Source organism: Paraburkholderia sp. (assembly GCF_036488795.1).
In the GTDB taxonomy this organism is placed as follows: Bacteria; Pseudomonadota; Gammaproteobacteria; order Burkholderiales; family Burkholderiaceae; genus Paraburkholderia.
This window is the reverse complement of the sequence record NZ_DASXHA010000169.1, coordinates 1-114,886: the sequence shown is the minus strand read 5'-3', so window position 1 is coordinate 114,886 and position 114,886 is coordinate 1. Positions and strand designations below refer to the sequence as shown.

The window sequence follows — 114,886 nt, the reverse complement described above, 5'->3', positions numbered from 1 at the left end:
GCGCGGGGAACGTTTTCAGGAACCAGCCCGCCACAGCCGGATGAAAGCTATCCAGCACGCTGTTCACGGCAGGCGCGGCAGTGGCGGAAAGGGTCTCGGTGGGGAGCGTCATGCTGCCGTAGATGGGGGCGCGGGCGACCATATCCAGAGGGCGGCGGGTGCCGTCACGGTTGAGGAGTAAGAAGCAAGTCTCGCAGGTTTTGTGCGCCTCTGCCAGGCGACAGCCGGAGCGTGTGGATGAACGGCGCGAGCAGTAGTTTTTGCCGTGCTTTCAAGGCGGCCCTGCAAAATGGGCCGATTTTTAGAGCCTCGCCGGTCGATTGATACAAGCTGCGACTGGCATTCATCGCAGCCGCTGATGAAGCCGCTGCAAGCATTGCGATGCGGGATGACGACGGCCCATCCGTAGCGCGTCATTGACTCTGCTGAAACTTGCGCGCTGCAGTATGCTCGCGAGATTCCCACCCGTGCTGGAGTGCTTGCAATGCGATACAACCAGTTAGGCCGCACTGGCCTGTTTGTTTCTGAACTCTGTCTGGGCACGATGACGTTCGGCGGCGGCGAAGGCATCTGGCGGCAGATTGGCGATCTGCAGCAGGTCGACGCGGAACGGCTCGTTGGCCGCGCGATCGATGCCGGCATCAACTTCATCGACACCGCCGACGTCTACGCGCAAGGCCTTTCCGAGCAGATCACCGGACAGGCGCTGAAAAACCTCAAGGTGCCGCGCGATCAGGTTGTGGTCGCAACCAAAGTGTTCGGCGCGATGGCAGAAACGCCCAACACGCGCGGCGCGTCGCGTTACCACATCATCGACGGCACCAAGGCGAGCCTGAAGCGCCTGCAGCTCGATCACATCGACCTGTACCAGATCCACGGTTTCGATCCTGCCACGCCGATCGAAGAAACCTTGCGCGCACTCGATACGATGGTTCGCCACGGGCACGTCCGTTATATCGGAGTGTCGAACTGGGCCGCATGGCAGATCGCCAAGGCGCTGGGCATTTCCGAGCGGCTGGGCCTCGCGCGCTTCGAAACGCTGCAGGCGTACTACACGATCGCCGGCCGCGATCTCGAACGCGAGCTGGTGCCGATGCTGCAAAGCGAAGGGCTCGGGCTGATGGTCTGGAGTCCGCTGGCAGGCGGCCTGTTGAGCGGCAAATACAGTCGCGAGCAACAGGGCGAGACCGGCAGCCGTCGCACGACTTTCGATTTCCCGCCGGTGAATCGCGAGCGTGCTTACGACTGCATCGATGTGATGCGCGGCATCGCGCAGGCGAAGGGTGTGTCGGTCGCGCAGATCGCGCTTGCGTGGCTGCTGCACCAGCGCGTGGTGATGTCGGTGATCGTCGGAGCGAAGAAAATGGAACAGCTCGACGACAACATTGCCGCCACTCAGGTCGAACTGGGTGCGGATGACCTGGCGAAGCTCGAAGCGGTCAGCACACTGCCGTCGGAGTATCCGGGCTGGATGCTGGGGCGCCAGGGTGAGCCGCGTCGTGCGCAGCTTGAAGAAAGCCGTCAGCGCGGACCGAAGAAATAAGGTGAACGCGAGCTTCCCTGCAGGCTCGCGATGCCTGAGACAAGCGGTGCGGCGCTACGCCAGCAGGAGGAAATCCACGCGCCGCTTGCCTGTTGCAACGTTGCAAACGCAATGAGTTTTCCAATAGCTTTTACTTGAGCGTCAACCGGCTCAGGTCTTGCCGAACCAGTGCCGCTCGATACGGCTGATGAGCCCGCATACCAGCAGCGCGCTGACGGTGCCGAGCGTCACTTCACCCAGCCGAACCAGCGCCACGTCCCACGGCGGCCCCATGCCCGGCACCAGCAGCATGATAGTTGCGGTGATACCGCCGAGGCGTGCCGCGCTTGCCACGTTCGCAATCCAGCAGATCACGATCGCGGCGCCTACCGTTGCGGCGTAGGCCGCAAAATGACCGCCGCCGAACAGGGCGCCGGCGAGCCCGCAGCCGCCCCCGACCATTGCACCGATAAACTGGTCGCGCGACAGGTTACGCGTATCCACGTAGCTGTGCTGGCTGACTGCAATCGCGGTGATGGCGGCCCAGAACGGTTGTTCGACACCCAGCGCCTGGGCAATCGCAAAGGCGATGCTGGCACCAAGCATGGCTTGAATCGCCATCACGCAGCCTTCGAGCAGACGGTCGGGCAGCGGTAGTGCTTTCAGGAACGCAAACAGCGAACTGGCGGCATCCGAGCGCGCTGAGCGCCGATTGCGTGGGGAATCCGTCATGATTTCGTCAGGTAACGCGTGGAGGATGGTCCGGGGGTCTCGTATTCTATCGGGCCGAAATGGGCGCGGGGTGGGACTTGACGCCGCGCGTCAACGCTCGGGGCCGCGCAAGCGGTGATACCAGTTCATCAAGGGCGTCGCCGACACGCCATGAACGACCACCGAACAGGCGACGACCGCCAGCGCGAGCGGCGCGAGCGGCACGATCTGCGCCGCCGGGCCGTGTTCGAGCGCATAGGCGAGATAGTAAAACGAGCCGATCCCGCGAATGCCGAACCAGCTCATCAGGCGGCGCTGCGCATGGGCGGCTCTCGAACCGGTCAGCGACAGTTCGACCGCGACGGGCCGCACCAGCACGAACAGCACGACGATCAGCGCCACGCTTTGCCACGTGAAGAGCGGCATGTGCAACGTCGCGAGCACGTTGCCGATGGTCGTCATGACGGCGGCCTCGGCAATCCGCTCCAGTTCGATGGTGAAGCCCAGCACCGACTCCGCCATATACGCGTGCGCTTTGTCCGGATCCGCCGCGGTGGCGACGACGTCTTCGGAATCGACGGTGCCGATCGCGTTGCGCGGGGAACGTTCGCCGCTTGCCCGATGTTCGACGCGCCGCATTGCGACGCCCGCCGCGAATACCGCGAGAAAGCCGTAGGTCTGCGCCAGTTGCGCGGCGCCGTACGACAGTTCGATCAAACCCAGTGCAAAGAATCCTTCCAGGCCGAGTGCCTGCGCGTGACGGGTGCGCAGCCACGTCACCGCGTGCGTGGTAGCTCCGCCGAGCGCCCCGCCGATCGCCACCGCGCCGGCCACCCCCCACAGCGCGCTGCCGGCGAAGCGCCAGTTGAGCGCTGCGCTTACGCCGGCGCTCATACCGGCGCTTGCGTGCGAAATGGCGCCCCCGCTCGCGGTTGCGGCGCTATCCGGCAACGCGCATAACGCAAGGCCGAGCATTGCGAAAGGCAGTGCGATGCCGTCGTTCACGCCGCCTTCGCCGGACAGGGCAAAGCGCAAAAGGTCGAGGTCACCCGGGTCGTGAACCTGGACGTCGTGTGCGAGCACGGGGTCCGTGGGCGCGAGAATGGCCGCGAGCAGCAGCGCCGCTCCCCAGCCCAGATGCAGCCCATAGACGCCGAACAGCGTGAGCAGCGGAATGGTGATCAGCATGGCGAGCACGCCCAGCCGTAGCGGCAGCCACCATAACGGATCGAAAATCTGCACGCGCAGCCGCAAGCCAATGGCGAAGAGCGACACCAGCAGCGCGATCTCCGTGACGACGCGCAGGATGTGCGCGTCGGCGACCACGTCGATATGCAACAGCGCGGCGCCGCTCGGCCCGAGGGCATAGCCGATCGCCAGATAAAACATCGCGGTGCTGCAGGGCAGCCGCTTGAAGGTGGTGGCCGCCACGCCCATGAAAACGAGCACGCTGCCGACAATGAGAAACCAGAGAGTTTCGTGCATGGGCATCCGGTGAGGCGGAAGCGTCCGCTGGCCCATTTTGAGGGCTAGCCGGCGCGTTCGCCAGTGCGAGGAAACATCGGGCCGCAAGCACGGGCAGCGGACGCACCGCCGCCACGAACTTCGAGGTGCTAAACGCTGCGACGCATCATGAGGTCACGGGTCGCGCCCGAACGCGACGCGCAACTTGCGCCTGGCTTACTGCAGCGTGGCGCGGCGCGCCTTCGGCAGATTCTTGCCCGCGCGGTTGATGTAGAAATTCAGCATCGACATGGCGGATTGAAAGGGCGTCCCCTTGCGACGCTTGCTGTGCGTCGAAGAGCGTTTCAACGATTCGGCAATCGACTCGGCGCTGCCGCTTTTGAAAATATCCGCCTCGATGTCCATCGCGTCGCTGGTTTCCATGACGTGCTGCGACCAGCGGTGGCTCGCATTCGACTGCTTGCTGCTCGCCGTTTTCGCGCGGTGGGCTGCGTGTGCCCGTGCGTGGCGCTGGCGGGGCGGGCGTCCTGATTTCGCGCCCGCAACGGGGCGTTTCGGTTTTCTGCTGACCATGGCTTGCCTCGTGAAGAAATAAAGGCGGACGTGTGCGGCGCGACACCCCGGGCACGACGGCCATGTTCGCGTGTGCGCTCGAGGCGTAACGCGCCCGGCGCCGCGCATGCCGTGTGGCGTCCATGCAGCTTCATGGCAGGCTCATTCGTGCGTCAGCGCTGTCACGAGGTCCGTCACAGCTTGACGCCGCCGGCTTCGGGCGCATCTGAGCTGCCGGGGGGAATGTCACCTGCGCCGACGTCGTCGCGCCCCCAGTACGGCTCGCTGCCGTAATACTGGTGAACCGAAGTGGCCCAGGTTTGATCGGCCATCGACGGCCAATGATTCTTGTCGAAGCCCGGTGCGTTTTTGACGCGCTCGGTGGACATGGCCAGCAGAAAGCATTTGCGCTCGGTGTCGAGCGTCAGCGCGTGCCAGGGAACGGCCAGCAGCTTGTCGCCGATGCCGAGAAAGCCGCCGCTCGACAGCACTGCATACGCAATGCGTCCGGAGCGCACATCCAGCATGATGTCCTTGATCTTGCCGATGTCCGTACCGTCGTCGCTGAGCACCTTGTCACCGTCGAGCGTGCTGGCGGCCATCACGTCCGGGCCCGGACCCGCGGCGCTGCGACCGCCCGTGCCGACGATCCTGGTGTCTGCGCCAGCGCGAGTCTGGTTAAGCGTTGTCATGATGGGACTCCCTCGTTGAGTGACTGTCCCGCTCATCCAGCAACGCGCGTTCCTTCTGTTCGCAGACGTCTGCGCACGTGGCGATTAAAGAGTCGTTGAATTGCGTGCCCTTTTTAAAGCGGATGGCGATTCATTTTCCTGGACGGTCGACGCGAATTGCATTGATCCGATGTTTGCGCGCAGCCTGAATGCAAGGCTTGGCGCGTAAATCCGCGCTCCAGGGTTGCAAATCTTGCGCGGTGGATGGCGCGTGCAGTCCTGTCAGCGGATTCCGTCACTCCAGCCCATGATGTGGAAATAACGGCGGTTAGCCGCCTGTTTCAAGTGGTTTTCCGTACCTTGCTAATACGGCCCGATTCTTGCTGCGTTGCACAGCAATGAAGGCAGGGGCCACCTGCAACAGGCTGCGGCACTGCCGATCGCATTGATGAACTTGCAGCATTTTTCTCCGGAATCAGCATGACCGCGGATCGATTCAATCCGCGCGCAACGCCGCCTCCCCACGGCACGGAACGTCGCGCGCGCTTTCCCTCGCACGACGCGCCGGCTGAGCGCGTCTCGCAGAACGCCCCCGCCAGCCGCAATCGCCCTGCAGTACGCGGTGAGGTTACGCACGTCCAGTCTCTCAGCGTGCCGCAGATTCTGATCGCGCTGCTCGCCGCGCCTTTTGCGTGGCTTGCGCAAGTAGGCGTGGCGCAAACGGTGCAGGACCTGCAGTGCGTCGCGGGTGGCCCACTATTCATCGCCCATACGTTGGCATGGACTCCGCACACAGTGTTGGTCGCAAGCCTGATCTGTCTGGCACTTGGCGGCTACGGAAGCTGGGTCGCGTGGCGCAACCTGTGGCGTACCGCGCGGATTCCGTGGCGCTTTCCCAGCGCCCTCAAAGGCACACGTGCCGAGCGTGACTGGTTCGTATCGCGCGTGTGCGCGATGTCGAGCACGATGTTCGTCCTGGGTCTGCTCGCGACCGATGTGGCGATGCTGATCATCACTCCGTGCAGTCCCTGGTAAAACCTCGCCGACGGCCTGCCGCGCGTCAACCTGATTCGCCCACTTCCGCAGGGTCGGGCAGCTCCGGCAGGTCGTCGTTGCGCACCGGCGGCGCCGGCTGATGAACCGGTTCGTCGCCCTCCGCGTTGGAAGCGCGCTGCGCGCGTCGTGACTCGTATTGGCGTGATGAGTGGGTCATGGTTGCATCCCCTGATGGTCTGATAAAGGCTCTGATAAAGCTGACGAATTTATGTGGGAATCTACGCGGCATGCGACGCATGTCGCATGCCACCAGACCTTTAGAGAACGCAATAGAAGCTGGGAATTGAAAAGAGGGCGCCCCGTTGCGAGGCGCCGCCCGGCGAAGTCAGCCTAAGGACGTGCCGCTACTTCATCCAGATGCAGCAGCAGGTCTGCCGGGTCTTCGTAGACGCGCAGCGCGCCTGCCCGCTCGAGTTCGTCCTGACCGTAGCCACCCGAAAGCACGCCTACGCCTAGCGCGCGGCAACGTTGCGCGGCGAGCATGTCCCAGATGCTATCGCCTACCACCACGCTCTGTTCGATCGGCACGCCCAGTCGATCCGCTGCGGCGATGAACAGATCCGGGTCGGGCTTCGCATACTTGACCTGATCGCGCGTCACGACCACGGATTTCTCAGGATCGACGCCGAGGGCTGCGAGATTGACGGCCGCCGTTTCCATCCGGCCGCTGGTTGCGATGGCCCAGCGGGTTCCGCTCTCGGTGAGCGCCGCAAGCAGTTCGCGTGCGCCCGGCAGCGGCCGGACCTGACCGCCGAGATTTCGATAAGCCTCGGCGTGCCCCTGGCGCAGCCCCTCGATGCGCTCCGCGCTGATGTCGCCATGCGTCTCGCGTAGCAGTTGATGGGTAAAAAGGCCGCCGCTCATGCCGATCTTGCGATGGATACGCCAGACCGACAAGTCGATGCCTTCCTTATCAAGCGCCTGTTTCCATGCAAGGACGTGTTGATACACGCTGTCGACGAGGGTGCCATCCAGGTCGAACAGAAAGGCGGTTTCAATGCGCATGATGCTCCTCCGAAAACGGGTGAGATGAAATGGCTGGGTCGATTGACTGACCTCGTACAGCGGACATTAACGCTATGGTGCACCTTTGTGCCCGCGAGCGGTCGCTTCAGGGAATCGGTCAAGCGAAGCCTGCATGCCTGGACCTGCGCGTGAAGTGTCAATGTTGCCGCGCGGCATAGCGCTTGCTCGACAGATGGGCGGTAGATGGCGAATGTGCCCATCTGCCGTTCACTTTCGTACTCAGGGAGAATCGCAATGAAGTATGTCAAAACACTGCTCGTGTCTGCGTTGCTCGCCGTTTCCGCTGCGGCGCTCGCGCAAAGCGGCAGCGGCAATGGTGGTGGGGGCGGCGGCAATGGTAATGGCGGCAATGGTGGCGGCAACGCGCATGGCGCCGCGACGGCAGGACCGACTACGGGCGGCGATGCGGCGTCGGGTGCCATGAGTTCGAGTTCGATGACGCATCACAAGATGAAGTCGAAGACGAAGAAGCCGATGAACGATACCACCAATACGCCGGGTGCCGATGCGAGCAGCGATACCAAGGGCCACTGAGCAGGTGCATGAGTAAGCGTGCCGCTCTGGCGCGCTTACTGCGGCTGTGCCTGTTGAGCGACGCGGCCGCCCGACGATTTTTTCAGTGCGCCTGATTTGCTCAGGAGTGCAGTGAGTTTAGAGTCGGTCGCGGCACCCTTGCTTTTCGTCGCGCGCCGCCTCGCATCCCTCGCCTTGCGTGCCAGCAGCATCGCGAAGGCCGCTTCGTCGACTTTCAACCCGCGTTTGGGGCGGCAATTGCAGATGCCTTGCAACTCGTCCGCCTCGAATGCGGCTATGACGACCGGGTGGATATAGCATCGCCGGCACACCGCAGGTGTATTGCGAAGTAGCGTCGCGACTTCCTTGACCGTGGCCACGATGTGATGCCGCGCCTCGGCAGCACTGCCGCACAGCAGATGCCGCAAGGCGGCGAACGCGTAGACGCTGCCTGCCCACGTGCGATAGTCCTTGGCGGTGAAATCGGCGTCGCTCGCGCGCTTCAGGTAGTCGTTGATATCTGCGGAGCCGACGGTGTGCCGCGTGCCGTCGGCGTCGATGTATTGAAAGAGGTCGTGCCCCGGCAAATCCGCGCAGCGTCGCACGATACGTTTGACGCGCGGATGATCGATCGTCACATCGTGCTCGATGCCACTCTTGCCGCGAAAGCGGAAACGCACCTGACCCGCTTCGATCTTCAGATGTTTTTTGCGCAGCGTGGTGAGTCCATACGACTGGTTATCGCGTGCGTATTCGGCGCTGCCCACGCGGATTAGCGTCGAGTCGAGCAGTTGCACGATCGCGGCAATCACCTTGTCGCATGGCATGCCGTCGAGCTTCAGGTCGCGCGCCACACGAGCGCGGATCTTCGGCAACGCGAGGCCGAATTGCGCGAGACGTTCGTATTTGTCGGCGTCGCGCGTTTCACGCCAGCGCGGGTGATAACGGTATTGCTTGCGCCCGCGTGCGTCGCGTCCCGTCGCCTGCAGATGTCCGCGCGGATCGGCGCAGATCCATACGTCGACATACGCGGGTGGGATCGCGAGCGCATTGATGCGTGCGATCTCGTCGACATCGTCGATGCGCTTGCCGTCCACATCGAAATAAGCGAAGCCGCTTTGAATCGGTTTGCGTGTGTAACCGGGGCGCGTGTCGTCGGCGTGGCGCAGGCCGGGCGGCATGGTGGCTTGCGCGGCCGGGGCCACCGGGACGCTGGCTGGCGCGGTGGATGGCTTGCGGGCACTTCGGGTGGTGTCAGTCATATTGGCCATCCATCGCTGCGGGTTGGCGCGGCAGGGCGCTGCGCGCGTTGTCTGCCTGTGTGTCGACCGGCATCGCGCCGGCCGTCGGCAGAGAGTGATGCGCGAGCTACAAGCAAGCGCGGTGCCCGTCCTTCGGCGGGCTTGCAATGCGCGGCGGGCTCGCGTGGGGAACGGTCCTTGCGAACCCGCATGGCAGAGCTTGCCTACCACGGAGGTTGATATGAGCAGCACGCTGAACCCCGATGCTGAACCGCAGCAGCAGATCCATGAAACCGGGGGCACAACCGGCGCGTCAGGGCCGAGTGACTCGTCCGACAGCGGCAGCGACGTGGCGGGCGCGAGGCGCCACGAATTCGACGTCGACTCTGAACTCGACAACCACGCACTCGAGACCGGCGACACCCAGCTCGGCAGCGGCACGGATCGCCATGGTACAGGCGAACGCGCTTCAGCCGACGGCGACGCCACACTGGAAGTGGATGCGGACATCGAACCCGATCGCATCGATGAACCTGCTGAAGCGCCGGACGATGCAGCGCACGAGGAAGGCGCTTCAAACGACTCATGACATTCTCGCCGCCACCTGGGCATGCCTCTTGCTCATTAGCCTTTGAAACGGCTCGTAGCGTGAGCGCATGGACTCGAGGCGGCATCCGTCCTCACTCTCGAAGCAAGGAGAAATTCTATGACCAGGTCACTTCAGGGCTGCAAGGTAGCGGTTCTCGCGGTAGATGGTTTTGAACAGGCGGAACTGATTGAGCCGCGGCGTGCCCTCGCGGAAGCAGGCGCGACCGTACACGTCATTTCGCAAAAGCCGGGCAAGATCCAGGGCTTCAGGCACGTGGACAAAGGCGATGCTGTCGATGTGGATACGACCTTCGACAAGGCAGTTGCCGCCGATTACGACGGCGTCGTGTTACCGGGTGGCGTGGTAAATGGCGATGCGATTCGTCTGTTGCCCCAGGCGCAGGCCTTTGTGAAGGCCGCGAACACCGCGCACAAGCCGATTGCAGTGATTTGCCACGGCGCGTGGCTGCCGGTGTCCGCCGGCATCGTCAAGGGCCGCACGGTCACGAGCTGGCCGAGCCTGCAGGACGACATTCGCAATGCCGGAGGCACCTGGGTTGATCAGGAAGTGGTCGAAGACGACAACTTCATCACAAGCCGTAAGCCCGACGACTTACCCGCGTTCAACAGAACGTTGATCGCGCAACTAGAGAAGCAAAGGACTGCATAGCGGTATAGGCGACCGTCCGGTAGAGAAAGCGTGCTGGCGGTGGCTATTCCTGTTCCGTCCGCCGGCCGCTCGACCAGGGAGAAAGTGCATGAAATTCCGGTATTCCGTACACGCCACGGTGGTTGAGCCAGCTTTGAGCACGGCGCCGTTCACTTCGCCTTATGCGCCGAGCGGTGATGCGAATACCGCTTCGCCCCAGGCTTCGGCGGCTGACGAAGCTGCATCATTCAGGCGGCCCGCCGGCCGCCATCACTTCGCGCTCGCGCAACAACTGGCCGGCGGTGCACAGAAGAGCGCTGCGTCATGAACGCGATTTTGCCGCGGCCCGCCTATGAGGACGGCACCATGCACATTACTTTTCCTGACGATGCACCGGGGTTCGACGGTTCGAATCTGACCGTGCAATTCATGGCGAGCGTCGACGGCGAGCCAGTCGTCTGTGCAATTACCGCCGAGGCCCTCGAAGATCACTTCGGTGCCGAATCCGTGCTGGAGGATCAGCTGCTCGCCGCGTTTCAACAGGGGCGAGGGCGGATCCGCTCGGTCTGCGCCGAGGCGCTCGATCAGAACGACGGCGGCAGTGTCGTACTGCACAGTGGTCTGTTCCGGGTCGAAGACATGGAGCCGGGTCACGGTAACCCGGCCTGAAGGATGTGAGCGCAACCCTCTTCCGCGATGCAAGGAGGTTTTATGTCACTCATCGTCGCTGCACGTTTCACTACGTTTCCCCAGGCTGAAGAAGCCGCCCAACGATTATTCAAAAGCGGTTTCGTCGAAGAGGACGTGACGCTGTTCTTCGTGAATCCGGGTGGCCAGCATGCACGCTATCCGATTGGCGGCGATACCGGCACCGACGCGGGCGCCGCTGATGCGCCTAAAGGCGCGGGCAAGGGCGTGACGATTGGCGCCGTGGTTGGGGCGGTGATCGGCGTTGCCATCTTCGCTCTTTTCAAGGCGCCATTGCTGGTGTCGCTGATTGCAGCGGGCGTGGGCGCCTATGTCGGGTCACTCGTGGGTGCGATGTCGCATACGCGTGATGGCGGCAAGCTGGGACGTCGACGGATGGGCGATCGTGACACGCGCGATTCAGGTGTGCTGCTGGCGGTCCACGTTTCGCCGGACAGCCAGTACGATGCGGCACGCCTTCTGCGCGACGCGGGCGGCGATTCGATCGAGCGTGCGACTGGCCGCTGGCAACAAGGCCGCTGGGCCGACTTCGATCCGACACGTCCGCCGCGGCCTGTTACGGAATTTAGTGAAAAGCGTGCTTGACCGTTAAAAAAGGAGCGGCGGTCCATTGCATGCGGCCGCCGCGCGCCAAAACCATGCTTTCGTGGGCTATCGTCTAAACCCAGATTCGCGCCGCCGGTTGCGGCGTGCGCTGAGTGCCATCTACCGGCCGCTCGCTGCGCAGGGTAGCGCAAGCAGCCGGCACAAGTCCTTGATGCGGCGCATCGCAGGACAGCCTTTGCGTGGTGTTCTGCTGCGGCGCCTTCAGCAGGTATTCGCGGATCTGCATGACGGCCGCGGACGTCACAATCGCCACGGCCAGCAGAAACTCCGCTTTTCGGATCTTCATGATGTAGCTCCCTTTGTCGATGTTCTGCCCATTGCTTTTCGCTGTGCATCCGGCCAGCGCGGTGCTCGACATGCGCCTGTGCCGTTGGGGCTGCGCATTAATCAGCAACATCTATGCCATTTGCCGAGGCGAAGGCGGAAGCCCTTCTGGCGCGGGGCTGAGGCTCACTGACGGCGGCGCGCCCTGGCAACATTTACCCCGGCGCGTAAGTTTGTCAGGCCTGTGGCGGCTACCCTGAGCAACGTCGTGCGCCGGGAGCGCACATGCCGTGCGGACGGAGCCGGGCATGCGTCGTGCGCAACCCTGGAGGTAGCAGCCGTTGCCGCTGGCAGCGGATTCCATGAACCACGCGAACCCCGGAGGAACAGCATGACTAACGTTACTTCTGTACTGAACGATCTGGTTGAAACGTCTAAGGATGGTGAACGTGGCTTTCGCAAGGCCGCCGAAGATGCACACGATGCACAACTCAAATCGATGTTCGTAGCCAAAGCCGAGGACTGCACGCGCGGCGCGCGGGAACTGCAGGACGTCGTCCAGAAACTGGGCGGCAAGCCGGAAACGGGCGGCTCGATGAGCGGCGCATTGCATCGCGGCTGGACCGACCTGAAGTCGGCAGTGACAGACCGCAGTGACTACGACATTCTGGCCGACTGCGAGAAGGGCGAGGACGTCGCGAAGAAGCGCTACGGCGAAGCACTGACGAAGGACTTGCCGGCGGATGTGCGGACCGTGGTGGATCGCCAGTATCAGAACGTGCTACGCAATCACGATCAGATCCGCGACCTGCGTGACCAGTTCGCCGCTGCACGGCGCTAGGTAAGCGAATGGGTCACAGGTGCGCCATTCAACTGCGACGAGTCAAAGGCGCTTGAACGAAGTCGCCTGAAAAGAGAAGGGGCCTTTCGCTTGGCGAACGGCCCCTTTTTCATGCAGGCGCCGGATCATGTCGACGCCTTAAATGAAGCAGCCTGCTTAGTCGGCCACGACCTTCAGATGGTTCTTCACGCTTTCCACGCCCTTCACGTTCTGAACGACGTCTTCAGCCGCCGACTTGTCGTCCGCGCTCGGTACCGTACCCGTGAGCCACACGACGCCCTTGCGCGTCTTCACGTGAATGTGGGTCGATTTGACATTTTTCGCGCCTAGCAGGTCCGCCTTCACCTTGGTCGTGATCGTACCGTCATCGATATGCTGGCCCACGCTTTCCGAACTGGCCGTCGGTGCGGGTGCGTTGGTTTGCGCGGTGGCGTTCAGGGCGAAAGTGACGCATGCAATGCTACCGGCAGCCTTGAGGAAGTTAAGGGTCTTCATAGGGTGCTCCTTCGTGTTGTTGATAAGAGTTGCGGTCTTGTTGCCTGTGCGGTCGATCGCGGCTCGGGCCGCTGGTGACTCGCGTGGGATCGTTGCCGCTACGGTTCCATCAGGCCCGTTATCGACATCGGATGTTTCGCCTCTCCCAGGATCCTGTTACTTCCGGCAGAGTGCGGCCATCCGTCCACACTCTCTCCGTCCGCAATGAGTGTGCCCGGATACGCAAAAATAAATCGTGCACTTCGCGGGATGCGTTGCCACGCGGCGGCCCGCCGCCGGTCGCGGGTGGTACACGCGGGCGCGGTGCCCCGCGGGGCGCGGTTGGCACGCCACCCGCAATTTTCCGGCCCGTTGTAAAAAGCGGCGCAGACAGGGTCATGCAGGGTGGGTCAGCAACACGCAAAGCCGATAAAAAACAGCATGTTGCGAGAGCTGGTACGGCAGTTGCTGTATGTGAGCCACACGCCTTTTCAGACCTATTTACAGGACCTCACTACAATGCCGCCTTCAATCGAACTTCGCACAAGGCAGTCGCTCGCACTGACACCGCGCTTGCAGCAGTCGGTGCGGCTGTTGCAGCTGTCGTCCCTTGAATTCCAGCAGGAGCTGCGTACCGCGCTCGACACCAATCCGTTCCTCGAGTACGACTCGACAGACACGGAAGACGTTGCGCTTGCAACTTCTTCGACAGGCGACGACAGCATCCAGGTTGCGACCGGCGAGACCGCCACTGCCGCTGAACCGGAAGCGATGATGGACACCGCCGTGTCCGACCCCGGTGAAAGCTCGGCACAGGACGAAGCCGGTGGGGAAGGCGGAGACTATTCCGCCGAATTCTCCGGTGATTCCTATAGCCGCAGTTCGTCGCGCCAGAATGGCGACAGCGACGGCAGCGACCCGGCCGACTGGGCGCGCGCGCAACCGACGCTGCGCGAACAATTGCATGATGCATTGAGGCTCTATCGTCTCGATCAGCGCGACCGCGAAGTGGCGCGCTTCGTGATTGAGGCGCTGGATGACGACGGTTATCTGCGGCAGGACCTCGGTGATCTCGCTGCCATCGTCGAGCTCGAACCCGCTCTGACGGAAGAAGAATTGCTGGTGGCGTTGCGGCTCGTGCAGTCGCTGGATCGTCCGGGTCTCGGCGCGCGATCGCTGTCGGAGTGTCTCGCGCTGCAATTGAATGCCATGCCGCGCGATGTGCCGGGCCGCGAGGTGGCGCTGCAGGTCGTCGAGCATCATCTTGAACGCCTTGCACGCCGCGAGCAGGCCGAATTGCAGAAGCAGATCGGCTGTTCGGCGGAAGAGTTGCGGGTGGCATGCGCGCTCGTGCGCAAGCTCGATCCCAAGCCGGGTAACTTCTACGGCCGCACCGAAGACAACTATGTGGTACCGGACGTGATCGTCCGTCAGGTGCGCAACAAGTGGATCGTAACCATCAACCCCGCGGTGCAGCCGCGCGCGCGGATTCATCGCATGTACGCCGAGTTGTTCGCGCAGTCGGCCGGCGCAAGCCGCTCGCCGCTTGCCCAGCAACTGCAGGAAGCGCGCTGGCTGATCCGCAACGCGCAGCAGCGTTTCGATACGATCCAGCGCGTGGCCGAATGCATCGTTGCGCATCAGAAGGCGTTCTTCCAGTATGGCGAGATTGCCCTCAAACCGATGGTACTGCGCGATGTCGCCGAAGAACTGGGCTTGCACGAGTCCACCATCTCCCGCGCAACGGGCAACAAATACATGGCGACGCCGCGCGGCATCTTCGAATTCAAACACTTCTTCCCGCGTGAACTCGGCACGGAGAGCGGCGGCACGTGTTCGGCGGCTGCGGTGCGCGCGCTGCTCAAGGAAATGATTGCGGCTGAGAACACGAGCGATCCGTTGTCGGACGTCTCGCTCGCACGCATGCTGGCCGAGCAGGGCGTTCTGGTGGCACGCCGTACGGTCGCGAAGTACCGCCACCTGATGAAGGTCCCGCCCGCCGAATTGCGCCGGCAAGTCTAGGTTTATCCGCGGCGCCACTCGGCGCCGCTTCTCTTTGCATCAGCCTGAGCCAATCCCTCGCAGATTTCCACGCGGCGTCGGATCCTTGCAACGTGCCCGCAAGGATGGACGTTTTGCACGCCTGCCATTACATTGATGCCCTTGGTGCCCGGTCGCCGGAAACTGCCTGTTTCACGCAGGCGTCATGCGAGCGCATGTCCGGTGCCGGGCTGATTCTCACTGACACTGCGAGGTCGTCGGTAAATCACTGGAACATGATGTGCCGGTACGCACGGCACACTAAAACTGCGGTTCAGACAGGGCGGGGAGCTGGACTCTGTATGAGCTGCGAGGAGCGTGGATGAAATATTCAAGTCTGGTCGAGCGCCTGCAGGGCAAGCGCACTTCTGCGTGGGAGATTCATCACGCCGCGCAACAGGCCCGGGCGCGGGGCGAGGACGTGATCGTGCTAAGCGTCGGCGATCCGGATTTCGCCACACCCGAGGTCATCGTCGAACGGGCCGTGGAGGCGTTGCGTAGCGGCGATACGCACTACAGCGCGGTGGTGGGGCGTGATCCGCTGCGCGCTGCGATCGCGGCCGAACATGCACGTACCACCGGTCGTGCCACCGCCATCGAAAACGTGATGCTGTGTGCCGGCGCGCAGAACGGTATCTTCGCCGCGTCGTTGTGCTTATGCGAAGCGGGTGACGAGGTGATCGTGCCCGAGCCGATGTATCTCACGTATGAGGCCTGCGTCCGTGCATCCGGCGCGACACTCGTCCCCGTGCCGGTGGATGCGAAGCGGGCTTTTCATCTGGATTGCGACGCGCTCGAAGCTGCGATAACGCCGCGTACCAAGGCCATTTTCTTCGCCACGCCGTGCAACCCCACCGGCGTCGTGATGCCCCGCGCCGATCTGGAGCGCATCGCACAACTGGCGCTCAGGCATGACCTGTGGGTGCTGTCCGATGAGGTTTATGCCGACCTCACGTTCGAACGGGAACACGTCAGCATCGCATCATTCGACGGCATGGCCGGGCGGACCGTGACGATCGCCAGTCTGTCGAAGTCCCACGCCATGGCGGGCTGGCGAGTGGGCTGGGTGATCGGGCCGCAGGCGCTGATCGGCCACCTCGGGCGGCTCGCGCTCTCGATGCTCTATGGCTTGCCCGGCTTCATCCAGGAAGCGGCCTTGACGGCGTTTGAGCACAAGGCAGAGATCGTCGCCGGGATGCGCGATGTCTATCGGCGCCGCCGCGAGGTGGTCTATGAACGGTTGAGCCGGGTAGCCGGGCTGCGCTGTCTGTTGCCGGAAGCAGGCATGTTCATGATGGTCGACGTGAGCGGCACGGGCCTGGATACCGTCGATTTCACATGGCAGCTGTTTCGCGCGCAGGGGGTATCGGTGCTCGACGCGAGCGCCTTCGGGGAAACGGCAAACGGTTTTGTGCGGCTCGGTTTTGTGGTCGACGAGGCACGTCTGGCCGAGGCGTGCGACCGGATCGCCGCGTTCGTCAGCAGCCTGCAACTGCAAACGCGCTCGGGTTGAAGCAGCCTTGACAGGATGTTTACGCCAGGCGCCCCGGTTTTTGTTCGTCCGCTATGCCGTTGCCGGTACTGTCTATCGCACGCGATTCAACAGCGAGCGATATGCAGAGCAAGTACACAAGCAGAACGAAAAGATGCCGGGCGGCTCACATTCCATGGCTAACACGCCTTCTGCGCACGACGCTAGGCGGCCTGGCATTGTCATGTGCCGCCAGTACGATCCACGCGGCCGAACAGCCGCAAATCAACGATGCGCCCGTGGCCGCCAGCGAGACTGCGTCCGGCGGCTCCTCGTCACTGGTTGAGATTGCAACTATCGTGTCGGGGCAGTTTCGCGTGGCGCGTGGCGAGTCGCTCGCCATCGCCCAGGCCGTGCTCGATGCGGCCAATCGCTTTACGGTCTCGCCGGTGCTGTTGCTCGGCGTGATCGCCACTGAATCCGGCTTCAACCGCCGCGCGGTCAGCTCCGCAGGTGCCCGCGGGCTCATGCAGGTTTTGCCGTCGGCCCATCCGCAACTCGTCGCGGGCGGCAAGGATCTGTCCGATCCTGTCGTCAACGTGACGATCGGCTCGTCGATCCTGCGCGGCTATCTTGACGATGCCGGTGGCGATCTGAACTCAGCGCTGGCTCGCTACAGCGGCGGCGGCAAAGGCTATGCACGGCGTGTCGCATTGCATATGCAGCAGTTCTCGCAGAGCTTGCATGCACAACCGGATGGTTACACCCGGCTGGCGCTGGTGGAATCGCGTTGAAGCATGGTGCGGGGCTTGAGCAGTCTGTTTGAGGGCTCTCTCTTCTGACCCGAGCACAATCGCGGGCGTTCTGTGTCTGAGTGGTCTGCCTTGCAGCGCTCCCTCTCGCGCGCGAGGGCGGACGCTATAATTGCGGCGTCCGGTTAGCAGCCGCTCTGCCGGGAACAGCATGATGCTCCGCTGAGCGGCGGGCCGCTGCCGCAGGTTCTAGCGCATCCACGCCACCCAATCTCGCCCATGCAATTTCACCCGATTCAGTCTTTCACGCGCAAACGGCTGTCCGATGTCGTCTCCGATCAGATCAAACGGCTGATTTCGGATGGCGCGCTGATGCCGGGTGACCGGCTGCCTGCCGAACGCGATCTGGCGATGCAGCTCGGCGTATCGCGGCCATCGTTGCGGGAGGCGCTGATCCGGCTTGAAGCGGACGGCTACATCGAGACGTCGGGGCGGGGCGGCTTTACGGTGGTGGACGTGACCGCACCGATCATCTCGAAGCCGCTTGCTGAACTGCTGCTGCAGAATCCGCGCACCAGTGCCGATATTCTCGAACTGCGCCAAGGTCTGGAATCCATCGCGACGGTCTACGCCGCTGAGCGTGCCACGGCTGCGGACCTCGAAAAAATCCGCGCCGCGTTCGAGGAGCTGAAGGCGTGCGCGCTGTCGGAAGACCGCGTGAACCTCGCCGAACTGGATGCCGCGTTTCACCTGGCCATTGCCGACTCGACGCACAACATCGCGCTTGCGCATGTCATGCATGGCATTCATACGCTGATTCGCGAAGGGATGCGGCAATATCACCGGCTCATTGATTACGACGACGCGAAGGAAACGCAACTGCTGGCGCAGCATCAGGCGATCTTCGATGCCGTGATGGCGCGCGACGCGCAAAAGGCGCGAAAGGCAGCTGAAAGCCATCTGATCTATGTCCGCGCGTTGTACGAAGAAGACGGGGCACGGACGTCATAGGCCCTGATGGGCCCATGCGCGCTTGCAGCGCCGCTTCACGCTGTCGCCAATCCCTCAATTGCTGATTGACACGCTTCGCCTCGTTCCTTATCCTCTTGGTCAGACCAACATTACCAGTCATACAGATTGATGATGTATGCGGAAAGACGCGTCAAAAGGTCGGCCTGCGGGCTATGTCGTGCGTCGATGCACGGCGCTGGCGGCTCTTGCGCGTGCCGGATCACGCTGGTGGCTGAACCCCATGATTTCGCAGTAGAGTGGGCGTATCAGCGCGGACATCACCGGCAACACCTCGTCTCTTCAACAAGCTGGCCCCCGAAACCATGAAAGTTGCACTCTTCGTTCCCTGCTTTATCGACGCGTTCTATCCCGAGGTGGGGATCGCAACGCTCGAACTGCTCGAGCGCTTCGGCATCGAGGTCGACTATCCGCAGGAGCAAACCTGTTGCGGGCAGCCCATGGCCAATAGCGGCGCGCAGAGCGAAGCGGCCGGCGCGGAGAAGGTGTTTGCGCGCAACTTCGCGGGCTACGACTATATCGTCGGACCCTCGGCGAGCTGCATCCATCACGTGCGCGAACATCTGACCGCTATCGAGCAGACCGACGAGGTCAGGCAGGTGCGAACCCGCGCGTATGAACTGGTGGAGTTTCTGCATGACGTGATCGGCGCGCGTGAATTTCCGTGGGCCGAATTTCCGCATCGCGTTGGACTCCATAACAGTTGCAGTGCGTTGCGGCATTTGAAAGAGGCCTCGATTTCCGAGGTGGCCGCACCGTTTTTCTCGAAGCCGCTGACGTTGTTGCAAGGCGTAAAGGGCATCGAGTTTGTGAAGCCTTCGCGGCCGGATGAATGCTGCGGTTTCGGCGGCACTTTTTCCGTGACCGAAGAGCCGGTATCGGTGCGCATGGGGCAGGACAAGGTCCGCGATCATCTGAATGCGGGCGCGGAATATATCGTATCGGGCGACATGTCGTGCCTGATGCATCAACAGGGCTGCGCGGAACGGATGAAGGCCGATGCTCGCTTCATTCATATCGCACAGGTTCTGAACGGAGCACGCGAATGAGCCGGATCGATCACGCGAAAGCGGCGGGCGCTTTCATCGCGAAGACGGAACACGTGGCGTTTCACGACAAGCGCCTGTGGGATCTGCGCCAGAAGCGCGATGTGCAGGCGCATGGCATTGCCGAATGGGAAACCTTGCGTGAACTCGCTTCCGGCATCAAGGAACATACGCTGTCGAATCTGTCGGAGTATCTCGAAGCGTTCGCGGCAGCCGCGCAGGCCAATGGCGTGACGGTGCACTGGGCCGCGACGGCTGAGGAGCACAACGAACTCGTCTACAAGATCATGTCGGAACGCGGCATGACGACGCTCGTCAAAAGCAAGTCGATGCTCACCGACGAATGCGCGATGCGCGACTATCTGGAGCCGCGCGGTATCGCGGTGATGGAAACGGATCTGGGCGAGCGCATCCAGCAGCTCGATCATCAGGATCCGAGTCACATGGTGGTGCCGGCGGTGCACAAGTTGCGCGGCGACGTTGCGCAGCTGTTTGGCCGCACGATCGGCACTGATCCTCAGAACAGCGACATTCATTACCTCGCCGAAAGCCAGCGCATGAATACGCGGCCGTACTTCGTGCGGGAGAAAACGGCTGGCATGACCGGGTGCAATTTTGCGGTGGCGGAAACAGGCACCGTGGTGGTTTGCACGAATGAAGGTAATGCCGATCTATCCGCAAACGTGCCGCCGTTGCATATTGCGTCAATCGGGATCGAAAAGCTGATTCCGAAGATTTCGGACCTGGGTGTCTTCATTCGCATGCTGTCGCGTAGCGCGCTGGGTTCGCCGATCACACAGTACACCTCTCATTTCCGCGCGCCGCGTCCGGGCACGGAAATGCACTTTATTCTCGTCGATCACGGCCGCTCCGAGCGCCTCGCGATGGAAGAGTTCTGGTACTCGCTCAAGTGCATCCGCTGCGGCGCGTGCATGAATACCTGTCCCGTGTACCGGCGCAGCGGGGGCCTCTCGTATGGCGGCACGTATTCGGGGCCGATCGGCGCCATCATCAATCCGACTTTCGATTTGAAACGCTATAGCGCGCTGCCGTTTGCGTCGACGCTCAATGGTAGCTGCACCAATGTGTGTCCGGTCAAGATCAACATCCACGAGCAGATTTACAAGTGGCGTCAGGTCATCACCGAGCATCACGAAGTGCCGTTCGTGAAGCAGGAAGTCCTGAAGATGGCCGGCCGTTTGCTGGCGAGTCCGACGCTCTACCGTGCGACCGTAGCGTCGATGAGCGGCGCGCTGCGGCGTCTGCCGAATTTTGTGTTGTACAACCCGCTCAATATCTGGGGGCGCCAGCGCGACTTGCCGGAAGCACCGAAGCTGACCTTTCACGCGTGGTACAAAAAGAATCGTGGAGGTGGCGATGGCAACGCGTGAGGCATTTCTGGCCAAAGTGAAGGCGGCGCAGCCAGCCGCGCGGCCTCGTCCCGAGGTGCCGCTGTTTGCCTCTGCGGGCGGCGATCTGCGCGCGCGTTTTACGGCGGCGCTGGAGGGCATGGGCGGCAACTGTCTGCTGGCAGCGTGCGCGGCGGATGTGCAGTTGCTGATTGAGGAACGTTTCGGTGCGGACACTTCCATTTGTTCGGCCGTACCCGAAGTGGCCGGCACGCGCTCGTTGAGCGCCGATACGCCGCCGGCTTCGCTGGAGGATATCGACGTCGGCGTCGTGCGGGCGCGCTTTGGAGTCGCGGAGACCGGATCGGTGTGGTTCAGCGAGCAGGAGTATGTAGTGAACGCGCTGGGTTATATCGTGCAGCATCTGGTGGTGCTGCTCGATCCTGCGCAACTGATTGATGGTTTGCAGGATGTGTACCGGCGTCCGGATTTTCAGAGCGCGCGTTATGCGGCGCTGGTAACGGGTCCGTCCGCCACGGCCGATATCGAAGGCGTGTTGATTCGCGGCGCGCAGGGTGTGCGGTCGTTGACGGTGGTGTGGTTGACGGAGGGTGAGCAGGCGGGTGCTGCCCGGTCGTTCGGGGTGTAAGGGGATTTGCCTGCGCGGCGCTTTGTTGTTTGCCTACGGCGGTGGACTTTGCTTGTTGGTCTGTTTGGCTTCGCCCTTGACTGTTTGCTTGAGCCGTTGGCCTTTCCTTGATTTGTTAGTGGTCTATTAGCTTCGCCCCTGTGCGGGGCGGCACTCACTTTCTTTGCCGCCGCAAAGAAAGTAAGCAAAGAAAGCGGGCTTCCAACCGCCAGCCCATAAGTGTCCATCTCTGTCGTGAACCGGAAACGGTCCAACACAAGATCCGCCTTCGCGCAGCCACCTTCGTGACACAGCACTCATCCGCTCCAGCGTCCGCTACGCGTCCGCCGCGGGGCACAACTCCTTCTGCAAAAACTGGTGCGTCGCCGCGTCTTGCGGGAGTGCAGGCGCAGGCCCCAGCGGATTTCGCATGCTGGACCACGCGACCTGCACCCGCTTTCCCGCGCAGACCGGTCCGCGACGCACGCAGTGCGGAGTGGGGTGGATGAGCGCTGTGTCACGAGCGATAGTTGTGTGAGGGACGATCTTGTCTCGGACCAATGCCGGGTGGGCGGCGAGGCGCACATCTACTGGCTGGCGGTTGGAAGCCCGCTTTCTTTGCCTACTTTCTTTGCGGCGGCAAAGAAAGTAGGTGCCGCCCCGCACAGGGGCGAAGCTAATAGGCCACTAAGAATACAAGGAAAGGCCAACGCCGTAGGCAACACCACAGGGGCGAAGCTAATAGACCAACAGCAAATCAAGGAAAGGCCAACACCCCAGGCAAACAGCACAGGGGCGAAGCCCAATAGACCAAAAACAAATCAAGGAAAGGCCAACGCCGTAGGCAAACACCACAGGGGCGAAGCTAACGGGTCACTAAGAATACAAGGAAAGGCCAACGGCTCAAGCTAACAGTCAAAGGGCGAAGCTAACAGACCAACAAGACAACAAGTAAAGGCCGACACCGCAGGCAAACCACCCAAGCGCCGCGCAGGCAAAAAAAGCATCACCTCACACCAAAAATCCGTAAGCTCCGCAACGTCAACCCACCCAATGTACCTGTCACGATCGTCGTGAACAGATACAACCCGCCCGGCCCGGCAAGCGCCATCAACGCCGATGCGAGCGTAGGCCCCGCACTCGCGCCCAGCGAGAAAATCAGCAGCAATCCGGCACTCACCGAAATACGCCGATCCGCAGGAATGCAGTCGTTCACGTACGACGTCACCACGCCATACAGCGAAAACACCACGCTGACATACACATATCCCAACACTTCGACGAGCGCACCGCCATGCAACAGGAATAGCAACAGGCTGCACGCCGCTGCGAGCGCCGCAATGGCGACGATGATAATGCGCCGGTCGAACAGATCCGCAAGCCGCGCGACCGGCCACTGCGGCAGCAGCGCCGCGAGCAACGCGAAACCCATAAAATGCGCTACGTCAGTCACGGAATAACCGAGCGTGCGCATGAACACCGGTTGCATCGTGTAAAAGCCGCTGTTGAGCAAGCCCGCGGCGAGGCAGCCGAACACCCCCAGCGGCGCCCACTTGTACACCGTGCCCACGCCGGCGAGTCCTCGTGCAAGGCGCGAAGCGCCGCTGCCCGACGCTTCTGCGGGAGTATTCGATGCAACGGGCATAGGCGCGCTGCCGGCCAGCGCGACCGGAATCAGCGAGGCCGAGAACAGTGCGCTCACAACGCTAAAGAGCGCGAAACTGGCGGGATCGGCGAGGCCGATCAAAAACTGTCCGGTACCGACCCCCAGGTAGTTCGTGATCAGATAGGCGGAAAACACCCGGCCGCGTTGCGCATTGCTGGCCACCTGGTGCAGCCAGCTTTCGACCACCGTAAAAATGCCCACGAGGCAAAAGCCCATGATGAAGCGCAGCACCATCCACACGGCCGGCGCGTTCCACGCGGCGTAACCCAGCGCGCCGCAAGATGAAACCGCGGCAAACGTCACGAAGGCCCGGTGATGCCCGACGCGCCCGATCAATCCACCGCCCCACAAAGCGCCTACCATGAAGCCGATGTAGTACGCGGATTGCACTATCCCCACCATCAGCGAAGGCGTGTGCTGCTGGATCAGGCGCAACGAAATCAACGTGCCGAGCAGTCCGTTCCCCGTGATCAGGATCGCGTAACCCAGCAGCAGAATGGCGGTCGCGTGCAGGCTGCCGGTGCGCGTCGCTTCGCCGGCCGCATCCCCGGGCGGCTCCAGCGTGCCGCCCGTGATGGGCGCGAGGGGCCGGTCGACGGTTTCGTTGAGCGTGGGCGCCGCCGAGAGCGGCTCGTAGGAGGGCGCCGTAAAGTCCGCCGAACCCGGCGGGGCACTCTCCGGCGTAAACGGTAAGCTGGCCGCGTCGCGGGTCCAGGAGTCGTTAGCCGGTTTCATCGTGTGCGTCGGGTGCCGTGCATAAGGTGGTGTTTCTGAACTGTGGTCGCCGCGTGGCGCACGCGCCCGGCGGCAATCCGACGCAGCCCTGCCAACAACAGACGTGCCGTTGCGCGCGCTAGCATGCCATGTAACGCAATGACGGCAGAACGCGGGACGCAGCGTGCATTGAGCACATGGTGGCCCAACTGACGCGTCCAATGCAATTGGCGCAATTCACACAATTGACGTGATCGACGGCGGCCATCAGGCGAAACGGACTGGGCCGAATCCGGCGCTCTGGCAAGCGGCGACTGATTGATCCAGGCGAGCGGGCGAGTGCGGAGGTTGTACGATACGCGGTCGGCTTTTCCTAATCCGCGTGGCGGGACAAATCGAATTCAGAATATGATGCGGAAATTCGCGTGCACGTGGTATGCCAGTTAGCTTTCAATATGACCCGGCCAGATTCGGACGCCAGTCGTGTCGCGCAAGCCAGCAAAGGACGTGAGAGAGGCATCTACTCCATTATTTTTCCAGTCGGAGCCAATTGTGACCAGCGTACCAGTCGAGGCCTTCGTGCCGGGCGATACGCCTGTATTTGTGGCACGTCAGCCGATCATGGATCGGGCAGGTCGCGTCGTCGCTTACGAATTGCTGTTCAGAGACGGTCCCACCGGCGCGGCCCGGGTCGCCGACGACTTACGCCGCACGACGGCGGTGGTAGAGCACGCGGTGGGCTCGATCGGCCTCGAGCGACTGGTCGGCAACAAGGCTGCCTTTCTCAACTGCCCGCATGATTTTCTGTTTTCGGATTACCCCGAGGTGCTGCCGGCGTCGCGTTTCGTGCTGGAAATCCTCGAGTCTGTCGACCTGACTGCAACCCTGTCGCGCCGCTGCAGCGAATTACGCGGCGCAGGCTTTCAGCTGGCGCTGGACGACGTCCGGACCATGACCGACGATATCCGGCGGTTTCTCCCCTCCATCGACATCGTCAAGGTCGACTGGCCGTTCGTCGAGCGCGCCGAGTTACCGGAGCTGGTCAGTCAGTTGAAACGGGCCGGCAAGGTCGTGCTCGCCGAGAAGGTCGAGCACGCAGAAGATGCGGAGCTCGCCCGGCAATTGGGTTGCGATCTGCTGCAGGGCTACTACTTCGCAAAGCCGCAGATTCTTTCCGGCAAGCGTTCGATGCCGCCGGTAAAGGCCATCCTGCAGGTATTCGAACTGGTGGGCAGCGACGCCCCGCTGGGCAGTATTGCCCGGGCCCTGAAAGACACGCCCATGCTGATCGCCCAACTATTACGGCTGGCCAACAGCAGCGAACAGCCCAATGGCAAGGCCGAGCGCGTTTCATCGCTGAAGCAGGCCCTTTCGATGGCCGGCAGCCGCAGGCTGATGCATTGGTGCGGACTGCTGCTGTATGCAAACCGGGACGGTCTGCCCGTGGAAGAGGATCCGCTCGCGCTGCTCGCGCAACGTCGGGCGCGTTTCATGGAAGAATCCATCGACGCGATGGGCGACGGACCCCGTTCGCTGGTCGCCACAGCCTACCTCACGGGCATGCTGTCACTGTTACACGTCGCCTGTCACATGGAGCTGCGCCACTTCGTCGACGAACTCCCCGTTTCGGATGCCATCCGCGAGGCGATCCTGAACGGCGGTGGTCTGCTGGGAGAGTTGCTGTCTATCGCTGCACTGCTTGAACAGGGCGACGCAGATGCAGCTGCAGTGAGGCTTCAACCGCTGGTGGATTCCTCCGCCAGGCTGCAAAAGCTGATCGAGTGTTATTGAGCTGACGCCGGCGGGTTCGGACGCAACCCGGATGGCGCGCCGTGGCGGAGCCCGTGGTTGCTCCGGTTAAAGTATCGGGCGCGGCTGCCGATATGCTGGTCAGGCATCGCCCGTTCAATTTGCTCGATCCGCTGTCATGGCCAAATACACCCGTCCTCGTACTTCGACAGCACACCTCCCTATGACCCTCTCATCGGCTCGCTTGCGATGCACGTTCCAGGGTCCAGCCTTTAGCGCCGTCAACGGTACCTGCTGAGGCTGCGCACATTCATCACGAAACCGGAAGCGAATCCCCAGTGCGACGAATTGCGTTTGGCTCCCTGTTCTATGGCCTGGTCAGCCTCATTCTTGTTTCGTTCTACGGGTGTCATCAGCAAGACCATGATTCGTCGAGCGCGGCCGCGCCGGCGCGGACCACCATTACCGCGTTGATATGGGCTCCGGACTGGCCGGAAGAAATGCTGCAGATTGCCGCCGAATTCAGCAAGCTCAATCCAGACGTGCGCGTCAACGTGCAGTTCATGATCGGCAATTCCGTCGAAGAAAATATCAAGCCGCGAGTCGCCTCGGGCAACCTGCCGGATCTGATGAGCGTTAACCCGAATGCCTATTCGGCCGAACTGGCGGATCAAGGTATCCTGGCCGACGTCAGCAAGACCACGGCATGGAACAACATGCTCGACCCGCTCAAGAGCGACTGGACCAGTCGCGAGGGCAAAAGCTATGGAATCTCCGGCGGCGTGGCAACGACGCTGATCTATTACAACGAGGAGATGTTCGCGAAGGCGGGAATCACGAAACTACCCACCAATTTCCGCGAATTCCTGAAGGTTTGCGAGCAGCTCAAACGCGCGGGCTTAACGCCTATCATGTGGAACGGCGGCTTTCCAAACATGCTCGGCAACGGTCCCTTCAGTTTCGGTTTTGCGAACAATGTGGTCGCACGCGAGCCCGACTGGAAGAAGAAACTGGCCGATGGGACGCTGGATCTGAATACGCCTCAGGTGGCCGACATCTTTGCCAAGATGCTCTTGATGGCAGATCGTGGTTACGTACAAGAGGCGTTCATGACCACGGACTACGACGAAGGCATACGGCTGTTCAAGGAAGGGAAAGTGGCGATGGCGTTCCACGGCAGCTGGGCAGCCGGTCTGCTGCTGAACGGCAATCCATTCGAAGTGGGTGTATTCATCCCGCCGTGGAATGCGCCAGGCCAGCAGGTGGTGCCTGTGATTGGCAGCGAAACCGGGTTTGCAGTGTGTGAGACGCCCAACCGGGCCGCGGCAATGCGCTTTCTGGAATTCATTGCGGGCAAGGGGTTTTCCATTCTGCAAAGAAAGCGCCAGAATATTCCGCCGTTCAAGCAGGTCGTGGGACCAATGGTGAGCAATCCGAAGATTGTCGACTACACAAATACGGTAAGTCGTTACCCGGTGACCGCCAGTCCGTACTATTCGGTATTACCCTCTAATTCGATCGAGCGGTTGCATCCATTGATGCAGGATGTGCTATTCAAGAAGATCACGCCCAGGCAGGCAGCCCAACTCCTGGATGAGTCTGTCAAGAACGAAGCAAAGATGCATTACAAATGAGCTCAATCACCGGTTTGATGCGAAGCGCTTTCGAATACCTGTCGCTGGATTTGCTGCGCCGGGTCGAGATTCGTTACCGGCTGATGACCGCATTCATTCTGCTTTCGCTGTTGCCCATCCTTATTTCGGGCTACATATCGTATGTGAAGTCGACTGAGGCGATCCGGCAAAACGCCGAGATATTCTCGAAGGAAGTCGTGAAACAGGTGTCCCGCAACGTCTTGTTGCGCATGGAACAGATCGAAACGGAAAGTACCTCCCTGGTGCTCTCCGACCGGCTTCAAAACGCGCTGACAGGAGTGGCAAGCGGCAGCGCGAAAGAGCAGAGCGAGGCGCGCCAGGATATGACGCGGTTGCTGCTCGAACACTACGGCTCGACCGATTTCATCAACCAGAAATATCTGCTGGACAAGAACAACCGCATTATGGACACGCAAGTGTTCGGGCAGTTGACGCGCGGCGTGACGCGTCTGGTCGAGCAGGCGCCCGACCGCAACGGACGTCCTTACTGGGGCAGTTACGACAACGGCGTTGGCCAACAGAATCTGGGGATGGTGCGCGCCATCATCAGCAAGAGCAACAATCAGAAGATCGGCAATCTGGTTCTGGTGATTCGCCCCGAGCATTTCTCGGCAATCTTCAATGACGTCGCCCTGGGGAGCGGCACGGACATCTATGTTCTCGACGCCAGCAACAACCAGCTGATCATTCGTGCCGACGACACATCCGCGAACACCGCCGAGACCGCCGCGCCCGATCTGATCGACAGGCTCGCACGCAACGAGCCGTACGGTGATCCGGGTGGCTTCGTCGCTTTCAAAGGCGCGCACGGGGCGCGCTATTTCGCCGCTTATGCAAGAATTCCCGGCACCACATGGTTTGTAATCAGCACGATTGCGGACAAGAAACTGACCGCGGAAGCGCAGTTGGTGCGCGACCAGATCATCCTGGTCGGCATCTCGGGTTTTCTGCTTTCAATCTTCCTCGCCTACTTTATTTCCCACAGCATTTCGGCTCCGCTTCGACAACTGGTGCGCAAAATGCACGACACCGGCAACGCTGCGGGAGCCCCCGCGGAGGAAGACGGGGAGGCGCTCGCGGATGCTGCCGGTCAGGACGAACTCGGCAGGCTGTCGCATCGGTTCGAGAGAATGCGTGAGGCGATCAGGCAGAAGATCCAGAAGATCAAGGAGATCAACGCCTCGCTTGAGCAGACGGTCATTGAGCGAACGGCGGAACTGGTTAGCCGGGAACGCGAGTCGCGCACGTTGACCGAGAATTCGCCGGACTCGATCACCCGCTATGACCGCGACCTGCATCGCATTTACGCCAATCCCGCGTTCTGCGCCCTGACGGGATGCAGCGTTGCCGAGGCGCTCGGCAAGCGGCCTCTTGAAGTCCCGGGCGGCCCCAACGCACTCATCTACGAAACAAAGATTAGCGAGGCTTTCGCAAGCGCACGCAGCGCGCAGTTCGAACTGAAATCGGTCAACAAGGACGGCAAGCAACTGTGCATCCATGTACGCCTGACTCCCGAAATCGGTCCAACGGGTACAGTGAACTCGGTGCTGGTGGTGGGTCGCGACATATCGGAGCGCATGGCATTCGAGGCGACCATCTGGAAACAGGCCAATTTCGATGCGCTGACCCATCTGCCGAACCGTCAGCTGTTTCATGACCGCCTCGAACATGAGGCCAGGATGTCGCTTCGCTCCGGACAGCGTATGGCCCTGATGCTGATCGATCTGGATCGCTTCAAGGAGGTCAACGACTCGCTGGGACACGACACCGGCGACGTCCTGCTGATCGAAGCCGCGCAGCGCATTACCTCGTGCGTGCGCGAATCGGACACGGTCGCGCGTCTTGGCGGTGATGAGTTCACCGTTATCCTGCCCGGCCTCGACGACACCGGGAGCATTGAACGGATCGCCAAAGCCATCATCGCCAAACTGGCCGAACCGTTCAGATTCGGGCCGGACGAGGCGTTTATTTCGGCTAGCGTCGGTGTCACGCTTTACCCCAACGACGCCGGCGCCCTTGATGTGTTATTCAAGAACGCTGACCAGGCGATGTATGCGGCTAAAAATGCCGGACGCAACCGTTTCAGTTACTTCACGGCCGACCTGCAAGTGGCGGCGGAAAAGCGCCGGCGTCTTACCAGCGATCTGCGTGCTGCTTTGCCCGGCGATCAGTTCAAGGTTTATTACCAGCCTATCGTCGATCTGACGAGTGGGGAAATCTACAAAGCCGAGGCGTTGATTCGCTGGCTGCATCCCGAACGCGGCACGATCAGCCCGCTGGATTTCATTCCGTTGGCCGAAGATACAGGGCTCATCGTGCCGATCGGCGACTGGGTGTTCAAGCAGGCCGTGCAGCAGGTACGCGACTGGCGCAGCCGCTTCCATCCGTCTTTCCAGGTGAGCGTCAACATGTCGCCGGTGCAGATTCGCCAGGACAGCCTCGTGTGCTGCCAATGGCCCGAGTATCTCGTCCGCGAAGGCATGCCGGGGCAGAGCGTTGCCGTGGAAATCACCGAGGGATTGTTGCTGCATACCGAATCGAAGATCAACGAGAAACTGCTGACCTTCCGGAATGCAGGGATCCGGATTTCGATCGACGACTTCGGCACGGGTTATTCGTCGCTCGCTTATCTGAAGCGCTTCGATATCGACTACCTCAAGATTGACCGCTCATTCGTGCAGAATCTTGCGTTTGACGGGGACAATCAGGCGCTTTGCGAAGCCATGGTCGTGCTCGCTCACAAACTCGGCTTAAGAGTCATTGCGGAAGGCGTCGAAACGGTCGAACAACGTGACTTCCTCATCTCCGTGGGTTGTGATTTCGCACAAGGGTTTTTGTATTCCCAACCGGTTCCGCCCGAGCAGTTCGAACGGTTGGTGTGGCCGCATCTCAACGATCAGACAGCCAGGGATGTCAATGCAGCCTCCCAGACTGCACAGGCAACCCTAACGTAAGGCGCCCGGCGCCACGAGGCCCGCGTCACCAGTGCCGCTGGCTTCGGCAATCTGTTCGAGGTAGCTCCATGGATAGATGCCGCGTGCGTGCCCGTCACTGAAGATGAGTTGTATGCCGTAGCCCATCGTCTGTATATCGATCAGCGTCACATCCGGCGGCGTTTGCACGGCGTGGCCGTCGCGCCGGAAGCGACGGCATTCGGCACACGCGCAGGCGCGGCGCAACTGCGCGTGCCCGAGCCGCTGTTGGCGTCCGTCGGTCCACCGCAGCGTCAGCAGACGCGTGGCGGTATCGCTCACGATTTCGTCAGGGATACTCACAGGCTCACACCTTCGACCTGTTGCAATGCAATGCGCACGGCCTTGCGCACATCCGGATCGCGATCGTCGAGCGCATCGCGCAGCGCCGGCAAGCTGCGCGGATCACGCAGTTCACCCAGTGCGAGCGCGGCTTCCTTACGCAGATTGCTGACCGTGTGCGTGAGCAGGGCGGCAATCGCGGGCGCCGCGCTGGCCTCGCCGATCTGGCCGAGCGCGCGCACGGCGCGCAAGCGTACCTGCCAGTAGTCGTCGTCGAGCGCCGCCACGAGCGGATCGCGCGCAACCGGCGCACGCAGCTTGCCGAGCGTGGTCGCGGCCTCCTCACGAACTTGCCACGCAGCGTCGCGCAAAGCAACGAGCAGCGCGGTGATGGCAGTCGCATGGAGCGCGGGCGCGAAGCCCAATGAACCGACCGCGGCACGTCTCACATCGGTTTCGGCGTCACCCGTCGCAAGCGCCGCGAGCGGCATCAATGCGCGTGCATCCTTTAGCCAGCCGAGCACGGCGACCGCTTCCAGCCGCACACTAGGCGTTGCATCGGCGAGGGCGTGCAGTGCCGGATCGAAGGCATCGGCAAAACGCAGTTCGCGCAATCCTCGCAGTGTCGCAGTCCGCACGAACGGCTCGGGCCGCTCGACCCAGCGGCGCAGTACCGCACCTGAGGCAGGATTCTTCAATTCGCTCAGGCTCTGGGCGGCCGCTGCGCGAACCTCGCCATGCGTGTCCAGTAGCGCGGCGCACAGCGCCTCCACGATCTCGTCGCGCTCCCAGGCTGCGAGCACGCGCGCTGCTTCGAGCCGCACCTCGGGAGCTGGATCGTCGCGCAGGGCGGCGACAAGCGGCGGCAGCAGGTCGGCATCCTCGAAGTCCGCGATTTCGAGCAGGGCGATACGGCGTACCGCGGCGTCGTCGTCGGCAAGACGCGCGAGCAGGGCGGCACTCCCGGAGTCAAATACGCCGGGCTGAGTGGCGATGATTGGCGGCACGGTCATGGGCACAGGGTCCGAATTGGATGGATGTTCTAGCGCAGAAGGTACGGAATCTCGACCTTGACGGCACCGGTCGGGCAGTCGCGCTCACAGGGCATGCAGTACCAGCATTCGTCGAACTGCATATAGGCTTTACCCTTGCTCATGTCGATCGCAAGCAGGTCGAGCGGACAGACATCGACGCAGACGGTACAACCCTTGTCGGCGATGCATCGGTCCTCGTCGATCGTCACGGGGGCGCTGCTGCGCTGGAAAATTTCGTGTGGGGTATAAGACATGATGGTTGCTGTCCCATGCAGGAGAGTGGCGCTCAGGTGGCGGCGGCAACGGCGGTGGACTCGCGCACGCGCAGTTTCTGGTAGGCAGTTCGCTCGTCTTCCGCAAGCGGGACGACATAGGGCTCCACCGCGCGTTTCTCGCTGATCATGCGGCCGTGGTCGTCCTTGCGCAGATGGGTATGGCAGAACCACTCGGCATCGTCGCGCTGCGGATAGTCGACCCGGTGGTGGTAGAGACCCCAGCGGCTTTCGGTACGAAACAGCGAGGCCCGTGCAGCCATTTCCGCGCAGTCGCGAATGGCGCGAACTTCCGCCGCCCGCATCAGTTCGTGCGGATTGTCGGCCTTGATGGCGTGGATGTCGTCGGCAATCTCTGCGAAGCGTTGCAGTCCGATCTCCATCTTGCGCGTGACCTTCGGCGGCTGCAGATAGTCGTTCACCATCCGCCGCAGCTTGTATTCGACTTGCGAGGGCGCATGGCCGCTGTCGCGTTCAAATGGGGCATAGACGCGTTCGCGCTCGGCGGCGACCTGCTGCTCGTCGACCGGCGCATGCGCGCGTCCTGCCACATATTCGGCCGAATTTTCGCCGGCGAACCAGCCATAGGTGAACGCACCGAGCATGTAGTTATGCGGCACGGCCGCCATGTCGCCCGCTGCGTAGAGGCCCGGCACCGTCGTCTCGGCGCGTGAGTTCACGTACACGCCGGATGCGCTATGTCCGCTACAGAAGCCGATCTCCGAGATGTGCATCTCCACCATCTGATGCCGGTAGTCGGTGCCGCGTCCCGCGTGAAAGCGTCCGCGGCTCGGGCGCTCATTGGTATGCAGGATCTGCTCGATGGTCTGGATGGTTTCTTCCGCGAGGTGATCGAGCTTCAGGAACACCGGACCATTGCCGCTTTGCAGTTCCTGGTAGAACTCCCACATCATCTGACCACTCCAGTAGTCGCATTCGATGAAGCGTTCGCCCTTGCCGTTTGCCGTGAAACCGCCAAGCGGACCGGTGACGTACGCGCAGGCCGGTCCGTTGTAATCCTTGATGAGCGGATTGATCTGAAAGCATTCGAGATTCGCGAGTGCGGCCCCTGCGTGATAGGCCATCGCGTAACCGTCGCCGGCATTGGTCGGGTTCTCGTAGGTGCCCATCAGATAGCCGGACGCGGGCAAGCCCAACCGTCCCGCTGCGCCGCAGGAAAGAATGACGGCCTTGGCGCGCACGACGTAGAAGTCCGCTGTGCGGCAGTCGAAGCCGAGCACCCCGCAAACCCGTCCTTGCGAATCGGTCAGCAGGCGCGTGGCGACGATCCGGTTCGTGATGGCAATCCGCGCGCGTTTGAGCTGCCGGTACAGCACTTTCTTGATGTCGTGGCCTTCCGGCATCGGCAACACGTATGAGCCCATGTGGTGGACTTTTTTGACCGCGTAGTCACCGGTGCCGTCCTTCTCGAACTTCACGCCCCAGCGGTCGAGTTGCTCGATGGTCGTGAAGCTGTGCTTCGCATAGGCATAGACGGCTTGCTGATCGACGATGCCGTCGTTGGCAATCGTGATCTCGCGCGTGTATTGCTCCGGCGTCGCGTGGCCCGGGATCACCGCGTTGTTCAGGCCGTCCATGCCCATCGAGATGGCGCCGCTGCGCTTGACGTTGGCTTTTTCGAGCAGCAGAACCTGCAATTCCGGATTGCGCTCTTTGGCCTTGATTGCGGCCATCGGGCCGGCCGTGCCACCGCCTACCACGACGACGTCGTATTCCAGTACATGGGTATTCATTGTGCTTTCCTCGCGCGTGCGCGCGGTTTTTGACGATCGGTGCGCAGCCGGTATTGAAAGGCGTCGCCGCGGAAGTACAGATATTCGTAGTCGATGGGCTTGCCCGATGCATCGTGTGTGAGGCGCTCGATGCGCAGCACCGGACTGCCTTCTTCGACCCGCAGCGCGTCGACGATATCGTCATCGGCAAGGATTGCGTCGATGGCGAGCTCGGCATGGCCGAGCGGTACGCCGCAGTCGTTCTCGAGAATCAGAAAGATGTCACGGGTCGTGAGGTCCGCATTCGAGAGGCGTTTGCCGAATGCTTCGGGCACCCACGTCAGCTCGAGCGAGACCGGTTCGCGATTCAGCAAGCGGATGCGATGAATCTCGACAACTGGCGCACCTTCCGGCAGATTGAGCTTTGCCGCGACGTGGCGCTCAGCCTTGACGATACGAAAACTGCGCAACTGGTTGACGATTTCGTAGCCCATCGACGACATGGCCTCGGCAAAGCCCTGCAGCGACGTGACGTTCTGGAACGCCTTAGGCCTGGAGACGAAGGTGCCTTTGCCGTGCAGCTTGAAAAGCAGGCCTTCCTTTTGCAGATCGCCGAGTGCCTGGCGCACCGTAATGCGGCTCACGTCGAACATTGCGCACAGTTCGTGCTCGGAGGGCATCTGGCTGTGCGGCGCGTAAGTGCCGTCCAGAATCCGCGCGCGCAGCGTGTCCTTGATCTGCGCGTAAAGCGGTTGTGGCGAGAGCGGCACGAGATTCGGTTTGGACATGGCAACTTGTCATGACAAGATGAAAACCAAGTGTAGTCACCGGGGCTAACGGGACAAACGAATCTTTTGTGCTATGGATTTTCCGTTTTGCGGACAACAGAAGCGCTAGCGGCGCGAGGTTCGCACGGCCGCGTCATATCGGTCCGCGCCGTCGCGCTTCGAAGCGGGGCCCGCGTGGCGCGTGCGCTGATGCGGCGCAGGTTCTTGCGGTCCGATCGAGTTGAGCAGCCACGTCGCGAGCCGTTGCGCACCGTCGGGCAACTCCGCGTCGGCGCGACGGCACAGGTAATAGTCGCGGCCATCGTCGAGTGTCTGGTCGAACAGCTTGACCAGTTCTCCAGAGGCGAGTTCACGCTCCACCAGCGGTTGCCGCAGGAGGGCCGCACCGAGCCCGGCTTGCGCGGCGTTGAGCGTCAACTGGCCATCTTCGAACAGCGGACCGACCGTACGCGTGACGTGCTTCGCCCCCGCGCGCTGCAGCCAGTTGGCCCACGTGCTGCGGTCTTCGTCGTGCACGAGCGGCACGGCGGCCAGATCAGCGGGCTTCCTGAAGGGGCCGTAACGCTTCAGAAAGGCCGCGCTACACACCGGTACGACCGCGCCTGACAGCAGTCGCGTGCTGGTATAGCCGGACCAGTCTCCCGTGCCGAAGCGAATCGAAAGATCCGCGGCATCGCTACGGTAGTTGCGGTGATGCGCGTAGAGAACGGTGATATCGACATCATCGTTGGCGGACAGGAAAGTCTGCAGACGGGGAATGAACCAGCCGATGCCGAACAGCGGAATCAGACTGATCGTGATCTGGCGCAACGAGTTGCGGTCGCGCACGAATCCTGTGGCGCTGCGCAGCACGGAAAACGCCGTGCTGATGGAGCGATAGTAATCGCGCCCCTCGTCCGTGAGCGCAAGCGCGCGCCCTTGACGCGCAGTCAGCGGCGTCTGGACGAACGTCTCCAGCAATTGCAGTTGATGACTGACCGCCGACGGCGTGATGTCCAGTTCAGCCGCTGCCGCCGTGACGGAGCCATGCCGGGCGAAGGCTTCGAAGGCGCGCACGGCACGCAACGGCGGATCGTTGCTCAATTGTTCGATATTTTTCATGTGTAGAATTATATCGAATGGTTTGGCGACTGTCATTCAATGAAAATATGCATGAATTCATATAGTTGAAGCTACTTATGGGTTGCGGCATATGCTTCGGATAATTCGGTATTTGGCATCGCCGACGCTAAAACACTAATATTTTTCATGTTTAGGCGTTTTGCTTCTGACGCCATTTCCGAATTTCACACTCCCCACTCAATGAAAAATATTCGTCTATCTCTGCTGTCCGCGCTCGCTGCTGTGTCGGCACTCGGCGTTGGCACTGCCGTCCATGCCCAGAACGAGCAGATCGTGCTGATCGGTCTGGCCGCGCCGCTCACCGGTCCGTCCGCGCGTATCGGCAAGGACCTGCAAAACGGCGCACAACTCGCTATCGACGACGCCAACCAGGCGCATCCTACGATCGGCGGCAAGCCCGTGATTTACAAACTGGTTGCGGTCGACGATCAGTCCGATCCGCGCGTGGCGGTGACGGTCGCGCAACAACTGGTCGACCAGCATGTGATCGGTGTGGTCGGCGACTGGAATACCGGCTGCAGCGTGCCGGCAGCGCGCGTCTACTACAGTGCGGGCATTCCGCAGATCGCGCCGGCCTCGACGGGGCATCAGTACACCGAGCAGGGCTACAACACGGCGTTTCGCATCATGGGGCACGACGACGCGAGCGGAGCCTATACGGGCGCGTATGCCGTGAAGACGCTGAAAGCGCAACGGATCGCCGTGATTGATGACCGCACCTCGTTCGGTGCGGGTCTGGCAACGCAATTCATCAAGGGCGTGCAGAACAGCGGCGGGACGATCGTCGATCGTGAGTATGTGGATGACAAGACGACGGACTTCAGCGGCATTCTGACCACCATCAAGGCCAAACATGCCGACCTCGTCTTCTTCGGCGGCATCGACGCGCAAGCGGCGCCGCTCGCGCGCCGCATGCATCAACTGCAAATCGACGCGACGCTGATGGGCGCCGGCGGCTTCGTCAGCCAGACGTTCCTGAAGCTGGCGGGACAGGACGGCGACGGCGTGACCGCGCTCGAACCCGGTCGTCCGATCGACCGCATGCCGGGCGGCAAAGCTTTCGACGCGCAATATCGCGCCCGCTACCATGCGCCGATCGAACTGCATGCGCCGTTCGCGTACGACGCCGCGGCCACGCTGATTGCCGCTGCCCAGCAAACCGGTTCGACCAATCCCGCGAAGCTGGTCGCGGCCGTGCACGCCATCGACCGGCAAGGTGTCACAGGCATGATTGCGTTCGATCAGGAAGGCAACCTCAAGGATCCGGCGTACACGATTTACCAGGTGAAGGACGGCAAGTGGGCCGTCGTCGACGTGCTGGGTGGCAGCACGACCCAGACCGCAGCGGCGCGGTGAACGAGGATCTCATCATGGCCAGTCAATCAGTCAAAGCGGACGGCCCGTCCGACGAACGCATGGGCATCCTCGAGCGGCGCCGCATCGAGGCGGAAATCATCAAGCCGATCTACGCAATCCTGAAGCGCGATTTCGGCACCGAACGGGCCCAGGCGGTGATCGGTGAGGCCGTGCGTGGCGCCGCCATCGACGCGGGCCGCGAGTTCGCGGCGCAGGAACCGAATGGTACGAGCGTGGCGTCGTTCATCGCCTTGCAGGTGTTGTGGGAAAAGGACGATGCGCTCGACGTGGAAGTGCAAAAGGCTGATGCCCAGCATTATGACTACGATGTGCACCGGTGCAGCTACGCCGAGATGTATCACGCGATGGGGCTGGGCGAAATCGGTCATCTGCTCAGCTGCGCACGCGACAGCTATTTCATTGAAGGTTACGACGCGCGTATCGAACTGACGCGCACCGGCACGATCATGCAAGGCGCAAGCCACTGTGATTTCCGTTACCAGTTGCGCGAAGACAAGACCAGGCCGGGTTCGGCTGCAGCAGGAGGCGGCGATGAGTGATCGGCAGGATGCGGCAGGCGCCGCACTGCGCGTCGACGGCGAGCGTCTGTGGGCCTCGCTCGAACGGATGGCGCAGATCGGCGCAACGGCGAAAGGCGGCGTGTGCCGCCTCGCATTGAGCGAGCTCGATAAGGACGCACGCGATCTGTTCGTGGCGTGGGCACAGGAAGCCGGCTGTACCGTGCGCGTAGACCAGATGGGCAATATCTTCGCGCGCCGCGCCGGCAAGCTTGCTGACGCCGCTCCCGTGCTGACCGGTTCGCATGCCGACTCGCAACCGACTGGGGGCCGCTATGACGGCATCTACGGCGTTCTCGGCGCGCTGGAAGTGGTCCGTGCACTCAACGACGCGCGGATCGAAACCGAGCGTCCGATCGACATAGTGGTCTGGACCAACGAAGAGGGCTCGCGTTTCGCGCCCGCAATGATCGCCTCAGGTGTGTTTGCAGGCGTGTATCCGCTCGAGTACGGCTTGTCGCGCGTCGACACGGGCGGCACGACGATCGGCGAGGCGCTGCGGCAGATCGGCTACGACGGAGCTTCACCGGTTGGCGGCTATCCGGTCCACGCCGCGTTCGAGCTGCATATCGAACAGGGCGCCATTCTCGAACGCAGTGGCCATACGATTGGCGTCGTCACGGCAGGACAGGGGCAGCGCTGGTACGAGGTCACGCTCACCGGCGTCGACGCGCATGCGGGGACCACGCCTATGGAGTTGCGTCACGATGCGCTGGTCGGCGCCGCGCGCATGATCGATTTCATCGACACGCTAGGGCGGCGGCACTCGCCTCATGGACGGGCGACGGTAGGGATGATCGACGCACGGCCGAATTCGCGCAATACGGTGCCGGGTGAATGTTTCTTCACGATTGAGTGCCGGCATCCCGAGGCCGCCGTACTGGACACGATGGATGCGAGTCTGCGCGAGGCGCTTGCCGGGATCGCGCAAGGTATCGGTCTGGAAGCGCGCATCGAGCAGATTTTCGACTACGCGCCGGTGGCCTTCGACGCGGCCTGTGTCGACGCGGTGCGCGAGGCTGCGCAAGCGTTGGCCTTGCCGCATGCCGATATCGTCTCCGGAGCGGGCCACGACGCGTGCTATGTGGCGCGTGTCGCACCGACCGGCATGATTTTTATCCCCTGCGTGGGCGGCTTGAGCCATAACGAAGCCGAGGCCATCACGCCGCAGTGGGCGCAGGCCGGGGCCAATGTGCTGCTGCACGCGGTGCTGTCGAGCGCCGGTGCGCGGTGAACGAAGCATGCTGACCGAGTCTTGAGCGCGTGCCGTCAGTGCTGCTCGACGTGGCGCTGAGCGTGCCTCACGGTGGCGACCACTCGGGGATGCGGATGACGGGCAGCAGTTGAAGCGACTCAACCGAGGCGTTCGGCGCAAAAGAAAAAATCAAACTGCTGGAATAGACCTGAGCTCACGATCGTTATAGACGGTTGCGTGGCGCCGCTATGTCATAGGGCGCCGCGCGTACGGCCCGCACTGCGGGCACTTTTTTTAACGGATCGAAGCGTATCGCGGCGCGGGCGTAAATGGCCCTCGCCTTGATGCTCCAGGTGCCAACAGGAGATTGCAGATGAGGAAGTTCCGGATTGTTTCGGCGGTTCTGATGGGTGTTTCGCTTGCGCTGTCGGTGCTATTGACGGGATGTGCATCACCGGGAGACATGAGTGATTCGGGGAGCAGTAGCAGCATGGGCACCAGCATGGGTAGCACCATGGGTGGTAGCGCGGGCGGCTATTGAGCCCGAGACCGTAGCAGACAGGTAGCGTCCGCGACGAGAGCCGTTTGATTCCTGCCGGTGAGATTCGCGTCAGTTAGCTTTTGAGCGGCGTGCGCCGCCCAGATCACCACGCCGGTTTGCTATCATGACTGTATAAATATACAGTCCGTATGCATGCCCCGTGGTGAGAGATGCTTCCTGACGCTTCGTCCAACGCTCCGTTTGCGTTCTATTACCTGCTGAATTTCGAGCGCGCGCTCGCGTGGCTGTCCGAGCGCTATGGCGACGTGCTCGACGCGCACGAGCGCGCTTTCCTCACGGAGTTCAGCCGCCTGCCGCAGGCGTCGCGCGCGTTGCTGGTCCGCATGTTAATGCGCAAGGGCACGCTGTTCCGGTCGAGTCGTCTGTCCTACGGCGAGATCGGCTGTCCCTGGCAGGCTGCTGCGCCGCTGGTCGCGCTCGGCTGGGTCGATGCCGCGCCGCAGGTGAGCCTCGACGAATTGTTCGCACTCGCCACGCGGCCCGAATTGCAGCAGATGTTCGCTCATCAGCCGGCCGTGAACCGGAAAGGCGCCCGCAAGGCGGATCTGCTCGACGCGTTACGTGTCACGCATGGCGAAGCGCGTCCCTATGCTGCATGGGACGCTGCAACGACCGACCGCGTCTTTCGCGTGATCATCGCGCCGTTGTGCGAGCGTCTGCGGCTGATGTTTTTCGGCAACCTGCAGCAGGACTGGTCGGAGTTCGTACTGGCGGACCTCGGCGTCTTCCAGTATGAAAGCGTGGCGTTCGCGCCGTCCTCTCGCGCGTTTCAGCAGCGCGAAGACGTGGACGTCTATCTTGCGCTGCAGGCGTGCCGCGATGCGCTCGACACGCACGCTGAAGGCGAATCCGTGGATGCGTTGCTCGAGGCGCTGGCAAGCATCCAGACCGGCAACGCGTGGCTCGAGACGCGCCGCGCGAAGCTGCTGTTTCGGATCGGCCAGCATTGCGAACGGCTTCAGCAATGGGACGCGGCGCTTGGCGTGTACGCGCGCTGCGCGTGGCCAGGTGCGCGGCATCGGAGCACGCGTGTGCTGGAGCGCTGCGGCCGTTTCGACGCCGCAATGGCGCTGGCCGAGCAGGCGGCTAAAGCACCGGAGAGCGAGGAGGAACGCCAGCGCATCGCGCGGATAGTGCCGCGGCTGCAACGGCGTCTCGGCCAACCGGTTGCGCGAGCAACGAATCCACGAGCCATCCAGCGCAGCGTGCTGGTGTTGCCGCGGCCCACTGAGCCGTTCAACGTGGAATTTGCCGCGCGCGATCATCTGGGCAAGCCGCAAGCGCCGGTTTATTACGTTGAGAACGCGCTGATCAACTCGCTGTTCGGTTTGCTTTGCTGGGAGCCGGTCTTCGCGGCTATCCCGGGCGCGTTTTTTCATCCATTCCAGCGTGGTCCCGCGGATCTGCACGCGCCGGACTTCTACATGCGCCGCGCCGCGCAATTCGGGGCTTGCCTCGCTCAACTCGAAAGCGGCACCTACCGCGAGACGATTCTGCGGCACCTCGAAAGCAAGGCCGGACTGCAGTCGCCGTTTGTGTTCTGGGGCGTGCTGACGCCCGACCTGATCACGCTGGCGCTCGACTGTCTGCCAGCCGCACATCTGAAGCTATGGTTCGAACGGCTGCTGCTCGATATCCGCAGCAACCGCTCGGGGCTGCCTGATCTGATCCGTTTCTGGCCGGCCGAACGGCGCTACGAACTGATCGAGGTGAAAGGCCCGGGCGACCGTCTGCAGGACAATCAGATCCGCTGGCTCGATTACTGCGTGCAGTACGGCATGCCGGTGCGTGTGCTGGATGTGCGCTGGACAGAAGACACCCAAGCCGGCGACCCACTCCATGGCGATGCGGAGGCTGCGGCATGACCTACGTCATCGCAGTGCGGGCGATGTGCGAGTTCACCGCGCGCCGCGGCGATCTGGATCTGCGCTTCACACCCGCGCCGACCGCGCTCGAAGGCATCGCCGGACACGCAACCGTGGCCGCACGGCGCGGTGCCGGCGGTTACGAGGCGGAGATCACGCTGAGCGGCACGCATCGCGGCTTGAGCGTGCGTGGCCGCGCGGACGGTTATGACGCGAGGCTCAACCGGCTCGAAGAGGTGAAGACCTATCGTGGCGATCTGGAAGCCATGCCAGCCAATCACCGTGTCTTGCATTGGGCCCAGGCGCTCGTGTATGGACACCTGCTTTGCGAGGCGCGCGGGCTTGCAGAATTGCATGTGGCGCTGGTCTATTTCGATGTCCAAAGCCAGAAGGAAACCGTATTGACGCAGTCGCATAACGCGGCTGAACTGAAAGCGTTTTTCGTCGAACAATGCGAGCGGTTCATTGACTGGGCGCAGCAGGAGGAAGCGCATTGCACGGCACGTAATGCCGCATTGAGCGAGCTGACGTTTCCCTATGGCGAGTTTCGCAGCGGCCAGCGTGAACTGGCGGTCTCGGTGTATCGCGCCGCGCGCGACGGACGCAACCTGATGGCGCAGGCGCCTACCGGAATCGGCAAGACGCTCGCGACGATTTTTCCGTTGCTCAAGGCCTGCGCGACGGGCCAGATAGAACGGATCTTTTTTCTGACCGCGAAAACGCCGGGCCGCGCGCTCGCGCTCGATGCCATTGAAACGCTGCACGCCAGCGCAGCCGCAGGTACCTCGGGATTGCCGTTGCGCACACTCGAACTGGTCGCGCGCGACAAGGCCTGCGAGCATCCCGACAAAGCCTGCCATGGCGATTCCTGTCCACTCGCGCGCGGCTTCTACGATCGTCTCGACGAAGCCCGCAGCACGGCGCTCGACGCGCGCCGTCTCGACCGCGCCGCAGTGCGCAATGCGGCGCTCGCGCATGACGTCTGCCCCTACTATCTCGCCCAGGAACTGGTGCGCTGGAGCGACGTGGTGGTGGGCGACTACAACTACTACTACGACAGCAGCGCGCTGCTCTATGCACTCACGCAGATCAATCAGTGGCGCGTCGGGGTGCTGGTCGACGAAGCGCATAACCTGCTCGAAAGGGCGCGCCGGATGTACACGGCGTCGCTCGATCAAGCCGCCTTCCGGGCCGCGCGCGCAAGTGCGCCGGCAACCTTGCGCAAACCGCTCGATAAAATGAATCGCGAGTGGAACGCGTTGAATCGCGCGCAGACCGCGACATACGAGGTGCACAGCGGCGTGCCGCCGCGTTTGCTTGGCGCGGCGCAAAACCTGATCGGCGCGGTCACCGAGCAGCTCGCGGAAGCACCGCTCGCGATCGACGAAGCCCAGTTGCGCTTCTATTTCGATGCCATGCATTTCGTGTCGCTGGCCGAACAGTTCGGCGAGCACTCGGTGTTCGACGCCACACTTACGCCGCACCGTGATGCGGCGCGTGCAACCCCGCGTGCGAAGACCGCTTCGACGCTGTGCGTACGCAACGTGATCCCCGCGCCGTTTCTGGCGCCGCGCTACGCGGCGGCGCATACCACGGTGATGTTCTCCGGCACGCTCAGTCCGCATCATTTCTATCGCGATACGCTTGGCTTGCCGGAAGACACGCAATGGCTCGACGTCGAAGGGCCGTTTCGCGCGGAACAGTTGACGGTGCATGTGGCGAGCCACGTGTCGACGCGTTGGCGCGATCGCGAACACTCGCTTGTGCCGATCGTCGATCTGATCGCGCAGCAATACGCCACGCGTCCCGGCAACTACCTGGGCTTTCTCAGCAGCTTCGACTATCTGCAGCGGGTGGTGGCGCTGATGCGCGAGCGTCATCCGGCGTTGCCGGTCTGGATGCAGCAGCAGGGCATGGACGAGGCCGCGCGCGAGGCTTTTCTCGAGCGCTTCAGAAGCATGGGGCGCGGCGTCGGCTTCGCGGTACTGGGCGGCGCGTTTTCGGAAGGCATCGACCTGGTCGGCGAGCGGTTGATCGGCGCATTTATCGCCACGCTCGGCCTGCCGCAGTTCAACGACGTCAACGAACAGATGCGCCGCACCATGGAGGCGAAGTTCGGCAACGGCTACGATTACATGTATCTGTATCCGGGACTGCAGAAGGTGGTCCAGGCAGCCGGCCGCGTGATTCGCACCGAGCAGGATGAGGGCGTGGTGCATCTGATCGACGACCGCTACCGGCGTCCCGAAGTGCGGCGCTTGCTGCCGCGCTGGTGGGCGGTGCCGTGACGCGCCGATGATCACCGATGAGCGACGGGAGGAAGCGTGGCTACGGTCGAATACCAGTTCTTCACGATCTGGCGCATCGAGGCGCCGTTGCAGGCGGTATGGGCCGCGATCCACGACTCGCAGCACTGGCCCGAGTGGTGGAAGAACGTCGAAGGCGTCGCGCAGATCGAAGCGGGCACGAGCGACGGTTTGGGCGCCGTACAGCGCTATACGTGGAAAGGCTGGTTGCCGTACCGGCTGGTGTTCGACATGCGCGTCACGCGCATCGAGCCGCTGGTCGCCCTGGAAGGCGAGGCGACAGGTGACGTTGAAGGCATCGGACGCTGGCGCTTTTCGACGGATCGCAACGTGAGCGTGATCTGCTATGAGTGGCGTGTGCGCACGCGCCGCTCATGGATGAACGCGCTGGCGCCGCTTGCCAGGCCGTTCTTCCAGTGGAATCACGACACCGTGATGCGTGAAGGCGGGCTCGGGCTCGCGAGGCGGCTCGATGCGCGGTTGATCAGCATCGAGCATGGCTGAGGCGAGCGCGCCGCGATGCTGCGATTTACGTGGCGGGCCGATTGGCCGCTTTGCTCGCATCAGTGACGGCTGCAGGCGCGTCGGATGAGGCTTCAGCGTCGCCTGCGGCGCGATGCTCCGGCGAAGTCTTGTGATCGCCGTCGGGTTTTGCTTGCGGCACGTTCGCCGCGCTGTCCGCTTGCTCCGCAGCAACGGGGGCACCCGCGCCACCCGGTATCAACACCGTGCGCTGTGGATTGGCAATCTGGATGCCGCGCTGCTGGAACAGCTCGGCCACGCGCCGGTTGAACTCGCGCTGCACGCCCCAGCGTCCGCTGTCGCGGCACTGGATCTGTCCGGTCAGCGTAACCGACGCGCCGTCCACCGAATCGACACCCCAGAATGCGAAGTCGGACAGGATCGCGTCCTTGAATGCCGGATCGTCGCGCAGCGCCGTGCCGATCTCCTTGAGGGTCGCGGTGGCGCGCTCGACATCTTCGCCGTAAGGAATGCTGACCTTCACCGCCGCGTTGCCGAGCCCCCGGTTGGTGTTGTTGACCGTGGACACCGAACTGAACGGCACCGTGTACAGCGAGCCGTCGCCGCCGCGCAGACGCACCGTGCGGATGGACAGATATTCGACCGTGCCGGACACGCCCGCGAGCGTCACCCAGTCGCCCACCTGCATGGCGTTTTCCGTCAGCAGGAAGATGCCGGTGATGAAGTCCTGCACCAGCTTTTGCGAGCCGAAGCCGAGCGCGACGCCGAAGATGCTCGCGCCCGCCAGCAACGGTCCGATGTTCACGCCGAGTTCGCTCAACCCGGTCAGCACCACGATCAACGCGATGGCGATGAACAGCGCGCTGCGCAACATGGGCAGCAAGGTGCGCAGGCGGGCGGCACGGACCAGGTCGCCAGCCGTCGTCCATTGGTGCAGCCGCCGCTCGACGGTGACATTGGTGGCTTCCCATACGAATAGCGCGACTACCGCGGCGACTCCGATGGTGACGAGCGCGGAGGCGAGCCGGTGGCCGATGCTGCCGGCCTGGAACAGTACGCCCACATCCACGCCCCACACCTGCAACAGCAGCAGCATGGTCACCACGCCGATGACCCACGAGACGAGGCGACGCACAAGCGGGTAGTAGCGGTACGCGCGCTGATGAACCAGCGAGTCGCGCACCTGACCGTCCTGCGCGTTGAAGAGTTTTGCCAGCGCGCCGAACATCACGATGGCGACGACCCGCGCGGCGACCAGCACGCCAATTGAAATGCCGCCGAGATGCAGCAGCGTCTCATAGCCGTTGTGCACGTTGAGCGCCCACACGAACCACAACGCCATCACGATAAACACGGTGATCCACGCCCATGCATCGGCCAGTGCGCTGCCGAGCACCGAGAGCGAGCGGGTACGTTCGAAACGCTGACGGATGCGCGCGGCGACCGGCGCGCTGGACTGGAGAACAAGAATCGAGAGCATCACATGACCGACCAGCGCAATGACCTTCATCAAGGCGAGATTGGCCGCTTCGCTCAGTCCGACCGACACGGCAACCTGCGCGAGCGCGTCCCCGGCGCCGACCACGCTGACGATTGCGACGATCCAGCGCTGGGTAAACGCAGCCCAGGTATTGTTCATGCGCAGCAGCCGAAGCCGGGGCGCGTCCGGTTGCAGAAAGAAGTTGCCCAGGATCACGATCAGGCGATTGATCACGTAAATGTCGATGATTGCATCGAGGGCGCGGTCTTGCGGTGTGTCGTCGGTGGTCAGGATGGACATCAGCAGGCTGGCCGCGCCGATAAACACCAGCAGCGGCACGCAACGCACCAGCGTGCGCAAGATGGCGCGCGGCAGGCGGCGCAGCAACGACCAGTGATGCGCGGCATTGGCCTTGCCGGCCATGTCATTGGAGTGGGGCGCCGGGCTGGTTGCGGCGGCGGTGGCACTCGCGCCGGCGCCGGCGCTGGTGCTGGCAGTGGCGTCCGGGACGCTGCCTGCGGCCTGGTCGGGCGCCGGTTGCGCAAGCTCGGTAGGCTCACGCAGGTCCAGCAGATTCAGCGAATCGTTCGGGTCGTACGAGTCCTGGGCGCGGCGCTCGCCAAGGGCGATCACCGCCCGGCGCAGCAGACGGCGTGCCAGCCATTCGAGCACCCATGCCGGCACCAGCGCGCCCAGCAGCGTGAGCGCGACGCGCCGCAGCGTCGTGCGCCGCGCCGGGTCGTGCAGCAGATCGGCCCACCAGGCCCGCACCGACGACACATCCAGCAAGGCCGAAACGGTGCGCTCCAGCGTGATTCCCGTCTGGACCGCCCAATGCGCGCCCTGCCGGGCCAGTTGCGAGGCGAGTCCGTTGGACTGAAACGCAGTGTGCGCGGCCGCCGACGCGCCACTCGCCACCGCGGGCGCAGAGGCAGCGGTCGCGGCGGAAGCCGGCGGCGCTGCGAGCGCGCCGGCTGCGACGATAGCATGCAAGGTATCTTCGATCTGCGCGCGCTGCTGGGGATTGTTAAGGACTTCGAGCGCCTGGCGGGCTTGATCGGGCGTGAGTGTCACGGGGGCACTGGCAGGAGCTGTCGCCGTTGTCGTGGCGGCGAACGCCGGTGCGGCAAACAGGATCAGCAAGCAGACAAGGAGTATTTTGCGCATAGGGGATAACAGGGCGGTCGCGATGAAAGCGTCAGCTTCCGGACGGACGGGGCGGTGTAACGGGATAGATAACGGACCCGACCCCGCCCGCACAAGTTCCGCGCGCAACGGCGCAGAGGGGACCAGGCATTGTGCCACGAGCCGATCCGCTCACCTGGACCGCTGAATGGTTGCCGCGGCAAGCGCCGCGCCCGCCAGCGCGCAAACCGCCGAGACCAGCGCGACGGCGCGCAGCGCGGCGCCGAGCGCGTCGGCTTGTGCTGTGGCTTGTGTAGCGCCGGGCGCAGCTGCCGAGGCTGGCCGCGCGCCGCTCAGGGCTGCGGCTGATGCGGGTTGTGCCGCCGTATCGGACGCCGCCGGCGCCACTGGGGCAGCCAGCGTCGCCGCGTCCGGCCCCGCTAGCTGCCCCGCATGCCGGGTCTGCTGCGGCACGTGCAACTGATCCAGCCGAGCGGTCAGCGTCGCGTCATGGGTCCAGACGAAAACGATGCCCAGCACCGCAATCGCCAGCAGGCTCGCGACCCGTGCGACCGCGTTGTTGATCCCCGAGGCGACGCCGGTGCGATCGGCTGCAACCGCCGCCATCACCGTCGTGGTCAGCGGCGCGACCGTGATGGTCATGCCCAGCCCGAGGACGGCGATCGACGGAAAGAAGCCGCTCCAGTAAGCCCCTCGCACCCACGGCAAGGCGAGCATCGCAAAGCCGAGCGCGCTGACGACGGGTCCAGCCGTCAGCAGCGCCCGCGCGCCGTAACGGCTGGTCAGATTGCCGGTGAAGCGCGACAGCAAGCCGATGATCACCGGCAACGGCAGCAGCGACGCGCCGGCCTGCGTGGCGCTATAGCCATAGGCGCGGATCAGCGTGAACGGCAGAAAAAACAGCGCGCCGCCGAGGCCGAAGTACAGCAACAAGGTGACCAGATTGGCACCGACGAAGTCGCGCGAATGGAATACATCGAGCGGCATCATCGGGCTGCGGCTGTGTGCTTCGATCACGATGAACCCCGCCAGCACGAGCACCCCCGCGCCGATCAGGGCCAGTACACGCGTATCGGCAAGGCCGTGCGTGGACGCGAGCGTGAGCCCGTACGTCAGCGCACCGAGGCCCGCCGCGGCGGTGAGCGCGCCCGCCCAGTCGAGCTGCTCCGGTGCATCGGTCCTGTGACTGTCCGGCACCGACGCCAGCGCGAGCGCTACCGTCGCGCAGGCAATCGGCACATTGAGAAAAAAGATCGCGCGCCACGAAAACGTATCGACCAGCCAGCCGCCTGCCACCGGCCCCACCGCCGAGGTGATCGCGCCCACCCCGGCCCACGTGCCGATCGCCTTGCCGCGCTGGTTCGCGTCGAACACCGCGCCGATGATGGCCAGACTGCTGGGTACAAGGAGCGCAGCACCGATCCCCTGCACGGCGCGCGCGGCGATCAGCACGCCGGCGTTCGCAGCGAGCCCGCAGCCCACCGAGGCGAGCGTAAAGATGCCGATGCCCGTAATGAACACCGTGCGCCTGCCGAGCTTGTCGCCAAGCGATCCGCCCACCAGTACCAGCGCGCCGAGAAACAGCAGGTACGCGTTGACCACCCACTGGATGGCTGCGACGCCAGTACCCAGATCGGACTGGATGGCGGGCAGCGCGACGTTGACCACGGAACCGTCGATAAACGCCATGCTCGAAGCAAGGATGGTCGAAGCCAGCGCGAGCCGCTGGTGCCGGCAGGTGCGTTGCAGCGTGACTGGCTGCGCGGAGATTGCCAGTCCATCGCACGGGCTTGCCTGCGCGCCGAGGTGGCCCGCTTCGCGGGGTAGTGAAGGAAGCTCCTGAGCAGTCAAGCGCGCTCCTGGGTGAACGGTCTGCTAGCAGCATAGCAACGCGAAACGAGCGAAGCCAGATGGTTGGCCAACCGGCCAGGGCGACGGCAGCGGCCCCTGTCTGCCGGCGGGTCAGAGCGCAGCCAGGTAAGCGCTTATGCCGTCGCGGGGCCAGTTTCGTACATTGCGTCCTGTTGCGCGCGCATGCCATCATCGACGGGGACGCGTTCAACCGCGCAGCATTCGACAACCGGTTCGCAAAGCCGCCGCCCAGGTCGTGCGCGGCGGCGCTTCACAAAGGGAGAAGATGCACCATGGCCAAGAAGGCACCGCGTGACAATCCGGCTGACTCTTCTGAACAGACGGGGCAACCGCAAGCGTCTGACGAGGCGGGCATTCCGCCATGCGAGAACATTCCCGGCCAGATCGTTTTCGTGCTGCAAGGCGGTGGCGCGCTGGGCGCTTATCAGGCGGGCGTCTACGAAGCACTGCACGAGGCGCGGATCGATCCGGACTGGGTGATCGGCACCTCGATTGGCGCTGTCAACGGCGCCATCATCGCCGGCAATCCGCCCGAGGCGCGGCTCGCCAGGCTCAGGCAGTTCTGGGAGAAGGTCGCCTATCGCGGCACCGGCACCTCGGGCCTGCTGCCTGTGCTCGACGAATGGCTGCGCAATCTTTCCATCATGACGCGCGGCATTCCGGCCTTCTTCGCGCCGCGCCCCACCGCGCTGTTCGGCCTGAACGCCGCCGGAGAAGGGCCAGCGGCGTTCTACTCCACCGACCCGCTGCGCGACACGCTCCTGTCGCTGATCGATTTCGGCTATCTGAACAGCAAGGAAACGCGCCTGACGGTCGGCGCGGTGGGCGTCGGCAGCGGGCGGATGCGCTATTTCACCAATCGCGACGCGCCGCTCGACGTCGATCACGTGATGGCGTCCGCGGCATTTCCGCCGGGCTTTCCGGCGGTGCGGCTGGAAGGCGAAAGCTGGTGGGATGGCGGCATCTATTCGAATACACCGCTCGAAGCCGTGCTCGACGATTATCCGCGCCGCGACTCGGTGATCTTCGCCGTGCAGTTGTGGCCGGCACACGGACCGGAACCGAAATCGATCTTGCAGGCCATGAGCCGTCAGCGCGACATCCAGTATTCGAGCCGCAGCGAAAGTCATCTCGAGCGGCAGAAGCAGATTCACCGGCTACGGCATGTGATTCGCGAACTGGAGCAGTACATTGCGCAAGAACAACGCGATGACCCGACGGTCAGGGAGCTGCTCGGCTGGGGCTGCGGGACCACCATGCAGGTCATCGAACTGGATGCGCCGAGTCTCGACGGCGACGATCTGCACAAGGACATCGACTTTTCGGAAAGCGGCATCCGGCGACGTTGGGCCGCGGGCTATGAGAACACCAGACGGATGCTGGCGAAAGCGCCCTGGCGCGAGCCGCCGGATCCGATGGAGGGCCTCGCCGTGTATCGCAGCGATCCGCAGGCCGATCCAGCCGCGGGCTAGGGTACGGGCGGGTTTCAGGTCTGCGGCGGCGCGGCGGCAGGTGGGCTAGCCACCTCCGCGAGCCCTGGTCATTTTCAATGCCCCAACGCGCTCAGCGAAGGCAGCTCCCGCTCGCTCTCTTCGTCTTGTGGCGCCGCACCCGGGGCCGCCGGGCGTGGCGCGGCGGCCGGATCCTGATTGATGCGGTTGGCATGCATCAAACGGTAGAGCGTGGCCCGCGACACCCCCAGTTCGGCGGCGGTCTCGGTCAGCTTGTAGCCGTGCCGCTGCAAGGCGTGCTCGATCGCATCCTTTTCGGCTTTGCTGCGAATCTCCGCGAGTGTCACGGCCTGCGCATTCGACGATTGCGGCAGGCCCAGATCCGCCGACGTGATGAAGCGCCCCTCGCTCATCACGACCGCCCGGCGCACGCAGTTGATCAGTTCGCGCACATTGCCCGGCCAGGCATGGTTGGACATCGCCACCACCGCGTCGCTCGAAAAGCCGCGAATCTTGCGCGCGCCGTCCTGTCTGTACATGCTGAGCGCGTAGTTGGCGAGCAGCTTGATGTCGCCGCCACGCTCGCGCAGCGGAGGTTCATTGAGCCGCAGCACGCACAGGCGGTGATACAGGTCGGAGCGGAAGCGGCCGTCTTCGACGGCCTTTTCAAGGTCCACGTGGGTTGCCGAAATGACCCGCACGTCCACCTTGATGGTGGCGTTGCCGCCGAGCCGCTCGACCGTGCCTTCCTGCAGAAAACGCAGCAGCACGGCCTGGCACTCGTGAGGCATGTCGCCGATTTCATCCAGGAACAGAGTGCCCTCATGCGCACTTTCGATCCGGCCGATTTTGCGTTGCACCGCGCCCGTGAAGGCGCCGCGTTCGTGGCCGAACAGCTCGGCCTGCAGCAGCGTCGGCGGAATGGCTGCGCAGTTGATGGCAACAAACGCCTGCGCCGAGCGCGGCGAGCGCACGTGGATGGCGCGCGCGGTCAGTTCCTTGCCGGTACCCGATTCACCGGCGACGAACACCGGCGCGTCGGTCACCGCGCATTTGTCGATGTGACGATAGAGTTGCTGCATGGCTTCGCACTGACCGACCATCTCATGCCGGCCCAACGAAGGCTCCGGAGCGACGCGCGCCTTGCGCAGGTTCGACAGCCCATGTGCGTGGCCCAGCGCAAAGATGAGCCGCTCGTTCAGGCAGGGGCGCGTGACGAAGTCGAAACAGAAGTCGAGGATAAAGCGGCCGATCAGCTCATTGTCCGCCTGGCCCGGCGCAATCTGGGCGACCCAGTTGGTTTCGACCCGCCGCATGCAGGACTCGAGCGCAGACAGATGCTGCGACGTGCAATCTTCCGGCAAATCGATCAGCCCAACCTTGATGTTGTCCCGTTCGATCACGCGCTCGGCGAGCGCTGTGGTCTTTGCATGCACGACATGCCAGTCGCAGGCGGCCAGAAACTTCGCGAGCAGGTCGTCGGGCCTGGCGGAAACGTAGAGCACTGTGCGGTCCGTGTCTTGCGTTGTGCGAGTCGTATTCATGTTACCCCCGGTTTGATGCTGTATTCACGGTTGCCAGGTCATGCAAAGCATTCTTCAATGCATCGCGTCCAATCTCTGAACGGCTGATCGTGACGGGCCCGTTTGCACGAACCCGGAAATGACGTGCTGGTTTCGCCGACGTCGCTCAACAAGGCTGCGCTCGCAGCAACAGCGATGGCTGCATCCGGAGGAGCGGCATGTGCCAGTCACGATCAACGCGCGCGGCGAAACACACAGCATGCCGAATAATCTGTTCGTACGAACAATTATTTTTCATATCACTCCCCGGAGATGAGTCGGCGCGTAGTATTGCTGGCCAGTTTCCGGATATTGCGCTCTTATTCGGCGCATGGACAAAAGATAGATCAAAAGATTTGGGCTCGCCATAAGCGCAAATCTGGATACGGAAGCTCAGCCGGACCGTACGCCGCTCCCGAGCCTGTCCGCTCAAACCCCAGGCCCGGCGGGGCGCTGCGCTCCTGCGGCCAGGCCGCCACAGGTCGCATGGCGACAGCGGTGGCATCTGCGTGTGTCGATTCTGACGCATTATCGAACGCACTGGGGCCGAGAATTTTTCAGTAATTGTTAATTCCTTACTGAGCAGGTTTGACCGAAACAAGGGTTTTAATTTTCCCATTTCGGGCGTCACGGAATTGTTCGCGAAATGCGCAAACCTTTGCGCGATAAAAATTGCCGACGCATGCAGCTTCGGAAAGCAGGGACTTTGTCGATGAAGACACGCTCGAATTGACGTTTTGTGTTCCAGGAACCTGTGGATCAACGAGATTGACCTGCTCGGGATGCCAGCGACAGGGGCGACTGGCAGTGGCAAGCCTTACCCGGTTTGCTTCGGACAACTGGCGGATGAGGGCGGCTCCCATTTTGCCGGCATCGCGTGGCGCCTCCAGTCCGGTTTTTTTGACCGAAGAAGGCGCGTCTCACATTTGAGACAGTTTCGGCAGCGTGCGGTAGCGCACATTTCTGCCTTCGACTGCTTTCCGGACCAGCCGGGCTCGCATCCCGGAGAACCAAAACACCGTTCAGACCATATGCACATTGGCCCCGCGCCCGGCCGGCTGGCGCAAGCAAGGTTACGCACAAGCCGCTTTTCAGCGATCCACGGGTTTCGACTCAGACGCAGCATTGCAACAGTTTTTGCACGGCAGCGCCGGATGTTTGCGTCACGACGCCTCGGGCGCCTCTGCAGGCCAGCAACCACAAGAGGTTGTGGTCGGCTGGCACGTTCGTCGCTATATGTCTGCGGCGGGCAGCAATGCAGCGCGGCGCAAAAACAGGCAGCGCGGGGAAACGCAGGCAGCGCGGGGGCGCACAGGGAAGAAAAAAACAAACAAACGATCAAACCCTCACGGAAGGGTGCGACGGGGCCAACCGAGGATGTACGCGATGGGGCCAACAATGAAGATGAGCCTTCTCAGAAGGGCTTCGCAGCAAGGGTGTTGCAGGGTGAATTCAACAGCCGATCGGCAGGCAACTGGCAAGGGCGGGAGTCCCGCGCCAGGTGCAGACCGGTTGCATCAGTGCTTCGCGGGGACGGCGTGAGCCGTGTGGCAGACCGGATCAACACGGTCGCCCAGGGGGAACGAAGCAATTGATGGCAGCGCATTTCGACGCCGGCGTTGAGTCCCGCTTTGTTTGTGCTACGTCGTTTGTCCAATCTCAGATCCAGCCGAACCGGCGCCACCACTTTGCCGCGAATAGCGGCAGCAGCAGACACCCCAGGCCGTTATACCCTTTGACGTGGCCAACCGCCACGCGCGGTTTCGGGGTTCCGGCGCGCCGCGAATCGAGACCATGAAACGCGCCAACGATTCGATTCCGCCACTGCGCGTAACAACTGGGCAACGACTATGGCGCAACGCCCCATTCGCGGAAATATCGCTTCTCTTGTTCTAATCAAAGTGTCGCGATAGCAAACGTCAAGCTTGCCGATCGGTGCAGGGAGAAACGCAATAAACAGGCGTTTTTTACCGAAGCGGAGCGGAAAATAATTCGAAAAAAATGCGAAAGAAAAAGCGGGTCAATTGCCACGGCTGTAACAGGCCGCGTCGCCGCATGGCATGCGCCACCGCCGTTGCGGAGGGATAGCGGCCTGTACGCCGTTGATCACGCGTATTTAGAATCCATACGTCCGCGAATATCCGCTGGGTATAGGTTGCGCAGGATTCGCGAATAATAATCGCGGCCCACTTCACATCGATTTGACCGGATGTCGTGCCATCATGGAAGCGGCCATGGCCCATTTCAGACAACACCGTTTCAGATACTGTCGGTAAGACCATTGAGCGAACGGGCAGAACGCGTTTGCGAGGACATCATGTTGCCGGCGGCACGCGCACGCACGTCGATCCCCGTGCAACAGTCCGTCTGCGCGCGCCGGCCGACGGCATGAGCCGCATCTGAGACTTCAATGAAATTCAGACAAGGAGCAACAATGGGTTGGCGTGATCGTTTTGATTTCAAAGGGACCACGGGGCAAACCATCAGGCAGCCGGCTTTGCGCCGGACGGCGGCGATGCTGGCGGCATGCGCCGTGCTGGCCGCCTGCGGCACGACCGGTCAAACCGGGCGCGACGCCGCGGCAAACGCTGCCGCGGTTGCGCCGCTCGCGAAGGGCACTGTGATTCCGGTCGGCCAGGCGCCGGCCGGCCTCGATATCAGTGCCGACAGCAAGTGGCTCTATGCCACCAGCAACGGCGACGACACACTGTCGATCATCGATCTGACGAGTCGCAGCATCGCGCGCACGGTCGAGGGGCATCTCCCGGAGACTTCAGACGATTGCGCGGATAACTTCTGCCGCGGCATAGGCGCGATTGGTGTGGCCGTCGATGAGAACGGGCGGCGCGCGTATGTGACGTCGCTGCGTCCGGATGCGCTTGCCTTCGTCGATCTCCAGAAGGGGCGCATCGTGCGAGCGGCGCGGACCCAGCGCTTTCCGCAGAACGTCGTGCTGTCGCCGGACGGACGCCGCGCCTATGTGCTGAACGTGGTGTCGAACACGGTTTCCGTAGTCGATGCGAGCAATGGCCGCCCGCTTGGCCGCTACGCCCTGAAAGGCGGCGACGCGCACGATCGGCCGTTCGCACGTCCGGTCGGCATGGCGTTGTCGCCCGACGGCAAGCGCCTGTACGTAACGAACGGCGTGGCGGGCAGCATCGAAATATTCAACACGGTCAACCGCAGGCAGAGCGGCACGATCGGCTCGCCGGACGCGCTCGACCTGCTGGTCGATCCGCACTCCGGCAATCTGCTCGTGCTGCAGAAGGACGGCATGGTCGAATACGACGCGCAGACGCTGAAGCCCGTCAACACCTTGCATTTCTGCGGCACGCCAACGACTTACCACTTTGCACTGAGTCCGGACGGCAGCGCACTGGCGGTGGCGTTGGCGAAAGAGGGCGTGGTTGCGAGCGTCGCGCGCGACAGCGGTAAGGTGAACGGCGGCTACGCGAGCGGCGCTAACCCGGAGGCGCTGCGCTATACGCCGGATGGCGCCACCCTGGCTGTTTTGACGAACGGCGGAGTGGCACTCTTCGACGCGGCTGATCGCAGCGGCGCCGCGGCCTATGTGGCCGCGCACGGCGAACTGGTTTGCCCGGCGAAGGTGGTCAGCTGATCAAACGGCTGTCGTGAAGCGGGTTTCAGGTTGGCAGGGAAAACAGAACCCGCTCCGATGTACTTGCCGGAGCGGGTTGTTTGATGACTTTCAGGATGAAGCGGACTCAGCCGGCCATACCGACACGCCTGCCGGCGCAATCGAAAACCGGTGTTGCGTGCCTTGCCGCAGACGGTTGTCCTCGCTGGCCAGATCGAAACGCGCGGTGCCGATTTCGACGCGGATATAGCGCTCGCCACGACGCAATTCGATCGCATCGATGCTCCCGAGGTGCGGTCCCTCCGGCGCGGCCACCAGGGCATGCGACGAGACACGCCACATGACGCGGGTGCCCGCTTCGACGGAACGCTCGTGGGTCTCCAGCAGCAGCCCGGCACCGATTTCGAGCCGGCCCTGGGCGCGCATGATGCCTTCTCCCACATTGTGCAGACCGAGCAGTTCGGCGACCCGCAGCGTCGCCGGCCGCTCGTAGACTTCATCGATCGTGCCGGCCTGCAGCACGCGCCCCTGTTCTATGACGAGCACTTCGTCGGCGAGCAGGGCGGCTTCGTCGGGATCGTGGGTGACGAGAATCGTCACCGCGGCAATCTCGCGCTGCAACGCGCGCAACGACTGCTGCAGGCGACGGCGGCGCGGGGTATCGAGCGCGGCGAACGGTTCGTCGAACAGCAGAAGCTGACTATGACGTGTCAGCGCGCGCGCGAGCGCCACCCGCTGGCGCTGGCCGAACGACAGTTGATGCGGCAGCCGTCCGAGCAGCGCCGCAAGGCCCAGATGCTCCAGCCAGTAGCGGGCGCTGGCGGCGTCCGCATGCACCGGAAAGGCCAGTTGCTGGGCCACCGTCATATGCGGAAAGAGGCCGTAGTCTTGCGGCATATAGCCGATCTGACGTTGCTCCGGCTGCAGCGCGCTCAGGTCCGCCGTGCCCAGTTGCACGGTGCAGGTCTCGTTGGATTCGAGCCCGGCGATCAGCCGCAGCGCCAGCGATTTACCCGAACCCGACGGCCCGATGAAGGCGAGCCGCCGGCTGGCCGGCGTCCACGCAATGTCGAGATCGAAGCTGCCGAGGTGGCGCGTGAGATGGAAGGCCAGTCGCGCCGGCCCGGCGTCCGCGCGAGGCGCCTGGCCGGGGCTGGTGTCGGTCGCGTCATCGCCGTTTTCCAGCTGGTCCGCGCCGGTCTGACGCCGGCTGTACAGCGACAGCGCCGCGCAGACCACGGCAATTGCCAGCGTGGGCAGCAAGAGCGGCATCATCGCCGGCAATCCCTCGCCGCCGAACACCACATAGGTATAGACCGGCAGCGAATACGGGTGATACGCCACCATCACGGTCGCGCCGAATTCGCCGAACGCGCGCAACCACGCGAGCGCGAGCCCGGCGCGAATGGCCGGCCACGCAACCGGCAGCATCACCCGAAAGAAGCGGCTGCCCGCGTGATGGCCCAGGGTGGCCGCGACGTCGTCGAGGACCGGATCGACGGATGCAAAAGCGGACTTTGCCGCGATGATCAGGAACGGCGCCGCGACAAAGGTTTCTGCCAGTACGATGCCGGCGAACGAGTCGGTCAGCAGGCCGCTCGTGAAGCGGCCAACCCAGCTGTAGGGTCCGAGCAGAAACAGCAGCAGGATTCCGCTCGTCAGCGGCGGCAGCGCCAGCGGCAACTGCACCATGAAGCCGAGCAGCGCGACTTTGCGCGAATTCGAGCGGGCGAGGAAATAGCCGAGCGGCACGCCGCCCAGCAGGATCACGAGCGAGGCGACGCTGGCGCTGCCCGCGGAAACCGCCACCGCCGACCACGTGGCATGCCAGTCGACGTTGGCCCAGTCCGCCGCGCCGAGTTGCGGCACGCTGGCGAGAAACGGCGCGCACAGATACGCCGCAAGCAGGGCGGCCAGCCAGAAGAGCGGCCGTGCCGCCACTCGCTGCATAACTTTATTGCGCAGCGTCGATCACGGCCTGGACCGACGGCGGAATCGCCTGGCCATTACCGGTGACGGTGGGCTTGACGACATCCACGCCATGCTGCTTCAACAGCTCGCGGCCTTGAGCGCTCAACAGGAAGTTGACGAAGCGCGCCGCGCCCGCCGTGTTCGGGGCGTCATTGAGTATGGTCAGCGTGTAGCTGGCTTTGGCCGCCAGTTCCGGCGCCGGCTGCAGCGCGGGGATCTTCAGGTCCGAGGTTTCCGTGGAATAGAAAAAGCCGGCGTCGAGCTGGCCCGACTGCAGACGTCCGACCAGGGTTTCCTCAGGCAAAACCTGCTCCGGATTTTCCGGCGTGCCGAGCGTCTTTTCCACGAGGTCCGGCTGGTGATACAGATCGGCGGCCTTCGTCATCATTTCGACGGTGAATGCGCCCTTCGGGTCGAGCTTCGGATCGGTGCGGCCAATGCGGATGCCCGGTTCCTGCAAGACCTGATCCCAGCGTTTTTTCTTGAAGTCAGCCGCGAATCTGCTCCTCGGGTTGTAGCCGATCATCAGCGGCGATTCCGCGAAGGTCACATACCAGCTCACGTGGTCGCCGTTCTCGGCGCCCATCAGGCTCGGGTTGACCTTCGGGCTGGCGCTGATGAAGATGTCGCCACGGCGCAGTTTGCCTTTGATTTCGTTGGCGATCTTGTTCGAACCGGCCGCATAGCCGCGAAACTGCAGGCCGGTCGATTTCTCGAACGCGGGCCCGACGCTGCGCTCCATCAGGTTGACCAGTGAGCCGGCGTACAGCACGTTCACGGTATTGTCCTGCGCGAAGCTCGGGGTGGCAGCCGCCATGCCGGCGATTACCGTAATAGATGCGAGCAGCTTGCGAATCATGCCATTCCCTCTAGCGTTATAAAGAACGCTATATTACGACGCCGCCGCTCTGTATGGGGACACATTCCCCGCTGATAACGGGGATTACAGTACGGATACCGGATCGTCTCGTGATATATGAGAAGATACAACGGTAGATGGAAGCGGCCGCGTGTTGCAGTCGCCGTTTAGTGGCTGAGAGTGTTCAAGGCAGGAGGAAGCGCAAGCATGGAGATGATGACCCCAACCGTGGCTGCCGTGGAGCATGCCGTCGCCGCCGACTTCGTCCTGACGGGGCGGGTGCTGCGGCCGTTGTCGTTGTCGGTCGAGCAGTTGCGCACCTACGACAGCGTGCTGGGCAAGCCGTTCGACCTGCGCTGCTTTACCACCAACCGTTATATTCGCCGCGTCGAGCCCTACCGCGGTGTGCGTCTGACCGATCTGGTCGAGCAAGCAGGCTTGCGCAACGACGCGCCGGGCGATTTCAAGCGGATGGTCTTCGTCGCGGTTGCGCAGGACGGCTACGCGGTGAGCTTTTCGTGGCACGAACTGTTCAACACACCGGTGGGCGAACAGGTGCTGATTGCATATGAATGCGACGGTCAGCCGTTGAGCGTCGAAGATGGCGCGCCGGTTCTGTACTCGGGCGCGGACATCATGGCCGCGCCACGGCACCTCAAGCGGCTCGCGCGCGTGGTGGTGCACCTGCTGGGGCCCATGTAAGCGGCTCGCAAGACGGATCGGCGTGCGGGTCAGGCTGAAGCGGTAACATGAAGCCGTTTCCCGGGACTCTCACGCCATGTCTGACGACGCACTTTCCGCTTCATCGGCTCATGCGGCCGAACCTGCTCATGCTTGCGCCGCCCGAACTTCGCACTGGCTGACCCTCGCGCGCGACCCCGCCTGTTTCGACACCATTCTGTTTGCCAGACTCATCGCGGCGCGTGAGGTGCGGGGCGAAGAGTCCTTGCTCGGCTTGTCTGCGGCACAGTGGCGCGGACTCGTCAGCCGCCACTTCACGCACGAGCCGGCCGCGATGCCGTCAGTTGAGAGCGTCGCCATCGGCTTGAACACGGAACAGCATCTCGAGTTCGTGGCGAAGCTGCGCGAACTGATGCTGCAATACGCCAATCCGGCGGTGCCGCTCGACGATGCGCAGTGTCTCGCCAGCATCATCACGCATGCCTGCCTGCGGCCCGATCATCTGTGGCGCGACCTCGGGCTGTCCGGCCGCGACGATGTCTCGGCGATGCTCGACCGTTACTTCCCGACACTCGCGGCACTCAACGTGACCAACTTGCGCTGGAAACGGTTTTTGGCGCAGCAGCTTGCCTTGTCGCTGGGGCAAACGCCGGGTCCGGCGCCCGGCTGTCCCGGTTGCGAAGACTTCGGATTCTGCTTCCCCCCAGGTGCCTGACAGGCCCGCGCCGTCGCATTGATTGCGGTTCCCCCCAGTGCCGTTTCGAGGTGTGGTTCGTGTATGCTTTCGCGCATGGCCGAATCCGCTAAAACCCAATCCATCCCCGCGAAACCTGCGCCCGCCAGAGCGCGCAGCAAGGCGCTACCCGAGGCGAAAGCCGAGGCCGCTGCCGACGCACGTCCCGAGCCACGTTCCGACGTACGCCCCGAAGCGCGCTTCCGCATGCGCATTCGCAAGGGCGGCGTGGTGGCGCTCGGACCGGGCAAGGTCGAACTGCTCGAGGCGGTGCGGGAGCACGGCTCGATTTCGGCCGCGGCGCGCAGTCTCGATATGTCGTACCGCCGCGCATGGCTGCTGATCGACGAGCTGAATCAATCGTTGAAGTCGCCCGCCACGGTCTCGGAGCAGGGCGGACAAAGTGGCGGCGGATGCACGCTGACGCCGGTAGGCGAAAGCATCGTGCGGCTTTATCGTGATGTCGAAGTGCAGGCGCAAAAGGCCTGTGCCAAACAGATCGGCGAACTGATCCGCTTCATGCGGGCTTGATGTCCTGCCACGCGTTGCCGGTGCCGCCGCCGCGCGCTCCACAGCACCCTGGCAGAGCCGCCGCCTCACCCATGACGCAGACAAAAAGCTGACGCCCGCGGTGCGCTTTCCGGCGCCGTCCCGCCCGTTTGCAAACGCGTCATCAGATCGATGAAACTGGCGACGCTCGCAGTCCGCAACGGGTAATACTCCACCTGATGACGCTCGCACACGCGCTTGAGCATGTTCATCGAATCGTGGTCGATGCAATCCACCGGAAACACCACGAAGTCGGCGCCTGGGAGCGCGGCGGCCAGTAGACCTTTGCGATCTTCGAGACCGCCGTCGTGCACGATGAACTCGCCGCCCGCCGAGCTCACCAGCGCCTTGAGCGCCGCATTCGAGCCGGGCCGACCGCCCACGTAGACCACGCGCTTGCCCTGCACACCCGCGAGTTGCGCGCGACGCGCGCCGGGCTGATCCAGTGCATCCAGCGTCGCGCGCTCGAGCGCCTGACATTCCGATTGCACCACCCTCAGCAACGACAGCGCATGATCGCGGCTCTCACGCAGCGCGTCGACGGTGCCCTGTTCCTGCTGCAGGCGCTGTTCCGCGGCTTCACGACGGCTGGTATGCAGCGCCACACGCTGGTCCGCTTCCGTAAGTTTCCGTTGCAACGCCTGTACTTCGTCCGTTAGCGCGGCCGTGTCGGCGGACGGCTGCCGGCTTGCCTGCGCCGTCAGTCTGACGACCTGTTCGGTCAGCTGTTCGATGACTGTGTCGCGTTGCGCGCTGATTTCGCGCAGGCGGTTTTGTTGCCGCTCGACTTTGTCGCGCAGCGCCGCGTTCTCTTCCTCCAGCGCCACCAGCCGGCGAATGTCCGCGCGATTCGCCGCTCCGACCAGGTGCGACAGCATGTGCAATTCGCCGAACGCCGCCTGACGCACCGGCATGGTCGCGTAAGGATGCGTCATGAGCGCCCAGTACGCGGGCGGGATGTCGCCGTTCTTGAGCGATTCATTCCAGAGCGCAAGCAGGGCGTCTTCGTCGCGGGCCTGATCGAAACGGCGGATCGCGCCGGCATATCGTTCATCCAGCGCCTTATGCAGCGCTTTGCTGCCGGGGCCGCCGGCGATCGCCAGTTCGACCGCGGCATGATGAATTTCGAGGTCGCTCGCGTGCTGGCGATCCAGATCCGTGAATCTGGGCACCAGCTTGCGCAGCTCGTGGGTGCTCAGACAGGTGCCGATCACCGAGCAATGCAGATGCGGATCCAGTTCGGCAAGACGTGCGCGCCGCCTGCGCGCCTGCGTCAGTTGCTCGGCTGAGGGTGCGCAGCAGGCATCGGTCGCGCGCAGACGGCTGCCGGTCGCGTCGTCGTCGGAACGGCCGGCGCGGGAGGTTTGAGCGAGGCGAAATGGGGGAGCATGCATGATGACCTCAAGTCCGGTTCCGGTGACATCGCTCGCGGGCTACATTGCATGGCGGATCTCGAGCCTGTCACCATCGATCTCTGCACCGAAATATATCATTGAATATAGCGGTGATCGGGCGACGGGAAAGCCTGGTGGCGCCTCCTCACGGGTGTACTGAGCGATGCCTGGGTGATGCCTTCAGTGTTCGGCGTGCAACGCGAGCGATGCACGCGCGTGTTGTTCCATCACATGTTCGACGCACAAGCCCACAAAGGTTGCGTCGAGCCGCTCCAGTTCGATGGCGGCTTTGCGCAGCGCCGCCGGGTCGTTGCTGTCAGCGTCCGAGAAAATGGTGTCGCGCAGCTGTTCCGCGCCGCGCGCGTCTTCGATGGCGGCGCGCAGTTCATGAGAGCGGCGGAAACCCGCGGCTTTGCCTTGGACGGCGAGCATCGACAGCAGCTGGTTCAGCGGATGCGACCCGGGCATGCCGACTGAGGCGAGCGTGCCCTGGCCGTCGGCGAACATCAGAACGAAGCGTTGCACGCTGCCGTAAAGGCGTCTGAAAGCATCGACGACATCGCGGATCTGCTCGGCCCGTGCGCGATCAGGCGCGGATTTCAATGCCGTGATCGACATCGAAAGGTCTTTCGCCGGCCGGCGGTGCGGCTGCGATGCTTTGGCTAATGGTGGTCGACTGCGCGTCAATCTGGGCTCCATCCTGTTGCCTGAGTGCCTGGGTTGCCTGTTGCGATTCGAGGTGGGTGGTTCGTCGACAGCGGTGCCATGCTGCGCAGCGTTTCGCAGACGACAGCGCGCCTCGCGTGCTCCATCCGGTCGCTACCGTGATATTCGGTAGGATATAACGAAAGGCGCCGATGGTGTTGCTGTTGAGCGCGTCAGATGGCGGCGGAACGCCGCTTTGCGGCGGCGCTATCTGTCTTCGCGTACTCCAGAAAGGCCCGCACGGCCGGGGCGCGCTCGTATTGCCGATAGGCGAGAGCGATTTCCGAAGGAATCGGTTTGCCGGTGATGGGCCGGTATTCGACGCCGGGCAAGCTCAGGCAGTCGACCAGCGTCTGCGGCACGACCGCGACGTAGTCGCCTAGCGACACACACGCCACGACCGCCGTGAGAGTGCCGGGCTGAGGTCCGAGTCTGGGCGAAAAGTGCCCGCGCCGGGCGAGTTCGAACGTGCCGGCTTCCTGTTCCGGCAGCACGAAGCATTGATCGCGCAATTGCCCGGGCGACACGACCGGCGACGCGGCCAGTTCGGAGTCCGCCGGCAGCGCGACGACGAAGCTGTCCTCATATACCGTGGTCGCCTGAATGCCTTCGAGAAACTGCATCGGCGGACGCACGTAGGCGGCGTCGAGCTGGCCGTCGCTGAGCATGGCGGGCACGCGGTCCATCGGCACTTCGCGGATGGTGATTTCAATGCGCGGATGCGCCTTGCGAAACCCGCCCACCGCATGCCGCAGCACGCCGGCGAAGGCCGCCGAGCCCACATAACCGACCTCGACGCGGCCGAGTTCACCGCGCTCGGCGAGCAGGGCGCGCTCCGCGCCGCGGGCGAGCTGGTCGAACACCGGCGTGACTTCGGCGAGATACGCTGCGCCGGCAGCGGTCAGCGCCACCGAGCGCTTCGTGCGGTGAAACAGCCGCACCCCGAGGAGCCGCTCCGCTTCCTGTATCTGCTTGGTCAGCGACGGTGCGGCGATCTCAAGCTCCTCAGCCGCATGCGAGAAATGCAGATGTTTCGCCACACAGACGATGCAGCGAAGGTGACGCAGCTCGAGCTGTCGCATGGTTCCAGTATTTCGATTTCAGTTAATTATTCTGTCATTCTATGATAATGACAGGAAATAGACACGGCGCTACGATCGGACGGTCCCTTTTTCTCCCTTTTTTCCCTTTTCCTGTCCGGTTACCTGCCTCCATGTCCCAGATTCGTGGTGAACCCGCCTCACAAACGACCGGCGCGCCCGCGCAGAGCCGCGACGTCAATCCAGGCTTCGTACTGGCGACTGCATCGGCGACCTGCGCGCTGATCATCCTCGACACCAATGTCGTCGCGGTGTCGTTGCCGTCCATTGCCCGCACGTTTCATGCGAGCTTTGCCGACGTCGAGTGGGTCGTCAGCGCCTATATGGTCGCGTTCGCGTCATGCCTGCTGCCGGCCGGCGGCATGGCCGACCGCTTCGGCCGCAAGCGTATGCTGCTGCTCGGTCTGGCGGTGTTCTTTCTGGCTTCGCTGGGATGTGGGCTCGCGCCGTCCGCGTCGCTTCTGAATATCGCCCGCGCAGTGAAAGGCGTGGGCGCGGCGATGTTGCTGACCTCGGCGCTCGCCGTGATCGCCAATACCTTCCACGAAGGCCCCGAGCGGGTGCGCGCGTGGGCCGTGTGGGGCACCTGCATGGGGCTCGCCACCACGGTCGCGCCGCTGGTGGGCGGCGTCATCACGCAATGGCTGGGCTGGCGCTGGATTTTTCTGCTCAATCTGCCCATTTGTGCGGTGCTGGCGTGGTGCGCGTTTCGTTCGATCCGCGAGTCGCGCAATCCGGAAGCCGGACCCATCGACGCGGCAGGCAGCGCGCTGTTCGGCCTCGCGCTTGCGCTCGCCATCTGGGCGCTGATCGAGGCGCCTGCGGTGGGCTGGGCGAGTTGGGCGACGGGCGCGCGTTTGTGCGCCGCCGCGCTGCTGCTGGTCGGGTTCATCCAGGTACAACGCGTGCGCCGCCATGCAATGGTCGATCTGACGCTGTTCCGCCAGCCGCGCTTCGTCGCCGCGGTGTTGGCCATGTTCGGTTACGCCGCGTGTGCCCAGGTGATGATGACCTTCCTGCCGCTTTATCTGCAGAACGCTTTCGGGCTGCCGGCGGTCGAGGCCGGCCTCGGCATGCTGCCGTTTGCGCTTGCGATGGTGGTCGGTCCGTACGTCGGCGCGGCGTTGTCGAAGCGTCTGTCGGGCATGACGTTGCTGAGCACGGGGCTGCTGCTGATCGGCGCCGGCAATGTGCTGACGGCGCTGGTGGCCGGCGAGGCGCGTTATGCGTGGGTGGCCGTCGGCATGGTGATCACGGGGCTGGGCGCCGGCGTGCTCAACGGCGATACGCAGAAGGCCATCATGGCCTGCGTGCCGCCCAACCGCACGGGGATGGCGTCCGGCATCAGCACGACCACGCGCTTTACTGCAATCGTCAGCTCGGTTGGCGTGCTCGGCGCAGTACTGGCCGCGCACACGCAGCGCGCGTTTTTCGCGCGGCCCGAGGTGACGCCGGCCGTTCGAGGCGAGCTCGATGCAGGCTTCATGTCGAGCGTGCTCGCTGGCGATATTTCGCAAGCCACCGAGCATATGCCGGCGGCGTTGCGCGCCTCGCTGGCGAGCGCGGCGCACGCGAGCTTCGCGAGCGGCTTTGCGTCGGCGCTATATCTGGCAGCGCTTGCAGCGGTGCTCATTGGTGTGGCGGTGCGGGTGCTGGGCAACTATCAGGCTGCGGTGCGCGTGAGCGGCACGGCGCTGGATTGACGAGCCTCGTCGTGATCCCCCAGGTTGGGCAATTTCCGATATTGTGGCGCTTGATTTGCACACTGCAATCTCCTCCAGACTCCACAAGCCGCTCAAGACGGGACAAGACCAACAATGAGTCATGCCAACGCCGAGTTGATCCAACGTTTCTACGAGGCTTTCCAGAAGCTCGACGCCGAAGCGATGGCCGCCTGCTACGCGGACGACGTCGTGTTCAGCGATCCCGTCTTCGGCGAGCTGCGCGGCGAAGCCGCGCGTGACATGTGGCGCATGCTGACCTCGCGGGCCCAGGATTTTTCGCTGACGTTCGCGGAGGTCGAGGCGAACGAGGGCCTTGGCAGCGCGCGCTGGGTCGCGCGTTATCTGTTCAGTCAAACGGGTCGCAGCGTGGTCAACCGGATTCATGCGCAATTCGTGTTCCGTGACGGACGGATCGTCGAGCATCGCGATACCTTCGATCTATGGCGCTGGGCGCGCCAGGCACTCGGTGTGAAAGGCGCACTGCTGGGCTGGACGCCGTTCGTGCAGGGTGCCATCCGGGCGCAGGCGCGAAGGGGTCTGGACGCGTATCGCGCGAAGCGGGTCTAGATTCAACACGTGCAGCCACAGTTGCGTAGTTCCACTTCGAAACGCCGGCAAAGGCGTACCACTTGCACGAAAATGGCCGGATGAGGCAGTATTTCTCCGGCACCTGAATCGTGCGCGGTTGCGCGCAGCCCGCGCGCGGAGCGAGCAAAAACGAAGGGGACAAGCACCGATGCCTGTGATGGACGCGGCCTGGGAAGATTGGCTGGCCACCAATGTCAAGCGCGGCTGTACCGTGGACTCCATGGTGGACGCCATGGTGCAGGCCGGTTTTGATTCGCTTGCGGCGAGTGCTGCCGTTCAGCGAGCCGTCAGCGCAACCAGCGCAACCAGCGCAGGCGCGGCGGGCGAGCCGGCTGCTGCTCACGTCCCCGTTTCAACCCACGCAGATGGCGGCACGCAAGCCAGCCCGCGCAAGATCGCGCAAGGCGAGTACCGGTACGACGCGTCACCCATCGCAAAGGGTAACCTGATCCACGCCTTTGATCGCCACGTCAAGGTGTTGATGCGCTGCGAGCGTCCGCAAGTCGTCGTTTTCGGCGACGTGCTTTCGCCCGACGAGTGCAGCGAGATGATCGAACGGTCGCGACACCGTCTGAAGCGCTCGACTACCGTTAATCCGGCCACGGGCCAGGAGGACGTGATCCGCAACCGGACCAGCGAAGGCATCTGGTTTCAGCGCGGCGAGGACGCTTTCATCGAGCGGCTCGACCAGCGCATCGCCGGCCTGATGAACTGGCCGCTCGAAAACGGCGAAGGGCTGCAGATCCTGCACTACGGCACCCGTGGTGAATACCGTCCGCACTTCGATTATTTTCCGCCGGACCAACCAGGCAGCGCGGTGCATACCTCACGCGGCGGCCAGCGCGTGGCGACGCTGATCGTCTATCTCAACGACGTGCCGGATGGCGGCGAGACGATCTTTCCGGAGGCGGGGTTGTCGGTGGCGGGCAAACAGGGCGGCGCGGTGTATTTCCGCTATATGAACGGCCTGCGGCAACTCGATCCGTTGACCCTGCATGGCGGCGCGCCCGTGCGTGGCGGCGACAAATGGATCATGACCAAGTGGATGCGCGAACACGCTTACATCTGAGACGCATGGCGTACCGGGGTATCGCCTGAAAGCAGCGCGCCCGGTTGAGGCACCTGCATCTGCAGGGCCGCACCGGGCGCGGTTCACATCACGCAAGCGCGAAAGCTTTAAAGCGCGGCATCAGCCCGCTTGCAGCGCTTCGTTCCGGGTGCCACTTTCACCCGCCTCACGCAACACGGCATCGAAGAAATGCGCTTGCGCGTGTGCATCCGAGCGCGCGTAGGCACGGTTGATACCGCTGATCACCGCGCGGATCGACGCCGTAATCAGATTTGCGTCGATGCCCACGCCGAACGCGCTGCCCACTACCTGCGCGCCCGCCATCTCCGCTATCGCGATGGCCTTCGCGTCGGCGCCCTGGGTGAGCGCCCGTTCCTCGTAGTGCTGGATCCGCACCGGCGTGCGCAACGCGTGCACCAGCGCGTCGAGCGGGCCGTTGCCCTCGCCCGCCAGCACGGCGCGCTTGCCGGCAATCTCCACGGTCAGCCTGATGCGTTCGCGGCCGCTATCCTCGGACAGCGTATGGCCGATGTAGCGCACCGGCGCTGCATTACGCACATACTCATCCTGGAACACTTCCCAGATCTTCTGCGCGCTGACTTCCTGGCCGCTGTCATCGGTCAGGCGCTGCACGGCTGAACTGAAGTCCACCTGCAGACGACGCGGCAACACCACGCCATGCGTCTGTTCCAGCAGATAGGCGATGCCGCCTTTGCCCGACTGGCTGTTGACGCGAATGATCGAATCGTAGGTACGGCCGAGATCGCGCGGATCGATCGGCAGATACGGCATTTCCCACAGCGCGTCGTCCTTTTGCACTGCGAAGCCTTTCTTGATCGCATCCTGATGCGAGCCCGAGAATGCCGTGAAAACCAGGTCGCCCACATACGGATGGCGCGGGTGCACCGGCAGTTGCGTACATTCTTCGGCGGTGCGCGCGACTTCGTTGATATGCGAGAAGTCGAGGCCCGGATCGACGCCTTGCGTGTACAGGTTCAGCGCGAGCGTGACGAGGTCGACGTTGCCGGTGCGTTCGCCATTACCGAACAGACATCCTTCGACGCGGTCTGCGCCTGCCATCACGGCGAGTTCCGCCGCGGCGACAGCCGTGCCGCGGTCGTTGTGCGGATGCACGGACAGCACCAGCGAATCGCGTCGCGCGAGGTTACGGTGCATCCATTCAATCTGGTCCGCATAGAAATTCGGCGTACCGACTTCAACCGTGGCCGGCAGATTGACGATTGCCTTGTGCTCGGGCGTCGGTTGCCAGACATCGAAGACGGCATCGCAAACTTCCCTGGCGAAATCGAGTTCCGTCGCAGTGAAGGTTTCCGGGCTGTATTGCAGCGTGAACGCCGTGTCGGGGTTTGCTTCGACGAGCCGCTGCATCGTGCGTGCTGCATTGACGGCCAGTTGCTTGACGCCGTCGCGTTCGAGCCCGAAGACGATCTTGCGGAATTCCGGCGCCGTCGCGTTGTACAGATGGACGATCGCGCGCGGCACACCCCGCAGCGATTCGAAGGTGCGTTCGATCAGATCGTCGCGCGCCTGGGTCAGCACTTCGATCGTGACGTCGTCGGGAATATGGCCGCCTTCGATCAGCTCGCGCACGAAGTTGAAATCGGTTTCCGAGGCCGACGGGAAGGCGACTTCGATCTCCTTGAAACCAATCTGCACCAGCGTCTTGAACATGCGCATCTTGCGCTGCGCGTTCATCGGCTCGAACAGTGCCTGGTTGCCGTCGCGCAAGTCGGTGCTCATCCAGATCGGCGCGTGCGTGATGGTACGTGAGGGCCAGCTGCGCTCAGGCAGATTGACGGGCGTAAAAGGGCGGTACTTGGCGGCGGGATTTTTCAGCATGATGGGCTCGTGAGTTCGAAAAGACAGGATGGCGTCGAGGCGCAGACGTGCAACGCCGGGCGTCGCCATGCGCGATGGCGAAATGAGCGCGGAATTGCGCACGACAACAAGGTTGACGTCGGGGACGCCTGGTAAAACAAAGCAGGAATTCTGAGGTGGTTCATCAGCCCGTTGCCCGGTGAGCAATCCATGGAGCGTGAAAGAAACGAGACGAAGCACGGCCGCCGGTGGGCAACCGGGGCAAGGTCAGCAAAATTTGGGAATGACTTGCGCTTCGGACGCGTTAGATGCGGGAAGCGCGTAGCAGCAGACCTAGCCCGGTAGAGCGGGCTAGTAGTAGGAGGGATAGCAGGGTCTGTGCGGCAAACATGGGCGTAATAGGATCACAAACGGCGCTGTGCGTCAAGAGATGTTTGACCATCCAGTTCCACGAGCGGTTGCACAAACAGTTCTCGCAGTGCGCTTGCGCAATTGCCATAACCCATGCGCAGGATCATCAGTCCGATCACACCGGCTGCGACGCGATCCAGTACCGGCCAGCCAGCAAGGCTACCGGCGATGCCCAGCGCCGCCGTGAGCGCCGAGACCGCGTCGAGCCGCGCATGCCACGCACTGGCGAGAAGAAGCGTGGAGCGGGTTTGCCGAGCCTGCGCCCGCAGATAGCGGAACAAGGCTTCTTTGGCGAACATCACACAGACCGCCACGGTAAGCGCGCCGGCGCGCACTGTGGCACTCACACTCAGGATGGTGCTGGGCTCGACGCTGTGCCACAGCATCTCGCCCGCCGTGACGACCAGCAGAACACCGACCAGCAGCGTGGCGAGCGTGGTATGCAAGCCGCCATCGGCGGCGCCGGCGCGTCGGCCGTTTGCCGTCGCTGCACCGAAATAGAGCACGGCGATCACGACGCCGTCCGCAGCCAGGTCGCTCAGTGTATGAATGCCGTCGGCCACGAGGCCGTCGGAATGCGCGCTTAGACCGATCACGATCTGCATCGTCATCAGAGCGGCATTCAGCATGGCACTGACGTAGGCGGCGCGCACGGAACTGCCGCGCGACTGGCTGTGGCGCTCGGACGACGGTGGCATTGGCGGACTGGGTTTCTAGTAATGTCAGCAAGCTAACCGGCCAACGTTGCGGGCAGATGACAAGCCGGGCTCACGCTGCCTGCGGGTGACAAGTGCGAAGGCTGTGCGAGGTTGCGTTGATGTCAGAAGTGGCCTACTTCATACGGCGGAGAATCCGGGCGCACCGCGGAGCGGAAGCGGCTCGAGTTTCAGAATTGTCAGGTCATCCCGATTGATAGGATCACCTACCATTTTCGGTTTTCTCGCACGCGGACTTCAACGCGTGCGACGCCTTGAGCAACCGGATCTGGAATGAATATCTATGCCTGAAGTCAACGCCGCGGTGCAAACCTGGCTCGCCGAACATGCCAGTCGCGGGTGCAGCCAGGTGGCGATGGTCGATGCGATGGTCCAGCTGGGCTTTGACCCGGCCATCGCCGAGCCCGCGGTGCGTAGCGCGCTGCTCGCTGCGACGGGGCGCTATTCTGAAATGAATTTCCCGCACGGCGTCGAAGCGGCTGACGGTCAATACGCATACGACCCGGCGCCGGTCGCCGCCGGTAATGTGATCCGCGCTGACGACCGCGACATCCACGTGTTGATGCGGATCGAGCGCCCGCAAATCATCGTGTTCGGCGACGTACTCAGCGCAGGCGAATGCGAGGAGTTGATCGAACGGGCGCGTCCCAAGATCAGGCGTTCAACAACGGTCAATCCTGAAAACGGCAAAGACGACGTCATCGCTGCTCGCACCAGTCAGGGCATGTTTTTTGATCGGGCGCAGGACCCGTTCATTGAAGGTCTGGAGCGGCGCATCGCCAGCCTGATGAACTGCCCCGTCGAGAATGGTGAAGGCCTCCAGGTGCTGAACTATCAGGTGGCAGCGGAATATCGCCCGCATTTCGATTACTTCCCGCCGGATCAGGCGGGCAGCGCGGTTCATACAGCGCACGGCGGCCAGCGCGTGGCTACGCTGGTTCTCTACCTGAACGACGTGCCCAACGGCGGCGAAACGTATTTCCCCAACGCGGGAATCGCGGTGGCGGCAAAGCGCGGCAGCGCTGTGTACTTTCGCTATTTGAACGGCCGGCGGCAACTCGATCCGCTTAGCCTGCATGGCGGCGCACCGGTGCTCGAAGGCGAGAAATGGATCATGACCAAGTGGGTGCGCGAGCGCGAAAATGCCTGAGCGCGGCGCCGTCATGAAGGCAAGTTAAGGCAAGTGGCAGCAAGTGAGATCAACCGAAGGCCGGCGACGGTAGACGAAGGCGAGCGGACAGCTCGCCTTTCGTTCATGACGCGCGCCGTGACCCACCGCCGACGCTGCGGCCGGCGTCATGCGCCATCTGCCAGTAGCCCCACACGGACGCCAGCGTCACCAGGCCCGCACACAGAAACGCGATGCGGAAGTCGTCCAGCGTAAAGACATGGCCGGAGCCCTCGCCGTTGAAAACCGCCGCGCCGCGCAGCGCGACCGCGCCGAAGGCGATGCCGAGGCCAATCGTCATTTGAGCCGCGGCGCTCCACAGGGTACTCGCGGCGCTCATCTGCGGCTGCGACACATCAGCGTAGGCGAGGGTCGCGAGGGTCGAGAATTGCATCGAGCGCGCCACGCCGTACATGAATATCACGATCAGCACCCACGCCAGCGGCGATTCCGGCGTCAGCAAGCCGCAGGCGATCGTGAACAGGCCGGCGAGCGTGACGTCGACGATCGATACCAGCCGGAAGCCGAAACGCTGCAGGATGCGCGTCGTCAGTGCCTTCATGCCGAGATTGCCGAGCGCGCTGGCGAGCAGCAACAGCCCCGACTTGAAAGCCGACATCCCGAAGCCAATCTGGAACAGTAGCGGCATCAAATATGGCACCGCGCCAATGCCGATGCGCGTGAACGAGCCGGTCACCACCGTTACGGAGAAGGTGGGAATCTTGAGCGTGGAAACGTCGATCAGCGGATGCGGGTGCCGCTGCGCATGCCGGAACGCGACGCAGCCGAGCACCAGGCCAGCGGCCACGAAGGCGCCGGCAATCCACGGATTTTCGCCGGGCTGGCTGGCCAGCTCCGCCCCGTACAGCACCGACGTCAGCGTCGCGCCGCTCAGCACGAGGCCCACGATATCCAACGGCCGCCGTTCGCTGCTCCGCAGATTGGGCACCAGTGCGACGGCCGCGACCACGACCGCGATGCCGAACGGCACGTTCAGCAGGAAGATCCAGCGCCAGTTCGCGTAGGTGGTGATGAAGCCGCCCACCGGCGGCCCGACCACCGGCGCGGCAATGGCCGGCCACGTGATGGTCGAAATCGCCTGCATCAGCCGGCTTTTCTCGGTACTACGCACGACGATCAGCCGCCCGACCGGCACCATCATCGCGCCCCCGATACCTTGCAGCAGGCGCGCCGCGGTGAATTCCGCGACGTTGTGCGACATTCCGCACAGCACCGAGGCGACCGTAAACACGGAGATCGCGGCAAGGAAGACGGTGCGCGAGCCGCAGCGGTCGGCAACCCAGCCGCTCACCGGGATAAAGATCGCCAGCGCCAGCATGTAGGCCGTCATGCCGAGACTCAGGCTGTTCGGGCCGACGCCGAAGGAATGCGCCATCTGTGGCAGCGCCGTCGCAATGACGGTGGTGTCGAGGTATTCCATGAAGAAGGTCGCCGCGACGATATACGGCAGCCATCCGATAAAAGACGTGGTGCGCACGGTCATACTTCCTTGCTTCCTTACAGAGTCGCATCTTTGGGCGTCGACCGACCGATGGTCCGTGAAACGAAGCCCCAAATGTGGTAAAAACGAATAAGTATTGCTCAAGATCGCCAGTCGCGAGAAATCGCGTGGGCGATTTTTTTCATACTTTCGACGGTGTCGTCACTCGTCGAACGACCGCAGAGATGCCGCGGAACTGCGGCAGCATACGTTTCTCAAACCGTCTTTCAAGCCGCCGCGACGATTCGATAGTAAAAGTTAATGATCGTGATTTAAACAATCAACTTTTTCTATTAAGCGATTCCCGACATACTCTATCCACTTCCTCAACCACGCACCAAAAAGGACGCAGCAATGCCGATCATCAACAGCCAGATCAAACCTTTCAAGGCAACCGCTTACCACAACGGCGAATTCGTGCCCGTCTCCGACGAGAACTTCAAGGGCAAGTGGTCCGTCGTGGTGTTCTATCCGGCTGACTTCACGTTTGTTTGCCCGACCGAACTGGGCGACCTGGCCGATCGTTATGCCGAATTCCAGAAGCTCGGCGTCGAGATCTACAGCGTGTCGACCGATACGCACTTCACCCACAAGGCATGGCACGACACGTCGGACACGATCCAGAAGATCAAGTACCCGATGATCGCCGATCCGACACTGGCTATCTCGCGCAACTTCGACGTGCTGATCGAAGAAGAAGGCCTCGCACTGCGCGGCACGTTCGTGATCAACCCGGAAGGCGAGATCAAGCTGTGCGAAGTGCACGACAACGGCATTGGCCGTGACGCTGGCGAACTGCTGCGCAAGGTGCAGGCAGCGCAATACATCGCGGCTCACCCGGGTGAAGTTTGCCCCGCCAAGTGGACGCCGGGCGCAGAAACGCTGACCCCGTCGCTCGACCTGATCGGCAAGATCTAAGTCTAAGCCGCCGGTTACAAAGCCGGTGGTATCGCAGTAAGCGCCATTGATTGGCGCGACACCGTGCGGGCCGCGTCATGCATCGCCATGCATGCGGTCTGCACGGCTCCTCGCCACGACATGCTCGGGGGCGCGGGGAGCCTCAACCCTCGTCACGGAATTCGAATAGCCATGCTGGACGCCAATCTCAAGACTCAGTTGAAAACGTACCTGGAAAAAGTCAGCCGGCCGATCGAGATCGTTGCCTCGCTCGACGACAGCGCCAAATCGCAGGAACTGCGGGTGCTGCTGAACGACATCGCGTCGTTGTCGGAGCGCGTCACGGTGATCGAACGTAGCGGCGACGCCGAGCGCAAGCCGTCGTTTTCGATTGGCGAGCCGGGCAAGGACACGGGCATCCGCTTTGCCGGTATTCCGATGGGTCACGAGTTCACGTCGCTGGTGCTGGCGCTGTTGCAGGTAGGTGGTCACCCGGTCAAGCTCGACGACGCGGTGATCCAGCAGATCCGTGAGCTGGATGGCGACTACCAGTTTGAAACCTATTTCTCGCTGTCATGCCAGAACTGCCCGGAAGTCGTGCAGGCGCTGAACGTGATGGCACTGATCAACCCGCGCATTCGCCACGTGGCGATTGACGGCGCGTTGTTCCAGAATGAAGTCGAAGCGCGCCACATCATGGCGGTACCGACGATGTTCATGAACGGCGAAGTCTTCGGCCAGGGCCGCAGCGGCGTGAAGGAAATTCTCGCCAGGCTCGATAGCGGTGCCGGTGCGCGTGCTGCGAAGGAACTGGAAAAAAAGCCGGTGTTCGATGTGCTGATCGTCGGCGGCGGCCCGGCTGGCGCAGCCGCCGCGATCTACGCGGCGCGCAAGGGCATCAAGACGGGTGTGGTCGCGGAACGCTTCGGCGGCCAGGTGCTCGATACCCTCGCCATCGAAAACTTTGTTTCGGTGCAGGAAACGGAAGGACCGAAGTTCGCCACAGCGCTCGAACAGCACGTGAAGAGCTACGAAGTCGACATCATGGATGTGCAGCGCGCTGACGCGCTGATCCCGGGCCGCATCAACGAAGTGCGTCTGGCAAACGGCGCAGTGCTGAAGGCCAAAACGATCGTGCTGGCAACCGGCGCACGGTGGCGCGAAATCAACGTGCCGGGCGAGCGCGAGTACCGCAATCACGGGGTGGCGTATTGCCCGCACTGCGACGGCCCGCTGTTCAAGGGCAAGCGTGTCGCGGTGATCGGCGGCGGCAACTCGGGCGTGGAAGCGGCCATCGATCTGGCCGGTATCGTCAGCCACGTCACGCTGGTCGAATTCGGCGCGCAACTGCGTGCGGACGAGGTCCTGCAACGCAAGCTGCGCAGCCTCGCTAACGTCACGATCGTGACCCAGGCGCAGACCACCGAGATCACCGGCGACGGCAAGAAGGTCAACGGTCTGGTCTACAAGGATCTGCGGTCGGGCGAGACGAACAAGGTCGAGCTGGAAGGCGTGTTCGTGCAGATCGGTCTGGTGCCGAACACCGAGTGGCTCAAGGGCACGATCGAACTGTCGAAGCACGGCGAGATCGTAGTGGATGCACGCGGTGCGACTTCGGTGCCGGGCGTGTTCGCCGCCGGCGACGTCACGACAGTGCCGTTCAAGCAGATCGTGATTGCGGTGGGCGAGGGCGCGAAAGCATCGTTGAGCGCGTTCGATCATCTGATCCGCAACAGCGCGGATGACGAAGTGGTGGTGCAGGAAGAAGCCGCCGTGGCCTGACGCCGAGTCTTCATGCGGTTGTAGTGCGACAAAGCCCGCCTTGAGCGGGCTTTGTTGTTGTTGGGCACACAACTGTCATATGGCACTTCGTCACATGCCTGTACTGCAACACCGCGCTGTCGTCGGCCCAATGTTCGCTTCCGGCAGCGCCAGGCTCGAGGACTACGCTGTGACCATCCTGACGCAGATCGGCGCGGCGCTGAGCGACGTGGAGAATCGCGTGTCGATTGCAGGACACACCGACGTCGTGCCGTATTCAGGGGTGGCCCGAACCAGCGCACAAGCCACGTAATCGCTGTAACTCCCGTGGCACCCGCCTCGTCGCATCGCAGCCGCAGCCGCACCGCTTACGCTTCGTTCGCTTCGGCCTGCTGGTTGCGCGCGGCCACCTCGTCCGCCATGGCGGCGCAGACAGCATCCGCGAAACGCTGCAACGACGACAGCGAGCCGCTGACGCTGTGATAGGTTTGCTGGCCGATGCGGGCGTCGAGCAGAATCTGCAAACCCGCTGCTTTGGCGATTTTGACAATATCCACGGCCGTCTCCAGGTGTTGCGGCGTGCAGACTGCATTCCCGAATCGATCCAGCCATACCGTCAAGCGGTCGCGTAGTGTCACGAGCGGGGCAACGTATCAAGGTGAATTCCAAAGAACCACCATGACATCGTAGGCGCCGCCGCAGCGTGGCGATGGTTCGAACAAGGGTCAATTACGCACGCAATTCTCCGGTTGGGGACGGCCGCGCGGCTTACTTCCGGTCGAGCGAGTACTTGCCCGGACCGGTTACGGCCAGCAACAGGAGGCCACCCATGATGCTGACGTTCTTGTAGAAGTTGATCATGTTGATGTACTGTTCCATGCCCGTCATATTCCAGAAGTGATGGCCGATGATTGCGGTGCCCAGTGTATAGAGCGCAAGCAGCACGGCGAGCGGACGCGTATAAAAGCCCACCAGCAGGGCGATGCCCGCGCCGAATTCCATCACCACCGCGATGATCGCCGAGAGCGTCGGCGCGGGCGCGCCGGTTTGCGCCATATAGGCGACGGTGCCCGAGAAGCCGGTCAGCTTGGCCCAACCGAAGATGATGAACAGCACCATCAGCAGAATGCGGGCGACGAGGACCACTTCGTCCTTACGATTGTCGAACAGGGTATAGCGCATGATTGTTTCTCCGGACTGTTGAAGTCGATATTGCTTGCTTGAGGGTTGTCAGGTATGGCCCGCCGCGGGCCTGTCAAAGGCCAGGCGGCGAACCTGTCGAGCCACTACTGTTCAGGACCAGACGTCCGACATTTCGATGTTGCGCAGATCAAAAACCAGTACTTCGGCATCCTGACCTTGCGTGAAGGTCAGCGAACGTTCGTCGCGTACCCGCGCGCCGTCGCCTTCACCCAGCGTCACACCGTTCACCGTGATGCTGCCGCGTGCTACATGCACATAGGTGTAGCGGTCGGCCGCGAGCTGCAGGGTGGCACTCTCGTTGCCGTCGAACAGTCCCGCATACACCCGTGTGTCCTGCTGCACCGTCAGCGAATCGTTCGCGCCGTCCGGTGAAATCACGAGGCGCAACACGCCGCGCTTGTCCGCCGTGCCGAAATGACGTTGCTGATAACGCGGCGCCGTGCCGCGCTGCCCCGGCGCAATCCAGATCTGCAGGAAGTGCACGGGTTCGCTGCGCGAATGGTTGTACTCGCTATGGGCGACGCCCGTGCCTGCGCTCATCAACTGGATGTCGCCGGGCACGATCACCGAACCCGTGCCCATTGTGTCCTTGTGCTCCAGCGCGCCGTCCAGCACGTACGAGAAGATTTCCATGTCGCGGTGCGGATGCTTGCCGAAGCCTTGCGCCGGCGCCACGCGGTCGTCGTTGATCACCAGCAGGTCGGAAAAGCCGTTCTGCTTGGGATCGTGATAGCTCGCGAACGAAAACGTATGACGCGAACTAAGCCAGCCGTGCTCCGCGCGGCCGCGTTGATTGGCGTGTCTGATGTCCAGCATGTTGTTTTCTCCTGGGTTGTGCGATCCGGGGAAGAATGTCACCCGCGATCCATGGAAAGCAGTGTACGTCAATCAATGTGCTTATAATCTGGCCGTAAACGGAAACTCCGTCACATGCAAGTAGACAATCGGACGCAAACCCCTTATGCAGCTTGATGACATGCGAATCTTCGTCGCCACGGTCGACGCCCACAACTTCACCGCTGCCGCCAATCGCCTGAAGCTGTCCAAGCAGTTCGTCAGCCGCCGCGTGATGGTGCTGGAAGAGGCACTGGGCGTGCGTCTCCTGATCCGCAACACGCGCAAGCTGGCCGTGACCGAACTTGGTCAGGAGTTCTACGACCGCGCGAGGCGCATTCTCGCGGAGGTGGAGGAGGCGGAGCAGGCCATGTCGCTGCGGCGCGGCGCGCCGCACGGTCTGTTGCGGGTGAGCGCGCCGATGTCGTTCGGCATGGTGCACCTCTCGCCGCTCGTCGCGATGTTCCTGAAAAAGCACGCGGACGTGCGCTTCGATATGGAACTGAGCGACCGCGTCGTCGACGTCGTGGGCGAAGGGTTCGACATGGCTATCCGCATCGGCACGCTCGCCGATTCCACGCTGATCGCGCAAAGGCTCGCGGGGGTGCAGATGGTGGCCTGCTGCAGTCCGGCGTACCTGCGCCGGCGCGGCACGCCTGCCGTGCCGGCCGATCTGGAGCGTCACGCGTGCCTGCTCTATGGACATGGCGGCCCGGCGAGTTGGGAATTCATCGTGGACGGCGTGCACAAGGGTGTCGAAGTGCGCGGGCCGCTGCGCGCCAACAACGGCGAACTGATCCGTGAAGCCGCCATCGCCGGACTAGGGATTGCATTGCTGCCGGACTTCATCGTCTCCGGCGCGCTCAAAAGCGGGCAACTGGTGCCTGTGCTGGAGCCGTTTCTGCCGCACGCAAGCGCCCTGTATGCGATCTATCCGCAGCACCGGCAAAGCTCCGCCACCATCCAGACGTTCACCGCGTTTTTGCGCGAACAGTTGAGCCGGGCATTGGCAGCATGAGCCGGTTCAGACCACCCCGAGCAGTTCCTTCAGATGCGCGGTTTTCGAGCGGCTCACCGGCACCTGGGTCTGCTCGGCGTCGTCCATCACCAGATTGACGGTTTCGTCCGATTTGACCAGTTCGACGGCGTACGGAAGGCTCACGATATGGCTGCGGTGCACGCGCAGATAAATGCTGTTGTCGAGCCGCAATTCGAGGTCGGCCAGCGACAGGTTGGACAGATAGCGGTCGTCCCGGGTCACGATGGTCGTGTAATGGCCGTCGCCCTGAAAGCGCACGATGTCCTTCAGGTCGATCAGGATCACGCGGTTTTTACGGTAGACCGGAATCTTGAACAGGCGCCGCGGCGGCCCAGCGTGGTCACCGCTCAGCTGGCCGGAGGGTTCGGTGGTGAGATCGGTAACGTCGTAGAAAATCATGCAGGTGCCGCACAATCCGCCCGCGCCGCTCATTTTGGACACCTTGATCATCAGGATGCGGTCGGGAATGTTGATCATCATCGCCACCGGCGGCGGCGATTTGACCGGGCAGCCGCCCGCGTCGCGCGACTGCAGCAGAAAGCGCAGCTTGTCGCGGCTTTTCTCGGGGTGCAACTGCACCACGTCGATGCCGAACAGCTTGTCCTGCGTGACCCCGAGCGATTGTTCGCCGGCCGGCCCGAGAATCTGCAACGCCACGTCGTTGAACGCGGTGACGTGTCCCTGTTCGTCGAGCCAGACCATCCCCGGATTGAACTGTTCCAGCTTGTGCTGGAAGGTCTCGCTGCGTCGCGACTCCGGTGTCGGTGGGGTGACGTGCTCAAACGGTGTCATACGGGTCTCCGTACCCTGATGGGTCTGACCATGCGTAAGGGGCGCGTGGTGTCCGCTATCCGTGTCCAGCAATTTTCGCGCAATTTTCCCGGCCATTCACGCAGGTAAACCCGCCGTTCGGGAAACCGGCATGGCGCATGCTGCGTCGCGTCGCGCGAGCCCCGGCTACGCGGGCGGCCCGGTTCGCAGCGTATTGTCTGATGCGGCGCGCGATTCATGTACGTTTTCCGGTAGTTGACGCGCGCGTGCCGCCATTCGGGAAATCGCGTTGAATTGCTGCATTGCATTGTGAAATGCTCGGTCACCGGCTGATGACAAAACCAGGGAGGCCAGAGTGATTCCACGTCCATTCGAGTATCACGTTCCGCGCAGCTTGCCCGAAGCCATCGCGCTGCTCGGCGAACATGGCGACGCCGCGAAACTGCTGGCGGGCGGCCACAGCCTGTTGCCGATGATGAAGCTGCGCTTTGCCGAACCGGGTCATCTGATCGATCTGGGCAAGCTGACCGAGCTCAAAGGCATCCGCGAGACGGACGGCGAGATTCGCATTGGCGCGATGACCACCGAAAACGAGCTGATCTGGTCGGAATTGCTGCAAAGCCGCTGTCCGCTGCTGGTCGAAGCCGCGCGGCAGATTTCGGATCCGCAGGTGCGCTATCGCGGCACGCTGGGCGGCGATATTTCGCACGGCGATCCGGGCAACGATCATCCCGCGCTGATGCTGGCGCTCGACGCGTCCTTTGTTCTGCTGGGCGCGCAGGGCGAGCGGGTCGTCCCGGCTGACGGCTTTTTTCTCGGCACCTACCTGACGTTGCTGGAAGCGGGCGAAATCATGACCGAGATCCGCATTCCGACACCGGCTGCGGGCACGGGTTACTGCTATGCGAAGCTCAAGCGCAAAACCGGCGACTTCGCCACGGCTGCGGCAGCAGTGACGCTGCGCATGAGCGGCGGCGCCGTGAGCGCGGTTCGCATTGCGCTAACCAATGTCGCGCAAACGGCCGTGCGCGCCACCGATGCCGAGCAGGCGCTGCTCGGCAAGCCGCTCGACGAAGCCGCCATCGACGAAGCCGCTCGTCTTGCGATGGGCGCGTGCGATCCGGTCGAGGATCTGCGCGGCGACGTCGAATACAAAACCGCCATGGCAGGCGAAATGACGCGGCGCGCACTCGCCACCGCATACGCGCGCGCAGCGCACTGAATCCCGCAGGCGTACTCCTGGAGAACACGGCATGAACAAGAAGGTCATGGTGTCGTTCAAGCTGAACGGCAAGGAAACGGACGTAGTGGTCGAGCCGCGCGAGCTGCTGATCCACACGCTGCGCGAAAAATGCCTGCATACGGGGCCGCATATCGGCTGCGAGACGTCGCATTGCGGCGCGTGCACGGTGGATTTCGACGGCATGTCGGTCAAATCATGCACGATCCTCACGGTGCAAGCCGAAGGCGCCGAGGTGCTGACCGTCGAAGGTCTCGCAGGGCTCGCCCAGGGTGGCGAATTGCATGCGCTGCAGGAGGGCTTCATGCAGGAGCACGGCTTGCAGTGCGGCTTCTGTACGCCGGGCATGCTGATCCGGGCGTATCGGCTGCTCAAAGAAAATCCCGCTCCGGATGAAGATGAGATCCGCTACTGGATGGCGGGCAACCTGTGTCGATGTACGGGCTATCAGAACATTGTGAAAGCGGTGCAGTACGCCGCGCGCAAGCTGCGCGGCGAAGCGGTTCAGACATCGCATCCGCTGATGACGGCGGACCCCACGCACACTGCGCAAGCCGCGCAGACAGCCGATAGCCACTGACCCTGGCAACCACGTTGCATGGGACAGGAGATACGCCATGGGTAACATCGACGCCAATCTCGACCGACTCGCCGCGCTCGAAGGCATGGGCTGCTCGCGGAAACGCCGCGAGGATCCGCGCTTCATTCAGGGCAAAGGCACTTACGTCGACGACATCAAGATGCCGGGCATGCTGTTCGGCGTGATGGTGCGCAGTCCGTATGCGCATGCGCGCGTGAAGAAGATCGACAAGTCGCGCGCGCTCGCCCATCCGGGTGTGCATGCGGTGCTCACCGCCGACGACCTCAAACCGCTCAAGCTGCACTGGATGCCCACCCTCGCGGGCGATGTGCAAGCCGTGCTGGCGGACGAAAAAGTCTGCTTCCAGAATCAGGAAGTCGCCTTCGTGGTCGCCGACGACCGTTATGTTGCAGCGGACGCGGCCGAACTCGTCGAAGTGGAATACGAAGAACTGCCGGCCGTGGTCGATCCGTTAGCGGCTTTGGCGCCGGATGCGCCGGTGATCCGCGAAGATATCCGTGACAAGGACAGCGGCGCGCACGGCGCGCGGCGCCATCCGAATCACATCTTCACCTGGAATATCGGCGACAAGGACAAGACCGACCGCGTCTTCGACAATGCGGACGTCACCGTCAGACAGGAGATGCTGTATCCGCGCGTGCATCCGTGTCCACTGGAAACGTGCGGCTGTGTGGCGTCGTTCGACAAGGTGCGCGGCGATCTGACGGTCTACATCACGTCGCAGGCGCCGCATGTCGTGCGGACAGTGGTGGGCCTGCTGTCCGCGATTCCGGAGTCGAAGATCCGCATCATTTCGCCGGATATCGGTGGCGGCTTTGGCAACAAGGTGGGCGTCTATCCGGGCTACGTGACGGCAATTGTCGCGTCCATCGTGCTCGGGCGGCCGGTCAAGTGGATCGAGTCGCGCTCCGAAAACCTCAGCAGCACGGCATTCGCTCGCGACTATCTGATGACGGGCGAACTCGCGGCCGATCGTGACGGCCGCATCAAGGCGCTTCGCGTGCACGTCACCGCGGATCACGGTGCGTTCGATGCCTGCGCCGATCCCACCAAATGGCCGGCCGGCATGTTCCATGTTTGTACGGGATCCTATGCGATTCCGAATGCGTTCGTGTCCGTGGACGGTGTCTACACGAACAAGTTTCCCGGTGGAGTGGCTTACCGATGCTCGTTCAGGGTGACGGAGGCGGTGTATCTGATCGAGCGCATGGTGGATGTGCTGGCGCAGAAACTGGGCATCGACAAGGTGGAGATCAGGCTGCGCAACTTCATTCGCAAGGAGCAGTTCCCCTATACGACGCCGCTTGGCCTCGAATACGATTCCGGCGATTACGAGCCGGCGCTGAAAAAAGTGCTGGCCGCCGTCGACTACCCGGCGCTGCGCGCCGAGCAGGCCACGCGGCGCGCCGACCCCAACGCCGAGTGGCTGATGGGTATCGGCGTGGTGAATTTTACGGAGATCGTCGGCGCGGGTCCGTCGAAGATGTGCGACATCCTCGGCGTCGGCATGTTCGATTCGTGTGAGATTCGCGTGCATCCCGACGGCTCGGCCATTGCGCGCATGGGCACCATCACGCAAGGGCAGGGGCATCAAACCACGTATGCGCAGATCATCGCTTCGGAAGCGGGCATTCCCGCCTCCGTGATTACGGTCGAAGAAGGCGACACGTCTACTGCGCCCTATGGTCTTGGTACCTACGGTTCGCGTTCGACGCCGGTGGCGGGTGCCGCAGTCGCACGCGCGTCGCGCAAGATTCGCGAGAAGGCCCGGCAGATTGCGGCGCACCTGCTGGAGGCGAGCCCGAACGACGTCGAGTTCGACCTTGACCGCTTTGTCCTGAAGGGTTCGCCGGAGCAGTTCAAAACCGTCAAAGAGGTCGCGTGGGCCGCCTATAACAACGTGCCCGAGGGCATGGAAATGGGCCTCGAAGCGGTCGACTATTACGATCCGCCTAACTTCACGTTTCCGTTCGGCGCGTATATCTGCGTGCTGGAGGTCAACCGCTACACCGGCGAAACCCGGGTGCGCCGCTTTTACGCGCTGGACGATTGCGGCACGCGGATCAATCCGATGATCATCGAAGGGCAGATTCACGGCGGCCTGACCGAAGGCTTCGCGGTCGCGATGGGTCAGGAGTTGCCGTATGACGAAGGCGGCAATCTGCTCGGCGGCACACTGCTCGATTACTTCGTGCCGACTGCGGTTGAAACGCCGCACTGGGAGACCGATTTCACGGTGACACCGTCACCTCATCATCCGATTGGCGCGAAAGGCGTGGCGGAATCGCCGCACGTCGGGTCGATTCCGTGTTTCACGTCGGCGATGGTCGACGCGTTCGCGCATCTCGGCGTCACGCACATGAACATGCCGCACAACGCTTATCGGGTGTGGCAGCAATGCCGCGCGCTCGGGCTCGCGAGGCAATGACCTGCAAGGGGTGGTGAGATGAAAGTCGTACTCGAAAAGGTGTTTCCGCTCGCGGCCACGGCGGACAGTGCATGGCAACTCTTGCAGAACATCGAGGCGGTCGCCGGCTGCATGCCGGGCGCGAAGATTACGGAGCGCGTCGACGACACGCATTACAAAGGGGCCATGACCGTCAAGCTCGGGCCGGCCACCATGTCGTTCAAGGGTGAGATCGAAGTGCTGGCGCTCGACAGCGCGACGCGCAGCCTGCATATGGTCGGCAAGGGCGCGGATGCGACAGGGACGTCGGCGGCGTCGATGGATCTGAGCGCCGCCGTGCAGGCCACCGGTGACACCTGTCAGCTAACGGGCAACAGCGAAGTGACGATGAGCGGCAAGGCGGCTGCGCTCGGCGGGCGTTTGATGGGGCCCGTGGCGGATCAGATGCTCAAGCAGTTCGTGGCGAATTTCGCGGCACGCTTGCAGGCGTTGCAGCCAGCTGTTGCGGTAGCGTCGGCAGAGGCGGTGGACCCAGGATCCATGGCGGCTAGCTCGACAGCCGGCAGCACGGCGACTGCTACCGCAGCGGCAGGGGGCACGGCGTCCAGCACCACCACAGCGGAACTCGCCACAACGGCTGCACCGCCTTCCGAACTGAATGGCCTCTCGTTCGCGTGGGCGATCCTGCGCGACTGGTTTCGCGGGCTGTTCTCGCACAAGACCGTCTGAGCGTTGCGGCCATCATGACAAGCGAGCGCATGAGCGACGTCGTCAGCTTGCAAGAGCGACTGGCCGAGCACGGTTTCATCGCCGAGCGCAGCTTCGCCGCAACCCTGTTATTGACGATGGAAATGCGCCGCCCGTTGCTGCTGGAAGGCGAGGCCGGCGTCGGCAAGACGGAAGTTGCGAAAGCGCTGGCGCGGCTGCTGGATACGCGTCTGATCAGGCTGCAATGCTACGAAGGCCTCGACGCGCATTCCGCGCTGTACGAGTGGAATTATCAGCATCAGCTACTGGCCATCAAACTGCTGGAGCAAGACGAGCGGTCGGTTGCCGACAAGGAACAGGACATCTTCTCCGAGCGCTATCTGCTCAAGCGTCCGCTGCTCGAAGCCATTACGACGACGCCTGCGCCGGTTTTGCTGATCGATGAAATCGACCGCACGGATGAAGCGTTCGAAGCTTATCTATTGGAGTTGCTGTCCGACTTCCAGATGTCGATTCCGGAACTCGGCGTGATACGCGCCATTGAGCGGCCCTATGTGATCCTGACCTCGAACGGCACGCGCGAGATTTCGGACGCGTTGCGGCGCCGCTGTCTCTATCAGTACGTCGACTATCCTGGCTTCGACAAGGAGCTGCTGATCGTGCGTACCCAGGTGCCGGACGTCCCGGAGAAGCTTGCGCGGCAGATTGTCGAATTCGTCCAGTCGGTGCGGCAGATGGATCTGCAGAAGAAACCCGGCCTCGCCGAAACGCTGGACTGGGTCGCCGCGCTGCTACGTCTTGGCGTGAGCGCGATCGAACAAGACGGCGTCGAGCGAATCATGGATTCGCTGTCCGCGCTCGTCAAAACGCGTGAGGATCAGGCGGGACTCACGCGGCCCGTGGTCGAAAGACTGGTGGCGTCATGTTGAGCGGCATCGAAAGCGCGGACCAAAGCGCGGACCAAAGCGCGCCGCCGGCGAGTCTCGAGGCGGCGCTCGTCGCGCGCTATACGGGCTTTGCAAGCTGGCTGCGCGCCAACGATTTTCGTGTGACGAGCAGCGATGTGGCCGCCTCCATGCAAATCGCCGCAAGCATGGGACAACTGGATAGCGAGCTGCTGCGCTGGAGTTTGCGGGCACTGCTGTGTTCGCGCGCGGAAGAGTGGCGGCGCTTCGATGAGCTGTTCGACGCTTACTTTCTCGCACCGAATCGCCGCAAGCTGACTGAGTCGAGAGCGGGCGGTGCGGGCAAGCTCGCGCGCGACGCGGCCACTCATGCCGGTGACTCGAGCGAGGGCACACCTCTGAGCATGAGCGGCCCGGGTGCGGATCCGCTGCAACCGGGCGGCAGGACCGCCGAGCAGGGCGCGTCCAGTGAGAGCTCGCTTGCGCATGCGGATTTTCGTCATCTGAACCAGCCCGACGAACTGTTTGCCATTGACGATGCGATCCGGCGTTTCGTGCAGCGCTTGCAGGGCATCCAGATGCGCCGCGAGCGCCGCGCCAGCAGCGGGCGCGTGGTCGACATGGCCTGGACGATCCGCCGCAGCGTGTCGCGTGGCGGCCTGCCGCTCGAGCTCGCATGGCGGCGCAAGCGGCGGCTGCGTCCGCGCATTGTGTTGCTGCTCGACGTGAGTCGCTCGATGAGCCTGTACAGCTTCTTCTACTTGCGTCTCGCGCGTGTGCTGAGCGCGCGGATCTCGGACGTGCATTGCTTCATCTTTCATACGCGTCTTGTCGGCATCGAACATGCATTGCGCGATCCGGATCCGTGGCGCTCGCAGGAACGCCTGCAACTGTTGTCGGCGGGATGGGCGGGCGGCACGCGGATCGGCGACAGCCTCGCCGAATTCAACCAGCAGCATGCGACGAAGCTGCTGCATTCGCGCACGGCGGTCGTGGTCGTCAGCGACGGCTACGACGCCGGTGAGCCCGAGCGTCTTCAGCAGGCGCTGGCGGCGCTGCGGCGCCGCTGCCGATGCCTCGTCTGGCTCAACCCGCTCGCGGGCCGTGCCGACTTCACGCCGGCCAGCGTCGGCATGCAGGCGGCGTTGCCCTATATCGATCTGCTGGCCGGCGCTCGCGATCTGGCGAGTCTCGAACGTGTGCTCCCCAAAGTCCTGGCGGAATTGCAATGAACGCCCACATCCATGATGACCACGATTCGCTTTTGCAACTCGAACAACGTCTGATCGAACGATCGGAGCCGTTCGCCGTCGTGACCGTGATCCGCGCCAGCCCTCCCACCTCAACCTGGGTCGGCGCGCAGGCACTCGTGCAAAGCAACGGCGAACTGCACGGCTGGATTGGCGGGGGATGCTCGCGAGCCATCGTGATCGAGGCCGCGCAGCAGGCGATTGGCCTCGGCCAGCCCAAACGGGTTCGCATCAGCAATGAGCCTGCGACGGTGGCGGCGCCCGAACCGGATATCGAGGCGCACGCGATGCCTTGTGCGAGCAACGGCGCGATCGAGCTCTTCATTCAGCCGACCGTTCCCGCGCCATGCGTACTCGTGCTCGGGTCCACGCCTACCGCGCTCGAGGCGTGCGTGCTGGTGCAACGGGTCGGACTGCGCGTCGGCGCGGCCGCCACTGTCACGGCGCCGTTGACGGCGCTCGGGCTGTCGCGGGTTCTGCACGGTTTCGATGCCGCCGCGTTCGATCGTCTCGCGCCGCAACTGATCCTTGTCGCGACTCAGGGCGATGGCGACGAAGATGCGCTCGAAGCCGCGTTGCGCAGCTCGGCGGCGGCCGTGCTGCTGGTCGCGAGCCGGCGCAAGGCGGACCGTCTGCGTGACGCGATGCTATTGCGCGGCATCACGCCGCAGCGCTTGAGTGCATTGCATGCGCCCGCGGGTCCGTCGATCCACGCACACACGCCGCAGGAAATTGCGTTGGGTGCGGTGGCCGGACTGGTGACGCTGCGGCGCGAACTGGAGCAGGCGGGTGCCGTTGCCGGCGCGTCGAGCGTGGTCGGGAACGGCGAGGTCGTGCCAGGATTGCCGCCGTGCGAAGCGATGTCCGCCGGCGACACGCCGGTCGCGCGCTATATCAATCCGGTGTGCGGCATGGCGGTCGATGTCGCTACCGCCCGACACGTGATCGAACGCGGCGGCGAGCGGGTCTATTTTTGCTGCGACGGCTGCAAGAGCGAGTTCGAGCGCGCGCCGGACCGGTATCTGGCAATCGCCGCGACGCAAGGCAGAGGCCAGCCTGCGCGGGAACCCGCGGAGAAAACATGAGCGACGACGATGCATGGCACATGGCGAAGCTGTACGATGCGCCGACTTTTTCGGCTGTTGTGCTGGCCGCTGGCCTGTCTTCGCGAATGCAGGGCCAGCACAAACTGCTCTTGCCGGTTGGCGGACAGCCGGCGGTCAGACGCACGGTGAGCGCGCTTGCCGCGGCGGGTCCAGAGGAAATCGTCGTGGTGACCGGCTTTCGCGGACGTGCGGTGATGGAAGCACTCGACGGCCTGCCGGTCAGGTTCCAGAGTAACCCGCGTTATGAAGAAGGGCAGATGACTTCGGTGGCGGCGGGTGTGGCTGCCCTGGCTGCGCCGTGCAATATCGTGCTGGTCTGCCTCGCGGATCAGGTGCTGCTGACTGAAGCCGATTACCGCGAGTTGCTTGACGCATTTGCCGTTATGCCGCGTGGATCGATTTTACTGCCGGCCTTCAATGGACAGCGTGGCAATCCGGTGGCGTTTTCCGCGAGTTATGCCGCGGAGGTCATCAGCGGGCATATCAATCCTGGATGTCGAAAACTGATTACGGAACATCGGGATGAAGTGTTTATTCACGACGCCACCCACGATCGCTTCAACACCGATATGGATACGCCGGAAGATTACGCCCGTATTCTGGATCGTTTAATTGAAACGCCGTATACGATTAAACATTCGATGAGTACCGGATCTTCATGAACGGATTGTGTGCTGCCTGAAAACTCTCGTCAAAAAATGTGGGCCGGAACTGCGCCCACCAAGCCGTGGCTCGGGGAGGAGCCGCCGTTCTGTGCGTCTATGCGGCGTTGGAGCATAGACAGATCAATGATCGTGATGAAGATGCGTCATTAAGCATAATCAACCATGGATTGAATGACCGTATGGAAAAACAGGTCGATGCGACAATTTTTGTAACAGAGGATGAGTTTTAATAATAGAATATTTTCCTGAATTTTGTGTGGCCGGATTGAAAATTTTCATAAATTTGCCGTCGATTTATTGGCGTGAATTGATTCGCCGATTCAACCTGCCGGGCAGGATTGTTTCAATAATACTGAAATGACACTCAGTCACTGAGATACTCGGGCGGTCGGGGTGACACGTTGCGCGTCTTTGCCGCAGAGTCGTATCCCCAGAACTATCTGAGGCCGCATCCCTATTCGGCTTATATCGCACTGACGGATATGCCGAAGGTGGCGAATCTGAAGCGGGTGCAGTTGACCGCGCAGTGAGTCGCGCAACATATCGTTCATGTCACTGTCCGGCGCCTTAGCAATGCGGCGAAACCAGCCCGGCAGATCTATACCCTCGGTCTCTCCGTCCGATCAGGCCCGGATATTGCAAACGTCCTGGCTGCGACATGTCGGCCGTCTCGACGTTCAGGACGCTGCGAGGGCACCGCTTACGCAAGGGACGAATTGCAACCCCGTCAGAGTGGCAGTCCGGTACGTACCATCCGCTGAAAAAATTACATGAGGAAGCTGGTTGGCGTGGAAGTCGTTACAGCCTCGTGGGAAATCTGGAAGGCGGGCAGTTAATCAATTCGCGGTAGCGCGATCGGAGGATTGGTGTCGAATCGACGTAGCATGCGGGCGGCCCCGGGCCGCAATACAACAAAAACAGCCGCGGCGCCGCTGCTGGCGTTCGCCGCTTTTGCCAGCGCCGCCTTCGGGCCTGATACGGCTTGCGCTCAAACGCCGGCACCGCTCCCCGAATGGCAATATTCGGCCGGGGTGCCGCTAGAAAAGTTGTACCAGCCGCAAGTGCCGACCTGGGAGGCCGAAGTCGGCGCAGCGGCGGCTTTCCAGCCGCGCTACGACGGTGCCGACCGATACCATATCGAAGGCGGTCCGAGTTTCGACTTTCGTTACAAGGACCTGTTGTTCGCGTCCACTGGCGAGGGGATCGGCGCGAACGTGCTGCGCGGTCCAAACTGGCGGGTCAGTGTGGGGGGGGCCTACGATCTGGGACGGCGCGGCCAGGACGATGACGAGCATCTGCACGGCCTCGGCAATATCAACCCTTCGCCGGAGTTGAAGATCGCCGCTGAGTATGTCGTCTCGAAGGAATTTCCCCTCGTGGTGAGAGCCGATATCCGGCGCAGTTTCGGCGGTTCGAACGGCTGGATCGGCGACCTGGGCGCGTACATGCCGCTGCCCGGCAGTTCCGAGACCTTCTTCTGGTTCGCGGGGCCCAACCTGACTTTTGCCGATTCCAAATACATGAATACCTGGTTTGGGGTCAGCGCAGAGCAGGCCGCAAACTCCCAGTATTCGGAATATCACGCCAACCCGGGTCTCAAGTCGGCGGGCTTCGGTGTCACGGCAGTCTGGTTCTTCCAGAAGCACTGGTTTGCGACGTGCGATTTCGCATTGGAGCAGCTGGTGGGCAGCGCGAAGCGTAGTCCGATCACCCAGCGCTCCTCGAACGGCGTGCTTGATCTGTCGATCAACTACAAGTTCTAGGCGCGGCCCTCAACTGTTTGCCGGCCCTGGTCTGCTGTTCCCGCTGCGCGCTGCGCAGCGAGTCTCAACTGACCTGGTAGGCCGGCACGGCGTGCGTGAGCGCCCTGGCGATGGCTTGCGAGCGATCCGCGCGCATCATCCCCTCTACCATGCGCGTTTCTGCACGCGCAATCATCTCGAGCGACGCCTCCGACAACTGCGCGTCGAGAATCGCGAGCGCGCTGCACAGCGCCACGTACTCGGATTCGTCGAGAAACCAGCCGCCTTGCTGATGTTCGGCGGCATCGAGACTCACCATCGCCGCATGCGCGCTTTCGATGTCGGCCAGCGCATCCGCTTCGAGTCCCAGACGGCAGAGTTCTTCCGCCACCAGAAAATGCCGGCCCAGCGTCATGAACAATTCCCGCGAACCCTGGCCGCGCGCGAACGCATCCAGAGCGGTGTAGCACTGCAGGAGCATTGCCTGCGTCACGGGCTTGTGCGCCGCCCGGCTGAACGTGAGGGCGCGCAACAACGGCGACATGGCTGGCTGGCTGCGTTTGCGATGATGCGATTTGCTGGACATGACGTCTAATCTCTCCGAATAACTTTTGGCCCGCGTGCTGCGCGCGTCGTATCTGCGGCGCACTGGCGAGGAATGAACAGCCTTGAAAACTGGCAAACCTGAATCGTGATCACGGGTTCATCATCGCAAGCAACAATTAAGTCAGGCTTAAAGTGCACGCGCGATGTGTATCCGTGATCCGCGAACGGTGCGTGTACCGGACAAAGTTATCATGCCGTGCGATTCGCCGTGCGAGACGTGTCAAAACGCCTTAGCCGGATGAGGCGCGCAAAAAAAAGCCCTGTCCCAGGAGGGACAGGGCCGGACAGGATGGAAGGGTTGTCGGGGCGCGTGGATGCTTGCCGACGGGATCCCACCACAACAACGCTGTTGCTGCTTACCTCTACTTCAGAACGTCGAATACTTCCAAAGCGGGTCCTTCACCTACAGCCGATGCTCCGGCCTGCTGCAAACCCCCTGATGCTCTTATTGCATGTGATGCGAGTTGTGACTACTGCATGGCAACTTCTAAACGGCATTGCTCGTACTGCCTGTGCTACGGGTCCTGCCAATGCGGGTGCTGCTGATGATGATACTTACGTCACGTCTACGGCTATTACCGGTACTGCGGTATGGCAAGTCCTGCTGGTATTGCGGTTCTGGTACGGTTCAATACAACGCGGGGGGAAGTCCGCGTATGGGCTGAAGGTTTCTTCGTGTCCATGGAAAGCAGTGTAGAGAGAACGGTGCAAAACCAATCGGGCGAAGCGAGGGGAATTGGCCGTGCATTTCGGCGAATTGCCGCGGCGCGAGCCATCCGGCTGGGTCCGGGAACGGCGCTTGCGGGGATGCATGCGTCGCGACCCTCGGTCGCTTTTTGTGGAGAACGTCATGAACAAGGATCAGGTAAAGGGCGTTGCCGAAAAGGCCAAAGGCAAGATCAACGAGGCCGCGGGCAAAATGACGAAGAATCCAGCCCGGGAAATGAAGGGTGATGCCCAGCAAGCCATGGGACAAGCGCGCAAGGAAATGGGTGACGAGCGCGAACAGGCCAAGGATCTGGCCAAAGACCGCGCAAAGCACACGCACTAGGCGATGCGCTTGGTCCATACAGATTGACGCCGACTAGTTAAACCTGAGAGACGGCCGCCCGTGTGGGCGGCCGTTTGTTGTGGGTCGCGACAGTCATATCCGCTGCATCTGGTATCGAAAAAAATGATATGGATACCGTATTAATGAACGACGGATGGCGCTGAGCGGCGCGCCATATTGCTCATATCAGAATCGCGCCACGCATTCTGCAGCGGAATGTACTGGGGCCGTCATCTTCTCGATCTGTAGCCTCTCTGCGGGGCGCGCCGTTCGCACCGGATCGGTGCGCCGATACCCGGTTTTGCCCAATCCCCGATCGCCATGCGACGCGATTAAACGAGCGTCGGCGCGTCTCGATGGGCAAAAGCCCGAAGAACGGGCACTTGATCAAAGCGGCATGGAACTTGCCTTGTAAACCGTCAAATTCGCTTACGCACCAGCACCGGACATTGGGGGATGTCGCACGTGGCCGGACCTACCTGGCGACCCGCGCACTCTTCCCGCTCATGGATGAGGAGGACCGACGCATCTGAACGTAACGCGATTCAAAAAACGGAGGACAGCATGTTCGAGTCCGTACCTGTTACTGCTAGTAAGGTGGTCGATGGAGCAACCGTGCGCGCCGAGTATGTGTGCGATACCGGCCGTTTGCGGATCATCAGCGGCATGGCCGTACGCGCCGAATGGTTTCCGCCGCACTCGTGGTTTGCGATCGCGTCGATTTCAGGCCATAGCCGATGGGGCACACAACCCGACGAGGCCGACCTGCTTCTGTTTATCGATAACTTTCTGGGGTACTCGAGTCACGATACGTTTGCCTTGATCGGCCGCTGAAGCCGGCGCAGCTGGCTGCAGCGCCGGCGCAATCAGCAGCTTCAATCATCAGCTTTAGAGTCGCCAGAATTGTTCCTAAACTCAAGGCGACTGCACCGGATAGTGCGAGAAAAGGCAACAGTAAAAATGCAGGACGGCTGCGAATGGCCGTCCGCATGCGGGTGAAGGACGTGGTGGCTATTGCTGGGATATGCGGACCTCGCATGCTCCTCATTTGCCAGGCGGTGGACCGGAGTTTCTCGGCGAGATGTTCTTCGCGGGAATCCCCCACCCTGGAAATCGAGAGGCATGGCAGCCATGTTTACTTTTATCGTGGTAGTGGCCGTCGCGGCGTTCATTCCCTACGTCGCGGCGCCTGGCATTGAAAAGGGCGTCAAGGCGGTCAGCGCACAGCAATCCGCGGATGCCGGAGTGGAAGCCCCACTGTTTGCGCGTATGACAACCCCTGACGCGAATGTACGCCAAGGCGCAAACCAAAGCGCGGAACCGATAGGCACGACGCAACGAACCATGCCGGAGCGTGGAGACGGTGATTCGCAGGGATAGTGAGCGAAGCGAATGGCCGGCAATTCTCGCCCCCGGAGGGAAGCAGTAATTGCCGGGAGGCGGGCGTTACCCGTGACGGTCGACCCATGCGCGCGCCCAGTCTAGACCGGCTAGGCGCGCGTCCTCTTCGTTCTTGAAGGTACCGAGGACGCCTGAACCTTCCACGAGTTTGCTGGCGCGGGTAATGGTGCCGCTCGCCGCGTACTCGTCGTCGTGGACGATGGCGTGCCCCCAGATGTCATAACCCTTGTAGGTTTCAGATTCCATTTTTCGTTTGCGCGCGGGTGCGTCAGCTTGTCTCCGAGGCCTGGCTAGCGCTTGCATCATCGCACGACCTTAGCGCACTACGTACACAGCCGCACCGCTGTTTCTCACCTGCAAGATGTTGCCCTCAGGCGTGACAATGCGCGGAATGTCGATAAAGCGCTGATTGGGCGTCTTCCGGCCGAGATTACCGCCGACGTGCCGCGCAGCCGACGCAGAGGCACTTTTCGCCAGCGGATCTGCGATGCGGCGGGGCGCCACCCTGGTCGAGCCGTGCGAGAGCAGCGCCGTTTTTCCCGCGACCTTGCCGTTTGGCATGCACTTTCCGGCCGGCTTTACGAGCCGCGCCTCGGGTGGATTCCATACCTCCACATAGTGCTCACCGGCAGCGGCCGTGGATGCGATGGCGAACAGCACGGCGCCCGCGCTCAAAACCTGAAGCATGTTTTCTCCGTTGGATGGCATGCCACGCTAGACGCGCCGGCAACTTGTGGCCGTACCGACGCAGGAGCCGTCGCAGCCTTCGCAGTAGTGACGGTCCCGTACCGCGCGATCGACGCGCCATGCGCTCTCATGCGCCGGGCTGGCCGTGCCGACCGAGCGGCCGTTTTCCGATGCATAGAAGGTCGGCTCGCCCGCCCTGCCGCGCCGGATGGCATCTTCAATTTCCTGCTCGCCGAACGCCGCTTTCAGGTCCGCGACAAAGGCGGCCATTTCCGGCATGGGGTGATCGACAGGTGTACGCACGCGCATGTCCATAAAGCCGTTCCCCGAAATGGGCCGGTTCGCGGCCAGGAAAGTGGATAAGAAATACTGTACATCCATACAGTTGTTTGTGCAATCCGCAACTTCGCGATGACTCATGCAGAGCCAAAAACACTCCAGCAGGCCGAACGCGCGGCACCGCCGAAAATATGGCCCGTCATCCGATCATGGGGAATGACGCTTGCTGACCCTGAGGTTCGCGCAGGGTCAATCGTCCCCGCCTGCGCTGAACGCAAGGAGTGATTTCATGGCAGGCAAAACCAGCAACCGGCCGGCCGCGCCGGGTTCCGATCTCAAGTCTCAAGACCTCGAGAAAAACCGCTTGCGGCCAGACGGCGAAGCGCTGCGCACCAATCAGGGCGTCAGGATCGCCGACAACCAGAACAGCTTGCGCGCCGGAACGCGCGGTCCGTCGCTGCTCGAAGACTTCATCATGCGCGAGAAGATCACGCACTTCGATCATGAGCGCATTCCCGAACGCATCGTCCACGCGCGCGGTTCGGCCGCCCACGGCGAGTTTCAGGTGTACGAGTCGATGAGCGAGTACACCAAGGCAGCTTTTTTGCAGGACCCGTCGGCACGAACCCCGGTCTACGTGCGATTTTCCACCGTGCAGGGCCCGCGCGGCTCCGCGGATACGGTGCGCGACGTGCGCGGTTTCGCCGTCAAGTTCTACACGCAGGAAGGTAATTACGACCTGGTGGGCAACAACATGCCGGTGTTCTTCATTCAGGACGCCATCAAGTTTCCGGACTTCGTGCACGCCGTAAAACCGGAAGCGCCGAACGAAATGCCGACCGGCGGCTCCGCGCACGACACCTTCTGGGACTTCGTGTCGCTCGTGCCCGAATCGGCCCACATGGTGCTGTGGACCATGTCCGACCGCGCGATTCCGCGCAGCCTGCGCACCATGGAAGGCTTCGGCATCCACACCTTTCGCTTCGTCAACGCGGCGGGCAACGCGCGCTTCGTGAAGTTTCACTGGCGCCCCGTGCTCGGCTCGTATTCGCTGCTGTGGGACGAGGCGCAGAAGCTGGCCGGCAAGGACCCGGACTTCCATCGGCGCGACCTGTGGGAAGCGATCGAAAGCGGCAACTTTCCGGAGTTCGAACTCGGCGTGCAGATTGTCGAGGAGCAGGATGAGGACAGCTTCGATTTCGATCTGCTCGATCCAACCAAGCTGATTCCTGAAGAGCTGGTGCCGGTGAAAATCATCGGTAAGCTGACGCTCAATCGCAATCCCGACAACTTCTTCGCCGAAACCGAACAGGTCGCGTTTCATCCGGGGCACGTCGTGCCGGGCATCGACTTCACGAACGATCCGCTGCTCCAAGGGCGGCTCTTCTCATACACGGATACGCAGATCAGCCGTCTGGGCGGCCCGAATTTCCACGAGATTCCGATCAACCGCCCGGTGTGCCCGTACCAGAACAACCAGCGCGACGCGATGCACCGTCAGGCGATCCACGTCGGCCAGGCTTCATATGAGCCGAATTCGCTGAACCAGGGCTGGCCCAAGGAAACCGCTCCGGCCGCGAGCGATGGCGGTTTCGAAAGCTATCAGGAGCGCATCGACGGTGTGAAGATTCGCGTGCGCAGCGATTCATTCGCGGATCACTTCTCGCAGGCCGCGCTGTTCTATCAGAGCATGTCGCAGCCGGAGAAAGAGCACATTGCTGCCGCGTATCAATTCGAACTGGGCAAGGTGACGAAACCGGCGATTCGTGAGCGCGTCGTCAACGAGATCCTCGCCCGTTTCGATGCGGATCTGGCCGCCACGGTCGCAAGCGGACTTGGGCTGCCGGCGCCGAAGAAGGGCAAGCTGCCGTCGCAGGTGCAGCCTTCGCCCGCGCTTAGCCTGCTCAACCGGGTGAAGCCTGGCATCAGGACCTGCAAGATTGCGCTGCTGGCTGCGCCGGGATCGGATGCGGCTGCCATCGGCAAGCTTCAGCAGGCCTTGCGCGACGCTGGCGCGACGCCGCTGCTCGTCGCACCCACGCTGGCGCCGATCGGCAAACTGCAGCCGGATGCGACGCTTGCCGGCATGCCGTCCATCATGTTCGACGCCGTCGTGATATGCGGCGGCGAGGCCGGTGCGAAGGCACTCGGCCAGGCGGGCGACGCGCGCCATTTCGTGCTCGAAGCGTTCAAGCATCTGAAGGCGATTGCCGCACTCGGAGCGGGGCGCGACGTGCTGAAGGCGGCGCATTTGCCCGACAACGCGGACGGTGTAGCAACCGGCGACGACGGCAAGATCGCGGACGTGCTGAAGGCCTTCATTGCCGCGGCGGAACAGCACCGCGTGTGGTCGCGTCAGGCCATGGCGGAGTCGGTTCCCGCATAGGGGGCTTGCGCAAAAGCGTGCGTACGCCGTGGCAGCGGTCTCCATGGCGTAAGTGATCGCACATTTTGCCGGCCCGCATCAGGCCGGCTTTTTTACGTGCTCGGGTTGACTAAGGCTTGCCTGGCATCGGATGCGGCGACTTCGGATTTTCCGGTGCCGCAGCCGCCGACGCCGCGGCGTCCGACACACCAGCCGGTCCCGATGCGAGATCCGCCGGCCGCGTGGCTTGCACCTTGACCGCATCCGGATAGAGCGCAATCAGGACGCGCAATACACCATTGGTCCAGCCGAAGCCGTCCTGCAGCGGATATTCGCCGCCGCCGGCCGACATGCCCGCGCCCGTCGCATCCACATCGTATTTCTCGACGAGCTTGCCGGTGTGCTGGTAGTTCATGACATTGGTGCGGATCCAGCGCGTCGCGATCGTCTTCGCAAGCGCTGCGTTGCCATAGCGGCGCAGACCGGTCACCGCAAGGTATTGCAGCGGCGCCCAGCCATTCGGTTCGTCCCACTGCTGGCCGGTCTTCACCTGGGTCGTCGCCAGTCCGCCCGGCCGCAGCAGTCCGCGCTCGACGCTTTGCGCGACGTCGTTCGCCTGCTGCCGGTTCGCCACACCGGCATATAGCGGGTACAGCGTCGCCGCCGTCAGCCGGTGAGTCAGCTGACGATGCTCGAAGTCGTAGTCGCTATACGCCTGGATACCCGGATCCCACAACACGCGACGAATCGCGTCGGCACGCACCCGCGCGCGCTGCTCCAGGTTCTCGGCCCGCGTGACGTTGCCCTGCAGTCGATAGGCATGCGCCAGCGTGCGTTCGAGCTGATACAGCAGGCTATTGAGGTCGACCGGGACGAGCGAAGTAACATCGATGGACGCGAGATTCTTGCCGTCGGCGAACCAGCGCGAACTGAAATCCCAGCCTGTTTCGCCGCCCGCGCGCAGATTGCGCCATAGATCCGCGGCGTCGCGCTGCGGGGTTTGCTGGGCGGTGAGGACATCCTCGCGGTACGACTCGTCGCGCGGTGCGGCACGTTCGTCCCAGTAGCGGTTCAGCAAGGTGCCGTCCGGCAGCCGCACCAGATGCCTGTACGCCTGGCCCGCTGCCAGATGGCCGCCGCTACCGTCCATCCAGTACGTGTATTCCTGTTGCAGTTCTGGCAGATATTGCAGGTAGGTTCTGTCGCCGTCTTTCTCGGCGACCAGTTGCACCATTTCGGCAAAGAACGGCGGCTGCGAGCGGCTCAGATAATACGTGCGGTTGCCGTTCGGAATATGGCCATAACGGTTGATCAAGGTCGCGAAGTTCTTCAGCTCGTCTACCACCAGATCGTGCCGCCCGCTTTGCTCGAGCCCGAGCATGATGAAGTACGAATCCCAGTAGTAGATCTCGTCGAAGCGTCCGCCCGGTACGATGTACGGCGCGGGCAGCGGCAGCAGCGACGACCACGGGCTCGCCGACGCGTCGGGATCGCGGCGCAGCACGTCCCAGAGTGTGTCGATATGGGCGACCACGGTCTGATCCGGATCCGTGACGTAGGGCTTCAGCGTGCGCGCGGGCGTCGTGAAGTTCTGCCGGACGAACCCCGCCAGGTCGAAGCCGGCTTGCTGGTGCGCGCTGGTGTACGCCGCCACGATCTGTTGCGGCGGCGCATTCGGCACCATGTCCGCGAAGGTCTTGCTGTCCGGAAACAGATGCGCCAGTTCGACGTCGCGGTACAACTCGCCGTATTGCTCGGAAGGCGGCACCGGCGCAACAGGCGAAGCCTGCGCATGCGGATTGACAGGCGGCGCAACGGCTGCCGCAGCCGCGCCCGAGGTCGTCACCCGTCCGAAAGACAGGCCGCGCGGCGCGCTGGCGGGGGCTGCGCTCGCAACGCTCGCGACGCCCGGCAGTGAGGCAAGCGGGGTCTCGGGCGGCATCCCTTGGGCGAACGCGGTGCGGCAGACGATCAGCGCCGCTGCGCAGAGCCGCAGACGCAGACGAACACGAAGTGAAGCGAGGCCGGGACCTTTGAGATCGCGCATGGGCGGGCAGGGCAGGCAGGAGTGGACAACGGAGGGACAAGTTCGCAAGTTGCATGCCTCAGTGAAGATGACAACAGTAACGAGTACAAAGGTCCGTGCATGGCTGTCGAACAGCTCGCCGAACGGTATGGCGAAGCTGGCGAACTTCGGACCGCACGATTGGCCAAGGTACGGCGCTTGCTGAGTAGCCCTATTCGATCCATCCAGTCGCACTTTGTTCGTGTCGGGAAGCGCAAACCGGGGATGTCCTGTTGCTCTTCTGTTGCCGTCGATTGCCCGGTCGCGCGCTCCTGGTAAGCATCCGGCATGGTACGGCCGGGGGGAGTCGCTGTATGATACGTGGCCGTCGCGCGTTGAGCAGGCAAACCGTGCGGTACGTCACGTGTTGTGGCGATATGTCCTCAGTCGAAATTGCCGATCCGAGCGAGTTGACCAGACTAAACCCAGAAAAAATGCCCGCCTTCACAGCCGTCGATCAAGATCGTTTTCGCCGCATCATCCGCCGCAATATCGCGTTGCCATTAGGCGTCGGCCTGCTGACCATCGCAGTATTCGTCGCGCTCATCGCTTATCTGATGTCCACCATGAGTTGGGCCGAGCATTCGGAGCGCGTCATCGGCGACGCCAATGAAATGCTGCGGCTCGCCGTGGATCGCGAGTCTGCGTTGCGCGGCTATCTCATCACCGGCGACGAAAGTTTTCTCGCACCCTATGAGTTGGGCCAGTCGCGCTTCAAGACCGAACTCGGTTCGCTGCGTGAGCTGGTCGCCGACAATCCCCCGCAAGTCGATCGCCTCAAACAGATCGCGGCTGTCCAGGATCAGTGGGACCACTACGCGCAGGAAATGATCGATCTGCGGCGCAGGAACCTGAGCTTCCAGCCGGAGGTGACGAGCGGTCGCGGCAAGATCGAGTTCGACGAGACGCGCCGGGAATTCGCGGATTTTCTCGACGTCGAGTACCGGCTGAGACAGGATCGCACCGATGCGGTGCGCACCGTCACGACTCTGCTGGTCGGCGGTTTTCTGCTGTTCAGCCTGATCGTCAGCGGTCTGCTGGCGTGGATGGGGCGGCGCGAATTGCTGGCCCTGTCGGCGACTTACGATGGTGTGCTCAAGCAGCAGGCCGAGCAGACCGAGGTGCTGCAGCAGCAGGTCTGGCTGCGCTCGGGGCAGCGCTTGCTGGCTGACAAGGTAGTGGGCCAGGCAAGCCCGACGCTGGTCGGCCAGGCCATGCTGGACATGCTCGCCCAATATCTGGGCGTTGCCGTCGGCGCGCTCTATGTACGCGACAAGGACACCGGCATGCTGCGCCGTATCGCCACCTACGGCTTCAGCGCCGAAAGCGTACAGGCGGCGCAAAATTTCCAGAGCGCGGAAAGTCTGATCGGCCAGGCGGCGCTGAGCCGCAGGACCATCCTGCTGCAACACGTGCCGGACGACTACGTGAAGGTCGTGTCCGGGCTTGGCATGAGCCCGCCCAAACACCTGATGGTGTTGCCCGTCGAAAACGACGGCGCCATCAACGGCGTGGTCGAACTCGGCTTCATTCGCGAAGTGGTTGAGCGCGATCAGGAATTCCTGCAGCTGATTGCCGGCAGCATGGGCGACTTCCTCGAAGCGGCGCTGTATCGCGAGCGTCTGCAGGACGCCCTCGTCGAAACCCAGCAACTGAACGAAGAGTTGCAGGTTCAGCAGGAAGAGCTGCGCGTCTCCAACGAAGGGCTTGAAGAGCGGGGCCGCGCGCTGGTGGATTCGCAAGCGCGCCTCGAAGCGCAGCAGGCCGAACTCGAACAGACCAACGTGCAGCTCGAGGAATATGCGCAGCGGCTCGAACGGCAGAAGTCGGATCTGTTGCGCGCCCAGGACGATCTCGCGGCCAACGCGGCCCGGCTCGAACAGTCGAGCCGCTATAAATCCGAGTTCCTCGCCAACATGTCGCACGAGTTGCGCACGCCGCTCAACAGCTCGCTGATCCTCGCCAGGTTGCTGCAGCAGAACCGCACCGGCAACCTCACTGAAGAACAGGTGCGCTACGCGGAAACCATCCACGCTTCGAATAGCGACCTGCTGGTGCTGATCAACGACATTCTGGATCTGTCGAAGGTCGAGGCGGGGCAGATCAGCATTGAACTGGAAACGGTCGCGGTCGACGCCACGCTGCAATCGTTGCGCGAAACCTTCGCTCCGCTGGCCGCCGCGAAACATCTAAACCTCAGCTTCGACCGGGCGCCGGGCGTGCCGGACATGATCGTCACCGACAGCCAGCGCGCCGTGCAGGTGTTGCGCAACCTGCTGTCGAACGCGCTGAAGTTCACGCAGCACGGCGAAGTGTCCTTGAGCGTGGCGCCCGCCGAAGGTGGCATGGTGCGTTTCGACGTGCGCGATTCCGGCATTGGCATCGCGCCCGACAAGCTCGAAATGATTTTCGAAGCGTTCCAGCAAGCCGACGGGTCGACCAGCCGGCAATTCGGCGGCAGCGGCCTCGGCCTGTCGATCTCGCGCGAGTTCGCGCGGCTCCTGGGCGGGCGCATCGGCGTGGCGAGCGAACTGGGCAGGGGCAGCGTGTTTTCGTTGTGGCTACCCGCCGACCCCGCCGCCGCGATGGTGGCAATGGCCAGCGCAACCGACGCCCGGGACGACGCGCTGCGCCAGTCCGTGTCCGCGTCCCGGGACGAGACCGGCATGCTTCGCCCGGAAATGCCTGGGAACGGCCACCAACGGGCCGACGAACAGCTCATCACGAGCACGAGTGCAGGCGCGGTATTGCTGCCGGAGTTGTCCAGCGCGTCTGAGGAACCGAGCCGGGCGCCGATCGGCGACGACCGCTACGAGCGGGCTCGCGGCAGCCGGGTGATTCTCGCCATCGAGGACGACCAGGCCTTCGCCGAAATCCTCCGCGACCTGACCCATGAACTCGACTTCGACTTCATCCACGCCACCGATGCCGCGAGCGGCGTGGCGCTCGTGCGCGACATGCGCCCGGCTGCAGTGCTGCTCGACGTGGGCTTGCCGGATCGTTCGGGCTTGACCGTGCTCGAATGGCTGAAGAACGATCCGCTCACGCGCCACATTCCGATTCACATCGTGTCCGCCACGGATCACGCGGACAAGGCCTTGCATCTGGGGGCCATCGGCTACACGCTCAAGCCGACTGCGCGCTCCACACTCGAAGCGGCGATCCGCCGCCTCGAAGCGCGCCTGCAACAGAGCCTGAAGCGCGTGCTGGTGATCGAAGACGACGCGGCCATGCGCGAGAGCATCCGCGCGCTGCTGCAAAGCGCCAACACGGAAATCGTCGCGGTGGAGACGCTCGCGCACGCGTTCGAAGCACTGGAGTCGAGCAGCTTCGATTGCGTGGTGACCGACCTCGCGTTGCCCGACGGAACCGGCTACGACCTGCTCGAACGGCTCGCTGGCGACTCGGCGCATCTCACGCTGCCGGTGATCGTCTATACCGGGCGCATGTTGTCGAGCGAGGACGAACACCGCCTGCGCCGCTATTCCAAATCCATCATCATCAAGGGCGCGAAGTCTCCGGAGCGGCTGCTCGATGAAGTGACGCTGTTCCTGCACAGCGTGGAATCGTCGCTCGCGCCGGAACAACAACGCATGTTGCGAACCGTGCGGCAGCGCGACAACGCCTTCGAAGGGCGCAACATCCTGCTCGCCGAAGACGACGTGCGCAATATCTTCGCGCTGTCGCATGTGATCGAGCCGCTTGGCGCGACGCTGCAGATTGCCCGCAACGGCCGCGAAGCGCTCGATTTGCTGGAGACGGGACCCGAGGTCGACCTCGTGCTGATGGACATCATGATGCCGGAGATGGACGGGCTGACCGCGATGGCGGAAATTCGCCGTAACCCGAACTTCGCGCATCTGCCTATCATTGCATTGACGGCCAAGGCGATGGCGAACGACCGGGTGCGCTGCCTCGAAGCGGGGGCGGACGATTACATCTCGAAGCCGATCGACGTCGACAAGCTGGTTTCGCTGTGCCGCGTCTGGCTGCGGCAGCGCTAGGCCGTGACGAAACAACCGACCGTCATGAACCCTTCTGCGCCGCAAGCCCGGCCGCAGCGTATCAGCGATTTCGACATCGAACTGAAGCTGCTGCTCGAGGCCGTCTACCTCAAGTATCAGCACGATTTTCGCCATTATGCGATGTCGTCGCTGCGCCGCCGTCTCCTGCAGGCGCTCGACGAGTTCGGTCTGGATTCGCTGTCGCAGCTGCAGGACCGGATCATGCGCAGCGGCGCGGATTTTTCGCGCCTGTTTCAATACCTGACGGTGCAGGTCAGCGACATGTTCCGCGACCCGTCGTACTTCCTCGCGCTGCGCCAGCAGGTGATGCCGGTTTTGCAGACCTATCCGTCCATCAAGGTCTGGGTGGCGGGCTGCAGTACGGGCGAGGAACTGTGGTCGCTGAAAATCCTGTTCGACGAAGAAGGGTTGACCGAGCGCACCCTGTTTTACGCCACGGATATCAGCCCCGACGCGCTGGCGCGCGCCGAAGCGGGTATTTACGCGCTGGACCGGATTGCCGGCTTTACGCAAAATTATCTTGCCGCGGGCGGCAAGCGTTCGCTTTCGGATTACTACCACGCGGCCTACGGCGGGGCGCGCTTTGCGGGCGCGCTCAAAGACCGGGTGGTCTTTGCGGATCACAGTCTGTCCACGGACGAAGTGTTTCTTGAAGCACATCTGGTTTCGTGCCGAAACGTTATGATCTATTTCGATCGCGCGTTGCAGGACCGCGCCCTTGGCCTGTTTCAGCACGCGCTCGTGCGGCGCGGTTTTCTCGGCCTGGGCAGCAAGGAGAGCTTGCGATTTTCGAGTCAGCACGACGCGTTCGACGAGTTTTGTCCGCGCGAGCGCATCTACCAGAAGCGTTAGTGTGAAGACATGCAAACGTTCAGACAGGCCTTGCGCGAATCCTATGCCAGCCAATCCACCATCCACTGAACCAGAGGCCGCTTCGACGCGTTCGCGCGCGTTCGACATGGTGGCGATCGGCGGTTCGGCGGGCGGGATCGACGTGCTGAACATACTGCTCGCCGCGTTGCCCGAGGGCTTTAACCCGGCGGTCACGATCGTGCTGCATCTGCCGCCCGCGCCGCCGAGCTATCTGGTGCAGACCTTCGGCTATCGCAGTGTGCTGCCGGTCGTCGAACCGGATGCGGGTGAGCGGATTCTCGCCGGCCGCGTGTATGTGGCGCCGCCCGGCTATCACATGCTGATCGAAGACGACGGCACGATAGCGCTGTCGACGGAGGCCGCCGTGCGGTTTTCGCGGCCCTCCATCGACGTGCTGATGGAATCCGCGGCCTGGGTGTATCGCGAGCGCTTGCTCGGCATCCTGCTGTCGGGTGCCAACGAGGACGGCGTGCGCGGCCTCGAAACCGTGCGCGCCATGGGCGGCGCGACCTGGGTGCAGGCGCCTGGGAGCGCGGCGTCGCCGGAAATGCCGCGCGCCGCGATCGAGCGCGGCGCCGCCGACGAAGTACTGATACCTACAACTATGGCCCGGCGTCTTGCCAGACTACCGGCCTCAACGACCACCCATCCTGAATCGATGCCATGACGAATCCACCTGTCAACGTTCTGATCGTCGACGACATCGCGCATAACATCACGGCGCTCGAAGCTTCGCTGACGCGGCCGGAGATCACCTTGCTCGTGGCGGAGTCGGGCACGGCTGCGCTCGACCTGCTGCTCAAGCACGAAGTGGCGCTCGCCATTCTCGACGTCAACATGCCGGGCATGAACGGCTTCGAACTGGCCGCCTTGATGCGCGGCAGTCCGCGCACCTCGCATGTGCCCATCATCTTCCTGACGGCGACTGCCCAGGACGCGTCGCGCACCTTTCGCGGCTACGAAGCGGGCGCGGTGGATTTTCTCTACAAGCCGTTCGATCCGCGCATCCTGCAATCGAAGGTGGATGTGTTCGTGCAACTGGAGCAGCAAAAACGCCAGCTCGCCGCGCAACTGGTGACCACGCGCCAGATGCTCGAAGCCAACGAAATGCTGATGGCGGTGCTGAGCCACGATCTGCGTACGCCGCTGGGCGCGGTGCTCGCATCTGCCGAGTATCTGATGCGGGTGGGCGCCGGCGAACAGGTGACGACCACCTCGACGCGCATCAAGAACAGTTCGCTGCGCATGGCGCGCATGGTCGACCAGCTGCTCAACCTCGCGCGTCTGCAGGGCGGCCGTCTGCAACTGCAACCGCGTCCGGCCGAGCTGGCCGTGCTGTGCAAGTCGGTGATCGACGAGTTCGCCACCCAGAGCGGCGCGGCTCAGATCGTGCTGCGCAGCGAGGGTGATTCGGAGGGAAGCTGGGACGTCGATCTCATGTGGCAGGCCATCTCCAACCTCGTCAGCAATGCGCTGCATCACGGCGAGCCGGGCGGCGAGATCACGGTCGACGTCGACGCCAGCGCGCGCGATCACGTGGTTCTTTCGGTCAGCAATCGCGGCACCATTCCCGCCGACATCGTGCCGCATCTGTTCAAGGCATTCGGTTCGAGCGGCGTGGGCGGGCGTCCTCGGGAAGGGCTCGGGCTGGGGCTGCACATCGTGCGCGAGATTGTGCAGATGCATGGCGGTACGGTCGACGTGCACTCGGACAAGGCGAACGGCACGGTATTTACGGTCGATTTGCCGCGCGCAGCCAAATTTACCCGCGGTTCGCTGACGCAGCGCTGGCCCGGTTGAACGGGTAGCCCGGGCAAACCCGGCTGGCTATGGCGAGCGGGTTCACACGCCCAGTTGATCCGGTTCCTTGCGGCGCATGGCGACGGCCACCGAACTGCCGACAATCAGCAAGATACCGAGCAGCGGCACGAGGCCGACCGACTCGCCCCACAGCACATAACCGAACAATGTGGCCCAGACGATGCTCGTGTAGTTGAACGGCGCGAGCACGCTGACTTCGCCGTGGCGAAACGCCGAGGTCATCAGCAACTGGCCCGTCCCGGCGGCCACGCCGAGAAGCGCGAGGATGCCGAGATGGCCGAAGCTGGGCGTCTGCCACGCGAACAGCAACGAGATGCCCGTTACCCCGGCGCTAATCAGCGTGGAATACAGCACGATCAGGCTGGCGTCGTCCGTGGGACCAATGCGCTTGATCTGGATCACCGACAGCGCGCCGAAGATCGCACTCAGCAGGATCAGCGCGGGTCCGAGCAGACTCGCCGTCGCTCCGCCGGGCCGAACCACCAGCACAATGCCGGTGAAGCCGATCACGGCAGCCAGCAATTCGCGCCGCCGCAAGCCGGACTTCAGCACGAGCGGCGCCAGCACGATCACGAACAGGGTTTCCGTATAGGCCAGCGCCACTGCTTCGCTGAGCGGCACGTACCGTAAGCCCGCAAAGAAAAGGCCCAGGGTTGCGATCAAGGCAATCGAGCGCTCGAGATGCGCGCGCCAGTGACGCGTGCGCAGCAACGGGCCTCCTTGGCGCGCCCGGGCGGCAAGCAGGAGTGCCGGCGCGAGGCCGAAGAGCATCCGGAAGAAGGTGATTTCGTTCGCCGGATAATGCGCGGTGATGGATTTGGCGAGCGCATCCACAACGGCGAAGCAGAACATGGCGGCCAGCATCTGCGCGACGCTGCGCAGCGGGAGGGCGGTACCCGGCGACGTGGTGGCGGCTGGCATCGAGGCTCGCGGCGCTGAGAAGGGAGGGCTTCATGATAGCGCGCGAAGCGGATCGTTCATATGATGATTGAGAACCTGGATGAGACGTTTGAGCATGAAGTTGTGTCATTGCGGCATTAATCAACTCGTCCTGCCTGATTACACTGACTTCCATGCCATACGACATGGCTAGCAGACGAACCCAAACTTCAAGGAGTCAATCATGTCCCGTCTTACCACGATCAAGCCCGAAGCCGCCGAAGGCGCCGCCGCAGAACTGTTCGCCAAAATCAAAAAGGCCGCTGGTAAAGTGCCGAACGCCTATGCGACGATCGGCACGCATAGCCCGGCCGCGCTGGGCGCGATGCTGAACCTGGAAGCCGCGATCGGGGGCAGCAGCCTCGCCAAAGCCGACATCGAAACCATCAAGCTTGCTGTGAGCGAAGTGGCGGGCTGTGATTACTGTATTGCTGCCCATACGCTGATGGGCAAGTTCGCCGGCCTCTCGCCGGAAGCCATGAAGCAGGTCCGCGCAGGCGAGCCGACCGGCGACGCAAAGCGTGATGCGCTGGTGCGTTTCGTTCGCACGCTGGTGGGAACGCGCGGCACGGTACCCGTCGAAGCGCTCGAAGCATTCCGCGACGCGGGCTATACCGAACAGCAAGTGGTCGAGGTGACGCTGGTCATTGCGTCGATCACGTTCACCAATCTCGTGAACCGGGTGAACGATACGACGCTGGATTTCCCGGCCGTCGCCTGAATGACCGGGTGTTTCGCATTGAAGTGAGGTGCGCGTGGCCGGTTCGCCGACCACGCTTGTTTGGGAAAGGCCAGTAAAAAACGGCCTGAAGGGCGCAGAAAACTCAAACGCCTGCGGGAATCCGGGCGAGAAACGTCGTTCCAGCATCAGCCGACGAAGCAACCTCCAGAGCCCCGCCATGCGCATCCACAATCTGTTTGCAGATGTAGAGCCCAAGCCCGAGGCCGCCGCCACGCGCGCTGGTAGCGGGTCGCCAGTAAGGCTCGAAAACCCGCGATAGCGAATCCACGGCAATCACATCGCCGCCATTGGTCACGGAGAGCAGAAGCGTTCCCTCTTCAACCCGCGCAACCACATCGACCGGCTGATCCTCGGCGCCATGCGAAATCGCATTTCCTAAAAGATTGGACAGCAACTGCTGCAAGCGCCCCGCATCGCAATCAACCGGGCCAGGAATGTCCAGCCGGCAATTCACGACCCGCGCGGGATTCGCATCACGCAGCTCGTCGACCACGGCCTTCAACTGCGGCGTCAGATCCGCCACAGGCTGAATGGAAACCGCAATCCCCGAGCCGAGCCGCCCGCGGGCAAAATCCATCACGTCGTCAATCAGGCGGGCCATACGAAAGGCGGTCGACTTCAGCCGCTTGCCGATAGTCGGCAAATCCGGATCCGTGGTCTTGCGGCACAACACCTCGGCCGTCGCGCTCACGGCCGCGAGGGGGTTACGCAAATCATGTCCCAGTACCGCAATGAACTGCTCGCGCAGATTGGCTGTCTCGCGCTCGTTCATGAGCAGTGCTTCAGTGGACCAGTGCCGTTTTTCGGCTTCCAGCTGCATGCCAATGAGGTTCGCGAACACCTCGAACATCCGTACGATCCGCGGCTCGGACACCTGGGCCGGGCGCGGGTCGATCGCACACAGATTGCCGAAGTATTCGCCGTTGGGCAGGATGATGGGGACCGAGATATAGCTTTCCAGACCGTAGATGGCCGGCGTGTGATGGCCGCTGTAGACGGCGTCCTTGCTGAAATGATCGATGACGATGGGCGCGCGCGCCGCGCGCGACTCGAAGCAGAGGGTGGTCTTAAGTTCCAGCTGACCGCCCGGCTGAAGGCCGAAGCCGATATTGTCGCGCACCGCGCAGGCCATCCACGTGGCATCGGTCACGCGTGCGACCGCGGCGAAGCCCATGCCGGTCTCGTCGCAAATCATGCTCAAGATGGATGGCACGGCGCTGATGCGCGCAACTGCGCCGATGTCGCGCGCCAGCGATTCCTGCGTATCGATTGAAGTGGGTAGCTGTGTCACGTTTTGATGTGCCCGGTTTGTCACATTCTGCCTTATTCCACCACGCTACCGTACCGGGCGATCAATAAACCACCCAACCATCCGACGAAAGGCCGGCATCCGGACCCGACGGACGTGGCGGCATTGGCGAGCCAACCGCGCCACGCAAGCGCCTGCCGGCTTCACACGCCCGCTGCTTTGCATATGCGCAATGATTGGTTCGGTTCGCACAGACGCGCGCCTATCCTAGGCATCGCCAAGGCGATGGGCCTTGCAGCCGGACCCGCACCTCATCACGAAACAGCAAGGAACCCACATGGCTTCAGAAGGACACAGCGGACATAGCACGCGAGAAAACGGCGCGCAGCCAGACGACGCGCCCCCCGCCGACTCCAGCCGTCGCCTGCTTCTGAAGGCCGCCGCATGGGCGCTGGGGTCCGGCGCCGCGCTCGCCGGCGGAGCAGGCGCCCTGTTGGCGAGCCGACCCGCCTTTGCGCAAGGCGATGCTAAAACCTTGCGAATCGGCTTTCAGAAGTACGGCAACTTCGTCGTTCTGAAGGCACGCGGCACCCTCGAAAAGCGGCTTGCGAGCCAGGGCATCAGCGTCCAGTGGCTTGAATTCCCGGCCGGTCCGCAATTGCTGGAAGGTTTGAATGCGGGCGCCGTGGATGTCGGCACGGTCGGCGAAACGCCACCCATTTTTGCTCAGGCGGGGGGCGTCGACTTCGTCTATATCGCCAATGAACCGCCGGCCCCGAAGGGTGAAGCGCTGGTGGTGCCGCACGATTCACCGGTCTACACGGTGGCCGATCTGCGCGGCAAGAAGGTCGCGCTCAACCGCGGCTCGAACGTGCGCCTTCTGCTCGTCAAGGCATTGCAGCGCGCGGGTCTCACCTACACGGACATCCAACCCATCTATCTGACGCCCGCCGACGCCCGCGCCGCCTTCGTCCAGCGCAGCATCGACGCCTGGGTGATCTGGGATCCCTATCTGGCCGCCATCGAGCGCCAGGCCAATGCGCGTGTGTTGACCAACGGCGAAGGCCTTGTGCGCAACACGCAGTATTACGTTGCCACCCGCAAGTTCGCGGCGGCCCAGCCGCAAGTGCTACATGTGTTGCTCGACGAACTCAATCAGGTCGATCGGTTCAGCCGCGACAACATCCCCGCAGTGGCCGCGCAATTGTCGCCGCTGGTCGGGCTCGACGCCGCCACGCTCGAAGTCGCGTTAGGCCGCGCCGGCTACGGCGTTCAGCCGATCACCGACGCCACGCTCGCCTATCAGCAGCAAATTGCCGATACCTTCACGGATCTGAAGCTCATTCCGAAGAAGCTGACCGTTGCGGACGCGCGCTGGAACACGGCCTGACGGCTGACGAAGGCGTCGGGAGCGGACCCGGCATGACCGCGCCGGCGCGTTTCACCTTTCTTTAAACCCATCCGAACACAACCGGCTCATGCCCAGCTGCGCCGGCGCTACCCGCGAGTTCAGCGTGAGCGTGCCCGCTGCGAGGCGCTCGCGATCGCCTCGGCGTGCACGCACGAGCTTGCTCCCATGACTCTGCCCGCTCGGCAAAGCCAGCCGTAGCGCCGCCGTCCGGGCACGAGCACGCTGCCGTTTTCCAGCGGGCTTCGAGTCCCATCCCCGCTCTACGCACCAAACCTCGTCGCAAGCGCTAGCGCGGCCACGCCACCAACTGCCCACCGCGCAGCCGCGCAGCAAGCGAGCGCTGGCGCCTGACGAATAAAGACAGGCGCGACCTCGTAAAACGACCGTACCGCCATCTGGATGGGCAACCCCGTCGCGCTACGCATCTGCCGCCCACACGGCTCGGCCTCAGGCCGACACAGGCAAGCAGGGCGAGGCGCCCGCGACCCAATCAGATGCCTGGCGGAGCAGAGTTGGGAACATGACAGGCTCCACGTGGGTCAACGACAGGTGGGGGATGACGTGCACGCTTGGCCGTTTCGGCATCACGTCCGGGCGGTTTGCGACAAAATGACGTGGTGCGTCGCGAAACGACCCGGATCCGGCGCGAAGTGCTGAAGCTCAGGTAGGTTGCATTGATGGCTGCCGTACAGATCGAGCGGAGCGAAGCTACTACGTTGAGGTGAGCTCCGTGTGCCTGACACCTTGCCCGGAATTGAGGTACGCATCACCATGAGAAAGTGCCTTCCCAACGCGCTGAGCCTGCTTGCTGCAATTGGCGCAGTGCTCCATTCCACCCACGTGTTGCCCCACGAGCTCGACGCGCAACTCGACTGCACTTCGAACGCGCATACGTTCATTGCCTCTCTTCAGAGCGACCAGTACATCGAGCCGCAGCCGATGCACGTCGAAGCCAACTCCGTGAACGCCTTTCGTCCCACCAAGGGCAGCAATCTGACCGCGTTCGGCTTTCGCGTTTACGCCGTGCTCGGTTACGACCAGGACGACGCGCTGTTCAGCAAAGGCAGCGGCCTGGCAATGACGGGCTCGCTCTACGGCGTCGTCGTGTATGGGACCAGCGAAGCGGTCAAGACGCATCTGCATGACGCCGGCAGCGACGCCGCCGTACATGAAGTGATGCCGCTCATCATGACGGCCGTGCTGTGTAAGGCGAATTGAAGCGGCCCGACTGCGGGAATGGTGTCAGACGGGCATTGATCAGAAAGCCGAAAGCCGAAAACCGAAAGCATATCGGGCAAGGCGCCGCACCCAGAGCTTGCCTGCCGGGCGCTCATACGCGCCTGCCCGCTGGCGGCGTACCTCGGTCGCCTCATTGCCGGGGCCTCCACAAACTATCGGATCAGGCGATATATCCGGTATTAAATCGCGATTTTTCTTTTGCATGGATCGGTCTTACGATGGCTACGTCGGTTTTTGCCCGCCCGTGCAGACGCGCTGGAACGGGCCGAAGCAGTTGAGTAACCAGAGGAGGTCCGGATGGAACACCACGCGCGCACTCAGAACGAGACGCTCGAAGTCAAAACCACGACCTGCTACATGTGTGCGTGCCGCTGCGGCATCCGTGTGCATCTGCGTGACGGCGAAGTGCGCTATATCGACGGCAACCCCGCGCATCCGCTCAATCAGGGGGTGATCTGCGCAAAGGGCTCGTCGGGCATCATGAAGCAATATTCGCCCGCGCGCCTGACCCAGCCGCTGATGCGCAAGGCGGGCGCCGAGCGCGGCAGCGCGCAGTTCGAGCCGGTCTCATGGGAGGTGGCGTTCGCCACGCTCGAAAAGCGCCTTGCTCATCTGCGCGCCACGGACCCGAAAAAGTTTGCCCTGTTCACCGGCCGCGACCAGATGCAGGCGTTGACCGGGTTGTTTGCCAAGCAGTTCGGCACGCCCAACTACGCGGCGCACGGTGGGTTCTGCTCGTCGAACATGGCGGCCGGGATGATCTATACGATCGGTGGCTCGTTCTGGGAGTTCGGCGGTCCGGATCTGGACAGCGCCAAGCTGTTCTTCATGATCGGAACCGCGGAAGACCATCATTCGAATCCGCTCAAGATCGCGCTGTCGAAATTCAAGCGCGCGGGTGGCCGCTTTATCGCCATCAATCCGATCCGCACCGGCTACGCCGCGATTGCCGACGAATGGGTGCCGATCCGCCCCGGCACCGACGGCGCACTGTTCATGGCGCTGATTCACGAACTGCTGGAAGCGGATGCCTACGACCACGAGTTCGTCGCACGCTTCACCAACGCCGGCGAACTGCTCGACATGAATGCGGACAGCGACACGTTCGGCCTTTTCGTGCGCGATTCGACATTGCCGGAAAGCAACCCGCTGTTTCCGCAGAATCATCTCTGGTGGGATCTCAAGACGCAACGCGCGGTACAACACCACACGCCCGGCGCTGAGCCGGCGCTCACAGGACGCTATACGCTGGATGACGGCACGCCGGTCACACCGTCGTTCGCGCTGCTGAAAGAGCGGGTCGCCGACACGACGCCGGAATGGGCGGCCGACATCACCGGCATTTCCGCCGACACGATCCGCCGCCTCGCGCGCGAGATGGCGCAAACCGCGCGCGATCACAAGATCACGCTGCCGGTTGCGTGGACCGACGCATGGGGGCAAGAGCACGAAACCGTGACCGGCAATCCGATTGCCTTTCACGCGATGCGCGGCCTTGCTGCGCATTCGAACGGTTTTCAGTCGATCCGCGCTCTGGCCGTGCTGATGTCCTTGCTGGGCACGATCGACCGGCCGGGCGGCTTCCGGCATAAATCGCCGTACCCCCGCGCCGTGCCGCCGTCGGCGAAACCACCGAACAGTCCCGACGCCGTCCAGCCGAACACGCCGCTCGCCAACGGCCCGCTCGGCTGGCCGGCCGCGCCGGAAGACCTGTTCATCGACGCCGACGGCCAGCCGGTGCGCATCGACAAGGCCTTCTCGTGGGAATACCCGCTGGCGGTCCATGGCCTCATGCATAGCGTGATCACCAACGCGTGGCGCGGCGATCCTTATCCCATCGACACGCTGCTGATCTTCATGGCCAACATGGCATGGAACTCGTCGATGAACACCGTGGAAGTGCGCAAGATGCTCGCCGACAAACACGAGAACGGCGAGTACAAGATTCCGTTTCTGGTGGTGTGCGATGCGTTCCAGTCGGAGATGACCGCATTCGCCGATCTGATTCTGCCCGACACCACGTATCTGGAGCGCCACGACGCGATGTCGATGCTCGACCGCCCGATTTCCGAGTTCGACGGCCCGGTCGATTCGGTGCGCGTGCCGGTCGTGCCGCCCACGGGCGAATGCAAGCCGTTTCAGGAAGTGCTGATCGAGCTGGCGAGCCGGCTCAAGCTGCCCGCTTTCACGACGGCAGAAGGCACGCGCAAATTCCGTGACTATCCGGACTTCGTCGTCAACTTCCAGACTTCACCCCATTCCGGAGTGGGCTTTCTGATCGGCTGGCGCGGCAAGGACGGCGACAAGGCGCTGGTCGGTGAGCCGAATCCGGATCAATGGAAGCAGTACGCCAGCCACAACTGCGTGTTCCATTACACGCTGCCGCAGACGCTGCAATACATGCGCGGCGTCAACGGGCCTTATCTGAAGTGGTCGGTCGAGCACGGCTTTCGCAAGTTCGACACGCCGATCGTGATCCAGCTGTATTCGGAAGTGATGCAGACTTTCCGGCTCGCCGCGCAGGGCAAAACCGCGGGGCGTCAGCCGCCCGGGCATCTGCGCGCGAGAGTCGAGCGATATTTCGATCCATTGCCGTTCTGGTACGAACCGCTTGAACTGGCCGCGACGGATCGCACCCGCTATCCGCTTGCGGCGGTCACGCAACGGCCAATGGCGATGTATCACTCGTGGGACTCGCAAAACGCGTGGCTGCGGCAGATTCACGGCGAGAATTATCTGTTCATGAATCCGCTGATGGCGCGTGAGAACGGCATTGAAGACGGCGGCTGGATCTACGTCGAATCGTCGTGGGGCAAGGTGCGCTGCAGGGCGCGCTACAGCGAGGCCGTCGAGCCTGGCACGGTGTGGACGTGGAACGCCATCGGCAAGGCGGCCGGCGCCTGGAATCTTGGCCCGGACGCCAACGAATCGCAGCACGGCTTCCTGCTCAACCATCTGATCACCGACGAATTGCCGGGCGCGAGCGCCACCGATGCACGCATGTCGAACTCGGATCCGATCACCGGTCAGGCGGCCTGGTACGACGTCCGTGTGCGCGTGTACCCAGCCGAGGCGGATGCGGATCATACGTTGCCGCAATTCGCGCCGATGCAGGCATTGCCGGGTACGACCGGAGTGATTCGCCGCATCGTGCAGACCTACTTCGCGGGCCGCGGCGAATTTTCCGCCCGCTTGCGCGGCACGCCCGGACAAAAATGACGAGGAGCATGCAATGACCCAGATGGCACTCGTAATCGATCTGAACGTCTGCGTGGGCTGCCACGCGTGCGTAACGAGCTGCAAGGAGTGGAACACATCCGGCGAGGCGGGCAGTCTGGCGGATTTCCGGCCCTACGACGCCGACCCCTCCGGCACCTTCTTCAACCGTGTGCAGACCTTCGAGGCAGGCGAATTTCCGCTGACCGACACGATCCACTTTCCGAAATCGTGTCTGCACTGCGAGGATCCGCCGTGCGTGCCGGTGTGTCCGACCGGTGCGAGCTACAAGCGCAAGGAAGACGGCCTCGTACTGGTGGACTTCGACCGATGTATCGGCTGCAAGTACTGCTCGTGGGCCTGTCCTTACGGTGCACGCGAACTCGACGAAGAGCGCAAGGAGATGACCAAGTGCACGCTGTGCGCGGACCGGATCCATAACGAGGCGCTCCCGGAGCGCGATCGAAAGCCGGCTTGCGTGCTGGCGTGCCCCACTTCGGCGCGCCTGTTCGGCGATATCCACGATCCCGATTCGGTGGTCTCGCAAGCTATCCGCGAGCGCGGTGGCTATCAGCTGATGCCCGAGTGGGGCACGAAGCCGGCAAATCATTATCTGCCGCGCCACAAAACGGATGGCTGCGGCGGCGAATCGTGCGCATGCAAGTCGCAGCAAGCGCAGGCTGCCAGTACGCAAGACGCGGTGCTGGCATCCGCGGACGGCGCGGCTTTCGAGCCGGCGCATCTTCATGCCGGACGCAACGGCGCTGCGAAAGGCGCCGTATCCGGCATGCTCGGACGCGTCTTCAATATTCTGAGCCTGGGGAGAGGAGCATGAATCCGGCGTTTTCTGTGGTGTTCCTGACCACGCTGAGCGGCGCAGGGCAAGGCTTGCTGATCGCGCTGGTCGGCGTCGAACTGGCCACAAGCCTCGGATGGATTGCGGCCAGTGCCGCGCCGTCACCCCTATTCTTTGTGGCGGGCGCAGCGCTTTCCGTCGCACTGGGCGGGCTCGGGCTGCTGGCTTCGTTTTTCCATCTCGGTCATCCCGAACGCGCCTGGCGTGCCATCGCAATGTGGCGCACCTCATGGCTTTCGCGCGAATGTCTGGCGCTGCCGGTGTTTCTGGCGTGTGCGTTTGCTTATGGTGTTGCACATTGGTTCGGCTCGCCGTGGTCGCTCGCCATCGGTGTGCTCGGCGTGATCGCGAGTGCCACGTTGTTCGTCTGCACTGCGATGATCTACGCCTGTCTGCGATTCCTGCAGGAGTGGGCCACGCCGCTCACGCTAGTCAACTTCGTGTTGCTGGGCTGCGCGTCGGGCTTCACCTTTGCGACCGCTTGCGCCACATGGCTGGCACCGTCGTTGATCGCGGGACTCGCCACGTGTGCTTGTGTCCTGACGTTGGCGGGCTGCATCAGCCGCGTTGCCTCGCTGCGACGTAACGGACGCTTACGGCCGAAATCCACCGTGCAGAGCGCGACCGGCATTCACACGACGAAGCTCGAGCAGAAGTCGCGCGGCTTTACAGCAGGCGCTTTCAATCTGCGCGAGTTCTTTCACGGTAAAACACCGCAAACGCTGCGGCGGATCAAGTGGACTTTCCTCGTCGCAGCATTCGCCATTCCTTTTGTGCTGATTGCGGTGGGTGGCAGCGTGCCTTCGGTGATGCTGTCCGCCTCGCTGTTATGCGTGGCTTGCGCGGTCCAGTATGCGGGGCTCGTCGCGGAGCGCTGGTTCTTTTTTGCGGAGGCAAGGCATCCACAGAACCTGTATTACCAGCAGGCTTCGTGAATGGGCGGTGTGGGCGCGGGACGCGCCCCGGATGCCGGGCCGCCCGGTGCTGCCCAGGAGTGAAACGCGTGATGCTGTAACCCGGGTCTGGCTCGCTGCAACCGAATGGACTGCTAATCATCTGGCCGGCTTGAGCGTGCCGGATGGCTGGCAGCGCTGAGTCGAAGATTAATTGCCCACGTTAGCCGGACTTGCGGCGGGTGACATGGTCTGCCCACCTGCTTGAGCCGAACCGTTCGTCGCGGGCCCGTAGCTGCCCGTGCCAGGCTGCGCGGCCTGCTGTTCCATGGCGACGCGTCGTTCGGCGGCCTGAATCTCCGCGGGATAAGTCGCATCGTCGCTTGCCG

At 63.0% G+C, this 114,886-nt stretch carries 99 protein-coding genes and 2 pseudogenes (1 of these 101 cut by a window edge); 60 read left to right on the top strand and 41 right to left on the bottom strand.

What is annotated here, in order from left to right:
- Positions 1-112, bottom strand: partial view of a DEAD/DEAH box helicase gene (locus tag VGH41_RS24715; RefSeq protein WP_331600286.1) — the beginning only. Its footprint begins 4,469 nt before the window's first position; only the first 112 of its 4,581 coding nucleotides appear in the window; it begins with the start codon at positions 110-112; the stop codon falls past the left edge of the window.
- Between the two features lie 372 nt (positions 113-484).
- Between VGH41_RS24715 and VGH41_RS24710 the strand changes: the two genes are divergently transcribed.
- On the top strand, positions 485-1,543 hold the full coding sequence (locus tag VGH41_RS24710) for an aldo/keto reductase (protein WP_331600285.1): 1,059 nt from the start codon (positions 485-487) through the stop codon (positions 1,541-1,543).
- 150 nt (positions 1,544-1,693) lie between these two features.
- On the opposite strand, the gene VGH41_RS24705 is transcribed toward VGH41_RS24710, so the two are convergent.
- The 4 genes from VGH41_RS24705 to VGH41_RS24690 all read right to left on the bottom strand — a co-directional run bounded on the left by VGH41_RS24705 (position 1,694) and on the right by VGH41_RS24690 (position 4,941).
- Positions 1,694-2,254 (bottom strand): FUSC family protein, encoded by a 561-nt coding sequence (locus tag VGH41_RS24705; RefSeq protein ID WP_331600284.1) that lies wholly within the window; start codon positions 2,252-2,254, stop codon positions 1,694-1,696.
- A gap of 90 nt (positions 2,255-2,344) precedes the next feature.
- On the bottom strand, positions 2,345-3,718 hold the full coding sequence (locus VGH41_RS24700; RefSeq protein ID WP_331600283.1) for a cation:proton antiporter: 1,374 nt from the start codon (positions 3,716-3,718) through the stop codon (positions 2,345-2,347).
- 195 nt (positions 3,719-3,913) lie between these two features.
- Complete coding sequence (locus VGH41_RS24695) at positions 3,914-4,270, bottom strand: DUF3175 domain-containing protein (protein WP_331600282.1); 357 nt, start codon at positions 4,268-4,270, stop codon at positions 3,914-3,916.
- 173 nt (positions 4,271-4,443) lie between these two features.
- Positions 4,444-4,941, bottom strand: coding sequence for a PRC-barrel domain-containing protein (locus VGH41_RS24690; protein WP_331600281.1), 498 nt, complete (start codon positions 4,939-4,941; stop codon positions 4,444-4,446).
- 459 nt (positions 4,942-5,400) lie between these two features.
- On the opposite strand from VGH41_RS24690, the gene VGH41_RS24685 reads away from it, so the two are divergent.
- The gene (locus VGH41_RS24685; RefSeq protein ID WP_331600280.1) at positions 5,401-5,955 is read left to right on the top strand and encodes a hypothetical protein; all 555 of its coding nucleotides are present in this window, start codon (positions 5,401-5,403) and stop codon (positions 5,953-5,955) included.
- Positions 5,956-5,980: 25 nt separating this feature from the next.
- Here VGH41_RS24685 and VGH41_RS24680 read toward each other — a convergent pair whose 3' ends face one another.
- Both VGH41_RS24680 and VGH41_RS24675 read right to left on the bottom strand, forming a co-directional pair.
- Entirely contained in the window at positions 5,981-6,133 is a 153-nt protein-coding gene (locus tag VGH41_RS24680; protein WP_331600279.1) for a hypothetical protein, read from the bottom strand.
- Between the two features lie 173 nt (positions 6,134-6,306).
- Positions 6,307-6,981, bottom strand: a complete 675-nt coding sequence (locus tag VGH41_RS24675; protein WP_331600278.1) for an HAD family hydrolase — start codon at positions 6,979-6,981, stop codon at positions 6,307-6,309.
- A gap of 255 nt (positions 6,982-7,236) precedes the next feature.
- Here VGH41_RS24675 and VGH41_RS24670 point away from each other — a divergent pair, with 255 nt between their 5' ends.
- Positions 7,237-7,536, top strand: a complete 300-nt coding sequence (locus tag VGH41_RS24670) for a hypothetical protein (protein WP_331600277.1) — start codon at positions 7,237-7,239, stop codon at positions 7,534-7,536.
- A 35-nt stretch (positions 7,537-7,571) separates the two neighbouring features.
- Here the strand turns inward: VGH41_RS24670 and VGH41_RS24665 are convergent, their stop codons facing one another.
- Positions 7,572-8,777: a DNA topoisomerase IB gene (locus VGH41_RS24665; RefSeq protein ID WP_414696708.1), complete on the bottom strand. Its 1,206-nt coding sequence runs from the start codon at positions 8,775-8,777 to the stop codon at positions 7,572-7,574.
- A gap of 220 nt (positions 8,778-8,997) precedes the next feature.
- Here VGH41_RS24665 and VGH41_RS24660 point away from each other — a divergent pair, with 220 nt between their 5' ends.
- From VGH41_RS24660 to VGH41_RS24640, 5 genes are all read left to right on the top strand, one after another.
- Positions 8,998-9,345, top strand: coding sequence for a chemotaxis protein (locus VGH41_RS24660; protein WP_331600275.1), 348 nt, complete (start codon positions 8,998-9,000; stop codon positions 9,343-9,345).
- A 117-nt stretch (positions 9,346-9,462) separates the two neighbouring features.
- Positions 9,463-10,014 (top strand): type 1 glutamine amidotransferase domain-containing protein, encoded by a 552-nt coding sequence (locus VGH41_RS24655; RefSeq protein WP_331600274.1) that lies wholly within the window; start codon positions 9,463-9,465, stop codon positions 10,012-10,014.
- 88 nt (positions 10,015-10,102) lie between these two features.
- Positions 10,103-10,321, top strand: coding sequence for a hypothetical protein (locus tag VGH41_RS24650; RefSeq protein ID WP_331600273.1), 219 nt, complete (start codon positions 10,103-10,105; stop codon positions 10,319-10,321).
- Positions 10,318-10,662, top strand: coding sequence for a DUF1488 domain-containing protein (locus VGH41_RS24645; RefSeq protein ID WP_331600272.1), 345 nt, complete (start codon positions 10,318-10,320; stop codon positions 10,660-10,662). The genes VGH41_RS24650 and VGH41_RS24645 overlap by 4 nt, the downstream gene beginning before the upstream one ends.
- 42 nt (positions 10,663-10,704) lie before the next feature.
- On the top strand, positions 10,705-11,286 hold the full coding sequence (locus VGH41_RS24640) for a glycine zipper domain-containing protein (protein ID WP_331600271.1): 582 nt from the start codon (positions 10,705-10,707) through the stop codon (positions 11,284-11,286).
- A gap of 73 nt (positions 11,287-11,359) precedes the next feature.
- On the opposite strand, the gene VGH41_RS24635 is transcribed toward VGH41_RS24640, so the two are convergent.
- A complete protein-coding gene (locus VGH41_RS24635; RefSeq protein ID WP_331600270.1) occupies positions 11,360-11,665 on the bottom strand; it encodes a hypothetical protein in 306 nt (101 codons plus the stop codon).
- 297 nt (positions 11,666-11,962) lie between these two features.
- Between VGH41_RS24635 and VGH41_RS24630 the strand changes: the two genes are divergently transcribed.
- On the top strand, positions 11,963-12,412 hold the full coding sequence (locus tag VGH41_RS24630; protein ID WP_331600269.1) for a PA2169 family four-helix-bundle protein: 450 nt from the start codon (positions 11,963-11,965) through the stop codon (positions 12,410-12,412).
- 156 nt (positions 12,413-12,568) lie between these two features.
- On the opposite strand, the gene VGH41_RS24625 is transcribed toward VGH41_RS24630, so the two are convergent.
- Entirely contained in the window at positions 12,569-12,907 is a 339-nt protein-coding gene (locus tag VGH41_RS24625; protein ID WP_331600268.1) for a BON domain-containing protein, read from the bottom strand.
- Between the two features lie 498 nt (positions 12,908-13,405).
- On the opposite strand from VGH41_RS24625, the gene VGH41_RS24620 reads away from it, so the two are divergent.
- The 7 genes from VGH41_RS24620 (at position 13,406) to VGH41_RS24590 (ending at position 21,222) form a co-directional block, all read left to right on the top strand.
- The gene (locus tag VGH41_RS24620) at positions 13,406-14,908 is read left to right on the top strand and encodes an RNA polymerase factor sigma-54 (RefSeq protein WP_331600267.1); all 1,503 of its coding nucleotides are present in this window, start codon (positions 13,406-13,408) and stop codon (positions 14,906-14,908) included.
- 340 nt (positions 14,909-15,248) lie between these two features.
- Positions 15,249-16,439 (top strand): pyridoxal phosphate-dependent aminotransferase, encoded by a 1,191-nt coding sequence (locus VGH41_RS24615; protein WP_331600266.1) that lies wholly within the window; start codon positions 15,249-15,251, stop codon positions 16,437-16,439.
- A gap of 257 nt (positions 16,440-16,696) precedes the next feature.
- Positions 16,697-17,191 carry a lytic transglycosylase domain-containing protein gene (locus tag VGH41_RS24610; protein ID WP_331600265.1) on the top strand — a complete coding sequence of 165 codons (495 nt, stop codon included), beginning with the start codon at positions 16,697-16,699 and terminating at the stop codon, positions 17,189-17,191.
- A 237-nt stretch (positions 17,192-17,428) separates the two neighbouring features.
- Positions 17,429-18,160, top strand: coding sequence for a FadR/GntR family transcriptional regulator (locus tag VGH41_RS24605; protein ID WP_331600264.1), 732 nt, complete (start codon positions 17,429-17,431; stop codon positions 18,158-18,160).
- A gap of 323 nt (positions 18,161-18,483) precedes the next feature.
- A complete protein-coding gene (locus VGH41_RS24600) occupies positions 18,484-19,227 on the top strand; it encodes a (Fe-S)-binding protein (RefSeq protein ID WP_331600263.1) in 744 nt (247 codons plus the stop codon).
- Positions 19,224-20,615: a lactate utilization protein B gene (locus VGH41_RS24595; protein ID WP_331600262.1), complete on the top strand. Its 1,392-nt coding sequence runs from the start codon at positions 19,224-19,226 to the stop codon at positions 20,613-20,615. Before VGH41_RS24600 ends, VGH41_RS24595 begins: the two co-directional genes overlap by 4 nt.
- Positions 20,602-21,222 carry a LutC/YkgG family protein gene (locus VGH41_RS24590; protein WP_331600261.1) on the top strand — a complete coding sequence of 207 codons (621 nt, stop codon included), beginning with the start codon at positions 20,602-20,604 and terminating at the stop codon, positions 21,220-21,222. Before VGH41_RS24595 ends, VGH41_RS24590 begins: the two co-directional genes overlap by 14 nt.
- 985 nt (positions 21,223-22,207) lie before the next feature.
- Here VGH41_RS24590 and VGH41_RS24585 read toward each other — a convergent pair.
- Positions 22,208-23,602 (bottom strand): MFS transporter, encoded by a 1,395-nt coding sequence (locus VGH41_RS24585; RefSeq protein ID WP_331600260.1) that lies wholly within the window; start codon positions 23,600-23,602, stop codon positions 22,208-22,210.
- A gap of 531 nt (positions 23,603-24,133) precedes the next feature.
- Between VGH41_RS24585 and VGH41_RS24580 the strand changes: the two genes are divergently transcribed.
- The 3 genes from VGH41_RS24580 to VGH41_RS24570 all read left to right on the top strand — a co-directional run bounded on the left by VGH41_RS24580 (position 24,134) and on the right by VGH41_RS24570 (position 29,939).
- Complete coding sequence (locus VGH41_RS24580; protein WP_331600259.1) at positions 24,134-25,372, top strand: EAL and HDOD domain-containing protein; 1,239 nt, start codon at positions 24,134-24,136, stop codon at positions 25,370-25,372.
- A 305-nt stretch (positions 25,373-25,677) separates the two neighbouring features.
- Positions 25,678-26,964, top strand: coding sequence for an ABC transporter substrate-binding protein (locus VGH41_RS24575; protein ID WP_414696711.1), 1,287 nt, complete (start codon positions 25,678-25,680; stop codon positions 26,962-26,964).
- A complete protein-coding gene (locus VGH41_RS24570) occupies positions 26,961-29,939 on the top strand; it encodes a bifunctional diguanylate cyclase/phosphodiesterase (protein ID WP_331600257.1) in 2,979 nt (992 codons plus the stop codon). Before VGH41_RS24575 ends, VGH41_RS24570 begins: the two co-directional genes overlap by 4 nt.
- Here VGH41_RS24570 and VGH41_RS24565 read toward each other — a convergent pair.
- The 6 genes and pseudogenes from VGH41_RS24565 to VGH41_RS24540 all read right to left on the bottom strand — a co-directional run.
- On the bottom strand, positions 29,931-30,260 hold the full coding sequence (locus VGH41_RS24565) for a DUF971 domain-containing protein (protein WP_331600256.1): 330 nt from the start codon (positions 30,258-30,260) through the stop codon (positions 29,931-29,933). The two genes, VGH41_RS24570 and VGH41_RS24565, sit on opposite strands and share 9 nt — an antisense overlap.
- A complete protein-coding gene (locus VGH41_RS24560; protein ID WP_331600255.1) occupies positions 30,257-31,252 on the bottom strand; it encodes a HEAT repeat domain-containing protein in 996 nt (331 codons plus the stop codon). The genes VGH41_RS24565 and VGH41_RS24560 overlap by 4 nt, the downstream gene beginning before the upstream one ends.
- A 29-nt stretch (positions 31,253-31,281) precedes the next feature.
- The gene (locus VGH41_RS24555; RefSeq protein WP_331600254.1) at positions 31,282-31,527 is read right to left on the bottom strand and encodes a ferredoxin family protein; all 246 of its coding nucleotides are present in this window, start codon (positions 31,525-31,527) and stop codon (positions 31,282-31,284) included.
- A gap of 32 nt (positions 31,528-31,559) precedes the next feature.
- Positions 31,560-33,299, bottom strand: coding sequence for a fumarate reductase/succinate dehydrogenase flavoprotein subunit (locus VGH41_RS24550; RefSeq protein ID WP_331600253.1), 1,740 nt, complete (start codon positions 33,297-33,299; stop codon positions 31,560-31,562).
- Positions 33,296-34,066: a GntR family transcriptional regulator gene (locus VGH41_RS24545; RefSeq protein WP_331600252.1), complete on the bottom strand. Its 771-nt coding sequence runs from the start codon at positions 34,064-34,066 to the stop codon at positions 33,296-33,298. Before VGH41_RS24545 ends, VGH41_RS24550 begins: the two co-directional genes overlap by 4 nt.
- Positions 34,067-34,276: 210 nt before the next feature.
- Positions 34,277-35,167: pseudogene (locus tag VGH41_RS24540) on the bottom strand (LysR substrate-binding domain-containing protein); the annotation flags it as partial.
- Between the two features lie 201 nt (positions 35,168-35,368).
- On the opposite strand from VGH41_RS24540, the gene VGH41_RS24535 reads away from it, so the two are divergent.
- The 6 genes from VGH41_RS24535 to VGH41_RS24510 all read left to right on the top strand — a co-directional run bounded on the left by VGH41_RS24535 (position 35,369) and on the right by VGH41_RS24510 (position 43,554).
- Positions 35,369-36,544 (top strand): branched-chain amino acid ABC transporter substrate-binding protein, encoded by a 1,176-nt coding sequence (locus tag VGH41_RS24535; RefSeq protein WP_331600251.1) that lies wholly within the window; start codon positions 35,369-35,371, stop codon positions 36,542-36,544.
- 14 nt (positions 36,545-36,558) lie between these two features.
- A complete protein-coding gene (locus tag VGH41_RS24530) occupies positions 36,559-37,104 on the top strand; it encodes an L-2-amino-thiazoline-4-carboxylic acid hydrolase (protein WP_331600250.1) in 546 nt (181 codons plus the stop codon).
- On the top strand, positions 37,097-38,356 hold the full coding sequence (locus VGH41_RS24525; protein WP_331600249.1) for a Zn-dependent hydrolase: 1,260 nt from the start codon (positions 37,097-37,099) through the stop codon (positions 38,354-38,356). Before VGH41_RS24530 ends, VGH41_RS24525 begins: the two co-directional genes overlap by 8 nt.
- 672 nt (positions 38,357-39,028) lie before the next feature.
- Positions 39,029-40,744 carry a VRR-NUC domain-containing protein gene (locus tag VGH41_RS24520; RefSeq protein ID WP_331600248.1) on the top strand — a complete coding sequence of 572 codons (1,716 nt, stop codon included), beginning with the start codon at positions 39,029-39,031 and terminating at the stop codon, positions 40,742-40,744.
- On the top strand, positions 40,741-43,032 hold the full coding sequence (locus VGH41_RS24515; protein WP_331600247.1) for an ATP-dependent DNA helicase: 2,292 nt from the start codon (positions 40,741-40,743) through the stop codon (positions 43,030-43,032). The genes VGH41_RS24520 and VGH41_RS24515 overlap by 4 nt, the downstream gene beginning before the upstream one ends.
- Positions 43,033-43,068: 36 nt before the next feature.
- On the top strand, positions 43,069-43,554 hold the full coding sequence (locus tag VGH41_RS24510) for an SRPBCC family protein (protein WP_331600246.1): 486 nt from the start codon (positions 43,069-43,071) through the stop codon (positions 43,552-43,554).
- Between the two features lie 25 nt (positions 43,555-43,579).
- Here VGH41_RS24510 and VGH41_RS24505 read toward each other — a convergent pair whose 3' ends face one another.
- Both VGH41_RS24505 and VGH41_RS24500 read right to left on the bottom strand, forming a co-directional pair.
- Positions 43,580-46,180, bottom strand: coding sequence for a mechanosensitive ion channel family protein (locus VGH41_RS24505; protein ID WP_331600245.1), 2,601 nt, complete (start codon positions 46,178-46,180; stop codon positions 43,580-43,582).
- Between the two features lie 150 nt (positions 46,181-46,330).
- Positions 46,331-48,010, bottom strand: coding sequence for an MFS transporter (locus VGH41_RS24500; RefSeq protein WP_331600244.1), 1,680 nt, complete (start codon positions 48,008-48,010; stop codon positions 46,331-46,333).
- A gap of 293 nt (positions 48,011-48,303) precedes the next feature.
- Here VGH41_RS24500 and VGH41_RS24495 point away from each other — a divergent pair, with 293 nt between their 5' ends.
- Positions 48,304-49,503 (top strand): patatin-like phospholipase family protein, encoded by a 1,200-nt coding sequence (locus VGH41_RS24495; RefSeq protein ID WP_331600243.1) that lies wholly within the window; start codon positions 48,304-48,306, stop codon positions 49,501-49,503.
- 74 nt (positions 49,504-49,577) lie between these two features.
- Here the strand turns inward: VGH41_RS24495 and VGH41_RS24490 are convergent, their stop codons facing one another.
- From VGH41_RS24490 to VGH41_RS24480, 3 genes are all read right to left on the bottom strand, one after another.
- A complete protein-coding gene (locus VGH41_RS24490; RefSeq protein WP_331600242.1) occupies positions 49,578-51,026 on the bottom strand; it encodes a sigma-54 dependent transcriptional regulator in 1,449 nt (482 codons plus the stop codon).
- Positions 51,027-51,619: 593 nt separating this feature from the next.
- A complete protein-coding gene (locus VGH41_RS24485; protein ID WP_331600241.1) occupies positions 51,620-51,907 on the bottom strand; it encodes a hypothetical protein in 288 nt (95 codons plus the stop codon).
- A 1,104-nt stretch (positions 51,908-53,011) separates the two neighbouring features.
- On the bottom strand, positions 53,012-53,326 hold the full coding sequence (locus VGH41_RS24480; RefSeq protein ID WP_331600240.1) for a hypothetical protein: 315 nt from the start codon (positions 53,324-53,326) through the stop codon (positions 53,012-53,014).
- A gap of 152 nt (positions 53,327-53,478) precedes the next feature.
- Between VGH41_RS24480 and VGH41_RS24475 the strand changes: the two genes are divergently transcribed.
- Entirely contained in the window at positions 53,479-54,663 is a 1,185-nt protein-coding gene (locus VGH41_RS24475) for a hypothetical protein (protein ID WP_331600239.1), read from the top strand.
- A 90-nt stretch (positions 54,664-54,753) separates the two neighbouring features.
- Here VGH41_RS24475 and VGH41_RS24470 read toward each other — a convergent pair whose 3' ends face one another.
- Both VGH41_RS24470 and VGH41_RS24465 read right to left on the bottom strand, forming a co-directional pair.
- Entirely contained in the window at positions 54,754-56,592 is a 1,839-nt protein-coding gene (locus VGH41_RS24470) for an ATP-binding cassette domain-containing protein (protein ID WP_331600238.1), read from the bottom strand.
- Between the two features lie 4 nt (positions 56,593-56,596).
- Entirely contained in the window at positions 56,597-57,472 is an 876-nt protein-coding gene (locus VGH41_RS24465; RefSeq protein ID WP_331600237.1) for an extracellular solute-binding protein, read from the bottom strand.
- 207 nt (positions 57,473-57,679) lie between these two features.
- On the opposite strand from VGH41_RS24465, the gene VGH41_RS24460 reads away from it, so the two are divergent.
- The 3 genes from VGH41_RS24460 (at position 57,680) to VGH41_RS24450 (ending at position 59,417) form a co-directional block, all read left to right on the top strand.
- Positions 57,680-58,174 (top strand): molybdopterin-dependent oxidoreductase, encoded by a 495-nt coding sequence (locus tag VGH41_RS24460; RefSeq protein ID WP_331600236.1) that lies wholly within the window; start codon positions 57,680-57,682, stop codon positions 58,172-58,174.
- A gap of 76 nt (positions 58,175-58,250) precedes the next feature.
- Positions 58,251-58,868, top strand: coding sequence for a nitrogen fixation protein NifQ (locus VGH41_RS24455; RefSeq protein WP_331600235.1), 618 nt, complete (start codon positions 58,251-58,253; stop codon positions 58,866-58,868).
- 75 nt (positions 58,869-58,943) lie between these two features.
- Positions 58,944-59,417, top strand: a complete 474-nt coding sequence (locus VGH41_RS24450; protein ID WP_331600234.1) for a winged helix-turn-helix domain-containing protein — start codon at positions 58,944-58,946, stop codon at positions 59,415-59,417.
- Positions 59,418-59,482: 65 nt separating this feature from the next.
- Here VGH41_RS24450 and VGH41_RS24445 read toward each other — a convergent pair whose 3' ends face one another.
- The 3 genes from VGH41_RS24445 to VGH41_RS24435 form a co-directional block, all read right to left on the bottom strand.
- Positions 59,483-60,829 carry a DUF2325 domain-containing protein gene (locus VGH41_RS24445; RefSeq protein WP_331600233.1) on the bottom strand — a complete coding sequence of 449 codons (1,347 nt, stop codon included), beginning with the start codon at positions 60,827-60,829 and terminating at the stop codon, positions 59,483-59,485.
- A 180-nt stretch (positions 60,830-61,009) separates the two neighbouring features.
- Positions 61,010-61,447: a hypothetical protein gene (locus tag VGH41_RS24440; RefSeq protein ID WP_331600232.1), complete on the bottom strand. Its 438-nt coding sequence runs from the start codon at positions 61,445-61,447 to the stop codon at positions 61,010-61,012.
- A gap of 260 nt (positions 61,448-61,707) precedes the next feature.
- A complete protein-coding gene (locus tag VGH41_RS24435) occupies positions 61,708-62,616 on the bottom strand; it encodes a LysR family transcriptional regulator (protein WP_331600231.1) in 909 nt (302 codons plus the stop codon).
- A gap of 131 nt (positions 62,617-62,747) precedes the next feature.
- Between VGH41_RS24435 and VGH41_RS24430 the strand changes: the two genes are divergently transcribed.
- From VGH41_RS24430 to VGH41_RS24420, 3 genes are all read left to right on the top strand, one after another.
- The gene (locus VGH41_RS24430) at positions 62,748-64,337 is read left to right on the top strand and encodes an MFS transporter (protein WP_331600230.1); all 1,590 of its coding nucleotides are present in this window, start codon (positions 62,748-62,750) and stop codon (positions 64,335-64,337) included.
- A gap of 114 nt (positions 64,338-64,451) precedes the next feature.
- A complete protein-coding gene (locus tag VGH41_RS24425) occupies positions 64,452-64,925 on the top strand; it encodes a nuclear transport factor 2 family protein (RefSeq protein WP_331600229.1) in 474 nt (157 codons plus the stop codon).
- Positions 64,926-65,094: 169 nt separating this feature from the next.
- Complete coding sequence (locus tag VGH41_RS24420; protein WP_331600228.1) at positions 65,095-66,015, top strand: 2OG-Fe(II) oxygenase; 921 nt, start codon at positions 65,095-65,097, stop codon at positions 66,013-66,015.
- Positions 66,016-66,135: 120 nt separating this feature from the next.
- On the opposite strand, the gene leuA is transcribed toward VGH41_RS24420, so the two are convergent.
- Together leuA and VGH41_RS24410 are read right to left on the bottom strand one after the other, a co-directional pair.
- Positions 66,136-67,875 (bottom strand): 2-isopropylmalate synthase, encoded by a 1,740-nt coding sequence (leuA, locus tag VGH41_RS24415; RefSeq protein WP_331600227.1) that lies wholly within the window; start codon positions 67,873-67,875, stop codon positions 66,136-66,138.
- 383 nt (positions 67,876-68,258) lie between these two features.
- A complete protein-coding gene (locus VGH41_RS24410) occupies positions 68,259-68,963 on the bottom strand; it encodes a cation diffusion facilitator family transporter (protein WP_331600226.1) in 705 nt (234 codons plus the stop codon).
- Positions 68,964-69,264: 301 nt separating this feature from the next.
- Here VGH41_RS24410 and VGH41_RS24405 point away from each other — a divergent pair, with 301 nt between their 5' ends.
- Positions 69,265-70,131 carry a 2OG-Fe(II) oxygenase gene (locus VGH41_RS24405; protein ID WP_331600225.1) on the top strand — a complete coding sequence of 289 codons (867 nt, stop codon included), beginning with the start codon at positions 69,265-69,267 and terminating at the stop codon, positions 70,129-70,131.
- 103 nt (positions 70,132-70,234) lie between these two features.
- On the opposite strand, the gene VGH41_RS24400 is transcribed toward VGH41_RS24405, so the two are convergent.
- Positions 70,235-71,647: an MFS transporter gene (locus VGH41_RS24400; RefSeq protein WP_414696707.1), complete on the bottom strand. Its 1,413-nt coding sequence runs from the start codon at positions 71,645-71,647 to the stop codon at positions 70,235-70,237.
- Positions 71,648-72,004: 357 nt separating this feature from the next.
- Between VGH41_RS24400 and ahpC the strand changes: the two genes are divergently transcribed.
- The 3 genes and pseudogenes from ahpC to VGH41_RS24385 all read left to right on the top strand — a co-directional run.
- On the top strand, positions 72,005-72,568 hold the full coding sequence (ahpC, locus tag VGH41_RS24395; RefSeq protein ID WP_331600223.1) for an alkyl hydroperoxide reductase subunit C: 564 nt from the start codon (positions 72,005-72,007) through the stop codon (positions 72,566-72,568).
- 171 nt (positions 72,569-72,739) lie between these two features.
- On the top strand, positions 72,740-74,329 hold the full coding sequence (gene ahpF, locus VGH41_RS24390) for an alkyl hydroperoxide reductase subunit F (RefSeq protein ID WP_331600222.1): 1,590 nt from the start codon (positions 72,740-72,742) through the stop codon (positions 74,327-74,329).
- Between the two features lie 127 nt (positions 74,330-74,456).
- Positions 74,457-74,591 (top strand): annotated as a pseudogene (locus VGH41_RS24385) (motility protein MotB); the annotation flags it as partial.
- A gap of 85 nt (positions 74,592-74,676) precedes the next feature.
- On the opposite strand, the gene VGH41_RS24380 reads toward VGH41_RS24385, so the two are convergent.
- The 3 genes from VGH41_RS24380 to VGH41_RS24370 all read right to left on the bottom strand — a co-directional run bounded on the left by VGH41_RS24380 (position 74,677) and on the right by VGH41_RS24370 (position 76,327).
- Positions 74,677-74,865 carry a hypothetical protein gene (locus VGH41_RS24380; protein WP_331600221.1) on the bottom strand — a complete coding sequence of 63 codons (189 nt, stop codon included), beginning with the start codon at positions 74,863-74,865 and terminating at the stop codon, positions 74,677-74,679.
- Between the two features lie 211 nt (positions 74,866-75,076).
- The gene (locus VGH41_RS24375) at positions 75,077-75,490 is read right to left on the bottom strand and encodes a DoxX family protein (protein ID WP_331600220.1); all 414 of its coding nucleotides are present in this window, start codon (positions 75,488-75,490) and stop codon (positions 75,077-75,079) included.
- 111 nt (positions 75,491-75,601) lie between these two features.
- On the bottom strand, positions 75,602-76,327 hold the full coding sequence (locus tag VGH41_RS24370) for a pirin family protein (RefSeq protein ID WP_331600219.1): 726 nt from the start codon (positions 76,325-76,327) through the stop codon (positions 75,602-75,604).
- A 145-nt stretch (positions 76,328-76,472) separates the two neighbouring features.
- Between VGH41_RS24370 and VGH41_RS24365 the strand changes: the two genes are divergently transcribed.
- The gene (locus VGH41_RS24365) at positions 76,473-77,363 is read left to right on the top strand and encodes a LysR family transcriptional regulator (protein WP_331600218.1); all 891 of its coding nucleotides are present in this window, start codon (positions 76,473-76,475) and stop codon (positions 77,361-77,363) included.
- Positions 77,364-77,369: 6 nt separating this feature from the next.
- On the opposite strand, the gene VGH41_RS24360 is transcribed toward VGH41_RS24365, so the two are convergent.
- Positions 77,370-78,176: a LytTR family transcriptional regulator DNA-binding domain-containing protein gene (locus tag VGH41_RS24360; RefSeq protein WP_331600217.1), complete on the bottom strand. Its 807-nt coding sequence runs from the start codon at positions 78,174-78,176 to the stop codon at positions 77,370-77,372.
- Between the two features lie 334 nt (positions 78,177-78,510).
- Between VGH41_RS24360 and VGH41_RS24355 the strand changes: the two genes are divergently transcribed.
- The 9 genes from VGH41_RS24355 to VGH41_RS24315 all read left to right on the top strand — a co-directional run bounded on the left by VGH41_RS24355 (position 78,511) and on the right by VGH41_RS24315 (position 88,800).
- Positions 78,511-79,377 (top strand): xanthine dehydrogenase family protein subunit M, encoded by an 867-nt coding sequence (locus VGH41_RS24355; protein WP_331600216.1) that lies wholly within the window; start codon positions 78,511-78,513, stop codon positions 79,375-79,377.
- A 31-nt stretch (positions 79,378-79,408) separates the two neighbouring features.
- Positions 79,409-79,975, top strand: coding sequence for a (2Fe-2S)-binding protein (locus VGH41_RS24350; protein ID WP_331600215.1), 567 nt, complete (start codon positions 79,409-79,411; stop codon positions 79,973-79,975).
- Between the two features lie 37 nt (positions 79,976-80,012).
- Positions 80,013-82,424 (top strand): aerobic carbon-monoxide dehydrogenase large subunit, encoded by a 2,412-nt coding sequence (locus VGH41_RS24345; RefSeq protein WP_331600214.1) that lies wholly within the window; start codon positions 80,013-80,015, stop codon positions 82,422-82,424.
- Between the two features lie 18 nt (positions 82,425-82,442).
- Positions 82,443-83,132: an SRPBCC family protein gene (locus VGH41_RS24340; RefSeq protein WP_331600213.1), complete on the top strand. Its 690-nt coding sequence runs from the start codon at positions 82,443-82,445 to the stop codon at positions 83,130-83,132.
- 14 nt (positions 83,133-83,146) lie between these two features.
- The gene (locus VGH41_RS24335; RefSeq protein ID WP_331600212.1) at positions 83,147-84,040 is read left to right on the top strand and encodes a MoxR family ATPase; all 894 of its coding nucleotides are present in this window, start codon (positions 83,147-83,149) and stop codon (positions 84,038-84,040) included.
- The gene (locus VGH41_RS24330) at positions 84,034-85,248 is read left to right on the top strand and encodes a vWA domain-containing protein (RefSeq protein ID WP_331600211.1); all 1,215 of its coding nucleotides are present in this window, start codon (positions 84,034-84,036) and stop codon (positions 85,246-85,248) included. The genes VGH41_RS24335 and VGH41_RS24330 overlap by 7 nt, the downstream gene beginning before the upstream one ends.
- A complete protein-coding gene (locus VGH41_RS24325; RefSeq protein ID WP_331600210.1) occupies positions 85,245-86,351 on the top strand; it encodes an XdhC family protein in 1,107 nt (368 codons plus the stop codon). The genes VGH41_RS24330 and VGH41_RS24325 overlap by 4 nt, the downstream gene beginning before the upstream one ends.
- Positions 86,348-87,034 (top strand): nucleotidyltransferase family protein, encoded by a 687-nt coding sequence (locus VGH41_RS24320; RefSeq protein ID WP_331600209.1) that lies wholly within the window; start codon positions 86,348-86,350, stop codon positions 87,032-87,034. The genes VGH41_RS24325 and VGH41_RS24320 overlap by 4 nt, the downstream gene beginning before the upstream one ends.
- An 887-nt stretch (positions 87,035-87,921) precedes the next feature.
- Entirely contained in the window at positions 87,922-88,800 is an 879-nt protein-coding gene (locus VGH41_RS24315; protein ID WP_331600318.1) for a MipA/OmpV family protein, read from the top strand.
- 64 nt (positions 88,801-88,864) lie between these two features.
- Here the strand turns inward: VGH41_RS24315 and VGH41_RS24310 are convergent, their stop codons facing one another.
- Complete coding sequence (locus tag VGH41_RS24310; RefSeq protein ID WP_331600208.1) at positions 88,865-89,365, bottom strand: hypothetical protein; 501 nt, start codon at positions 89,363-89,365, stop codon at positions 88,865-88,867.
- An 870-nt stretch (positions 89,366-90,235) separates the two neighbouring features.
- Here VGH41_RS24310 and VGH41_RS24305 point away from each other — a divergent pair.
- Positions 90,236-90,436 carry a CsbD family protein gene (locus tag VGH41_RS24305; protein WP_331600317.1) on the top strand — a complete coding sequence of 67 codons (201 nt, stop codon included), beginning with the start codon at positions 90,236-90,238 and terminating at the stop codon, positions 90,434-90,436.
- Between the two features lie 564 nt (positions 90,437-91,000).
- Positions 91,001-91,270, top strand: a complete 270-nt coding sequence (locus VGH41_RS24300) for a hypothetical protein (RefSeq protein ID WP_331600207.1) — start codon at positions 91,001-91,003, stop codon at positions 91,268-91,270.
- A 612-nt stretch (positions 91,271-91,882) separates the two neighbouring features.
- On the opposite strand, the gene VGH41_RS24295 is transcribed toward VGH41_RS24300, so the two are convergent.
- The 3 genes from VGH41_RS24295 to VGH41_RS24285 form a co-directional block, all read right to left on the bottom strand.
- Positions 91,883-92,083: a hypothetical protein gene (locus VGH41_RS24295; RefSeq protein ID WP_331600206.1), complete on the bottom strand. Its 201-nt coding sequence runs from the start codon at positions 92,081-92,083 to the stop codon at positions 91,883-91,885.
- A gap of 69 nt (positions 92,084-92,152) precedes the next feature.
- Entirely contained in the window at positions 92,153-92,524 is a 372-nt protein-coding gene (locus VGH41_RS24290; RefSeq protein WP_331600205.1) for a hypothetical protein, read from the bottom strand.
- Positions 92,525-92,551: 27 nt separating this feature from the next.
- A complete protein-coding gene (locus VGH41_RS24285; RefSeq protein ID WP_331600316.1) occupies positions 92,552-92,839 on the bottom strand; it encodes a hypothetical protein in 288 nt (95 codons plus the stop codon).
- Positions 92,840-93,092: 253 nt separating this feature from the next.
- On the opposite strand from VGH41_RS24285, the gene katE reads away from it, so the two are divergent.
- Entirely contained in the window at positions 93,093-95,189 is a 2,097-nt protein-coding gene (gene katE, locus VGH41_RS24280; RefSeq protein WP_331600204.1) for a catalase HPII, read from the top strand.
- Positions 95,190-95,298: 109 nt separating this feature from the next.
- On the opposite strand, the gene treF is transcribed toward katE, so the two are convergent.
- On the bottom strand, positions 95,299-97,110 hold the full coding sequence (treF, locus tag VGH41_RS24275) for an alpha,alpha-trehalase TreF (RefSeq protein ID WP_414696710.1): 1,812 nt from the start codon (positions 97,108-97,110) through the stop codon (positions 95,299-95,301).
- Between the two features lie 557 nt (positions 97,111-97,667).
- On the opposite strand from treF, the gene VGH41_RS24270 reads away from it, so the two are divergent.
- From VGH41_RS24270 to VGH41_RS24255, 4 genes are read left to right on the top strand one after another with little or no spacing between them, the layout of a single operon-like run.
- Entirely contained in the window at positions 97,668-101,237 is a 3,570-nt protein-coding gene (locus VGH41_RS24270) for a response regulator (protein ID WP_331600315.1), read from the top strand.
- Positions 101,238-101,261: 24 nt separating this feature from the next.
- Complete coding sequence (locus VGH41_RS24265; protein WP_331600202.1) at positions 101,262-102,110, top strand: CheR family methyltransferase; 849 nt, start codon at positions 101,262-101,264, stop codon at positions 102,108-102,110.
- Between the two features lie 43 nt (positions 102,111-102,153).
- A complete protein-coding gene (locus VGH41_RS24260; protein WP_331600201.1) occupies positions 102,154-102,798 on the top strand; it encodes a chemotaxis protein CheB in 645 nt (214 codons plus the stop codon).
- Positions 102,795-103,931 (top strand): hybrid sensor histidine kinase/response regulator, encoded by a 1,137-nt coding sequence (locus VGH41_RS24255; RefSeq protein WP_331600200.1) that lies wholly within the window; start codon positions 102,795-102,797, stop codon positions 103,929-103,931. Before VGH41_RS24260 ends, VGH41_RS24255 begins: the two co-directional genes overlap by 4 nt.
- 42 nt (positions 103,932-103,973) lie before the next feature.
- On the opposite strand, the gene VGH41_RS24250 is transcribed toward VGH41_RS24255, so the two are convergent.
- A complete protein-coding gene (locus tag VGH41_RS24250; RefSeq protein WP_331600199.1) occupies positions 103,974-104,873 on the bottom strand; it encodes a DMT family transporter in 900 nt (299 codons plus the stop codon).
- A 202-nt stretch (positions 104,874-105,075) separates the two neighbouring features.
- Between VGH41_RS24250 and VGH41_RS24245 the strand changes: the two genes are divergently transcribed.
- Positions 105,076-105,612 (top strand): carboxymuconolactone decarboxylase family protein, encoded by a 537-nt coding sequence (locus VGH41_RS24245; RefSeq protein ID WP_331600198.1) that lies wholly within the window; start codon positions 105,076-105,078, stop codon positions 105,610-105,612.
- Positions 105,613-105,715: 103 nt separating this feature from the next.
- Here the strand turns inward: VGH41_RS24245 and VGH41_RS24240 are convergent, their stop codons facing one another.
- Positions 105,716-106,924 (bottom strand): GAF domain-containing sensor histidine kinase, encoded by a 1,209-nt coding sequence (locus tag VGH41_RS24240; protein ID WP_331600197.1) that lies wholly within the window; start codon positions 106,922-106,924, stop codon positions 105,716-105,718.
- A 295-nt stretch (positions 106,925-107,219) separates the two neighbouring features.
- Here VGH41_RS24240 and VGH41_RS24235 point away from each other — a divergent pair, with 295 nt between their 5' ends.
- The 5 genes from VGH41_RS24235 (at position 107,220) to VGH41_RS24215 (ending at position 114,539) form a co-directional block, all read left to right on the top strand.
- The gene (locus tag VGH41_RS24235) at positions 107,220-108,272 is read left to right on the top strand and encodes a sulfonate ABC transporter substrate-binding protein (RefSeq protein ID WP_331600196.1); all 1,053 of its coding nucleotides are present in this window, start codon (positions 107,220-107,222) and stop codon (positions 108,270-108,272) included.
- Positions 108,273-109,064: 792 nt separating this feature from the next.
- Entirely contained in the window at positions 109,065-109,511 is a 447-nt protein-coding gene (locus VGH41_RS24230; RefSeq protein ID WP_331600195.1) for a hypothetical protein, read from the top strand.
- Positions 109,512-109,829: 318 nt separating this feature from the next.
- The gene (locus VGH41_RS24225; RefSeq protein WP_331600194.1) at positions 109,830-112,751 is read left to right on the top strand and encodes a molybdopterin oxidoreductase family protein; all 2,922 of its coding nucleotides are present in this window, start codon (positions 109,830-109,832) and stop codon (positions 112,749-112,751) included.
- Between the two features lie 13 nt (positions 112,752-112,764).
- Positions 112,765-113,583 (top strand): 4Fe-4S dicluster domain-containing protein, encoded by an 819-nt coding sequence (locus VGH41_RS24220; protein ID WP_331600193.1) that lies wholly within the window; start codon positions 112,765-112,767, stop codon positions 113,581-113,583.
- On the top strand, positions 113,580-114,539 hold the full coding sequence (locus VGH41_RS24215; RefSeq protein ID WP_331600192.1) for a dimethyl sulfoxide reductase anchor subunit family protein: 960 nt from the start codon (positions 113,580-113,582) through the stop codon (positions 114,537-114,539). The genes VGH41_RS24220 and VGH41_RS24215 overlap by 4 nt, the downstream gene beginning before the upstream one ends.
- Positions 114,540-114,886: the final 347 nt, after the last annotated feature.

What these genes read in the sequence shown, in the direction of transcription:
- VGH41_RS24530 (WP_331600250.1), top strand. Translation starts at nt 36,559, where the DNA reads ATGGCCAGTCAATCAGTCAAAGCGGACGGCCCGTCCGACGAACGCATG.
- VGH41_RS24435 (WP_331600231.1), bottom strand. Translation starts at nt 62,616, where the DNA reads ATGCGACAGCTCGAGCTGCGTCACCTTCGCTGCATCGTCTGTGTGGCG.
- VGH41_RS24615 (WP_331600266.1), top strand. Translation starts at nt 15,249, where the DNA reads ATGAAATATTCAAGTCTGGTCGAGCGCCTGCAGGGCAAGCGCACTTCT.
- VGH41_RS24295 (WP_331600206.1), bottom strand. Translation starts at nt 92,083, where the DNA reads ATGGAATCTGAAACCTACAAGGGTTATGACATCTGGGGGCACGCCATC.
- VGH41_RS24675 (WP_331600278.1), bottom strand. Translation starts at nt 6,981, where the DNA reads ATGCGCATTGAAACCGCCTTTCTGTTCGACCTGGATGGCACCCTCGTC.
- VGH41_RS24635 (WP_331600270.1), bottom strand. Translation starts at nt 11,665, where the DNA reads ATGTCGAGCACCGCGCTGGCCGGATGCACAGCGAAAAGCAATGGGCAG.
- VGH41_RS24470 (WP_331600238.1), bottom strand. Translation starts at nt 56,592, where the DNA reads ATGCAGCGAGTGGCGGCACGGCCGCTCTTCTGGCTGGCCGCCCTGCTT.
- VGH41_RS24325 (WP_331600210.1), top strand. Translation starts at nt 85,245, where the DNA reads ATGAACGCCCACATCCATGATGACCACGATTCGCTTTTGCAACTCGAA.
- VGH41_RS24475 (WP_331600239.1), top strand. Translation starts at nt 53,479, where the DNA reads ATGGGTTGGCGTGATCGTTTTGATTTCAAAGGGACCACGGGGCAAACC.
- VGH41_RS24690 (WP_331600281.1), bottom strand. Translation starts at nt 4,941, where the DNA reads ATGACAACGCTTAACCAGACTCGCGCTGGCGCAGACACCAGGATCGTC.
- VGH41_RS24290 (WP_331600205.1), bottom strand. Translation starts at nt 92,524, where the DNA reads ATGCTTCAGGTTTTGAGCGCGGGCGCCGTGCTGTTCGCCATCGCATCC.
- VGH41_RS24270 (WP_331600315.1), top strand. Translation starts at nt 97,668, where the DNA reads ATGCCCGCCTTCACAGCCGTCGATCAAGATCGTTTTCGCCGCATCATC.
- VGH41_RS24590 (WP_331600261.1), top strand. Translation starts at nt 20,602, where the DNA reads ATGGCAACGCGTGAGGCATTTCTGGCCAAAGTGAAGGCGGCGCAGCCA.
- VGH41_RS24230 (WP_331600195.1), top strand. Translation starts at nt 109,065, where the DNA reads ATGAGAAAGTGCCTTCCCAACGCGCTGAGCCTGCTTGCTGCAATTGGC.
- VGH41_RS24670 (WP_331600277.1), top strand. Translation starts at nt 7,237, where the DNA reads ATGAAGTATGTCAAAACACTGCTCGTGTCTGCGTTGCTCGCCGTTTCC.
- VGH41_RS24595 (WP_331600262.1), top strand. Translation starts at nt 19,224, where the DNA reads ATGAGCCGGATCGATCACGCGAAAGCGGCGGGCGCTTTCATCGCGAAG.
- VGH41_RS24710 (WP_331600285.1), top strand. Translation starts at nt 485, where the DNA reads ATGCGATACAACCAGTTAGGCCGCACTGGCCTGTTTGTTTCTGAACTC.
- VGH41_RS24345 (WP_331600214.1), top strand. Translation starts at nt 80,013, where the DNA reads ATGGGTAACATCGACGCCAATCTCGACCGACTCGCCGCGCTCGAAGGC.
- VGH41_RS24700 (WP_331600283.1), bottom strand. Translation starts at nt 3,718, where the DNA reads ATGCACGAAACTCTCTGGTTTCTCATTGTCGGCAGCGTGCTCGTTTTC.
- VGH41_RS24625 (WP_331600268.1), bottom strand. Translation starts at nt 12,907, where the DNA reads ATGAAGACCCTTAACTTCCTCAAGGCTGCCGGTAGCATTGCATGCGTC.
- VGH41_RS24535 (WP_331600251.1), top strand. Translation starts at nt 35,369, where the DNA reads ATGAAAAATATTCGTCTATCTCTGCTGTCCGCGCTCGCTGCTGTGTCG.
- VGH41_RS24525 (WP_331600249.1), top strand. Translation starts at nt 37,097, where the DNA reads ATGAGTGATCGGCAGGATGCGGCAGGCGCCGCACTGCGCGTCGACGGC.
- VGH41_RS24605 (WP_331600264.1), top strand. Translation starts at nt 17,429, where the DNA reads ATGCAATTTCACCCGATTCAGTCTTTCACGCGCAAACGGCTGTCCGAT.
- VGH41_RS24515 (WP_331600247.1), top strand. Translation starts at nt 40,741, where the DNA reads ATGACCTACGTCATCGCAGTGCGGGCGATGTGCGAGTTCACCGCGCGC.
- VGH41_RS24465 (WP_331600237.1), bottom strand. Translation starts at nt 57,472, where the DNA reads ATGATTCGCAAGCTGCTCGCATCTATTACGGTAATCGCCGGCATGGCG.
- VGH41_RS24235 (WP_331600196.1), top strand. Translation starts at nt 107,220, where the DNA reads ATGGCTTCAGAAGGACACAGCGGACATAGCACGCGAGAAAACGGCGCG.
- VGH41_RS24255 (WP_331600200.1), top strand. Translation starts at nt 102,795, where the DNA reads ATGACGAATCCACCTGTCAACGTTCTGATCGTCGACGACATCGCGCAT.
- VGH41_RS24410 (WP_331600226.1), bottom strand. Translation starts at nt 68,963, where the DNA reads ATGCCACCGTCGTCCGAGCGCCACAGCCAGTCGCGCGGCAGTTCCGTG.
- VGH41_RS24600 (WP_331600263.1), top strand. Translation starts at nt 18,484, where the DNA reads ATGAAAGTTGCACTCTTCGTTCCCTGCTTTATCGACGCGTTCTATCCC.
- VGH41_RS24365 (WP_331600218.1), top strand. Translation starts at nt 76,473, where the DNA reads ATGCAGCTTGATGACATGCGAATCTTCGTCGCCACGGTCGACGCCCAC.
- VGH41_RS24570 (WP_331600257.1), top strand. Translation starts at nt 26,961, where the DNA reads ATGAGCTCAATCACCGGTTTGATGCGAAGCGCTTTCGAATACCTGTCG.
- VGH41_RS24460 (WP_331600236.1), top strand. Translation starts at nt 57,680, where the DNA reads ATGGAGATGATGACCCCAACCGTGGCTGCCGTGGAGCATGCCGTCGCC.
- ahpC (WP_331600223.1), top strand. Translation starts at nt 72,005, where the DNA reads ATGCCGATCATCAACAGCCAGATCAAACCTTTCAAGGCAACCGCTTAC.
- VGH41_RS24310 (WP_331600208.1), bottom strand. Translation starts at nt 89,365, where the DNA reads ATGTCCAGCAAATCGCATCATCGCAAACGCAGCCAGCCAGCCATGTCG.
- VGH41_RS24655 (WP_331600274.1), top strand. Translation starts at nt 9,463, where the DNA reads ATGACCAGGTCACTTCAGGGCTGCAAGGTAGCGGTTCTCGCGGTAGAT.
- treF (WP_414696710.1), bottom strand. Translation starts at nt 97,110, where the DNA reads ATGCCGCCCGAGACCCCGCTTGCCTCACTGCCGGGCGTCGCGAGCGTT.
- VGH41_RS24425 (WP_331600229.1), top strand. Translation starts at nt 64,452, where the DNA reads ATGAGTCATGCCAACGCCGAGTTGATCCAACGTTTCTACGAGGCTTTC.
- VGH41_RS24560 (WP_331600255.1), bottom strand. Translation starts at nt 31,252, where the DNA reads ATGACCGTGCCGCCAATCATCGCCACTCAGCCCGGCGTATTTGACTCC.
- VGH41_RS24320 (WP_331600209.1), top strand. Translation starts at nt 86,348, where the DNA reads ATGAGCGACGACGATGCATGGCACATGGCGAAGCTGTACGATGCGCCG.
- katE (WP_331600204.1), top strand. Translation starts at nt 93,093, where the DNA reads ATGGCAGGCAAAACCAGCAACCGGCCGGCCGCGCCGGGTTCCGATCTC.
- VGH41_RS24660 (WP_331600275.1), top strand. Translation starts at nt 8,998, where the DNA reads ATGAGCAGCACGCTGAACCCCGATGCTGAACCGCAGCAGCAGATCCAT.
- VGH41_RS24505 (WP_331600245.1), bottom strand. Translation starts at nt 46,180, where the DNA reads ATGCGCAAAATACTCCTTGTCTGCTTGCTGATCCTGTTTGCCGCACCG.
- VGH41_RS24375 (WP_331600220.1), bottom strand. Translation starts at nt 75,490, where the DNA reads ATGCGCTATACCCTGTTCGACAATCGTAAGGACGAAGTGGTCCTCGTC.
- VGH41_RS24520 (WP_331600248.1), top strand. Translation starts at nt 39,029, where the DNA reads ATGCTTCCTGACGCTTCGTCCAACGCTCCGTTTGCGTTCTATTACCTG.
- VGH41_RS24335 (WP_331600212.1), top strand. Translation starts at nt 83,147, where the DNA reads ATGACAAGCGAGCGCATGAGCGACGTCGTCAGCTTGCAAGAGCGACTG.
- VGH41_RS24305 (WP_331600317.1), top strand. Translation starts at nt 90,236, where the DNA reads ATGAACAAGGATCAGGTAAAGGGCGTTGCCGAAAAGGCCAAAGGCAAG.
- VGH41_RS24455 (WP_331600235.1), top strand. Translation starts at nt 58,251, where the DNA reads ATGTCTGACGACGCACTTTCCGCTTCATCGGCTCATGCGGCCGAACCT.
- VGH41_RS24405 (WP_331600225.1), top strand. Translation starts at nt 69,265, where the DNA reads ATGCCTGAAGTCAACGCCGCGGTGCAAACCTGGCTCGCCGAACATGCC.
- VGH41_RS24485 (WP_331600241.1), bottom strand. Translation starts at nt 51,907, where the DNA reads ATGGGAGCCGCCCTCATCCGCCAGTTGTCCGAAGCAAACCGGGTAAGG.
- VGH41_RS24640 (WP_331600271.1), top strand. Translation starts at nt 10,705, where the DNA reads ATGTCACTCATCGTCGCTGCACGTTTCACTACGTTTCCCCAGGCTGAA.
- VGH41_RS24330 (WP_331600211.1), top strand. Translation starts at nt 84,034, where the DNA reads ATGTTGAGCGGCATCGAAAGCGCGGACCAAAGCGCGGACCAAAGCGCG.
- VGH41_RS24495 (WP_331600243.1), top strand. Translation starts at nt 48,304, where the DNA reads ATGGCCAAGAAGGCACCGCGTGACAATCCGGCTGACTCTTCTGAACAG.
- VGH41_RS24585 (WP_331600260.1), bottom strand. Translation starts at nt 23,602, where the DNA reads ATGAAACCGGCTAACGACTCCTGGACCCGCGACGCGGCCAGCTTACCG.
- VGH41_RS24250 (WP_331600199.1), bottom strand. Translation starts at nt 104,873, where the DNA reads ATGCCAGCCGCCACCACGTCGCCGGGTACCGCCCTCCCGCTGCGCAGC.
- VGH41_RS24315 (WP_331600318.1), top strand. Translation starts at nt 87,922, where the DNA reads ATGCGGGCGGCCCCGGGCCGCAATACAACAAAAACAGCCGCGGCGCCG.
- VGH41_RS24620 (WP_331600267.1), top strand. Translation starts at nt 13,406, where the DNA reads ATGCCGCCTTCAATCGAACTTCGCACAAGGCAGTCGCTCGCACTGACA.
- VGH41_RS24430 (WP_331600230.1), top strand. Translation starts at nt 62,748, where the DNA reads ATGTCCCAGATTCGTGGTGAACCCGCCTCACAAACGACCGGCGCGCCC.
- VGH41_RS24630 (WP_331600269.1), top strand. Translation starts at nt 11,963, where the DNA reads ATGACTAACGTTACTTCTGTACTGAACGATCTGGTTGAAACGTCTAAG.
- VGH41_RS24650 (WP_331600273.1), top strand. Translation starts at nt 10,103, where the DNA reads ATGAAATTCCGGTATTCCGTACACGCCACGGTGGTTGAGCCAGCTTTG.
- VGH41_RS24480 (WP_331600240.1), bottom strand. Translation starts at nt 53,326, where the DNA reads ATGGTCTTACCGACAGTATCTGAAACGGTGTTGTCTGAAATGGGCCAT.
- VGH41_RS24695 (WP_331600282.1), bottom strand. Translation starts at nt 4,270, where the DNA reads ATGGTCAGCAGAAAACCGAAACGCCCCGTTGCGGGCGCGAAATCAGGA.
- VGH41_RS24450 (WP_331600234.1), top strand. Translation starts at nt 58,944, where the DNA reads ATGGCCGAATCCGCTAAAACCCAATCCATCCCCGCGAAACCTGCGCCC.
- VGH41_RS24685 (WP_331600280.1), top strand. Translation starts at nt 5,401, where the DNA reads ATGACCGCGGATCGATTCAATCCGCGCGCAACGCCGCCTCCCCACGGC.
- leuA (WP_331600227.1), bottom strand. Translation starts at nt 67,875, where the DNA reads ATGCTGAAAAATCCCGCCGCCAAGTACCGCCCTTTTACGCCCGTCAAT.
- VGH41_RS24555 (WP_331600254.1), bottom strand. Translation starts at nt 31,527, where the DNA reads ATGTCTTATACCCCACACGAAATTTTCCAGCGCAGCAGCGCCCCCGTG.
- VGH41_RS24705 (WP_331600284.1), bottom strand. Translation starts at nt 2,254, where the DNA reads ATGACGGATTCCCCACGCAATCGGCGCTCAGCGCGCTCGGATGCCGCC.
- VGH41_RS24545 (WP_331600252.1), bottom strand. Translation starts at nt 34,066, where the DNA reads ATGTCCAAACCGAATCTCGTGCCGCTCTCGCCACAACCGCTTTACGCG.
- VGH41_RS24550 (WP_331600253.1), bottom strand. Translation starts at nt 33,299, where the DNA reads ATGAATACCCATGTACTGGAATACGACGTCGTCGTGGTAGGCGGTGGC.
- VGH41_RS24300 (WP_331600207.1), top strand. Translation starts at nt 91,001, where the DNA reads ATGTTCGAGTCCGTACCTGTTACTGCTAGTAAGGTGGTCGATGGAGCA.
- VGH41_RS24360 (WP_331600217.1), bottom strand. Translation starts at nt 78,176, where the DNA reads ATGACACCGTTTGAGCACGTCACCCCACCGACACCGGAGTCGCGACGC.
- VGH41_RS24220 (WP_331600193.1), top strand. Translation starts at nt 112,765, where the DNA reads ATGACCCAGATGGCACTCGTAATCGATCTGAACGTCTGCGTGGGCTGC.
- VGH41_RS24350 (WP_331600215.1), top strand. Translation starts at nt 79,409, where the DNA reads ATGAACAAGAAGGTCATGGTGTCGTTCAAGCTGAACGGCAAGGAAACG.
- VGH41_RS24440 (WP_331600232.1), bottom strand. Translation starts at nt 61,447, where the DNA reads ATGTCGATCACGGCATTGAAATCCGCGCCTGATCGCGCACGGGCCGAG.
- VGH41_RS24245 (WP_331600198.1), top strand. Translation starts at nt 105,076, where the DNA reads ATGTCCCGTCTTACCACGATCAAGCCCGAAGCCGCCGAAGGCGCCGCC.
- VGH41_RS24665 (WP_414696708.1), bottom strand. Translation starts at nt 8,777, where the DNA reads ATGACTGACACCACCCGAAGTGCCCGCAAGCCATCCACCGCGCCAGCC.
- VGH41_RS24680 (WP_331600279.1), bottom strand. Translation starts at nt 6,133, where the DNA reads ATGACCCACTCATCACGCCAATACGAGTCACGACGCGCGCAGCGCGCT.
- VGH41_RS24260 (WP_331600201.1), top strand. Translation starts at nt 102,154, where the DNA reads ATGCCAGCCAATCCACCATCCACTGAACCAGAGGCCGCTTCGACGCGT.
- VGH41_RS24445 (WP_331600233.1), bottom strand. Translation starts at nt 60,829, where the DNA reads ATGCATGCTCCCCCATTTCGCCTCGCTCAAACCTCCCGCGCCGGCCGT.
- VGH41_RS24215 (WP_331600192.1), top strand. Translation starts at nt 113,580, where the DNA reads ATGAATCCGGCGTTTTCTGTGGTGTTCCTGACCACGCTGAGCGGCGCA.
- VGH41_RS24490 (WP_331600242.1), bottom strand. Translation starts at nt 51,026, where the DNA reads ATGAATACGACTCGCACAACGCAAGACACGGACCGCACAGTGCTCTAC.
- ahpF (WP_331600222.1), top strand. Translation starts at nt 72,740, where the DNA reads ATGCTGGACGCCAATCTCAAGACTCAGTTGAAAACGTACCTGGAAAAA.
- VGH41_RS24420 (WP_331600228.1), top strand. Translation starts at nt 65,095, where the DNA reads ATGCCTGTGATGGACGCGGCCTGGGAAGATTGGCTGGCCACCAATGTC.
- VGH41_RS24645 (WP_331600272.1), top strand. Translation starts at nt 10,318, where the DNA reads ATGAACGCGATTTTGCCGCGGCCCGCCTATGAGGACGGCACCATGCAC.
- VGH41_RS24285 (WP_331600316.1), bottom strand. Translation starts at nt 92,839, where the DNA reads ATGGACATGCGCGTGCGTACACCTGTCGATCACCCCATGCCGGAAATG.
- VGH41_RS24340 (WP_331600213.1), top strand. Translation starts at nt 82,443, where the DNA reads ATGAAAGTCGTACTCGAAAAGGTGTTTCCGCTCGCGGCCACGGCGGAC.
- VGH41_RS24265 (WP_331600202.1), top strand. Translation starts at nt 101,262, where the DNA reads ATGAACCCTTCTGCGCCGCAAGCCCGGCCGCAGCGTATCAGCGATTTC.
- VGH41_RS24225 (WP_331600194.1), top strand. Translation starts at nt 109,830, where the DNA reads ATGGAACACCACGCGCGCACTCAGAACGAGACGCTCGAAGTCAAAACC.
- VGH41_RS24370 (WP_331600219.1), bottom strand. Translation starts at nt 76,327, where the DNA reads ATGCTGGACATCAGACACGCCAATCAACGCGGCCGCGCGGAGCACGGC.